Below are 115343 nucleotides of genomic sequence, written 5' to 3'. Positions count from 1 at the left end.
CGCCGAAGCCACGCCCGAGGTGCTGACGCAACGATCTGCACTGGCTCGAGAATCCGGCTGTGGCGGCCTTATCTGCGCCGCTCCAGATCTCCCTACGGTGTCGGCGGCGGCTCCGGGGCTGCTACGCGTCGTGCCTGGCATACGACCCAGCGGCGTGTCGGCAGCAGATCAGCGCCGGGTTGCCACCCCGGCAGCGGCACTGGCTGCCGGTGCCGATCTGCTCGTCATCGGACGTGCGGTAACCGCGGCACCCGATCCGCAGGCTGCGGCCGCGGCGATCGTTGCCGAGGTTGCCGCAGAGCTTGCCCGCGCTTGATCGGCGGCGCTCGCCAAGCCAGTGTCCCTTAGCCCTATGGGCGGCATAGCTACAATGCATCACAATGAGTCCGCTGCCTGAACTCAGTGACGAGCAGCGTGCCGAGGCGCTGGCCAAGGCCAAAGAGGCCCGCGAGGTCCGCGCAAACGCCAAGCACCGGTTGAAGATGGGATTCCTCAGCTTCGACGAGTTGCTGGCCGAAGCCGACACTGTCGAGAACGTCGGCAAGCTCAAGGCACTTGCTGCCTTGGAGTCGATGCCGGGTCTCGGCAAGGTCAAGGCCCGTCGCCTGATGGCCGAGATAGGCATCGCCGACAATCGGCGACTGCGAGGTCTCGGCGATACGCAGCGGCGCCGTTTGAGCGAGCACTTCGCACAGGATTCCGCCCCAGGCGCGTGAATACAGTCGCATGACCAACCCGGCGCCCAGTGGCGCTGCGAGCCCGACCGTGCCTTGGGGCGTGACGCTCTACGTGGTGTGCGGGCCGGGCGGGGCTGGCAAAGGCACGATCGTGGCTGAGCTGGTGGCGCGGGATCCATCCCTCCTGCTGAGCAGGTCCTGGACGACTCGTCCTCGCCGCGTCGGGGAGCCAGCCGAGGCGTACACCTTCGTGACGGCGGCCGAGTTCGAGGCCCGGATCGCTTCGGGAGGATTCCTGGAATGGGCCGACTTCTTCGAGTATCGCTACGGCACCCCGATGCCGCCGCTTGACCTCGAAAGCGATCTCGTGCTGGAGATCGACGTGCAGGGCGCTGTCTCGGTGCGCAATCGCGATCCGTCTGCGCTGGTGATCATGGTGCTTCCGCCCAGCCGAGCCGAGCAGGAACGGCGCATGCGCCGGAGAGGGGACCCCGACGCCGAGGTAGCACGCCGGCTCGCCAAAGCCGACGAGGAGCTGCCTGTGGGATACCGGATGGCCGACCTCATCGTGGTGAACCGGGACATCTCCAGCACTGTGACCGACATCGCTGCTTTCGTGGATCGCACCCGCACCCGCACTCGCCGCCCGCCAAGCGCTTGAGCCGGAGCCGGTTCGTGCGAGGGCTCCAGTTCCTTGAATCACCACACAGCGCCTGCGGGCACCATGGAGCCGGGCTGGGTCCTGGGTAGCCTGCATCCTGCGATGACTGAGTCAACCGACACCATGATCACCCCGGGGCTCGAGGACCTGCTCTCCAAGGTCGACTCGAAGTTCACTCTCGTGAGCCTTGCGGCTATGCGGTCCCGGCAGATCAACTCGTACTACAACCAGCTCGACGGCGGCATCGGCTCGGTCGTGCCGCCGCAGGTGGCTTCGGTCGCTCGCAAGCCGCTGTCGATCGCCTTCGAGGAGATCGAGGCCGACAAGATCACCTTCGAGCGTTTCGATCCCGAAGAGCGGGCACGGCTGGAAGCCGAAGCGCTCGCTGCAGCCGAGGCCGATGCTGCCATGCTCGAGGTTGTTCCCGACCTCAAGGCCTAGCGCCACGGACCACAACCCAGTCCTGTCGGGGCTTGCTGTCGAGAATTGACAGCGGGGCGTACCCTTGCGCGGCAGTGACGGACTCTGCCGATCGCCTCCATCCTGACTCTGCTCGGGCACAGTCGCCGTTCGCCGGGCGCCGCGTGGTGCTCGGAGTCAGCGGCGGCATCGCCGCGTACAAGGCCGTGATCCTCTGCAGGCTGATGATGGACGCCGGCGCTCACGTCATACCGGTGATGACGGCCGCAGCGCAGCGATTCGTGGGCCGGGCGACGTTCGATGCGCTCGCCAGCGAGCGTGCTCGCACATCGATCTTCGGTGAAGACGATCCGATCCCGCATACGACGCTGGGCCAGACAGCCGACGTCATCGTCGTGGCGCCCGCCACCGCACGGGTCATCGGCAGCTACGCAGCGGGTATTTCCGACGGCCTGCTGACCGCCACGCTGCTCGCGACGCGTGCCCCCGTGGTTGTTTGCCCCGCCATGCACACTGAGATGTGGGAACACGACGCCGTGCAGCACAACCTCGACGTGCTCACCGGCCGCGGCGTGCACATTGTGGTGCCCGAATCCGGCCGGCTTGCCGGCGGCGATGTCGGCACAGGCCGCCTCGCCGAGCCGGCCACGATATTCGACGCCGTCGGCGCAGTGCTTACCGCACAACCGGACTCAGCCGAGGCGCGCGAGCCAGCGGTGGCGCGCCGGGATTTCGCAGGTGTCAACGTGACGGTGACGGCGGGAGGCACCCGCGAACCCATCGATCCGGTTCGCTTTATCGGCAACCGCTCGTCAGGCAAGCAGGGCTACGCCATCGCCACCGCGGCTCGGGACCGGGGAGCCGACGTCACCTTGGTGACCAGTGCCGCGCTGGCTTCGCCTGAAGGCATCCGGGAGGTGCGCGTCGAATCAGCAGCCGAGATGGAAGCTGCTGTGCGCGCACATGCTGACGCCGGGGTCATCGTCATGGCGGCTGCAGTGGCCGACTTCCGGCCCGCAGAAGTGGCCCCTCAGAAGATCAAGAAGGGCGAAACACTCGACAGCGGCACGCCGCCTGTGATCGCACTCGAGCACACAGCGGACATCCTCGCCGGGCTCGGGGCCAGCAAGCCCCCGGGCCAGGTACTCGTCGGTTTCGCCGCCGAGACAGCGGATGTGCTCGACAACGCAGCACAGAAGCTGGCGCGCAAGAACCTCGACGTGATAGTCGCGAACGATGTCTCGGCCGCGGGCGCGGGCTTCGCACACGACACCAACATCGTGACCATCCTGCTGGCCGACGGCACCGTGCGACCGCTGCCTCTCTGCTCGAAGCGCGAGGTGGCCGACGCCGTGCTCGACGCCGTGGCCGAGCTTCGCCGCTGAGCGTCTGCTGGGTTTCGGCTCAGGCCGTCTAGCCTTGCCGCGCTGCTGCAATCAGCAACTGCGACGGGCCTGCACGGCTGGCCAATCACGATCTGGCCAATCACGATCGAATCTGGAGCCACGGTGAGCCAGTGGACTTTCACCTCAGAATCGGTGACCGAGGGCCATCCCGACAAGATGGCCGATCAGATCTCGGACGCCATCCTGGACTCACTGATTGCCGAGGACAAAGCAGCCAGGGTTGCGGTGGAGACGCTGGTCACGACCGGTCTCGTCGTGGTGGCAGGCGAGGTTTCCACCAAGGCCTACATCGACATCCCGCGGGTGGTGCGCGACACCATCACCGGCATCGGCTACGACCACGGTGAGCTTGGTTTCGACGGAAACACCTGCGGCGTCATGATCGCCCTCGACGAGCAGTCGAGCGAGATCACCAAGGGTGTCTTCGGAAGCACTGAAGCTGCCGCGACACTGGACGTCATTCCTGAACAGGGAGCCGGTGACCAGGGGATGATGTTCGGCTACGCCTGCCGGGAAACCGAGGCGTTCATGCCCCTGCCGATCTATGTCGCTCACCGCATGGCCGAGCAGCTCACCGAAGCCCGCAGGTCGGGCCGCATCCCGTACTTGCGCCCTGACGGCAAGACCCAGGTGAGCTTCGAATACCGAGATGGCGAGCCGATCGCGCTCCGCACTGTTGTCGTCTCCGCTCAGCACCGGGACGGGATCGAGATCGACGGGATGATGCGCCCGGACGTGCTCGAGCACGTCATCGGCCCCACGCTGCCAGCAGCGTTCGCCGACGACGATTTTGAGCTGCTGGTGAACCCTTCGGGCAGCTTCGTCAGGGGTGGACCGGTCGCCGATGCGGGCCTTACGGGACGCAAGATCATCGTCGACACATATGGCGGCTACGCCCGTCACGGCGGGGGTGCATTCAGCGGCAAGGACCCCTCCAAGGTGGACCGTTCGGCGGCGTACGGCGCGCGCTGGGTTGCAAAGAACGTGGTCGCAGCCGGCGCGGCCGATCGGTGCGAGATGCAGGTGGCGTACGCCATCGGCCGTGCCGAACCGGTCTCGGTGCTTGTGGAGACGTTCGGGACATCCCACGTCGACCCGGACGCCATTGCGTCTGCGGTTGCCGAAGTGTTCGACCTGCGTCCCGCTGCCCTGCTGGCCGAACTCAATCTGCGCCAACCGATCTACAAGGTCACAGCCGCATACGGCCATTTCGGCCGGGAATCCGACGGCGTGTCGTTCCCCTGGGAACGTCTCGACCGGGTCGACGACCTCGCCTCAGCGCTGGGCCTGTAGGCCGGCGAGCGGGCAGGCGCGATAGCGCCCCTCGATTACCCAGCGAGAACCAGCCAGGTCCGCGGCATCGCGCAATCGGCGCTCGCCGTGCGGGCGACGCGGGGCAGACTGCGACGATGCAGCAGATGGTGCAGGTGCTGGTCGACGAGCCGGCCATCGACCGCGAGTTCACTTACCTGCTGCCGCCGGAACTCGCTTCGGGCCGGGTACCCATCAACGTCGGCACCGTTGTGCTTGTCCCCCTGCAAGGTCGTTCGATCCGAGGTTGGGTGACAGACCTCGATCCGCCCACTCCCGGCGATGTCGAGTTGCTGCCGATATCGCGAGTGATGAGCCTGGGCCCTCCGCCGCACGTCGTGGAGCTGGCGAGTTGGGCTGCATGGCGCTGGGCGGGCACTCGGGCGCATTTCCTGAGAACTGCCAGCGCCGATCGGGTCGTGTCAGGCCTGCCGTCACACTCTTCGGGAGGTCACCGGGGTGCCCAGATCTCCGTCTCGGCCGATGCCCCGGCCTGGGTCGCAGCCGCACTCGCATCCGACAACAAGACGCCCGCAGTCGTGCGTATGGGACCGTGCGCCGACGAATGGCCGCTCGTCGCGGCGGCACTGCGGCGTGGTCCGTTGCTGGTGCTGGTGCCCACGGTCGCGTGGGCAGCGCGATTGGCAGGGCGGCTGCGCCAAGCCGGCATCTCGACTGCGTTGGCACCGCGTGATTGGGCAGGCGCCGCCGCGGCGCACGCAGTGGTGGGCACCCGGGCTGCCGCTTGGGCGCCGTGTGGCCCATTGCGTACCGTGATCGTGTTCGACGAGCACGACGAGGCCTACCAAGAGGAGGCCTCGCCGACATGGAATGCCCGTGATGCGGCTGTCGAGCGTGCCCGCCGCGACGGAGCGCAGTGCCTGCTCGTAGGACCGATGCCGTCACCCGACTCACTTGCGCATGCCCGCCAGCCCGGTGCCCCGGCTGCTTCGACGCTCATCACCGCACCGCGACCGTCCGAGCTCGAAGCCTGGCCCCGGGTGCAGATTGCCGACCGGCGACGAGACGACCCCACGGCAGGGGAGTGGTGCGGCGAGACGCTGGCCGGGCTGCTGCGAACCGACAGCACGGTGGTCTGCGTGCTGAACCGCACGGGACGGGCGCGTCTCGCATACTGCGCATCGTGCGGCGAGCTGGCGTGTTCGGAGCACACCGGCCGGCCTCTGCGCCTGGAGAAGCAGCAGTTTGTCGATCCCGGCAGCGGCGAGAAGCGCCCGGCGGTCTGCGAATCCTGCGGAGCCATCAGGTTCCGGCGTGCTCGTGTCGGTGTGAAGGGAGTTGCGGAGGAGATGGAGCGTCTGGCCCGACGCCCCGTGATCCAGATCGTCGGCGAGAGCGCCGCAGCCGCCGACTCGACTGCCGACTCAACCCACCGGCGCCGACGGGCGCCCTCGTCGCAGCTAGCAGATGGGCCAGCGCTCTACATCGGCACCGAAGCAGTGCTCCACCGGGTGCCATCAGCAGACGCCGTGGCCTTCGTGGACTTCGATCAGGAGCTGACAGCGCCTCGTTACCGGGCCGCCGAGGAGGCCTTCGCGCTGCTTGTACGCGCAGCGCGGCTGGTGGGACCGCGCACTGGTGGAGGCCGCATCGTGGTGCAGACCCGGCTGCCTGCCCATCCCGCCCTGTTGGCGGCTGTCGAGGCCGATCCGGGCGACTGGATCCGTGCCGAAGTCGAGCGTCGGTCCCAAATGCACCAGCCGCCGGCTGCTGCCTGGGCGCTGGTGTCGGGCGCAGCAGCCAGCACCTACATCGACCTCCTGTCGGCCGGCGATCACGCCGGCGAACTCGACATCGCCGGGCCGGCCGAGGGCACCTGGCGGGTTGGCAGCGACGACCAGGACGTATTGCTGCACGCGCTGGCAGCCGCCGAACGGCCTTCAGGACGGTTGCGGGTCGCCGTCGACCCGCTGCGCGCCTGATTCAGCTCGCCGAACGCTCCGCCGGTCCGTGCGCGGGTGTGCCGGTAGCCTCCGAAATCCATGGGAGGCACCTTCGAGATCCGGCTGATGGGCGATCCGGTGCTGCGTCAGCGGGCTGCCGAGATCACCGAGATCAACGGCCGCGTGGCGCGCATGGTCGACGACATGCTTCCCGCCATGTACGAGGCAGAAGGGATCGGTCTCGCCGCTCCCCAGGTGGGTATCCAACGCCGCCTGTTCGTGTTCGACCTCTACGAGGGCGACGGCCCTCAGACCCTCATCAATCCCGAGATCGTCGAGAGCCACGGCGAGTGGACCTATACCGAAGGATGCCTCTCCGTGCCGGGCCTGACCTTCGACATCGTCCGCCCCAAAGAGGTCTATCTGGTCGGCCTCGATCTTGACGGCAACGAGGTCAGCATCGAAGCCGACGACCTGACCGCACGCCTGTTCCAGCACGAGTTGGACCACCTCGACGGCCTGCTGCTCATCGACCACCTCGACAAGGCCGAGCGCAAGGACGCCCTGCGAGAGTGGCGCTCCAAGCTGGCACAGCTGCAGTCGGGCGCCCCGGGGCCCGCAGCGAGCGGTCCTGTCCCTCTCGTCGGCCGCAACAGCGCGGCGGGCTGAGCGTTCGGGGGCTGCGTCGCGCCTTCTTTGTGCAGATTTGCCGCCTGTGGCGGCAATCTTGCGCAGAGTCGGGATGTGCCGGTGGGGATGAGGTGCCCGAAGGACTCATGACACAAACGCTGCCGACTCTGCCACTGCCCCCGAACCGGCCCCGCCGCGTCGCGTTCGCCGGCACCCCGAACGACGCCGTGCCCGCATTGCTGGCGCTTGCTCAGGCCGGCTTCGACATCGGCGTCGTCGTGACCGGTGCGCCACGCCGCCGCAGCCGTCGTGGACGCGACACGCCCAGCCCGGTCTCGGCTACTGCAACCGAACTTGGCCTGCCGATCAGCCACGAGCCTGCCGACCTCACGAGCGCCGGCGCTGATTGCGCTGTGGTCGTGGCCTACGGGCGTCTGATCAGCGCTGACCTGCTGTCCCAGGTCCCGATGCTTAACCTGCATTTCTCGCTGCTGCCGCGCTGGCGTGGCGCAGCCCCGGTGGAGCGTGCACTCCTCGCCGGCGACGACGTCACCGGCGTCTGCTTGATGGCGCTAGAGGAATCGCTCGACACGGGCCCCGTCTACTGGCGCCACGAGGTACCCATCGGTCCGACTGACACAGCGGCTCATCTGCGCATTCGTCTCGCGGACGAAGGCGCACAGCGGCTCGTGGAGTCCGTGACGAACGGTCTCGGCACACCCGAACCCCAGCAGGGGGAGCCCACATACGCCCGAAAGCTCAGCACTGCCGACCGAGAGATCGATTGGTCCCAGCCCGCAACCCACATCGACCGCCAGATCCGGGTGGGTGGCGCGTGGACCACGCTCAACGGCCAACGATTCATCGTTCGTGGAGGCACCCCGTCGTCGGCGACGCATGATGCGCCGCCGGGAACGTTGTTCGGTGACGCCGTGGTCACCGGACACGGCATTGTGCGCCTCGACGTCGTACAGCCCGCGGGCCGCCCAGCTGCCAATGCTCAGGCATGGCTGCACGGCGCCCGCCTGCCATCGGGCACCCGCTTCGGCTGACCTCGCGCCTAGCGTGACGAGATGCGGATCGGGCTGATCTCCGACACCCACATCCCCGAGGCTGCACCGGAGCTCTGGCCCGAGGCGTATGCAGCCATGGAGGGGTGCGACGTCATCCTGCACGCCGGTGACATCTACGACATCTCAGTCGTCGACCGGCTCAACGAGATCGCACCGACCTGGGCCGCTCGGGGCAACGGCGACGACGGCTCGTCGGGCCGCGACGTCCAGCCTGACCATCGGTTGCTGGCGAACGCCTGGGCGCACACCTTCGGCGGCGTACGGGTCGGCCTCACCCATCATCTGCCCGTGCCGGAGCTGTCCTTCTATACCGTGGCCGACGCCATTGAGCGGCACTTCGGCGACGAGCAACTTGATGTGTGCGTGTACGGCGACACACACGTTCACCGCATCGACACGCTGTCGGGCGTGCTGTGCGTGAATCCCGGATCGCCGACGTTCCCTCGCAACCTCAGCGCCCAACTCGGCACCGTCGGCTATCTCGACATTGCTGACGGCGTGGTCACGCCGTCGCTGTGGCAGCTCACACTTGACGGGCTCGAACCCACCGAGTCCTGGGATCGAGTCATCTGAGGCTGCCGGCTGCTACGGCGTGGGTTGACCTGTCCAGCGGCTGTACATCGCCGAGTCAGTTGATGCTCGGCGGGGCGCCGCCGCCTACAGTGCCGCGCGCAACCGGTTCGCTACGACACAGGGGGAACAGCAGTGACCGACGAGAAGGAAGCGTGGCTGGCAGCAACCGTCGAACAGCCCATCGACGCCGACACCGAGATTGTCGATCCGCATCACCACCTCTGGGACTTCCCAGCAGGCACGTACCTCGTGCCCGATCTGCACGCGGACACCGGTGCGGGGCACAACGTCACCCAGACGGTTTTCGTGGAGTGCGCCGCCGGCTACCGCACCAGCGGCCCCACCCACATGGCGCCCGTAGGCGAGACCGAGTTCGTGCGTGAGCAGGCTGCGATCTCGGCCGAGGCCGACGGAGCCACAATCTCGGCCATCGTGAGCTTCGCCGACCTGACGCTCGGCAAAGCCGTCGAGGAGGTGCTGGCGGCGCATGACGAGGCCGGCGAGGGCCTGTTCCGTGGCATTCGTCACGCCAACGCCTGGGACGCCAGCGACCAGATCCGCGAGAGTCATACGAAGCCGTCGCCGGGCCTTCTGGGCCAGTCGGATTTCCGCGCCGGCTACGCGATGCTGGGCCGCATGGGCTTCAGCTTCGATGCCTGGATGTTCCATCCCCAAGTGGCCGAGCTCGTCGACCTCGCTGCAGCAGTACCCGACACGCCCGTGGTGCTCGACCACCTCGGCGGCCCCCTCGGCATCGGTCCCTACGCCGAGCGGCGCGACGAAGTGCGAGCGGTGGTACGCCCCGCGCTGGAGGCTCTGGCACGCCATCCGCAGGTCACGGTCAAGGTCGGCGGCATCGGCATGAGCATCTACGGCGTCGGCTTCAAACGCCTGCCCCAGGCCCCGTCCTCGGAGCAGGTTGCCGAAACGTGGAGCGACGACATCCGCCACTGCATCGAAACCTTCGGCCCCGACCGCGCCATGTTCGAAAGCAACTTCCCGGTCGACAAGCAAGGCTGCTCGTACACCGTGCTGTTCAACGCGTTCCAGCGAATCTGTGACCAGGCCGGCTACACGAAGTCCGAACGGTCCGACCTCTTCGCCGGTACTGCTCGCCGCTTCTACCGCGTCGCTCCGCCGGCCTAAGCCCGGGGCGGGCTAGGTCAGCCCGATTCCTTCGTGGGGCAGCGTCGCCCACTGGGTGTCGTCGTGCCCGTACAGCAGGCGGCAGCCCTCGTCATCGCGCATCGACTTCAGCCGGCGCATCGACTCCAGCTGCATGTCGTGGTTGTAGCCGAACGGCGGAAGCAGCATCCGGTCGAGCACGTCCTCCCAATAGACGCAGTCGCCCGTCAGCACCACCGGACCGCTGTCCAGCTCCACCCGGAGCGACTGGTGGCCAGCGGTGTGTCCCGGTGTCGGGACACACGTCACCGAGCCGTCGCCGAACACATCGTGCTCACCGTCGATGAGCAGCAGGTCGTGTCCTAAGTCGAAGTCGTCGGGCTTGTACACCTCATGCTCGATGAGCTTGGGGTGATGACCGGACTCCCACTCAGCCCGCTGGCAGATCAGTCGTGCATTGGGCAAGAGCTCGGTGCCGCCGCAATGGTCGAAGTGCAGGTGGCTGAAAATGGCGAAGGTCAGCTCGGCGGGGTCGACGTCCACGCTTTCCAGCCGGGCCGAGACTTCGTCGTTCGCCGAATATTCCGCCGTGAAAGCCTTGGCCAGAAGCGGGTAGCGGGCGCCCACGCCGTCCTGCACCTGGGGATGCATGCCGGTGTCGAACACCAGCGTCTGACCGCTGGGGTGACGCACCAGCCAACTCGGAATGGGCAGCCGCACATTGCCCGGAGCGTCGGCGATCACCGACGCGGTGGGAGTGGACAGCCAGCCGCATTCGAGCGGGACGAGTGAGAGTTTGCTCATGCGATGTGCCTCCTCCACGCCTGGTCAGGCGCGGTAGCTCCTATGCGCCCTATCAGGCGTCGTAGTTCCGACACGCCTTGTCAGGCGCCGAGACCTTTGCCCAGGGGGCGGTGATCGGGGAAGTCAGGTTCACGGCGATCCATCTGGGCCCGGAAGGCTTCGCCCATGTCGTCGGTGTCGAACATCGCGGCGTTCCACGTGGCGATGTACTCCAGGCCGTCGGCGACCGAGTGATCGCGGCTGTAGTTCATCGACTGCTTCGTGCCCCAGATTGCCATCGGGCTCTTCGCGGCAATCTGGGCAGCAATGTCGTCGACCGCTTCCATCATCGAAGCGTGGTCGTCGTACACAGCGTTCACAAAGCCGCGGTCGAGTGCTTCTTGCGCGCCCATACGGCGGCCGGTATAGGCCAGCTCGCGCACAACGCCCTCGGGTACCAGCTTGGGCATGCGCTGAAGCGTTCCCACATCCGCGGTCATGCCGATGTTGATCTCCTGGATCGAGAAGAACGCGTCCTGTGTGGCGTAGCGAAGATCGCAGGCCGAGACCATGTCGACTCCGCCGCCGACGCACGCACCTTGGACGGCGGCGATAACCGGCAGCCGGCTCTGCTCAAAGGCGTTGAAGGTTTGCTGTGCGCGCAGTGCGGTGTTACGGAACTGCGCACGTGTCCGGCTGCTGTGTCCGCCGCCGACACCGCTGGCCGGCTCTTCGAAGCCGCCGAACACTGCGAGGTCCATGCCCGAGCAGAAGTGCCTGCCGATCGCTGACAGCACGACGACCCGGGCGTCGGTACCAGACGAGATCTCGTCGGTGATCTGGGGCAGCTCCCTCCAGAACTCCAAGATCATCGAGTTGGCCTTCTCGGGGCGCTTCATGACCAGGCTGGCGACGTGGTCGCGCACCTCCACGTCGAAGCAGGTGTAGTCGGATCCGGTCATCGGCTCGCCCCTTCTGTCTCGCAAGTCCGCACAAGTCAAGCGCGTGAACGACGAGTCCGCTTCGATGGCGCCCGTCGGCACGATCCCCGGCGCCCTGCGACCCCACTGCGCGTCGGGATCGAGCCGCCAGCCCAGCGCTAGGGTCCGCGGCGGCGACCGAGGCTGGAGGATCGATGCACGATGAAGCTGCCGCCGAGGCACCGCTCGCCGGCACCCGTGTTGTCGAGATGACCATGTACGTGCAGGGACCAGTCGGGGGCCTCACGCTGGCTTCGCTGGGCGCGGATGTCGTCAAGATTGAGCAAGTCGGCCAGGCCGACTACATGCGCAGCTTTGCGAGCGTGTTCGGGGTGACGTTTGACGACCGGGGCCGGGAATGGCTCTACGGGTCGCTGAACCGGAACAAGCGGTCGCTGGCGCTCGACATCTCGTCGGTGGCGGGACGCCCGGTTTTCGAGCGCCTGGTCCGTGAGGCCGATGTGTTCATCACGAATCTGCGGACCGCCGGCCTCGCCCGCTACGGCGCCGACCCTGAGACGCTGGCAGAGCTCAACCCGCAGCTGGTGTATTGCCGGGGCGGCGGGTTCGGGCTACGAGGTGAGCTGGCCGAGGACCTGTGCCAGGACACGGTCGGCATGGCGCACGCCGGTTTCATGGACGCAATCTCGCCGACCGAAGTGCCGACGTATCCGCCGGGCTCGCTGAGCGACATCCTGACCGGCACCAACATGGCCTCGGCGGTGATGGCCGGGCTGCTCAAACGTGCGCGCACCGGGCGGGGCTGCGTAGTGGGGACATCGCAAACCCAAGCGCTGCTGTGGTTGACAAGCCAAGCCGTGGGCGTTGCCGCGAACGTGGGACAACGCATGGAACGCTTCGATCCGGGTAACGCTTGGAATCCACTCTTCACCGTTTTCGAGACGGCCGACGGCTGGATCGCGATCGCTGCGCTGCAAGGACCGCATTGGGAGGGGCTTGCGAGAGCTGTCGGCATCGAGTCGTGGCTGGAAGACCCGCGTTTCGCGACCTTCGAGGACGTGGTAACCAACCGTGCCGAATTCACCCCGCTGTTCACCGCCCACATGAGGACTGACACCACCGAGGCCTGGTGGCGGGCGATCCGGGGCTGCGGGGCATGGGTGTCTCCGGTGAATCGCGTTGAGGACCTTGCGGGCAACCCCGACATCCTGACCAACGAGTACTTGGTGAGCTTTGACGACGGATTCATCGGGCCGCCCGCGGTGTTCGACGTCGATGAGTTCCGAGGCGCGCGAGGTTCCACCGCTGACTACGGCGAGCACACCTACGAGATCCTCGCCGAACTCGGTTACGACGACGAGCAGGTCCTCGATCTCAAGGCTGCGAACGCCGTCTGGTAACGCCCGCCGGTCCAGTCCCGCAAGCCGGAGATGAGCTGCACGAGTGCTGGATTGGGGCGGCTCGCCGGGTGTGCCGCGCCCTGTCCATTCGCAGCGGGTGGAGATGAGCTGCTCGTGTGCTGGATTGGGGCGGCTCGCCCCTCCCAACTACCACTTCGGGGCCCCGATGCCGTCGGACCGGAGACGCCCCCCGCAGATCACATGGGCGGCGCTCCAGGGGAGTCCCGGTGCTCGTTGGGGGCCCCGATGCGGTCGGACCGGAGACGCCCCCCGCAGATCACATGGGCGGCGCTCTAGGGGAGCCCCGGTGTTCGTTGGGGTCCTGGTGTTCGTTGGGGGGCTGGTGTTCGTTGGGGGGCTGGTGTTCGTTGGGGGGCTGGTGTTCGTTGGGGGGCTGGTGTTCGTTGGGGGGCTGGTGTTCGTTGGGGGGCTGGTGTTCGTTGGGGGGCTGGTTCGGCGGTTGGAGCCCGAATCGGCCGGGGCGTGTGTGGTGGGGTTCGACGGTGAAGCCTTGTTGGTGGATTTTGTCGTTGTGGCAGTCGTGGCAGACCGACACGAGGTTGTCGTAGTCGGTGGGGCCGCCGTGTTGCCACTCGTCGATGTGGTGTGAGCGGCAGTGGTCGGGGTGTGTGCCACAGCCGATGCAGCCTTGGTCGCGCAGTGCGAGTGCGCAGCGTTGGAGTTCGGTGGCGGTGCGGCGGCGGCGTCCCATGCGCAGGTCGCCGGTGGCGTCGTCGAAGATTACGGGCAGCACGCCGGAGTCGACGGCGAGTTTGGCAATCTCGCCGATGGGGATCGGGGTGCCGTCGGCGAAACGTGTGTTGGCGAGCTGGTGGTTGACCGTGTCGTAGTCGGCCACCACGATCAGCGATGTGCCTGCGGGCCGTGCGGTGTCGGGCTCGCAGATGAGCTTGGCTATCGCGTCGGCGGTGCGCTGGGCCGCGGTGGGCCGGTGGTCGGGGTCTTCGTGGTGGTAGAGGCGTCGTTCCGTGGCGGCGATCACTGACGCCAGCCGGGCACCGGAGACCGGGTCGAACTGGCCGTTGATGACCACCATGGCGTTGTCGCGGCTGGTGAACACACGCGCCGAGCGTTGCTGACCCTGCTGCTCGAGCAGTGAGGCGCCATCGTCGCGGGTCTGGTCGGCGACGTGGCGTGCGACCGTGCGACGGAATTCGTCATAGCCCTCGCGGCGGGCGCGTTCGGCCAGGAACGCCTCGTCGATCGGAGCGTCGCCGGCGGCTCGCGCGATCAGCCGTGCGTGGCCCACAGGAAGCGACCCCGATGCGAGGCCCTGGCGTGTCTTGTCCAGGTCGCCCAGCGCGACCGCGGCCTTCACGTCGCCGCGGGCGGCGCGCCCCGACACCGACAGGGTTTCCTTGGCGGTGTGCTCGGCGTCTGCGTTGCCGCGGCGGCGGGCGAGCTCGCCGAGCACATCGGCCTTCATCGCCGCCAAACGGGACTCCGCCCCACCCAACTCGCGCAGCCGGGCCCGCAGACCCGCGTCGCACAGCCCCGATGCGTCCACCGCGTCCACGCGCACAGCAGCGCTTGTTGCGGTGCCCCGCGAACCCGATCCGCCGCCGTCCCTCATGAAAACGACTGTATGTGGGGGCTGTGACATCCATGATCTACGGGGCTGGTCGCAGAGTCGCATGCCAGGTACTTGATGTACGCGAAAGTGCAGGTCAGACGCTTGCGAGCCGGATCTGACAGCTATTGCCGACCACGCTCCTCGGGGCCGGCAGTCCGGGCCTGGGTCTGACTCGGGGTGTGACGGGCCTGGGTGCCTTGATCGTGATCTGTCGGTCTGATGTTCCGGGCTGCTGGCGCGCACCGACCGGGCGTGGGGTCATCGTCGATTATTCGCTGCAGGTACGACAGCAGCTCCGGCACGCGCTGGACTTTGTCGACAATCGCCCCGTCATGGAATTGAGCGAGGAAATCGCGCAGGTCCTCGAGTGCGCAGGCGCGGGCCTTGGCGAATTCACGGTGTGATCTTCAATGAGCCCAACGTCGAGGCGTCGCCGCTGGAGCATTACGCCGAACAGCAGCGCCGTCAGGCCGCACAGCAGTGACACGCCTGCGCCAGCACCTCGCTTGGCCACGTTGTCGCCGACGTTCTGATGCACCAGTGCACCGACACCGGGGATGAGCACCAGCAGCATCTTGGTGCCCAGCAGCATTGACCATCCCGAACTCGTCTCCTCGCTGGGAATGCTGAGCATCGACCACAGGCATGTTGCGACTGCAATGCCGAATGCAGGCCACGCGACCCGTGAGAGCGCCTTGGCGGCGACCTTGCCGGAGCCTGGGTAGGCACGGCTGATCGCGACCTTCGAGGACGTGGTAGTCAATCGTGCCGAATTCACCCCGCTGTTCGCCGCTCACATGAGGACGGACACCACCAAGGCGTGATGGCGGGCGATCCGGGGCTGCGGGGCATGGGTGTCGCCGGTGAATCGCGCGGAGGACCTCGCCGCGCCTGTGGCACGGCCCGCCATTCGACGGGGCCGAGGGCCGAAGGGGTGGGTCTCGACTCACCAGCTATTCACGCGGAGCGACGCTCAGAAGCATGCCGCGGATCAGGGTGCACGGGATACTCCCTCGCCGGGGTGCGCTGCGCCGCTTCCGGCCGCACAGCACGCCTCAGCGGCCCACGCGAGCTGAGCCAGCGGGGTTGTGGGTAGCAGATGGGTAACAGTCCTCAGAAAATGAGGCTGACCTGCGGGTATTGGTGCCCGCTCCGGGCACTCAGCGCAGGTGTGGGCTTGTCCCGCAGACGACCGCTAAACCCAGAATCGTGCTTGACCGGGTGAGTGATGATCCCTCCCCTGCCTTCTAGGAGGTGGCACCGATGCCTCTCAGTCGCCAGAGTGCTGTTTGAGGTAGATGACGTCGATTCGCAGGATGTTCCGCGCGGACAGGATCATCCTTCCTTCGTCTGCCATCGGTCCATCTTCAGAAGCTGAGTTGTCGGTCGACTCGGGCGACATGACAAGGAATGGCGGTGCGAGAACGAGGTCACGGTCGTCAGTCTCTTCGGTGTCCGTGTTGTACCAGGCCAAGTGACCTCCGAAGATGTGCCCATCGGCCATATGGCACACGACGAGCACTCTTGAGTTCTTCGGGGCTTCCGCGTCGAACGCCCGGTACCACGCTGAGGCGTCCTTGATGACAGGCGTGAACTTCTGGACCGTCTTGTCGGGCAGCCAGAGCCGGTGTGCGAGTGCCCACGCCAGAGTCACAGCAGCGGCGACGACCAGCACAGCCCACGCGCATACCCACATGAGTCGAGCGTCGTCTGTAGTGGCGTAGCTCTTGGGGTCTCGAATCAGCTCCGCGAGGCTGGGGCTGTGACCCTGCAGCCAGGGCCACAGCCGAAGGGTCCCATAGGTCAGCAGCGCTAACGCATTGGCACCCAAGGAAGCGACGACGACTTGCGCGCTCTCCAGCGGACGTGACGTGCGTGCCATTGGCACCATTCGTCGCCGCACCGTGAGGTAGACGTAACCTGGGACAAAGGCGGCGCCGACGACCAGCAGCCCGACCAGTGAGCCGAACATCGAAGTGCCTAGTCGGCCTTCTCAGAGTCCTTGCTCGACGGGACCCATGGCACGCTGTCAACAGCCTTCGGCGGCGGCGGCGGGTTCGCCGGCGCCTTGCCATGCCGGTACTCGCGCTCGGCCGGCCGGTCCACCTGGTCTGATCGGTCGCGTCGGGCCATACGAGAAGCGTAGTGCTCAAGGCGATGCTCGCCCCTCTCGATTCTTCCGCTGACGTACCGCTGGCGAGCGATAGCGAAGACGATCTCGTAGCGGAGTTCACTGGAGCGGGTCTCGCCGATGAGGCTGATGATGATGCGGACGAGACAACTCTGATCAGTTCCCAGACCAACTCGACCAGCGACGGTTCATCGCCGCAGCATGCGTCTGGTCGTTGACGCGAGCGTTCTGGTCGGTTAGCTGCAGCGCGAGCGAGGCCGACAGCGGCTGGCCGATCAGCGCATAGACCTGTACCTGCCAGAGCGCATGTGGCATGAAACGCTCCGCGAGATTCCGCGCCGCGCGGAGAAGCTCGGTCGCCATCGGGGTCTGAGCACAGACGAAGCCAGCGGGCTGTCGGACCGCTGCCTGCAAGTCGTCGCCCTGAACTGCACCGTCGTCGCCGAAGCCATCTACTCGGCATGGGAGGACCAGGCCCGAGAGCGCTCGATTCGCGACCCCACCGTTTGGCCGGTCGTAGCGTGCGCTCTGGCGCTCGACGTAGGCGTGTGGACCGCGGACGACGATTTCCTCGGCACCGGCGTGCCCACATGGACCACAGAAACGCTCGATCTGTGGCTGCGGCGAACGGAGGAAGACTTGTAGCGCTGAACGCTGCGCCGCAGTCAGCAGGCTTGCGCTGGAGCACCCATTCGCATTGCCGCCGCTGAGTCGCAATTCGCTGCCGAGTGAATTGGAGCCGCGCGTAGCCTCGGGTCTCAGAGGCCAGCCTCCCCGAGCTTGGCGGACCTACCGCAGTGGCGTCATGCGGGGGCTGGTCCTCTCGCGACGCTGGGTCCAGCCGTGGGGATTCTTGGGTGAAATCTCGCCGACGCCACGATGTCATCGTGACTTGGTCGGGCGACAACTCCTGTGGATGGGCGAATGATACGGGCGGACGGATGCGCCGTCGGGTTCGCTCACCTCGGTGTCGGCCGGGGACCCAACATGTTTGACGCGTCCCCGGCGTGCGCACGCCGGGGACGCGACCGCCCCTCAGAGTCACGGTCTCGGATGCGCTATGTTGCGCCCGAACGCACAACCGCGGCCCATCTCGGGCCGTGCCAGCCGAGCCGGGCGGGAGCCGGGTTCATGGTTCCCTCCTTTCGGCTGACGCGGTTGTGCGTTCAAACACACCCTGACTTCCGCTAGGAGGGAACCGCCATGCCCCGACGGCTGCTCACAGCGATTCTCGCCGCGCTGCTCATGACACCGCTGATCCTGCCCGCGCCCGCGTCGGCGCAAGCATCGTCCGCGTATCTTGACGGCGCTGAGCCGTGGACAGAATCCGATTGCGCCGGTGACATCCCCATCGTCGTGGGCGCTGACAGCAAAGCGCAGTCAGACATCTACAGCGCCGTCACCCTCGCCGGGGTGCTCGACACCGATTGCGTGATCCTCGCCGGACCACGCGACGGCGACATGACGACCGAGCAGCGGACACGCCTCGACGCTGCCGCCGCGGGCGGGTACGTCGTGGGCGGCACCGCCGCGGTGCCGACAGCCAAGCTCGCCGGTCGCGACATGACACGTCTCGGCGGCGCAACCCGCTGGGCCACCGCGCAGCAAGTCGGCAGCGAGGCCAGCGCGCTCGCCGCTGGCACCGAACCCGAAACCGCGACAACCCCCGACACGACCCTGACAGCACCCGCCGACGTAACAGCGCCCGGCTTGTATCTCTACGGTGCCGAGCCGTGGATCGCATCGGATTGCGCCTCCGATATCCCCATCGTCGTGGGCGCTGACAGCAAGGCGCAGTCAGACATCTACAGCGCCGTCACCCTCGCCGGGGTGCTCGACACCGATTGCGTGATCCTCGCCGGACCCCGCACCGGGGCGATGCCCGCAAGCCAGAAAACACGCCTCGAAGATGCCGAACCGGGCGGGTTCGTGCTCGGCGGCATCGCCGCGGTGCCCACAGCCAAGCTCGCCGGTCGCGACATGACACGCCTCGGCGGCACTACCCGCTGGGCCACCGCGCAGCTCGTTGGGCGACGCGCCAGCGGAGACACAACCGCAGGAACCAACACCGCAACCGAGACTGTCAGCAACGGGGCGCGTACAGCGCCGAACACTTTCACCGCAGTGTCCGCAGGCAACGGGTATACGTGTGCGGTGCGCACCGACAAGACCGTGACCTGCTGGGGCGGCAACTCTCAGGGGCAGGCGGATGCGCCGTCGGGCTCGTTCACCGCTGTGTCCGTCAGCGCGTATGGGTGCGGGCTGCGCACCGACAAGACCGTGACCTGCTGGGGCGGTGGGCGGGGGGATGAGCCGTCTGGTTCGTTCACCGCGGTGTCCGTCGGCGGCGCGTATTCGTGCGGGCTGCGCACCGACAAGACCGTGACGTGCTGGGGCGGGTACGACTACGGGCAGGCGGATGCGCCGTCGGGCTCGTTCACGGCTGTGTCCGCAGGCGGCGAACAGAGGGATTTTTTCAACGGGCATGCGTGTGCCGTGCGGACCGACAAGACCCTTGTTTGCTGGGGCGGGAACTGGTATGGGGAGGCGGATGCGCCGTCGGGTTCGTTCACGGCTGTGGCCGCCGGGTCGCAACATTCGTGCGCCGTTCGCACCGACGGGACGGTGATCTGCTGGGGCGGCAACTATCAGGGGCAGGCGGATGCGCCGTCGGGTTCGTTCACGGCTGTGGCCGCCGGGTCGCAACATTCGTGCGCCGTTCGCACCGACGGGACGGTGATCTGCTGGGGCGGCAACTATCGGGGGCAGATGGATCCGCCGTCGGGGAAGTTCACAGCGGTGTCCGTCGGCAGAGGCGGAGACGAACATGCGTGCGGGCTGCGGACTGACAAGACCCTTGTCTGCTGGGGCGGGAACTGGAGGTTTCAGACGAGGGTGCCCTCGCCGGTCGCGCAAACGTTCACCGCTGTGTCCGCGGGGCAGCAGTACTCGTGCGGGCTGCGCACCGACAAGACCGTGATCTGCTGGGGCGCGAACTGGGGCTACTACTCGGACGACTTGGGGGATACGCCGTCGGGTTCGTTCACCGCGGTGGACGCCGGTGACGGCGTCTCGTGTGCGCTGCGCACCGACAAGACCGTGGCCTGCTGGGGCGAGAACACGGATGGGCAGGCGGAAGCGCCGTCGGGCAAGTTCACGACCGTGTCGTCAGGGGGGAAAGACAGCCACAAGGGGTTGAACATCTCGTGTGGGGTGCGCACCGACCAGACCTTGGCCTGTTGGGGCCGTGACGGGTTGGTGTTCGCGCCCTCGTCGGGCACGTTTACGGACGTGTCCGTCGGGTACCGGCATGCGTGTGGGGTGCGCACCGACAAGACCGTGACCTGCTGGCGCCTCTACACATTTATCCGCGACATACATACCAGTGGACAGTGGAATGCGCCGTCGGGCTCGTTCACCGCGGTGTCCGCCGGGGCGCTCCATTCGTGCGGGCTGCGCACCAACGGCACAGTGACCTGCTGGGGCTACAACGATGGGACGACTGATGCACCGTCGGGCACGTTCACCGCGTTGGCCGCCAGCGGGCATACGTGCGGGCTGCGCACCGACAAAACCGTGGCCTGCTGGGGCAACCGCCCCACAGAAAAGACTGACGCGCCGTCGGGTTCGTTCACGGCTGTGTCCGCAGGCGGCGCGCATTCGTGCGGGGTGCGCACCGACGGGACGGTGACCTGTTGGGGCAGCGACGATAGTGGCGAGTCGTCTGCGCCGTAGACGTGGGCGGCACGCCGCTTGAGCCACGCGACCGCTGCCATCGCGCTGATTGGCGGGGATCGCACCAACCCCGCACAGCGCTGCCGTCGTGCCATAGCACCCGCCCGCGATCACCGGGCCACGCCGCTAGAACGCCGCCACGGGCCGCACAGCACGCCTCAGCGCCAACGATGGCACCGCCCCAATCACGGCACCCCGCAGGGACCGGCGAGGGGGTCTTGCGCTACATATATCGGCAGCGGCTTCGGGGCCGGGCGGCACTCGGCGGGCGAATGGCGCGAGCACGTCAACCCGTCGGGTGTTCGGCGCTCACGGGTGCGCAAACAGAGCCGCTGAGCATGTCGGCGGGTGCGAGTAGCTGGCCCGAGCTACAGCGCCGCTGCGCCGGTTCCGAATGCGGTCAGTTCCGCTAGCGCTGCTCAGCGGCCCACGCGAGCTAAGCCAGCGGCCCGCGGGGTAGCAGAAGGGTAAGAGCGGGCCGAAAATGGCCGTAACCTGCGGCGATGGGTTCATCGACGAGATCCTCGCCGAACTCGTTTACGACGACGAGCAGGTCCTCGATCTCAAGGCCGCCAGCGCCGTCGGGTAGCTCGCGTCCGCCGCCGTAGACGATCCTGTTTCCCGTTCTTGTTCGCGACGCTGGGGCCCGCGCGGGCCACGGCTTGGTCTATTGACTCAGCCTCTCAGAGCATCACGCCGAACAGCAGCGCTGTCAGACCGAACAACAGTGACACACCGGCGCTGATGCCTCGCTTCGCTGCGTTGTCGCCGGCATTCTGATGCACGAGTGCGCCGACACCGGAGATGAGCACCAGCAGCATCTTGATGCCCAGCAGCATCGACCAGCCCGAGCTCGTCTCCTCGCTGGGGATGGCGAGCATTGACCACAGGCCTGTCGCGACCGCAATGCCGAACGCCGGCCACGCCACCCGCGAGAAGGCTTTCGCAGCGACCTTGCCGGAGCCCGGGTAGGCACGGCTGACGACGGGCACCACCGCGCCGACCACGATCTGACCGCCGATCCACACCGTCACGGCCAGCACGTGCAGCACGATGCGGACTGTGTCGAGATCAAAGGCGACTTCACGGACTTCGTTCATTGGCGGTCTCGATTCTGGGTCAGGTCGGGGGCAGGTCTCATCGCGGGGTTACCACGATTGGACCCATCAGTGGTGTCAGGGCTGAATTCGCTAGGACTGGGCTTCGAGCAAATCCGCCATGTTGTCGGCGAAGAAGCGGTCGAGCACTCGGTCGTCGAATCCTTCCAACGACGAATTGAACCGCCCGAGGGGATTTCGGCCGCCCTCGATGTGGGGGTAGTCGCTCGAGAACAGGTAGAGGTTCTCGTTCGAGTCGCGGATCATGGCGCCGACGTCCTCGAACGGGTATGGCGTGAACGCCATCTGCCGGGTGATCTGGTCCGACGGCGCCTCGCCCAGCGCCGCAAGATCCGGCTCGGATCGCTTCCAGATCTCGACGATCTGATCCAGCCGGCGCAGCATCTGGGGCACCCAGGCGGCACCCAACTCGATGACGCCGCCACGTAGGTTTGGGTGCCGGGCCAGCACACCGTCAAGCACCATCACGCCGACGAAGGTCTCCGCAGCGTGATGGAGGGCAACCATGTCCTTGCCGCGAACGTTCTCGCCGCCACCGAGCCAATCGGTCGGCACCGGGCGGCCGGTATCCATCCACTCTGGGCGGATCTGCAGCGGATCCCCGCCCACGTGCAGCACGAACGGCACTCCCGCCTCGGCCATCTGCGCCCAGACAGGATCAAGATCCGTGTGCCCGGGCGACGCGCCGGCGGCGGGCCGGTGAGGGATCCACATGGCGCCCAGTCCCAATTCGAGCGCGTGGGTCATTTCGGCTGCCGCCATCTGCGGATCGTCCAGCGGCAGCAGTGCCACGCCGATCAGCCGGTCGTCGCCGGCACAGAACTCGGCCATGCCCCGGTTGTGCGCCCGAGCCGCTCCATAGCGCACGTCGAGATCGGTCCGGGGATCGAACGCCACGCCGACGCTGAACGTGGCGAAGACGAACTGTCGGGCAAACCCGAGCAGGTCCAGGGCCGTGGAGCGTTCTGCGGGGTTGAAGGCGCCCAGTGCCTGGTAGCCCTTGGGCCCGGCGATCAGGTCGTCTCCCAGAGCCGTCAGCTCCGCAACGGTCTCGGGCGGGTGGGCGCGGGTTCGCGCTGCGAGCTCCATGTCGTCGGTGAGACGCCCGCCATTGGCGAAGTCAATGTCGGGGATGCGATCCCGGATGCCCGGGTCCGCATGTACCCGCAGAAAGTCCGGCAGCTCCATGAGGTGGCTGTCGGCATCGAGGTAGGTCCGATTGCGCGCATAGGCCATGGACGCAGGTTAGTGACGGGCTGCGCACAGTGACCGTTTCAGGTGGTCGGAAATTCCTGACTGGCTGATTGGGCTGCGGAGTTAGGTTGCGCCCATGGTGGCTCTCGGGGACGCTGACGGATACAAGCTCGCCTACGAAGCGGGTCTTAACGCCGTGGGTGAGCAAGCATCAACCTGACTTGCCGGAACTGCACCGTGAGCTGGCCCTCTGGCTCGGTGACCAGACCAATTTCAATCGTCAGCAGCTAAGTGCCAGGTCGAAGTGGTTCTACCGAGGCTTGTTACTGTTGCCTGTAGAAGTTGTCGGCGTCATCATCGCTCTGGGAGATGCAGCCCGTGTTTAGGAAGAGGCGACGGAACCAGAAGAAGGCACAGCAGCCACAAGCGGAGAGACCGGCTGCGCCGCCCCGGCCGACTCGTCCCAATCCCGGTGTGTCGGAGAAGCGGGGGGCGCGCTAGTCGCCAGCGTCACGCTCTACGGACCGTCGGTAGCCTGCCGCGATGGCCGGATCGCATGCGGGGCATCATCAAACCGATCCAGCGCACGGGCTCGCGGCGAAGGTGCTGACGGTCTCCGATGGTGTGGTCGCCGGCACTCGGGAAGACCGCAGCGGCGAAGCGCTCGGCGAGGCGTTGGCTGCCGCGGGATACGAGGTGGTCGAACGCCGTGTGGTTGCCGACGGCATCGAAACGGTGGCAGAGGCGCTGCAGGCCATGTCAGATGGATTCGAAGGCCTGATCGTCACGACTGGCGGCACCGGCTTCACCGAACGAGATCTCACCCCGGAAGGCACCCGCGCCGCAATCGAGCGCGAGGCACCAGGCCTGGCCGAGGCCATGCGACTAGCGAACCCTCTCGGCCGCCTATCTCGGGGCGTCGCGGGCATCATCGGCCACGCGATCGTGCTGAACACGCCGGGCTCCACCAAGGGGTGCGTGGAGTGCTTCGAGGCCGTGGCCGACGTATTGCCGCATGCCTTGGCACTGCTGGCGGGCGAACGGCTCCACTGATGTCTGACCGGCGCTCGCGACGAGGTGCTGCTTCGGTACCCGGGGCATCAGGGAATCCGAGCGGGAGCAACGCCGACGCTGCGATAGCCGACGCGCTCGGTCTCGATGACCGGCCCGGTACCGCACAACAGGCGAACGAAGCTGCGGTCGCCCCGAGTGAAACGCCGGACGATCGGTTCCTGGACGACCACGACGACGAGAAGTCCCATGTGTCCGCGATGCTTCGGGCGGTCTGCCTCGGCGAGAGTGTGCGGGGCACGACAGCGCCGAATCCGTGGGTGGGGGCCGTGCTCGTCACGGCCGACGGCGACGAATTCGAGGGTGCGACCGAACCGCCCCCAGGCAGGCACGCCGAGATCGTGGCATTGGACGCAGCCCGCGAGTCAGGGGCCGATCTGGCCCAAGCCACGCTCTACACAACATTGGAGCCCTGCTCGCACACTGGACGCACGCCTCCGTGCGTCGAAGCGATCATCGACGCCCGAATCGCCCGCGTCTGCATCGGCGTCGCCGACCCCGATCCGAACGTGTCGGGCCGGGGAACGCTTGCGCTCCGGTCCGCAGGAATCGAGGTCATCGAAGGCCTCGGAGATGTCGTGGCCTCGCTTGGTCCCTACCTGCACCAGCGCCGCACCGACAAACCATGGGTGGTGCTCAAGCTGGCCGCCACGCTCGACGGCCGCATCGGCGCACCCGACGGCACGTCGCAGTGGATCACCTCGGCCGAAGCTCGTGCCGATGCCCATGCGTTGCGTGCACGTTGCGATGCGGTGCTGATAGGTGCCGGAACCGTGCGTGCAGACAACCCATCGCTGACCGTCCGCGACGCGCCGGGGACTGACCCGCGCCGCTTCGTGCTCGGGTCGGCGCCGTCCGACGCAAAGGTGCATCCCTGCACCGAAGTGAGCGGGCCATTGCCGGCTGTGCTGGAAGACCTGGCCGCCGAAGGCGTCGTCGAGTTGCTGGTGGAGGGAGGAGCCCACGTTGCAGGGGAGTTTCACCGGTCTGGCTTGGTCGACGAATACGTCGTGTATCTCGCGCCCGCACTCGCAGGCGGAGCCGATTCGTTGCCAATGCTGGCAGGACTTGGTGCGCCGACGCTCGCCGAGTTCTGGCGAGGGCACATTTCTGAGTTCCACCGCGTGGGACCCGACCTGCGCATCACTCTTCGCCCTGTCGAACACTGCGATGGGCCTCCCGCCAGTACCGTCGCCTCCGATGGGCGCTCCGATAGCCAGGCGCACTGAGAGGGCAATCGATGTTCACCGGACTCGTCGAGGAACTCGGCAGCGTTGCCGGTAGCGACGGCGAGCGGTACCGATTCAACGCGGGGGTCGTGCTCGCTGGCAGCGCCATCGACGATTCGATCGCCGTGAACGGCTGCTGCCTGACGGTCGTCGAAGTGGGGGATGGCTGGTGGGAGGCCGACGTCACCGCCGAGACGGCACGTTGCACAGCGCTCGGCTCGCTGGCAGCGGGCGATTCGGTGAACCTTGAGCGCGCAATGCGCTACGCAGACCGGCTCGGCGGCCACATCGTGCAGGGTCATGTGGACGGTGTGGCGACGATCACCCGACCCGGTCCCGACCTGCGCGTCGCTGTGGGATCCGACGGCGGATTGCGCCGGTACCTGGTGGAGAAGGGGTCGGTCACACTCGACGGCGTCAGCCTCACCTGCTTCGACATCGACGACGACGACACCGGCGGATGCGAGTTCTCGGTGGCACTCATCCCACACACGATGGCGTTGACCACCATAGGCACCGCGCAGCCTGGCGATCCCGTCAATCTCGAGGTTGACGTCCTCGCTCGGTACGTCGAGCGTCTACTCGGGCAGAATGGTCCCGGAACCGACCTTGAGTGAATCCGGCATGACCGACCAAAACGAAGCCGAAGGGGCGCCCGCCCAATCGCCGTTCGCTGCCATTCCCGATGCGATCGCAGCTATTGGCCGCGGCGAGATCGTCGTGGTCGTCGACGACGAGGACCGTGAGAACGAGGGCGACCTCATCATGGCGGCTGAGCACGCCACGCAAGAGGCGATGGCCTTCTTCGTCCGTTACACGTCGGGGGTCATCTGTGCTCCCCTGATGGGGGAACGACTCGACGAGCTGGCATTGCCGCTGATGGTGACCGTCAACACCGAGTCGATGCGTACCGCCTACACGGTCACCGTGGATGCAGCCGAAGGCACCACGACCGGAATCTCAGCGGGAGACCGAGCTCGCACCCTGAGCCTGCTCGCCGACCCGAAGTCCATTGCCAATGACTTCAACCGGCCTGGACACGTGCTGCCGTTGCGCTATCGCCCCGGTGGCGTGCTCAAGCGGGCCGGACACACTGAAGCCGCCGTGGATCTCGCCCGGCTAGCGGGGTGCCATCCCGCCGGGGTGCTCTGCGAGGTGGTCAACGACGACGGGACCATGGCCCGCCTGCCGGATCTCGTCGAGTTCTGCGATCAACACAGGTTGCTGCTCATTTCTATCGCCGACCTGATCCGCTACCGGCGTAACAACGAGCGCCTCGTGGATCCGATCGCGCAAGCCCGCATTCCCACCATCTACGGCGAGTTCACGGGGCACGTCTTCCGTGACTTCGACGACACCGAGCACTTGGCGCTCACCTACGGAGCGGTCATGGGCTCCGAGCCGGTGCTGGTGCGCGTTCACAGCGAATGCTTGACCGGCGACATCTTGGCCTCGATGCGCTGCGATTGCGGCGCACAGCTGCACGGCGCCCTCGAGGCCATCGCCGAGTCGGGCGCCGGCGTGCTCGTGTACCTGCGGGGCCACGAGGGCCGCGGCATCGGCATCGGTCACAAGATTGCTGCGTATTCGCTGCAGGACCGGGGTCGTGACACCGTCGACGCCAACCTGGAGCTGGGTCTGCCGGTGGACAGCCGGGAATACGGCATCGGGGCGCAAATCCTGGCCGAGCTTGGCGTGCAGCGGATGCGCCTCATGACGAACAACCCGAACAAGATCGGCGGTCTGTCCGGCTACGGACTCGAGATCGTCGAGCGGGTACCGACCACGGCACCGGCCAACCCGCACAACCAGGCCTACCTGCGCACGAAGAAGATGCGCATGGGCCATCTCATGGACGACCAAGCCCAAAGCGACCTGGGTCTCGAACAGACGTCCCCGCTCGCGGACTAGGGCACAGGGCTCAGGAGACGATCATTGAGATCGGCATCTCGCTGAGTTCGAGGTCGTCGAGATGCCTGCTGCGGGGCTGGGTCAGGGGACGATCTTGGAGATCGGCATCTCGACGATGTCCGTCGCGCCCCTCTCGAGCAGCTCCGGGATGAGCACGTTGATCTCGTGTTTCGGCGCCACGGTCTCGACTGCGTAGGCGTCGCCGCCCCACAGCTCGTTCACGGTCGGGGCCTTCATCGAGGGCAGCACGTCCACCACCGCATCGAGGTGTTCGCGGGCCACGTTCAGCTTGACCAACACCTTGCCGCGGGCGTCGAGCACCCCATCGAGGAGCGTCTTGATCTGCGTCATCGCTCGGCGCTTGGCCGGGTCGTCGTAGGCGGCGCGGTTGGTGAAGATCTCGGTGTAGCTCGTGAGGATCTCGTCGATGATCCGCAGACCGGCGGCCCTCAAGGCCCGGCCCGTCTCGGTGAGGTCGACCACGGCGTCCACGATCTCGGGTGCCTTGGCCTCTGTTGCGCCGTAGCTCAATCGCACATCGGCGTTAACCCCGCGTTCGGCGAAGTGGCGACGGGTGAGTTCGGGATACTCACTCGACACCCGAACCCCGTCAGGCAGGTCGGCGAGTGCCTGGTAGTCGCTGGCTTCGGGCACTGCCACCACGATGTGCACCGGTCGCGCGGTGGCCTTCGAATAGCGCAGCTCGCCGAGCGAGATCACGTCGCTGCTGGTCTCGTCGATCCAATCCCGCCCGGCGATGCCCAGATCGAACAGACCATCGGCAACGTAGGACGGGATTTCCTGGGGCCGCAGGATCCGCACGTCGTCGATGCGCGGGTCGTCAATCGTGGCGCGGTAGTCCACTAACGAGCCCCTGCGCACCGGTAGGTCGGCGTCGGAGAACAATTGCAGAGTTGCCTCTTCGAGAGAACCCTTTGGGAGTACGAGCTTGAGCACGGGCGGTAACGGTACCCGCGGCACCCCGCCGAGCTGTGCTGGTTTTCGCCGTGCGGTGCTGGTCTTGGCGTGCTGGCCCTTGTCGTGCTGGCCCTTGTCGTGCCGTGCGGGTTGCTGCCGTGCGTGGTCTCGACGGCTCAGGCTTCCGATTGGCGCTTGTGGATTTCCACGTAGGCAAGGCGGATTTGCTGCAGAGCGCCCCGCAGCGTCTCACCGGCGGGCAGCTGGTCGGCCAGATGGTCCACGAGCAGTCCCAGCGCATCAATAGGCAGGCGCGCCTCGGCCAGGTCGGGCGGATCCCGCTGCAGGTGAAGTGCCGCCAGCTCGAACAGTCCCATCATGTGGTTCTGCACGATCTCGGCCGCCGGCACCGATACCAGCTGTTCCTGGGCCTCGCGCAGCCGCTCCTGCATCTCGGCCAGCTCTTCGGGATCGAATGGCTCGCCGGTTCGCGGATCGATCGGCAGACCCGTCTCGGGGTCGATGTCAAATGCGCCGCCGTCGTCATCAGCGGAGTACGCGCCGCCGCCGTAATCAGCCTCGCTGGGCGCAGCCTGGGACGGCTCGCCGGTGCCCTCACGAGGTACGTGATGCTCACCCTCCGGTGTCCACAACGTGCTCATCGGCGACCTCTCCAGCTTGTACCACTGTGTTGGCCTGCGCCGCCGCCGCTTCGTACGCAGTGCCGCCCATAGCCAGCGCTGTTACCCTACGGCCCCTACAACTGGAACAAGCGGGGTCTGACCCCCCACCGAACCGCCGCAAGGCGCGTTCCGGTAACGGGTTCGCAACGGATGCCGCGTGGACGAGGAGCGTCCTTTGGACAAGCGAGTACGGCCATAGCACGCGCAAGTGACGGTGACGCCCGGATCAACGAGGACATCAGAGTCCGCGAGGTCCGTCTGGTTGCACCCGACGGCGAGCAGATCGGCATCAAGTCGGTGCCTGAGGCCCTGCAGATCGCACGCAACTTGGACTTGGACCTCGTTGAGGTGGCTCCGAATGCTGCCCCTCCGGTCTGCCGGATCATGGATTACGGCAAGTACAAGTACGAGGCGGCGCAGCGGGCGAAGGAGTCGCGGCGCAAGACGTCGCACGCTGGGCTGAAGGAGATGAAGTACCGGCCCAAGATCGGGTCCGGCGACTTCGGCACCAAGACAACCAAGGTCTGCAAGTTTCTCGAAGACGGCCACAAGGTCAAGGTCACCGTCATGTTCAGAGGGCGCGAGGTGTTCCATCCCGAACTGGGCGGCCAGATCCTGGAGCGTGTCGCCGAGGCAGTCGCCGACGTCGGGAAGGTCGACCAGTTCCCCCGGTTGGACGGGCGCAACATGACCATGTTGTTGAGCCCAGACCGCATCTCGCGTCAGCGTCGCAAAGCCGCAGATCCGCCCAGCGACTGACGCACCGCCGGGCCGCCTAGCGGCCGTCGGACACAGTTCCACAGACTCACGTACCTAGAACACGTGAGCCAGACCGAGTGAGCCAAGAGAGCAAGGCACCCAAACCATGCCCAAGATGAAGACCCACAGCGGCGCCAAGAAGCGCTTCAAGACCACGGGCACCGGCAAGCTCGTTCGCCGCAAGCGGAACCGCAATCACCTGCTCGAGAAAAAGTCATCGGCGCGCAAGCGGCGCTTAGCACTCGAGGGCGAAGTGTCCAGCGCCGATCGCAAGCGAGTCAACCGGATGCTGGGCCGCTGAGCCCCGTATCCGGAGACCCGATCCCATAGAAACGAGAGGATCAACATGGCACGAGCCAAGCGATCCGTGGCCAGTCGCACCCGTCGCAAGGCGACGCTCCAGAAGGCGAAGGGCTACTACGGCAACAAGAGCAGGTCGTTCCGGGCCGCCAACGAGCAGGTCATGCATAGCGGGCAGTACGCGTTCCGCGACCGCAGGGCCCGCAAGGGCGAGTTCCGCCGCCTGTGGATCCAGCGCATCAACGCTGCTGCACGCCAGAACGGCACCACCTACAGCAGACTCATTCACGGGCTGGACGTGGCGGGCATCGTTGTCGACCGCAAGAACCTGGCAGACCTCGCCGTGAGCGATTCCGCAGCGTTCGCCGCGATCGCCGGGCGTGCCGAGGCTGCCCTCACCGACTCGGCCGCCGGTAACGGCGGCGCATACGACCCAGCCGCCTGAGCGCACTCCAGCCGTCACCGCCGTCCCAGAGGCCCAGCGGCCCGTGAGCGCAGCGAACAAGAGCGGCAAGCAAGAGGCTCGCCAGCGAGGTGGCGCATCGGTCGAGGCGCCGTCTCAGGCCGCTTTGTCGCGGCTGTCGCGATTGGTGCGCGACCGGCGCCAGCGCGACGCAACCGGACTTGCCGTCGTCGAGGGACCCAGAGCCGTCGACGGGGCTCTGGCTAGCGGCGCCACGCTCGAAGCCGTTTTTGCCCGCCCGGAGCTGGTCGACCGCTACGCGTCAGCCAGTGCGCCCGACAATCACCCTGATGCAACGCGCCTGGGAATTGGGTTCCGGGAACGAATCGGTGCGATCCATCCCGTTTCCGCCGACGTCCTCGACCCGCTCGCCGATGCCATGAACCCCCAAGGGGTCCTCGCGATCGCACGCTTCGCGGACTCGCCGCTCAGCGCGGCAGTGACGGCGGTGCGGGTCGTGGTGCTCGAAGCAGTGCGCGACCCCGGAAACGCCGGCGCCGTGATCCGTAGCGCAGTCGCCGCAGGATTCGGTGCGGTCATCGCCACTGAGGGCACGACCGATCTGTGGAGCCCAAAGGCGCTCCGAGGTGCCGCGGGGCTGACCTTCGGACCGATGGTCAACCGCGGCCACCCCACCGCTGAAGTGCTTGCTGTCCTCGGAGATGCCGGACACCTGCGTGTACGTGCCGCACCCGACGGCGAGGTGAGACTTGACGAGCTGCCCCACAGTGATCACATGGCACTCGTGGTGGGCAACGAGGCGCACGGACCGTCCGCCGACGCCGTGGCTGGCACCAACATCGCCGTTGCGATTCCCATGCAGCATCCGGTGGACTCGCTCAACGTGGCCGTCGCCGCCGCCGTGCTGATGTACGCCATGCGACCAGATGCGCGGAACTTGCCGACGAATTGAGTTCGCGAATGCACCGCGGACTCGTACCCTGCCTGCCGTGAACGGCCCGGCGCCCGAAGCAGGACTCGACACGTTGCTGGCGGATATCGATGCTGCGCGCACGCAGGGCCTCGCCGCGGTGGCAGCGGCATCTACTGACGACGAGTTGGCGCAGGCCGAATCTGGCTCATTCGGGCGCAGGTCGACGCTGGGCCAGATCAAGCAAGGATTGGGCTCGCTGCCTCCAGAGCTGCGGGCTGCAGCTGGCCGCGCGCTCAATGAGGCCCAGCGGGCGTTGCGCACTGCGCACTCGGAGGCCGCTGACGAGCTCGCTGCTGTCGCACGCCGTGAGCAGTTGCAACGAGAGTGGATGGACCTTACCGAGACGCCGCCGGGACCCGTGCGGGGGCACCTGCACCTGGTCACACAGACCACCGAGCGCCTCGAGGACGTGTTCGTCGGCATGGGCTTCACCGTGTCCGAGGGTCCTCAAGCCGAGACCGACTGGTACAACTTCGAGGCGCTGAACCTGCCCGCTGCGCACCCGGCCCGCTCGATGTGGGACACGCTGTACCTGGACTTGGGCGAGCGAACCGAACTTGGTGACGGCGAGGGCGGCGAGGCGTCCAACGTGCTGCTGCGAACCCACACCTCGCCCGTGCAGATCCGGGTCATGGAGGTTCAGCCGCCGCCGATCTACACGATCTGCCCCGGCCGCGTCTTCCGTCGCGATACGGCCGATGCCAGCCACATGCCGGTGTTCCACCAGATCGAGGGCCTGGTGGTGGACCGGGGCATTTCATTCACAGACCTTGCGGGCACTCTGGAGGAGTTCACCTCGGCGTACTTCGGCAAGTCGATCTCGTCGCGGCTGCGTCCCTCGTACTTCCCGTTCACCGAGCCGTCCGCCGAGTTCGACATCACCTGCGTGCTCTGCGAGGGCTCGGGCTGCCAGACCTGCCAGCGAACCGGCTGGATCGAGCTGGGCGGCTGCGGCATGGTGCATCCCAACGTGCTCTCCAACTGCGGCATCGATTTCGAGGAATGGACCGGATTCGCGTTCGGTTTCGGCATCGACCGGTTGGCGCTGATGCGCCACGGCATCGACGATCTGCGAGACATGTACACCAACGACATCCGGTTCCTCAGCCAGTTCTGATGCGGGGAGTCGCAGGGATGAGTGTTCGCGCACCCGGGGGAGGCATGCCGCGATGAAGGTGCTGTTGAGCTGGCTGCGCGAGTTCGCACCCATTGAGGGCGATCCTGCCGAGCTGGCCGATCACCTGAGCGATCTCGGCATGGCTGTCGAGGAAATGCGCATCTTGCCGTCGCTCGACGGCGTCGTGGTGGCTCGAGTTGCCGGGCTGCGGCCGCATCCAGAGGCCGATCGCATCCAGCTGGTCGATGTGGACCTGCCCGGTGTCAGCGGCGAGGGCACCGACGGAACGTTGCAGGTGTGCTGCGGCGCATTCAACATGTCGGCCGGCGATCTGGTGCCGCTCGCGACGGTCGGCACGACCATGCCGGGCGGCCTCGAGATCGGCAAGCGGCGCATGCGCGGCGAGGTCTCCGAGGGCATGTGCTGCTCGGTCGCCGAGCTGGAACTGGGCACCGATGCCGAGGGCATCATGATCCTGCCCCAGGGATTGGAGCTCGGCGCTCCGCTGATGGACCAGATCGGTCTCGCCGGCGACGTGCTGTTCGACCTCGAGGTCAACCCGAACCGTCCCGACGCGATGTCGGTGGCCGGCGTGGCTCGCGATCTGGCTGCACGCCTCGGCGTCCCGTTCCAGATTCCCAAGCCGATCGTTGCCGAGACCGACGAGGACATCTCGGCGGTGGCCTCGGTGGAGATCATCGACGCGGACCTGTGCGGCCGTTTCGGTGTCCGCGTCATCCGGGACATCTCCATCGGCCAGTCGCCTCTGTGGATGCAATTGCGCCTCACCCTGTGCGGGATGCGACCGATCAACTCGGTCGTGGACGTCTCCAACTACGTGATGCTCGAGCTGGGCACGCCGAACCACACCTACGACCTGGCGCTCGTACCCGATGGTCACTTGGCGACGCGGCGCAGTACCGGTGGTGAGAGCTTGGTGACGCTCGACGGCACCGAACGCGAGATGCTCCGAGGCGACGGCCTGATCGTCGATCGCCACGACCGGCCCATCGGCATCTCGGGCGTCATGGGCGGCGAGAACACCGAGATCAGCGATGCCACAGCGGCGGTGCTGCTCGAGCTCGCCTGGTGGGATCGCCTGTCGATCACCCGCACTTCCCAGCGGCTCGGCCTGCGCTCGGAAGCTTCAATGCGCTTCGAGCGAGGAACTGACTGGGACTTGGTGCCAACAGCGCTCGACCGCTTCTGCGAACTGCTGGACCGCATCACTCCGGACGGGGTGTCGGTCTGCCGCGGTCGCCTCGACGGGCGCGGCGAGCTGCCCGATACGACACGCGTGGCCGTCCGCCCAGCCCGCATGAGTCACCTGCTGGGGCAGCCATTCAGCGAGAGCCAGCTGCGCGCGTTGCTCGACCCGATCGGTCTGCAGTGCGATACCACCGACGACGGTTATCTGGAAGTGACCATTCCCAGCTTCCGTCCCGACGTGGCCACCGAAACCGATGTGGCCGAAGAGGCCGCTCGTCACTACGGCTACGGGCGCCTCGGCAGAACCGTCCCGCGCTCACCTGAGCCAGGCAGGCTGACACCGACACAGCGCCTGCGCCGCGACCTGCGCCGCGTGCTCATCGGCGCTGGCCTGTCCGAAGCAATGCCCAACCCGTTCCTTACACCCGACGCCCTGCGGCGTGCCGGCATCGAAGGCGCCGAGCCAGTCCGCCTGCTGAACCCGCTCGCCACCGAGGAATCGGTCTTGCGCCCGTCGCTGCTGCCTGGCCTGCTCACCGCGGCCGCATACAACACGTCCCACCGCAACGAGACTGTGTCGTTGTTCGAGATGGGCGTGGTGTTCGGCCAGCCGCCAGTCACATCGTCTCCAGCTACGCCGTCGAATGGCGCGCTTCCGACCGAAACTGAACAGCTCGGCGCCATTTGGGCCGGCGGCGAGGCGGCAGATCCAGTACGGCTGTGGGACCTCATCGCTGTCGCGTTTGGGCTCGATGCCTCGCTGGTGAACACAAGCGACCTGGACGGCATGCATCCGGTCCGGGCGGCACAAATCATGCTCGAAGGACATGCCATTGGCCACGTGGGCGAGGTCGATCCGGTTGTGTGCGAGCGCCACGGTCTCGCCCAGCGCTGCGCTTGGCTGCAGCTCGACATGGAGCCCCTGCTCGAAACAGCGGCCGCAACCGCCGACCGGCCCTACCAGCTGGTCTCGACGTATCCCTCGAGCGACATCGACCTCGCATTCAGCGTGCCCGACGGCGTTCAAACCTCACAGATTCGAGACACGCTGCGGTCCGCCGGCGGCAGCGAGCTTCGCTCAGTCGAGCTCTTCGACGTCTACCGAGGCGATCAGATGGCCCCAGGCACCCGCTCGCTGGCGTTCCGTCTGCGGCTGCAGGCCGACAACCGCACGCTCACCGACGAACAGGTGGCAGAGATCCGCCAGCAATGCATCGAGGCGGTCGAAACCACCCACAACGCCTACCTCCGCTAACCCCGGGCACCGCCAGATCAGTAGCCGAGATCCAGGTACACCGGCCCGATCAGCGGTTCGCCTGCGAGCCTGAACGCGACGTTCGCCTCGACACGCTCCGCCAGCAGGATCAAGCCCATCTCGGGCGTGTTGCCGATGTGTGGCGTGATGAGGCAATTGGGCAGGGTCCACAGCGGATGGTCCGCAGGCAGTGGTTCCGGATCAGTCACATCCAGGGCAGCGCCGCCGATCTGGTCCGTTCTCAGGGCCTCCACGAGGTCATCGGTGACGATGTGGCCGCCGCGGGCCACGTTGATGACCCAGGCATGATCAGGCAGGGCAGCAAGCTCCGTGGCGCCGATGATCCCGGCAGTGTCGGGCGTGAGAGCGAGGGCCAGCACGAGCACATCGGTGCCCGGAAGGACATCGGCGAGCGCATCGGGCCCGACCACCCTCGCAGCACCATCCATCGACTCGGGGTGATTGCGCAGCACCGTCACGTTGCAGCCGAACGGCGCGAGCAGACGCAGCAACGAGTTCGTGATGCCGCCGCCACCCAGCACTGTCACCTCCGCACCCAGCAGGTTTCGTCCCTCGGGTGCGCCCCACGCCTCGGCGCGGGCGTAGGTCGCCATTCCCCGCATGCCTGCCAGCGCCAGCATGAGCGCGTGCTCGGCAACAGGCTCTGCGTAGACGCCCTTGCCGCAGTACCACTCGACGTCGGGTCGAGCAGTCACGATGTCAACGACTGGTTCGATGCCGGCATAGGGGAGCTGCACCCATTCGATACCGGGATTGGCGTCCACCATCTCGCCGATCAGTTGCGCTTGGGCCGGCTCGGCCCACACGAGCGCTGATGCCGCTTGCGGAGCGCTCAGCGTGCCGCCACCGCGCTTGACAGCTTCGGCCAGCACGGGACGCCGCCAGCAGTCAGGCTCGACGGCGACCAGCACGCTCACGGCGTTGACCGCCGTCCGTTTCGTACTCGCTTCACGTCCGCACCAGTCAGCGAACGTCGGCAGCCAGGCCGCCGTCGGGAGCGATGATCTCGCCGGTCACGAAACTGGCCTCGTCGCTGCACAGGTACAGGCAGGCGTTGGCGATGTCGGCTGGCTCGCCGAGGCGCCCCAAGGGCGTTTCCCTCTCGCGCTCGCGCACCCACTCGTCGCTGTCGGTCATGAACGCCGTCATCGACGTGCGGATGTACCCCGGAGCGACTGCGTTCACCCGGATGCTGTACCGGCTGAGTTCGAGGGCAGCGCATCGTGTCAGCATCCACACACCGGCCTTCGACACGCAGTAATCCGAGCCCGCCGGCAGCGCCATGAGGCCTGCCACCGAGGAGATGTTCACGATGGCGCCGCCCCCGCTGTCACGCATGCGGCGCGCTACCGACTGGTTCGTCAGCATGACGCCTGTCAGATTCACGTCGAGCACTCTCTGCCAAGACTCGAGTGACTTCTCGAGCAGCCACTGATCGCCTCTGCGGTAGACGTCCTGGCCTGGCTGCTCGGGTACTTCGCGGCTGATATAGCCGGCGTGGGAGATGCCAGCAGCAGCCACGCAGGCGTCGAGCCGCCCGAACGCAGCCACGGCGGCGTCGGCCATCGCCTCGTTCTGATCTGGATCGGAGGTGTCGACTTGGGTCCAGGTTGCCGAGCGGCCACGGTTGGTGATCTCGGCCGCCACTGCTTCGGCCCGATCCGGGTTCAGGTCGGCCACGACCACCGAGGCACCCTCTTGCGAGAATCTCAGCGCGCACGCCCGGCCTATGCCTGACGCAGCACCGGTGATCACGGCGACCTTGCCTTCCATGCGACCCGCTCGGCTGCTTGACGCTGCTCCATGCGGCGCCGTGCCTTCGTTGTCTGCCATCGCCGGTGTCCTCTCGTCGTGCTCCGGTTGGGACCTCGTCGTTATGTGTCGCTGGGCGCGCCGCTCAGCGGCCGGCCGCCATCACGCCGCCGTCGGGGAAGATGATCTCGCCGGTCACGAAGCTGGCGTCGTCGCTGCACAGATACAAGCACGCGTTGGCGATGTCGTCGGGGACGCCGAGCCGTCCCAGCGGCGTCTCGCGTTCACGTGCAGCCACCCAGCGCTCGTTGCCGAGCACGGCTCCGCTCATCGAGGTCTGGATATAGCCCGGTCCGACTGCATTGACGCGAATGCCATAGCGACTCAGTTCCAGCGCCGCGCACCTCGTCAGCATCCATACGCCCGCCTTTGAGACGCAGTAATCAGCGCTGCCCTTCAGCACGTTGGTGCCTGCGATCGACGAGATGTTGACAATGGCACCGCCGCCGGTCTCGGTCATCTTGCGAGCCACGGCCTGGTTAGTGAGCATCACGCCGGTGAGGTTCACGTCGAGCACTCGCTGCCACGACTCGAGCGACTTGTCGATGAAGAACATGTCGCCCCGGTCGAAGCGGTCGTTTCCGGCTTGATCGTCGATCTCGCGGCTCACGTAGCCGGCGTGCGAGATTCCCGCAGCGGCCACGCACGCGTCAATGCGCCCGAACGCGTCGACTGCGGCGTCGGCCATCGCGTCGTTCTGTTCCTGGCTCGATGTGTCGACGGCGACCGCGACCGCGGGGCTGCCCAGAGCAGTGATCTCGTCGACCACGTTGGCTGCACGATCCGGATTGAGGTCGGCCACCACAATCGAGGCGCCTTCAACAGCGAAGCGGAGTCCGCATGCCCGCCCGATCCCCGACGCCCCGCCGGTGATCACCGCCACCTTGCCGTCCATGCGGCCCGTCGAGTTGTTATTCAATGCCATTGGTCCTCCAGCGATCACGCCGACCCTGATCTCGAATCACAGCCGGGCTCGGCTCGTTGTGCGCCCAAGATCATGCCCCACCTGCGCTCGCGGGGTCGATTCAAGACGCCGGCCGGGCCGGGCTGGCTCAGTTCGAGCCGCCCACCCGAGCGGTGAGTTCCTCGCGGCGTCGGCGGATGAGCCGCCAGGTGACGCGGCGCTCCTTCGGCGAGATGCCCATGGCCTGGCGGATGGTGTCCTGATTGACGGACTCGGGCGCCGGAGAGAAGCCGATCTCGGCCGCCATGCGCACGCCGTTTCGGGCGAAGAAGGACGAGGCGATGCGCTCGAACTGCGCGAGCACCTCCATGTCAGGCTCCAACTCGCCGATGACCGAGTTCAGGTATGCGAAGTTCTTCACGAACAGCATCAGCTCTTTGGGAATGCGCGCCCCGTTCGCCAACAGGCCCGAGATCAGGGCCCGAAACTCGGCGGTGAACTCTTCTTCGGTCAGCTCAAGCGGGTCGAAACCTGACCGGTCCAATTGCAGGTCAGCGATGACCCGTTCTGGGCGGCTGCCGGGTCCGAACGCGCCCAAGTCCGACATGCCGTCGATCTGTGCCCGCAGATCGCCGGTGATGAGGCCCACGACGTAGCGCAGGAAGGCGATGCGTCGGGCGCCCTCGAGGCGACCGGTGATGCCGAAGTCCACCAGGCCCACAGTCGGCGGGCCACCGCCAACCGCAGCAGTGTCGACGAAGACGTTGCCGGCGTGGAAGTCGCCGTGGAACACGCCCGACAAGCACGCCCCTTCCAGCAGCGCGTCGAGCATCTGCCGAAAGATCGCCTCGGCCTCGCCTTCGGCAAGGTCGCCAGGCTGCAGATCGCTGAGCGGTCTGCCTTGGACGCGGCTCATGACGATCACACGCTCGGTGACGGCGTCGAGGTGTGGTTCGGGAACCTGCCAGCGTCCGGGCGCCGTTGTGTGCAATGCGCGCTCGACCTCGAACAGGTTCGCCACCTCGACGCGAAAGTCCAATTCCTCCGAGATCGTCTCAGCGAAGAGTTCCACCAGCGCAGGCGGATTTGCCAGCGCTGCGATGGGGATGCGGCCCACCAGCTTGGGCGCAAGCCAGGCCAGCACGGCGAGGTCTCGCTTGACGCGCCGACGGATGCGGGGCCGCTGCACCTTGACCATCACGAGCGAGCCGTCCGTCAGCGTGCCCTCGTGCACCTGAGCGATGGAGGCCGCAGCGGTCACCTCACTTCGGATGTCGGAGAATCGCTGTTCCAGCGGACCGAGCTCGGCCTCGAGGATCTTTCGGATTGCCGGCCACGGATCGGCAGGCACCCGGTCGAGGCAGCGACGGCACTCGAACACGAGGGCGTCGGGAAAGACACCTTCACCGGCCGCGATGAGCTGCGCGAGCTTGATGTACGCCGGACCCAGCTTCACTGCAGCACGGCGCAAGCGACGGTAGGTGCGCACTCGGCGCTCAGAGGCATCGAGCCGTCGATCCAGCAGGCGCCCTGCGTACACAGCCCATCCGATCCGTGCGGCGGTGATCGTCAGCCGTCCGAGCGGCGGGAACTTCGGGCGCGCGATCAGCTCAGGCACTTCCGCCCTGATGGCCTGGCGCAACGGCGCCACCGATGCGAGGTACCGGTCGTGTTCAGCGGAGGCTGCGTGACTTGCCGGCAGCCGTTCGGGCGGGAGCGTGCCGGCCTTGAAGCGATTGCGGTTCGAGCCCTGCGAAGCGGATCCGGGCGGGTGGACCACGAGGCGCATTCGCGCGGGCCCCCAGATGCCCATCGAGAGCGGCTTCCACTCCACCGGTTCGCTCAGCTCGAAGCTCTCGACTCGTTCGACGAACGTTCGAAGCGCTTCTTGGAGCTCTGCACGAGCGAGGAACGCGCCCAGACAGTGGTGTGCCCCGCTGCCGAAGCCGAGATGAGGCTGATCGCGAGGTGCCAGGGGATCGAATTCGTACGGATCAAGTGCCTGCGCATTCGGCGTCCGCTCATCGAGCGTCGCGTCATGTGTGTCCGTGATGCCGTTGTGCGGGGCGTGGGCACTGTCTGCGTTCGTCCCCGCGTGTGCCGGGCAGCCTCCCGAGAGGCTCGCGGCGTGCAGCCCGACCATGATCGTCGTGCCTGCGGGGAACGCCAGTCCGTCCACGACGACGTCGCGGATGGCAATCCTCGCGGCAATTCGGACGGCTCCGATGTAGCGAAGCGATTCTTCGACGAATTGGGGGATCTGCGACGGGTCCTCTCGGAGCGCCGCGTATTGCTCGGGCCTGTCGGCAAGCACTGCGAGCGTCGCTCCCAGCTGGTTGCGGGTGGTGTCGGTGCCCGCGAGCAGCAGCGCCTCGACCATGCCGATCAGCTCATCAGCGCTCAGCCGGTCCCCGTCTCCGGAGATCGCGATGAGTTCTGACAGCAGATCGTCCGCGGGTGCCTGCCGCCGGCGATCAAGCAGGTCGATGACGTAGGCCGCCAATTCGGCCTGGGCCGCGGCGATGTCTCCCAGCTTGGCCATGACGGCTTCCGCGTTGCCGTCGAAGAGACCGAAGATCGTCTCGGCCCATCGACCGAAGGTCTCCCAGTCGTCGTCGGTCACGCCCAGCAGACGGCAGATGACCGGTACCGGATACGGGCTGCACAGCTCGCCGACGACTTCGCCGCCTCCAGCAGCGACCAGCGGTTCGATGAGCGCCGCGGCGTGCTGGGCCATGAACGGCCTGAGGCGATCGGCGGCCGCCGGGGTGAATGCGGGTCCGAACAGCCTCCGTAGCCGGCGATGGTCGTCACCTTCGAGCGAGAGCACGTTGGGTCGTGCCGTGCGCGATACGGGCGTGCCGTCGCTGTCGTCGCCGGGAGCGCTGCGCTGAGCGAGCGCCATCAGAGCGGAGACGTCGACCGATGGGTTCTCCATGCCGTCGAGCATCGAGACGCCTGCCAGCACCGAAATCCAATTTGGGTCGCGCAGGATGCTGCGGGCCTGGCTGTAGCCGTGCACGAAGAGCCCGAACGGTGTGCGCACCACCCAGTCGCCGGTGCGGTCGAGATCTCGGCTGAGGGCCACCAGATCTGCGAAGTTGCCGAACGCAAAATCTGCGAAAGGAATGGCGCCAGCCTGGTCAACCGACCGCTTCGGCAGTAGCGCCGTCACTCGGGTTGTCGCAGCAGTCACGCCCCTATCTCATCACGCATGCCGCCCGGTTCCACCGCGCATCGCGTCGGCATCGGTCAGCTGGCACGACAAACTGCGTTGGTGCGCCACCGCCGCCGGTTGACGGCGACCATCGTCATCGTGCTGGTGCTCGGCGCGTGCTCGGTGCATGAGTCGACCCGGTCAGGGGGCTTGGTCCCTCCGGCCAGTCCTTCGGTAACTGCGCCGCCGTTACCGACCGTCGTGACGATTTCCGTCGATGACGACCTCAGCGCCGCCTTAGGTGATACCTCACGGGCGTCGTCGCCTCTTTCGACCGCCGCGACTCTCGCAGAGCCCGCCGTCACAGAGTCGCCGAATGCGACCAGTTCCGGGGCCCAGGACCCAGCGGTTACGCAAACGACCACTCATTCGTCTCCGACGGTTCAGCCCGGCACTCGTGCCGATGCGGATCAGGTGCTTGCGACGGCTGTGCCTCTCGACGGCTTCGGTGAGGGCCTGTTGGCCGTCAGCGGCCCAGCCGGTTCGAGCGTGTGGCCGGTCATCGTCGCCGACACGCCCGAGGCGCGCCAGCGGGGCCTCATGGGTGTCACTGACTTCGCGGCACTCGGTGGCTACGCAGCGATGGTGTTCGTCTTCGACAGTGACACAAGCGGTGCCTTCTGGATGCGCGATACGCCCCTGCCGCTGCGGATCACGTACGTGGACGCGGGCGGCGTCGTGGTCTCTGCAACCGACATGGTTCCATGTCTGCCGCCGACGCCTTCTCAAGAGTGCGACCGGTACTACCCCAACGGCCCGTATCGCATTGCTGTCGAACATCCCTGGAGCCCCGACTACGACCTGGGTCTCGGCACCGCTACGACCGTCACACTGGAGCGCTGAAGGTCCTGGGGCCTGCCAAACGCACCTCGCATCGGATCGTCCAGATACGGGCTGGGGGGCACCGAGGCCCACTACGCTGCGGGCACCCGGCCGCACGACGTGAGCCGGGTCGAGACAGACGCACGGGAGTTGAACAAAGGCCATGCTGAGATTCGCTGAAGAAATTCTCCTCCTGCTGCTGCGAGACGACGACGGCAAGCTCATCCATGTGCCCGAACGCACCCTCGACCGGGTGATCGCAGGTTCGGTGCTCATGGACTTGGCGATGGAGAACCGGATCGACACCGATCTGGAGAAGCTCATGCTGATCGACTCGACGCCGATCGGCGACGGCCTGCTCGACCCCACGCTTGCCCAGATTGCGGCCCAGCAGGCCGAGAGCGACTCGCGCTACTGGGTGGAGTTCGTGGCGGCTCGGGCCGAGGGCATCCGCGAGGAGGCATTTGCGCGGCTGGTCGACAAGGGCATTCTCGAGCGCAAGGACGACCGTCATCTGTGGGTGTTCCGGTCTCGCCGCTACCCATCGGTCGACGGCAAGGCCGAGCGCGAAGTGAAGCTGCGCATCATGGGCGTGCTGTTCAGCGACGAGATCCCCAGCCCTCGTGACATCGTGATAATCGCGCTCGTGGACGCCTGCGGCGTCTTCGGCGAGCTGCTCTCCAAGTCCGAGCTGGAGCACGCCGCGCCGCGCATCGAGCAGGTACGCAAGCTGGACCTCATCGGCCAGGCCATGACGCAGGCCATCCGTGACATCGAGATGTGGCTGGCCAGTTCCACGGTCAGCCGCTTCATGCTGTAGACGCTTCGGCGCAGCCCCCGCTGCGAGCGGGTCCTTGGGGCGCCTGCTCAGTCCTCGAGTGTCTCGCTGCCTCGGTACATGGCCTGACGGCGGACACCGCTCACGTAGGTCGCCACGGCGTCGTCTGCGGGCGTGCGCTCGGGGTCCCAGCGTCCCCAGTGGATGAGCTGGTCGAGCGGGTGGCGGTAGCGCGACTCGGCGCGCCGGTGCGGCCAGCCGATGGGAATCGTGGCGATCGGGGTGAGCGGCTCGGGCACGCCCAGCAGCTCGCGCAGCTCCCGGGTGGTCGTGTCTTCCCCGCCCCCGCTGAGCCACGCTGTCGTGAGGCCGTACGCAGCGGCTGCGAGGTGCATGTTCTGGGCTGCAGCGCCGACCGAGGCCAGCAGGATCTTCTCATTGTTGGCGTCGTACTCGTCAGCCCAGCCGTCGTGGTCGCTGACGGGATACGAGTCGACCCAGCGTGGATCGCAGAACAGCAGCACGATGGCCAGCGAGTTTCCCAGCCAGTGCTTCTTGTGGACGTGGGGGAAGCCCCGGCAGTGCGCCACCAGCCGATCGGCCTGGCGCACGAACACGTCTGAGACTGAGAGCACGTCGGCTCGCTGCGCCGCGACGACGAAATGCCACGGCTGCGTGTTCGCTCCCGACGGCGCCCAGCGGCCGGCCTCGCAGATCCCGCGCAGCACGTCGGTGGGCAATGGCTCGGGCGGCGGTTCGAAGCTGCGAACAGAACGCCGCAGCCGGATCACGTCCATGAGCGAGTCGAAGCGCGGCGCCGTCAGGTTCTCGTTGGACGGGGTGTGCGCAGCCATGTGCGCAAGCTACTTGCGGCTCACGAGATGGCAGGGTTGGGGAGTTACTTGAGACCGCGCTCGGCGGCGTTGCGGGCGAGCCGCACGACTGCGTACGAGAGTGCTTCGGGGCCGCCGAACACGGTGAGTGTCAAGTCCTCATGGTCCAGCCGGTGCCATGCCAGGAAGCCTTCGACCAGGGTGGGCAGCGCATCGGGTTCGAGCAGGATGCTCGCACCGCCCATGCGAGCCAGCAGCGGACCGCCTGCGAGGCCGTCTGCGTACACCACGCCGGTTGCCAGACCGATGCGGTCGTTGTCCAAGCACGTGCCATGCCCGTTGACGCCGGAGCGCAGCGCGTAGCGGGCGATGCGGACCGCCGTGTCGTACCGGTCGGCGCCGCCGATGCGGACGACCGAGAACCCCATCTCGGTCAGATCGTCGATGACATCGTCGGAGACGGCGCTTGGGCCACCCGCAACGATGATCTGCTCGATGCTGCCGTCGGTAAGGGCGGCGGCGAAATAGGTCCGCACGCTGTCGGGCAGTTCGTCTCGGCGGGTCAGCAGCAACGGGTGGGGACCCTTGGCTGCGATGGGCGCCAGTGCCAGCGCGTCGGCGAAGTCGGTGCCGGTGGCCAGCAGGGCCGTGCGCAGCGTTGTGCCGCAGAACTCGGCCGCACCGCCCATCGTGGCGATGACCTCGGAGGAAATGGACACCGAGGTGGCATAGCGGTCGGCACCGCCGAAGCGCACGACGCTGGTCACCGACGGCAGCGCTGCAATCGCGGCCTCGACCTCGTTCGACACGGCAGCGGGTCCGCCCACGATGTACACGTGCTTGATCTTGTTCTCGGTCAGGAATTCCCTGGTGAACTCGGTCATGTCGTTTGGCTCGACGAGCAGCAGCGGTGCATTGTGCGCGCCTGCGAGGGCCGGTCCTGAGAGCGCAATCGGGCTGAGAACCGTGCCGGCCAGCGCCGACGCCGTCAGCGCGTCGGGGAATGCCCGGCCCGAGGCGATGATGACTGTCTCGACCTTGCGCATGCTCGCCGGCAGGGAGGTGTCTCTCCCAACCTCACGGAGGTAGCGCTCGGCGATGAGCTTCGCCGTCTCGAAGCGGTCGACGCCGCCGATCCGTTCCACGCGGATGCCGCGCCGGCCGTCCTCTTGGTCAACATCACGCTCGACCGGACCGCCGTCGATGAATCCATCGGGGTTGCCGCCACCGGTGTTCCCGTTCCCAGGCGGGTTGGTCGTGGCGTCACCGCCGTCGACCTTGTGATCACCGTTGTCCAGCATCTGGTCGTGGTGCAGATCGGCATCGTTGCCGACGGGATCAGTGATGGATGCGCCACTCGGCAGGCGGATCTGAGATGTCGTCCTGCCGTCGTCGATGCTGATGCCGTCGTCGTCCTTGTCGCCGGGCCGGACGATGTAGCTGAAGGTCAGTGTTGGCACACCGGTGTCCACTGGAATGTTCGCTGGGCCCGAGAAACCTGCGTTCTTGTATCTGGTACCGATCTTGACACGCACATATGGCGTGCCAGCAACGACGACGTTCTCGTCGAAGGTGACGCTGAACTCGATGGTCTCGCCCTTGCCGTACGTCTGGCCGGCGTTGGGGCCGTTCTCGATGCTCGGACCGCTGCTGACCGTCGGAGCCACACCGTCGACCTTGTGATCGGGCTGGGTGGCCAGTTCCGGAACACCGGGGAGCGCGTCCTTGTTGTCGTCCGTGGCGTGGATCGTGCCACTAGTCAGGTCGATGTTGACCGCAGTGACGCTGACTCCGTCGCTATCCATGTCGCCGGCCAGGACCTTGTAACTGAAGCGCAGCGTGCTCGCATTGGGCTTGGAGACGTAGTTGGCTTCCTTCTGATTAGCGACCACAATCGGCAGCATGGGAGTGCCACCCACGGTGACCGCTTCGCTGAACGTCACGTCGATCAGGATGTACTCGCCAGCGCTGTAGGTGTCGAGATCGGTGTTTGCAGGGGTGTTGGCCATCGAGATCGCCGTCGCATAGGGACCGCGCGGAGTCAACCCGCCGTTCACCTTGTGCTCGGCGTCGTCTGCCAGCACATCGTGGCCGAGGTTTGCATCGTTGCCGGGCAGGTCGGTAATGGTTGAGCCATTCGGCAGACGAATCTGGGACGTTGTGGTTCCGTCGTTGATGCTGATGCCGTCGCTGTCCATATCCCCAGCGACGACGACGTAGCTGAACATCAACTTCGTCGTATTGTCGCCGTCGGTCCTGCCGTCGCCAGGCTGGAAGGAGGCAGCCCGCGTGGTACCTCCGATGTTCAGGTTGATCGTGGGGACGCCAGTGCCATTGACGGCGACCTTCTCACTGAAGGTGACCGTCACCATGATCGTGTCGCCTTCGGCGTAGTAGTTCTCGTACGTTGAGTCCCCTTCGGGTGAGGGCGAGGTAATCGCGACGCTCCTCACCGTGGGGGCCGTGGTGTCGACCTCGTGACCTGCCAAGTTGCTCTGAGCGCTGTGCGCCAGAATCGCATCGTTGCCAACGAGGTCGGTTATGGCGCCGCTCAGGCTGTCCTCGTCGATGCTGATGCCGTTAGCGTCGTTTTCGTCGGTGCTCGCGACCTCGTACTTGAACACGGCCTCCCGGAGGCCCGCCGTAGCGACATAACCAGTGGAGTCCCACTCAGCCGATCTTGCGGTGGTTGTTCCGATGGTCAAATCGATGCTGGAGCCGATGGACAGCTGTACCGGTTCGCTGAATGTGACCTTGATGAGAATCGGCACCTCATTCGACGTCGAGTAGACGCCGTAGGCGTCGTTGCGGTATGGGGCGTCCTTGCGCGGCGGATCGCTGTCGACCTCAACGCTGGTCACCGTCGGAGCAATACCGTCCACTTTCTGATCGAGTGAGTCAGGCACTGGCAAGTGACTCAGTGACGCGTTCTGCCCCTGTGGGTCAGCAATCGTCGCATCCCTCAGTTGAATTGCGTTGGAGGGGATGCCGATGCCGTCCGTGTCCAGATCGTCGTTGTCGACCGCGTACTCGAAGACCATGGTGTTGTCGCCGTCGAGCCTGATGTAGTCGGCGTACTCGGTGCCCGAGCGCATCCGCAGAGCGATGCGCGGATCATCATCCAAATCGGCGTCGCCGTCGTCGAGCGTCACCTCGACCGGGTCGTCGAATGTCACCTCGACCGTGATGATGTCCCCGAGCTTGTAGTAGGTGTTGTTGAGCTGCGGCGCAGTAGAAGTGATCTCGACCTTGCTGACGCGCGGCGGCTGCGCGTCCACCTTGTGGCCGCCGTCGTCACCGAGTGCGCTGTGGCCCAAGTCAGCCAGATTGCCCGTTCGGTCCTTGATGGTGCCGGAGATTGCGGTGGTCTCACCGGCACCGGTATCCAGTTCAACGCTGATGCCGTCGTTGTCGTCGTCGTCGGAGCCGACGGTGTAGCTGAACGTCAATGTGCAGGTGTTGGTGGTGTCGGCCTCGGTGCAGCCTGCAGATGATTCCTTGTATCGGGCGTTGCGGTTGTTGCCCGCTGGATTGACTTGGTCGTCGCCGATCTGGAATCGCAGCAACGGAGTGCCCGAGCGCACGACGTCTTCGCTGAAGTCGACTTCGAAAGTGATCTCGTCGCCACGGCCGTAGGTGTCGTTGTTGACTGGTGGGCCGCTGTTCGGCGGAGAACTCGCGATGCGTAGGTTCGAGAGCTCGGGCACCACCGAGTCGACGCTCTCGACCGTGGTCCCGCTCAGGAGGTCATGAGCGAGTACGGCGCTATTGCCCGCAGTGTCGGTGATCTCGCCGTCGTTGAGCCGGAGGCTGTTGGCGACCACGCTGACACCATTGTCGTCGAACAGGCCTGCTTCGACTTCGTACCTGAATATCAACTTGGTGCCCGAGCCAGAGCCTCTGTGGTACGTCCCCTCCTTCTGGCTCCCGTCGATGTCCAAAGTGAGCGTCGGCGGTGTCTGATCAAGAGGAGTGCCGACCCAGATGGCCCGGTCCCCTGTGGAGCCGTTTGAGGGCACATCACCGTCGTCATTCGAGTCGCCGGAGTCGTCGTCGGTGTCAAACGTCACCTCGACGCAGATGTACTCACCGGCAAGGTAGGTGCCGCTGTCGCAGTCCGAGCCACTCGATGTGAACTTGAGGGGGGATTCCACCGTCGGCGCAACGGTTTCGACCTTGTGGCCCGATTGGGTTCGCAACTCCTCAAAGTCCAGGTCGGCGGGGATGGGATTCGGACTGACGCTCTCGATGGTGCCGAGGGTGATGCGCCCCGTGGGCACACGGATGCCATCGGAGTCTGCGTCGGGTGAGAACACCGTGTACTCGAAGATCAGTTCCCGGGTGCCGTCGTTGTGGTCATAGTCGTCGGCTTCCTCGTACGTTGCCGTTCTCGGTTCGGTACCGATCTCGAAGCTGAGCGTCGGATCGGTGCCGGAGACGCGTACCGGGTCGTCATACGTCACCTTGATCTGGATGACTGAGTTCGAGCCGTAGTACGCGCCATTGTTCGGCGGATCGCTGGTGATGCTCAGGCCCGTGATGGTCGGTGCCATGGCATCGACCTTGTGGCCGCCCTGGGTGCCCAGTTGCCGGTGGTCCAGCGATGCATCTTCTCCGTCGTCGTCGGCGACGATCGTGTCGTTGGTGTCGTCATTCGATTTCAAGCTGTTCGCGTCGATGCTGATGCCGTTGCCGTCGAGATCGCCGGCCTCGACGGTGTAGTGGAAGAACAGCAGCTTCGAGTCGTCGCCCGAGTCGTAGGCGGCGTCCTTGGGTCCGCTTTGGAGGTTGAGGGTCAGTTTCGGCGTTCCTGTCACCCGTACGGCCTGGTTGAACGTCACCCTGACTTTGATGGTCTCGCCGAAGCCGTAGGTGTCAGGGGGGTTGCTGTCGCCGGACAACGGCATACTCGTGACCTCGAGCGCCTCGATGATCGGCGGGCCCTCAACAGCCTTGCCATCGACCCGTTGGTACTTCAGCGGTTTCTCGAAGACATCGGAGTAGTGCGTGTAGAGCGTCCCGCCGTCGGCTGCTCGGAAGATGTTTTGGTTCGACTCGTCGATCGGCTTGCCGCCGTCGTAGGTGAAGCGGCCGCTGGGCACGACAATGCCGTCGCGGTCCCTGTCATCGTTCGTGACTTCGTAATAGAACAGCAGTCGCGTGTGCCCCGAGCCAGACAAGTACCTAGCAAATCCCAGGGGGCGATCTTCTTCCGGAATCACATTCCTATTGCTGTCAAGGCAGCCAAGTTCCTCGAGACCGTCCTTGTACGTCGCCACCTCGGGGGAATTGGCGCCGTGTTCGTCTATAAGGGTCTGTATGTGTCTGAAGTCGTCGCGATGGCAGTTGAAAATCTGGATCGGCAATTCGAGCCGTTCGTCGTCGACAATCACCGCCTCGCTGAAGTCGGCCCGCAGCACCACGTATTCGCCCTCGTGGAGCGTCGTGCCGGTGGCGGGCTCGCTGACGACACGGGTGGTGTAGCTCGAAACGAAGGTCGGGTTGGATGGATCCCGCATTTCCTGCGACGTGAGGGGCCCGCGACTGCCATCGACGAGGTGCTTGGCCACCGTGGGGTCGCCGCCCACTCGGGCTTTGTACTCGAACTGCGCCTCGAGGTCGTCGTGGTAGTTCGTTGCCGCCACCCCATTGTCCATGGCAGTGATGGAGCCGCCGCTCAGGCTGCCCCAGTCGATGCTGATGCCATCAGGGTCGCTGTCTGTGCTTTGCACTTCGTACTCGAACAGCAACCGAGTCATGCTGGATCGTCGCCGCGGGTCAGCGGGCGGATTGCTCGTACTGTCGGAGACGTAGCGGGCGTCCTTGTACGTCGGGTTCGCGTCGGTCGCGTCCCCGAAGCGCAGCTTCAGCACCGGGGTGCCGGTTACGGTCACCGGCTTGCTGTACTCGACTCGAACCCAGATCTTCTCGCCTGCGTAGTAGGTGTCGCCGTCGATCGGCTCGCTCATGATCTTTGGCCTGCTGACGATCGTCGGCGAGCCTGTCGACCGGGGATGGAACACCGCCGGGTGTTCCAGGTTTGAGCCGCCGCAGGGTCCGCTAATTGACTGATGCGGCACCCCAGCGCCCACGGTGTTGATATCGCTGGTACCGCCGAACGTGCGCGCGTGGTCCTCGGCCCTGACCGAGTTCTCGGGGATCCAAAGGTCTCCGGTGTTCTGGTGCGTGTCACCCGATTGCACCGTGTATTCGAAGGTCAGCCGGTTCGTGCCTTCGCCCCTCTCCGGCGTCGCCACTGCCTTCCTCAGGTTGGCTGGCGCGTTCCCGCCGAGCATGAAGTCGACCGACAACGGTTCGGCATCTGGATTGAGGTCCGTTCGAACGTCGAATCTGACGTTCAGACTGAGTTCCACCACGATGCTGATCGTCTCGCCGGTGGTGTAACGGTTGTCCGAACCCGGGTCCGACACGAATCGGACGCCCCTGCCGACGATGTGGGCGTTCGTCGGACGTCCGACCATGGCGTTCAGCTGGGAGCACGTGGCGTTGAGCGGTACCACCTGGACCGCGGCAGCGGGCGCGGTTGCCGGCGGCGAAATGACCGTCAGCGACGCCGCGGCCATGACGACGGATGCAACTGCACCCGAACGACGGAACCGTCGGCGGCTCGCGTCGCGGCGAAACACTGCGACACGAGTTCCGAAACCCCGGCTGTGGCGCCGGCTCAGCACGCTACGGATGGGCAACGACGACTCCGGAAACTGATTGCGTGAGCGGGCGCGCTCACGGCACTAGCGGCACGCCACAGAAACCTGCCGACGACAAACCGCGTGGGTACAACTCTGAGCCCGCCGGGTTGGCGGGGCATCTGTGCGGTCGCCTCGGGCAACGGAGCCTCCTGAGGTCAGCAATGCGTGCCGTCGCCGACGGCGTCCAATCCGAAATGAGTACCGCATTTCGGGGCCGAATTGGTGGACCCTTTACATCGAAATTCCTGATAGTTAGAGCCATTACCTCTTGCAGGTTCGACGTATTCGGAGTCGGCGTCCTACAGTCGCGTCGTGACAGGCAAAGCAGTGGAACCAGAACAGATCCCGCTCGAAGAACTTGACGCCGCGTACACCGCGATCATGTGCGAGATCGTGGCCACCGGCGTGGCCCCGCACTACGCCGAACTTGCCCGGACATTGGGCGTCGAGCCGATGCGTTCAAAGGCCGTGATCGCCCGCATCATCGACCTCACGCCGGGCTGGATGCATCCCGGTACCGACTGGATCGCGTCGTTCCCGCCGTTCAACAACCAGCCCACCCAATACCGGGTCAGTGTCGACGGCGAACAGCGGTGGTTTGCCCAGTGCGGTTTCGAGGCCTTGGCGTGCCGCTGGCTGTTCGGTGGTCGCACGGTGACCGTCGATGCGCCATGCCTGCTGGGCGGCGAACCGCTGCGGATCGAGATGCGCGACGAAGAGATCCTCTCGATCGATCCGCCGACGATGGTGGGCTACACCCGCAGCCCTGTCGGGGGAGACGCCGCCAACCGGCCGTTCCGTTGAGCGGGCATGAACCTCTTCCGGTCGGAAGAGCACGCTCGAGATTGGGAAGAGTTCGAGCCCCGCATGGCGGCCATGTTGCGGCCGGTGGAATGGTGGGCTGAGACATTCGCTGCGCCGATGTTCCGTGCCCGTGCCCGCAGCGACTTCCTCTCGTGGATGTCAGGTTCCGACGGCGCAGGAGCATTCGCCGAATTGCGCGCCAGGCTCACGCCACCGCGCCCCGACGTGAAGGCCACTACCGCCGCGGTTGCGGCCCTGAGCCAAGTCGACCTGGCAGTGCTCGACGGCGCCTCGGCCGACGACCGAAGCGTTGAGCTCAACCTGATGGGGGTATGGCCCGCTTCGGTGCCAATCGAAATCGCACGCGACTGGCGCGACACCGCTGCGGCCATGATCGTGGCGATCCCGTCGGATCCGCTGCCCGACGTCGACGCGCATCACTGGATCGACACCCGGCGGTCCGCAGTACGCGACGTGCAGGCTGGCGACGGCTGGCTCAGGCGCGCCGAGCCCGGTGCCGGCGATCCGCGGCTGACTGCACGGCTTCAGCAGATGGGCTGGCAGGGCGAGATGGCCGACCAGCCCGCCTGGACGGCGATGGAGCAGGCTGCCCGCGCCATTCTGAAGTGCCGCGAACTGGCGCTGCTCGGCTGAACGACGGCGTCGGTCGTCCCCTGGCGCCGTTGCCCCGAACTAGCCCGACAGCGTCAACACAGCGTTGAGCGTCGCCTGAGCGCCGGCGGTCGCGTGCTCGGGCAGGATCGACTCGGCCTCGTTGTGGGACAGTCCCTCAGCGCAGGGGATGAACAGCATCCCGGTTGGCGCAACCTGCGAGACGTAGCAGGCGTCGTGACCTGCCCCGGAGGTGATGTCGACCGGCTCGAAGCCCGCTGACACTGCGCCTGAACGCAGCGCCTCGGTCACTGTCGGGTCGAAGACGATCGGCGGCGAGTACCAGATCGGGGTGATCTGCGGGTGGGGGAGCGAACGCCCGCTTTCGGGCTGGAGGCCAAATGCCGCACCGTCGGCAAAGGCCAACAGCTCGTCGTGCATCGCCTCGAGCTCGCCAGCATCAGGGTGCCGCAGGTCGACCGTGAGGGTGACCGAGCCTGCCACGGTGTTGCGTGAACCGGTGCCAACCGCGAGCGTGCCTACGGTCGCACGGCCCTCCGGCGCCCGACGGCCTGCGATCTCATCGGCCTCGCACACCAGCCGAGCTGCGGCCACCATCGCATCGGAACGATGCTCCATGGGTGTGCTTCCCGCATGCGCCGATTGCCCCTCGATCGACACGTCGTACCAGCGGATGCCCTGCACTCCGGTCACCGCGCCAAGCGTGACGCCGGTGGCCTCCAAGATCGGCCCTTGCTCTATGTGCGGTTCGATGTAGTGCCCGATCGGCCGGCGGCCGGAACCGTCGGGTGCACCGCAGAGCTCGTCGCCTGCGTAGCCAATGCGTTTGAGCTCGTCGCCGAGCGTGGTGCCGTCCACCCCAGGTGCCGCGAGGCCCTCGTCCAGACTGAAGGCGCCCGCATAGACGCCTGAGCCGATCATCGCCGGGGGAAAGCGCGCCCCTTCCTCGTTCGTCCACGACACGACTTCGACCGGCGCCGCTGTGCTGACGTCGTTGCCGTGAAGCACTCGCAGGATTTCGAGGCCCACCATCACGCCGTAGGCGCCGTCGTACTTTCCGCCGGTGGGCTGGCTGTCGAGGTGGCTGCCGATCACCACCGGCGCACGCCCCGGATCCGTGCCCTCACGACGGGCGAACAGGTTGCCCATCCGGTCGACGTGGACAGTGCAGCCCAGCTCCTGTACCCATGCCACGAACTGGTGACGCCCCGCCCGGTCCTCGTCGGTGAGCGCCACACGGGCCACTCCGCCTGCGGGCGTCGCGCCGATCTCTGCCAGGGCCCCGAGTGTCCGCCACAGGCGTTCGCCGTCCACCATGTACGTGCTTGAGTTCACTGCCGTTGCCTCCCGAGCGCTCAGCCGTATTGTCGCTGCGCTTGCCGGCGGACGCTCAGTTGAGCGGGCGAGCCGACGGCGGTATCGGACGCGGCAAGGCGGTATGGCCCATGAGGGATTCGTCCACCGCAGCCGCGCACGCCCGGCCCTCTGCAATGGCCCACACGATCAGGCTCTGGCCGCGGCCCATGTCGCCGCAGACCCACACACCGTCGACGCTCGTGCGGTAATCGTCGTCTCGCGCAACGTTGGAGCGAGCATCGGTCTCGACGCCGAGCTGAGCCAGCAGGCCCTCCTGCTGCGGTCCCAGAAAGCCCATCGCCAGGAGCACGAGTTCGCATTCCAGCTCAAAGTCCGATCCTTCGACTTCGGCGAATCGGCCGTCGGCGAACACCACTTCGTGTGCCCGAAGCGCTCGGACGGTGCCCGAGCCATCCCCAAGGAATTTCTCGGTGTTCACCGAGTACACGCGGTCGCCGCCCTCCTCATGTGCCGAGGACGTCCGGTAGACCATCGGATAGGTCGGCCAGGGATTGGCAGAAGACCGCTCGTCAGGGGGCCGCGGCAGAATCTCGAATTGGTGTACAGACGCTGCACCCTGGCGGTGCGCGGTGCCCAAGCAGTCGGCGCCGGTGTCGCCGCCGCCGATGATCACCACCCGCTTGCCCTCGGCGCTGATCGGCACCTCGGCCGGATCAAGGTCGCCTTCTTGGGCCTTGTTCGACCACGGCAGGTATTCCATCGCCTGATGGATGCCGTCGAGTTCGCGTCCCGGGATCGGCAGGTCACGCCACTGGGTGGCGCCGCCGGCGAGCACCAGTGCATCGAAGTCGGCTTGCAAGTCCGCCACCGGTATGTCCACGCCCACGTCCACGCCGGTTCGAAACTTCGTGCCTTCCGCGCTCATTTGGTCGAGCCGGCGCTCGATGTGGCGCTTTTCCATCTTGAACTCCGGAATGCCATACCGCAGGAGTCCGCCGAGCCGGTCGGCACGCTCGAACACCGTCACGTCGTGGCCGGCCCGGGTCAGCTGCTGTGCTGCAGCCAGCCCGGCGGGCCCGGAGCCGACGACGGCCACGCTTCGCCCCGTGCGCACCGCTGGCAACTCGGGACGGACCCAATCCATCTCGAAGGCCTTGTCGATGATCGCGACCTCGACCTGCTTGATCGTGACCGGATCGGAGTTGATGCCCAGCACGCAGGCGCCCTCGCACGGGGCAGGGCACAACCGGCCGGTGAATTCGGGGAAGTTGTTGGTGGCATGCAGCCGCTCGATGGCGTCGCGCCAGCGGTCTCGATAGACGAGGTCATTCCAGTCCGGGATGATGTTGCCCAACGGGCAGCCCGAGTTGCAGAACGGCACGCCGCAGTCCATGCAGCGGCTGGCCTGCGCGCGTAAATCCTCGTCGGCAAACGGCTCGTAGACCTCATGCCAGTCGCGCAGGCGCACCGGCACCGGCCGACGCGTCGGCAGCTCCCGGTCGTGCCGCATGAATCCCCGGATATCACCCATGAGCCGGCCTAGCCATGCGCAGCCCCTGCGCCTGTCTGCTGGCGGCTGCGCGTTGTCTGATGCGACGAAATGTCCTAGCCATGCGCAGCCGCCATGACTGCCTCATCGGGGTCTTGGCCGAGCTCGGCGGCCGCCGCCCGAGCCGCGAGCACCCGCCGGTAGTCCTTGGGCATGACCTTGCGGAAGCAGCGCACCTCGCTGTGCCAGCGCCGCAGAATGCGCTCGGCGGGTGCCGACTCGGTCTCTGCGAGGTGGCGGCGCAGCAGCGACCGCACGGTTTGGGCGTCGGCGTCGTCGAGTTGCGGTTCCAGATCGACCATCTCGGGGTTCAGATTCCGCCAGAACACATCATCGGGGTCATACACGAACGCCGCGCCGCCTGACATGCCCGCGCCGAAATTGCGACCGACCGTGCCCAACACCACGACGACGCCACCGGTCATGTATTCGCACGCGTGATCGCCGACGCCTTCGACGACGGCGGTGGCGCCCGAGTTGCGCACGCAAAAGCGCTCGCCGACCGTCCCACGTATGTAGGCCTCGCCGCTGGTGGCCCCATACAGAATCACGTTCCCGGCGATGATGTTGTCCTCGGCCACGAAGTCCGGATTCGTCGCCCGCGGCGGCCGCACCACCAATCGTCCGCCCGACAGGCCCTTGCCCAAGTAGTCATTGGCGTCGCCGTACAACCGCATCGTCAGTCCGCTTGGCACGAATGCGCCGAAGCTCTGCCCGGCTGAGCCGTTGAACGTCAGGTCGATGGTGTCGTCGGGCAGGCCTGCTCCGCCGTGTGCAGCGGTGATCCAGTGGCCGAGCATGGTTCCGACCGTGCGGTTTACGTTGCTGATCGGCAACTCCGCCCGCACCAGTTCGCGCCGCTCCAGCGCAGGCGCGGCCAGCTCGATGAGCTGCTGGTCGAGCGCCCGTTCCAGGCCATGGTCTTGGCTCTGCGTGCAGTAACGGTCCTGCGGCCAGGGCGTCTGCGGCTCAACCAGGATCGGCGAGAGATCCAAGCCGTGTGCCTTCCAGTGCGCCACTGCTTGGGTGGTATCGAGGCGATCCACGCGCCCGATGGCTTCGGGCAGCGAGCGGAACCCCAGCATCGCCAAGTACTCGCGGACCTCCTGAGCGATGTATTCGAAGAAGTTCACGACGAACTCGGGCCGACCCTCGAAGCGCTTACGCAGTTCCCGGTTCTGCGTCGCGACGCCCACCGGGCAGGTGTCGAGGTGGCAAACCCGCATCATGATGCAGCCCGACACCACCAGCGGAGCGGTTGCGAAGCCGAACTCCTCGGCTCCCAGCAGTGCTGCGACGATCACGTCGCGGCCGGTCTTGAGCTGCCCGTCGGTTTGCACGACGATGCGGTCGCGAAGGCCGTTCAGCAGCAGCGTCTGTTGCGTCTCGGCGAGGCCCAGCTCCCATGGTGAGCCGGCGTGCTTCAGCGAGGTCAAGGGCGAGGCCCCAGTGCCGCCATCGTGCCCTGAGATCAGCACGACGTCGGCTTTGGCCTTGGCCACGCCGGCAGCCACCGTGCCCACGCCCACCTCGGCCACGAGCTTCACGTGGACACGAGCTTGTGGGTTCGAATTCTTGAGATCGTGAATGAGCTGCTTGAGATCCTCGATCGAGTAGATGTCGTGGTGCGGCGGCGGACTGATGAGGCCGACTCCCGGTGTGGAATGGCGGGTCCTCGCGATCCAGGGCCACACCTTGGGACCCGGCAGCTGCCCACCCTCGCCGGGCTTTGCGCCCTGGGCCATCTTGATTTGCAGGTCATCGGCATTGGTGAGGTACTCCGAGGTGACACCGAACCGCCCCGAGGCCACCTGCTTGATTGCAGAGCGCCGCAGATCGCCGTTCGGATCGGGCACGTAGCGCTCAGGGTTCTCGCCGCCCTCGCCGGTGTTGGACTTGCCGCCGATGCGGTTCATGGCGATGGCCAAGGTCTCGTGCGCCTCTGCCGAGATCGAGCCGTAGCTCATTGCCCCGGTCGAGAACCGCTTCACGATCTCGGTGACTGGCTCGACTTCGTCGATCGGTATCGGCCCGCCGGGTGCCGGGTGAAGCTCGAACAGTCCTCGCAGCGTTGCCAGTTCCGTGGACTGGTCGTCCACCAGCCCGGTGTATTCCTTGAAGACCTCGTAGCGGCCGGCGCGGGTGGAATGCTGCAGCTTGTAGACGGTCTCAGGGTTGAACAGGTGGTACTCACCCTCGCGCCGCCATTGGTATTCGCCGCCGGCCCACAGGTCGCGGTGTGCTGCCTCGGTGGGATTGTCGAGGTAGGCGAATCGATGGCGTTGCGCGACCTCGGCGGCGAGCACGTCGAGGCCCACGCCGCCGAGCTTGGAGGTGGTCCCGGTGAAGAATCGATCGATGATGTCGGGCCCCAGACCGACCGCCTCGAACACCTGCGCCCCCGTGTAGCTGGCCACTGTGGAGATGCCCATCTTCGACATCACCTTCAGCACGCCCTTGGTGCACGCCTTGACGTAGTTGCGCTTTGCGATGCGCTCGTCGACCTCAGTAATGACGCCGGTGCGCACCATGTCGTCGATCGACTCGAAGGCGAGGTACGGGTTCACGGCGCTGGCGCCGTAGCCGAGCAGCAGCGCCATGTGGTGCACTTCGCGTGCATCGCCGCACTCGGTCACGAGCCCCACGATCGTGCGGGTCTTGTTGCGCACGAGATGGTGGTGCACTGCGCCCGTGAGCAGCAGCGAGGGGATGGGCGCATATTTCTCGTCGCTGTAACGGTCTGACAGGACGATGATCTGGGCGCCGTCGGCGATGGCCTCGTCGACCCGCCCGAAGACATCGGTGATGGCGCGCTCCATGCCCTCGCCGCCTTCGGCCACGGGGTACAGGCCGTCTACTGCGAATGGCCGGAACCGCGGCGCTGTGCTTGTTGACGCCGCTCCATGCGGCGCTGTGCTTGTTGACGCCGCTCCATGCGGCGCTGTGCTTGTTGACGCCGCTCCATGCGGCGCTGTACGCAAGTCCTCGTCGATGTAGAGGATCTTCGCCAGATCCTCATTCGACAGGATTGGGGAGGGCAGCACGATCTGCTTGCATGACTCCGGGCCGGGCATGAGCAGGTTCGCCTCGGGGCCGATCTTGGCCTTTGTCGAGGTGACCAGCTCCTCACGGATCGCATCCAGGGGCGGATTCGTGACCTGCGCAAAAAGCTGGCTGAAGTAGTCGAAGAGCAGGCGCGGGCGCTTTGAAAGCACTGCAATCGGGGTGTCGGTGCCCATCGAACCGATCGGCTCGATGCCGCTGCGGGACATCGGCGCTACCAGGATCCGCAGCTCCTCGGTGGTGTAGCCGAACGTCCGCTGGCGCAGTGTCACTGAAGCGTGCTGGGGAGTCAGGTTGAAGCGAGGCGGCAGATCCTCGAGGTGCCCAAGCCCGTCAGCCAGCCAGTCGCCGTACGGCTCGGCAGTAACCAGATCGCGCTTGATCTCGTCGTCGCCCACGATGCGGCCCTGGGAAGTGTCGACCAAGAACATGCGGCCTGGCTGGAGGCGGCCTTTCTGGATGATGCGCGTCTGATCGATGTCAGCAACGCCGACCTCCGACGCCATCACCACCAGGCCGTCGGTGGTCACCCAGTAACGGGAGGGTCGCAGGCCGTTGCGGTCGAGCACGGCTCCGACGACGGTCCCATCGGTGAAGGCGATGCTGGCAGGACCGTCCCACGGCTCCATCAGTGAAGCGTGGAATTCGTAGAAGTCGTGCTTGTCCTGCGGCATGCGGGCGTGGTTCTCCCACGCCTCGGGGATCATCATCAACACCGCATGCGGCAGTGTCTTGCCGCCGAGGTGCAGTAGCTCGAGGACCTCATCGAAGCTGGCCGTGTCCGACGCACCAGGCGTGCAGATGGGGTAGGTGCGTTCGAGCAAGTTGGTGCCGTCGCCAGCAGTGAAAAGCGGGCTCGACAGGGTGCCCTCGCGTGCCCGCATCCAGTTGCGGTTGCCCATCACGGTGTTGATCTCACCGTTGTGGGCCAGCATGCGGTACGGGTGTGCGAGCGGCCACGAGGGGAAGGTGTTGGTGCTGAATCGCGAGTGCAGCAGCGCGAGCGCGGACTCCATGCGGGGGTCGGCCAGGTCGGGATAGAACTCCGCGAACTGGCTGCAGGTCAGCATCCCCTTGTAGACGAGCGTCCGGCACGACAGGGAACCGAAGTACGGGGCAGGGTCGATCTCGTGCTCGGTGCGCTTGCGCGCTACATAGACCCGGCGCTCGAGGTCGAGCCCTTCCAGCCCTTCGCCCTCGGGTGCGGCAACGAACAGCATGCGGAAGACCGGCATTGGATCGGTGGCAAATTTGCCGAGCGAAGAAGGATCGGTTGGAACGTCACGCCAACCCAGCACTTCGAGCCCTTCGCCGACCATGATCGCTTCGATGGCCTCAGCAGCTGTTTCGGGGTCTTGGCGAGGCAGGAACGCCGTGCCGACGGCGTAGCGGCCCGCAGGCGCGAGCTCGAAATCGCAGACCGCTCGCAGGAACTGATCGGGGACCTGCACCGTGATGCCGATGCCGTCGCCGACGTTGGCCTCCGCCCCGGTGGCGCTGCGATGGTCGAGGTTGACGAGGCACTGCAGGGCCTGATCGACGACGGCGCGACTGGGCACGCCGGACATGTCGGCGACGAAGCCCACACCGCACGAGTCGTGCTCGTAAGCGGGGTCGTAGAGCCCTTGCGCGGGCGGGGGAGAGGTGTACGGAGCTGCGCGTACGTCAGGGCGGTCTTCGACGCCTGGCGCAGATTCGGCAGTCGGCATTGGCGACGTCCCAGTGAGATAACTGAAGTGGCGTGTTGCCACTTCGCGGCCCCAGGGACGTCGTTGGCCCTGTGGCGAACAAGTCTACCGACGCATTGCCGGACGGCGGTCCGGCACATGGTTGAATAAACTTGCAAATGCGTGAATAAGCGGCCCTGAAGCTGGTAAGGTGATCTGCGAAGCGCGGCGTCGCACCAGGCGTGCCGCGACGGGACGGAACGAATTCTCAGCGAAACGGACCGAGAGATGGACACGGCGGCGATGGACACAAACACGGGGTCACACGTGCGCGTCGGTTCGGCAGCGGCTTCGCCGGTGCGAGTCGGAATAGTGGGCGCGTCGGGCTTTACCGGGTCGGAACTGCTGCGACTGGCAGCCGCGCATCGGTCATTCGACGTAGTGGCCGTGGCCGGGGATACACAAGCAGGCGCTGCAGTGCGCGACCTGTACCCCAGCCTGGCGGCTCACTACGGCGACCTTCGTTACTGCGCCTACGACCCTGAGATCTTCGTCGGACTCGACGCGGTTTTCTTGGGGTTGCCGCACATGGCCAGCGCACCGGTGGTGGCAGACCTGTACAAGCGGGTGGGCTGCGTGATCGATCTGGGTTCAGATTTCCGGCTGCTCGATCCGGCGCTGTACCCGCAGTGGTACGGCGCCCAGCACCCGATGCCGGAGCTGCTGGGCGAATTCCCCTATGGCCTTCCAGAGCTCGACCGCGAGTCGTTGCGCGACGCAGCGGGCATCGCGGTGCCTGGCTGCTACCCGACCGCGGCAGCGCTGGCGCTGGTCCCGTTCGCACGCGGCGGACACATCTCGACGACCGGCGTCATCGTCGATGCCGCATCGGGAGTCAGCGGCGCTGGCCGCGCTCCCAAGCCCAATACGTCGTTCTCGACCGTCGACGAGGACTTCGTGGCCTACGGCTTGCTGGATCACCGCCACACGCCCGAGATCGAGCAGGTGACCGGCTGCCAGGTGCTATTTACGCCCCATCTGGCACCGATGGTGCGCGGCATTCTGGCCACGTGCTATGCGAGGCCCACTGAGGGCATGACCACCGACGACGCGCTCGGCGTTCTGGCTGAGTTCTACGCGGACGAACCCTTCGTGGTCGTGCATCGAGACTCTCCGCACACCAAGGCCACGCTCGGCGCGAATACCTGCCATCTCAGTGCCCGGGTGGATCCCCGCACCGGCTGGCTCGTCGTTCTGAGCGCGATCGACAACCTGGTGAAGGGCGCGTCAGGCGGGGCGGTGCAATGCGCAAACGTGGCGCTCGGCCTTCCAGAGACGGCCGGGCTGTCGACGACAGGGCTGATGCCATGAATGCTGCCGGCGACGATCATTCCGATGAGTCAACCGACGCCGACGAAGAACATGCCAAGCAGGTCGAGCGGGCCGAGTTGCTCGTCGAGATGTTGCCGTACATCAGCCGTTGGAGGGGCAAGGTCGCTGTCATTAAGTTCGGCGGCAACGCCATGGTCGACACGGCGCTGACCGATGGCTTTGCTGCCGACATCGTGCTGCTGCGCCAGATCGGCCTGGCACCGGTGGTCGTTCACGGCGGCGGGCCGCAGATCGGCGATCTCATGGCGCGCCTGGGCAAGACGTCGGAGTTCCGCGACGGGCTGAGGGTGACCGATGCGGAGACCCTCGACATTGCACGCATGGTGCTGGTGGGCAAGGTCAACCGCGACATCGTCGGTGCCATCAATGCACACGGCCCCCTGGCGGTGGGCATCTCGGGCGAGGACGGCAGGGTCATCACCGCGACTGCGCGGAACCCAGATCTGGGCTTCGTAGGCGATGTCACCGACGTGAACACCGACTTGCTCGAGCGCCTTCTCGCCGAAGGGCTGATCCCGGTGATCTCCACGATCGGGGCCGACGCCACGGGGCAGGCGTACAACATCAATTCGGACACAGTGGCTGGAGCCGTGGCGGCTGCTCTCGGGGCCGAGAAGGTCGTTTACCTCACCGACGTCGCGGGGTTACTCGACGATGCCGACGATCCGGACTCGCTCATCCGCCGCGCCACGGCCGACACGCTCGCTGCTCGTTTGGCCAGCGGGAAGATCGTCGGCGGGATGATCCCGAAGCTTGAGGCCTGTATCAGCGCCGTGCGCAATGGCGTCAACAGCGCCCACCTGCTCGATGGCCGCGTTCCGCACGTGGTGCTCGTGGAGCTGTTCACCGATGCCGGCGTCGGCACGATGATCACCCGTGACCGGCCGCACCTGGTGACGAGCTGACCGACCGAACCATCGACCAGATAATGGACCCAAGGGCCACAGCGACATGACACAGACCACGACACAGACACCATCGACTGCTGGGGCAAATGGCCCGCCGCATGGAGCGGCGTCAGCAGGTCCGAACGCCGCGCATGCCGCCGCCATGGGCGGCGCAGGGCTGGATTCCTGCCCGCTCATGCCGACTTATGGGCCGCCGCCGGTCCAGTTCGTGCGGGGCAGCGGCTGTGAGCTCTTTGACCGCGACGGCAAGCGCTACTTGGACTTCCTGGCGGGGATAGCCGTCACTTCGCTCGGCCACTCCCACCCCGCCATCGCCGACGCGCTCAACTCCCAGGCGCGCACGCTGCTGCACGTGTCGAACCTCTTCGGCACCGAACCCCAGGTCGAGGTGGCCCAGACGATCGACCGGCTGCAGGGCGGCGGCGGTCAGGTCTTCTTCTGCAACAGCGGCGCCGAGTCGCTCGAAGGGGCGATCAAGCTGGCGCGCAAGTACGGCGGCCGCGGCCGCCACGTCGTAGTGAGCGCGCTGCGGTCGTTCCACGGGCGCACTCTGGCGACTCTGCACGCCACCGGCCAGCCCGAGAAGCACGAGACGTTCCAGCCGCTGCCTGAGGGCTTCCGCCATGTGCCCTACAACGACGCGGAGGCTCTTGAGGCGGCCCTGGATCCGAGCTGCTGCGCGGTCCTGCTCGAAGTTGTCCAAGGCGAGGGCGGCGTGAACGTCGGCGACGGCGACTACCTGCGTCGCGTTCGCGAGATCTGCGACGAGCGCGGTATGGCGCTGATCATCGACGAGGTACAGACCGGCTTAGCGCGAACGGGCAAGTGGTTCGCCTGGCACTACCACTTCGATCCGGCCGGCGGCCCGACCGGCGCGGCGCGCCCTGACATCGTGACAATGGCCAAGGCGTTGGGCAACGGCGTGCCGATCGGAGCGGTCTGGGCCCGACGAGAGGTCGCAAGTGCATTCCAGCCCGGCGACCACGCCACCACGTTCGGCGGCCAGCCTTTGGCTGCGAGCGCCGCGCGAGCCGTGCTGCGCACGATGGAGGCAATCGACGCACCTGCGTTGGCGGCGGCCCGCGGCGAAGAACTGGCCGGAAAGCTCATGGGCGTCCCCGGTGTCGTCGACACTCGTGGCCTGGGTCTGCTCATCGCCGCCGAGCTCGACACTGACGCCATCGGCGCCAGCGGCCCCGAGATTGCAGCGGCGTGCCTTGAGGCCGGGCTCGTCGTCAATGGCATCTCGCCGACCGCAGTGCGGTTCGCGCCTCCGCTGGTGGTGTCGAGCGAACAGATCGATGAATGCCTGGCGATCTTCGCGAGCGTGCTCGGGGGCGGCTGATGAGGCACTTCTTGGAAGTCGACGATCTGTCTGCTGACGAGCTGCGCTGGGTGCTCGATCTGTCGGCGCGCCCCGCCGCGGCTGCGCCTGCGGCACTGAAGGGCAGCGGGGTTGCACTGGTGTTCGAGAAGGCCTCGAACCGCACCCGCAATTCGATGGAGATTGCCGTGCGACAGCTCGGCGGGCACCCCGTCTACATCCGCCCAGAAGAGGTGGACATGGATGGTCGCGAGTCCGTCGAGGACGTCGTGCGGACGCTCGCCTGCTACCACTCGATGGTCGCAGCGCGAGTGTTCCTCCACGGCCACCTCGACCGGATGGCCGCTTGCGAGGTGGCACCCGTGGTGAACCTCCTTTCCGATGAGGCGCATCCCTGCCAAGCCCTAGCCGATCTCCTGACGATCGAGGGGTGTCTCGGTTTTGACCGCACCGAGCGAGTTGCTTTCGTGGGCGACGCCAACAACGTCTGGCGGTCGCTGGCGATTGGCTGCGCGTTGCTGGGAATCCCGAGTTCGGTTGCTGCACCTGGCGGCTACCACCCCCCGGCGGCAACCCTCGACCGGCTCGCCGCCCTCGGCGGCGAGTGCACAGTGACGACCGATCCCGCCGAGGCCGTCAAGGGCGCCGATGTCGTCTACACCGACGTGTGGACGTCGATGGGCCAGGAGGACGAACGGGCCGAACGGCTCGAAGCGTTTGGCGCGTACCAAGTCACCCCAGAACTGATGGCGCTGGCTGCCGACGGTGCGATCTTCTTGCACTGCCTGCCGGCGCACCGCGGCGAGGAGGTAGCCGCCGAGGTCATCGACGGCCCGGCGAGCAGGGTTTGGCAGCAGGCCGAGAACCGGATGCATGCAGCGCGTGGCCTGCTGGCCTTCCTGGCCGGGCAGGCGGCGGCCCAACCGGAGGCGTCGTGACCACCAAGGCGCAGCGACAGCACCTCATCCGCGAGCTGCTTGCCAGTCGTGAGATCGGCAGCCAGGCACAGCTGGTCGGATTGCTGGGAGAACGCTCAGTGGAGGTCACCCAGGCCACGGTCAGCCGCGACCTCGACGAGATGGGTGTGGCCAAGATGCGCACCGCAGGCCGCACGGTGTACGCGGTGCCAGAGGCCGATGCACCCGAGACCCTGCCCGAGAACACCCTGCGCAGGGTCTTCGGCGACTGGGTGCTCGAGGTGCGTTGGTCTCAGAACATCGTCGTGCTGAGCACCCCACCGGGGTCCGCGCACGTGGTGGCCTCGGCCATCGACCGAAGCGACTTCGACGGCGTGATCGGCACCGTGGCTGGCGACGACACACTGCTCATCGTGGCCGTTGAGGAATTGGGTGGCGCGGCGGTCGCCGGCCGCTGCCGTGAACTCGCCGATTTGTGAGCCCCCCGATCATGCCTGCTGACGACACTGCTGAGGACCAACCGTCAGGACCCGGCCCGACCACGCTGTGGCACGGCCGGTTCGCCAACGCGCCCGCAGACGCGCTGGCGGCGCTGAACGACTCGCTGCCGTTCGACAAGCGAATGTTTGCTGAGGACATCGCAGCGTCGCGCGCCCACGTCTCGATGCTGGCTGATGTTGGCCTGCTCACTGACGACGAGCACGATGGGATAGTTGCCGCGCTCGAACAGGTCGAAGCCGAGATTGCCGAGGGCGCCATGGTGTGGGCCCCGACCGACGAGGACATTCATACGGCGGTAGAGCGTCGAGCCACCGAGCTCTGCGAGGCCGCGGCAAAGATGCACACCGGCCGCAGCCGCAACGATCAAGTCGCAACCGACCTGAGACTGTGGACCCGCGGTGCCATCGACGAGCTGACTCCGTTGGTGCGCGGCTTGGCGAGCACGCTGGCCGACCGGGCGCGCAAGGCACACGATGCCGGCGTGCGGCTGCCCGGCTATACCCATTTGCAGCAGGCCCAGCCCGTTGGGCTCGCTCACCACCTGGCTGCGCACGCATGGGCCCTTCTGCGCGATGTCGAGCGGCTCGGCGAGGCGAGGATCCGAACCGACGTGTCGCCGCTCGGTGCAGGCGCGCTGGCCGGTTCGTCGCTGCCGCTCGACCCGGCCGCGACTGCGGCCGAGTTGGGATTTGCAGCAGTCTTCGAGAACTCGCTTGACGCAGTCAGTGACCGCGACTTCGTGGCCGACACGCTGTATGGCCTGGCAATGACGGGGGTGCACCTGTCACGCATCGGCGAGGAACTGGTGCTGTGGTCGAGCGCCGAATTCGGCTTTGTGACGCTTGACGACGCTTTCGCCACCGGCTCGTCGATGATGCCGCAGAAGAAGAACCCTGACGTCGCCGAGTTGGCACGTGGCAAGTCGGGACGATTGATCGGTCACCTGACCGGGTTCTTGGCGACGCTCAAGGGTCTGCCGCTCGCATACAACAAGGATCTTCAAGAAGACAAAGAGCCGCTGTTCGACGCAGTCGACACGGTGCGCCTGGTAACTGTGGCGCTCGACGGACTGCTGAGCACGGCGAGCTTCAACGCCCCTGCGATGGCTGCAGGCGCTGATGACCCGTTCGCCGCAGCGACCGATCTGGCTGAGTGGTTGGTAACCCGCGGCACACCCTTTCGCGAGGCGCATGGGGTCATTGCTGCGCTCGTGCGTGAGGCACTGTCGGACGCTGAGGAGTCTCCCAGCGCGGACCGGCTGACCGAGCTCGTAGCTGCTCATCCAGACCTGGGACCCGAGGCTGCGCAGCGGCTCGCGCCTGGGGCGGCATACCGCAGCCGCACATCGCCGGGCGCTGGCGGACCCGATTCCGTGGCCGTCCAATTGGACCGCCTCGACACCGCCCTCGCGGCCGCCGGCGGCCCGCCGGGCGGATGCTGATGGAGTCGGCGGCCTCGCCCTTGCCGCCGGAGTTCTACGAGCGACCGGCACCTGAAGTCGCGCCAGATCTGGTCGGCAAGCTGCTCGTGCACAACGACGGATCGCTTCGCGCCGGCCGCATTGTGGAAGTGGAGGCCTATTGCGGCGAAGGCGATCCTGCCGCCCACTCACGGAACGGGCGCACGGCGCGTAATGCCGCGATGTTCGGTCCGCCCGGGCGCCTGTACGTCTACCGGATCTACGGATTGCATTGGTGCGCGAACGCGGTGTGCTCCCCGGACGGAGTGGGTGACGCTGTGCTTCTGCGCGCACTTGAACCCATGGGCGGTTGCGAGCAGATGGCTGTTTGCCGGGGCGGATCCGGCAAGCGGATCGTCAGCCGGGACCTCTGTTCGGGTCCGGCGAAGCTGACCGAGGCCTTCGACATCGACGGCACTCACGACGGCTGCGACCTCACAACATCCGACGGCCTGAGCATCTGCGACGACGGTTGGTCGCCGGCAGTCCTGCGGAATGCATGCCGCATCGGCATCAGTCGTGGAACCGATTTGGCGTGGCGCTGGTTTGACGGCGGCAGTCCACACGTGAGCGTGCGATGACTGGGCGCTTCGTCCAGCGACACGAATACACCGACGCTGCGAGCGACCCGGCTGCAGCGATCGCGGTGGTCGAGAGCTTCGTCCCTCGCGACCGAGTGCAGGCAATGCACCGACGGCGCTTGCTTGACTTTGCCGCCCGTCATTCAGATGCGCTGCATCGCTCCTGCGCCGCAGGACACCTCACTGCATCCGCCTGGGTGGTGAACCATGAGGCAACCCACGGCTTGGTGCTCTTGCACGCGAAGATCGGTCGCTGGCTGCAGCCCGGTGGTCACGCCGACGGCGAGGCCTCGTTGGCCTTCGTAGCGCTGCGTGAGGCCACCGAGGAAACCGGCATTCAAGGCCTCGAGGTGTGGAGCGATCCCATCGACATCGACGTGCACATGTTCGTCAACCGCGCGCGCACTGAGCCCGATCACCTGCACTTTGACGTTCGGTTTCTCATTCGCGCACCACGAGGAGCGGTGGCACACCGCAACCACGAGTCCGAGGCTCTGCGCTGGATCACCGAGAGTCAGCTCGCCGATCCCGAACTGCGTCTCGACGCCAGCACGCGTCGGCTGGCCCGTCACGGGTTCGACTTGGCCGGTGCCGTGCGCTCACATCGCTGCTCAGCACCACCGGGACACGACGGCCCCTCGTGAGGGGCCGTGCCGGCACACGCCCGGCGGAGCGTACGTTGAGGGCGTGCGCGAGGTCTTTCGGCTGGTCGAAGACAGCGTCCTGTTCCTGTGCGGTCTGGTGGCGGGCTGGATCGCCATTACGTACCTGCCAGGGGCAGTGCTCGGAGCGGTTGCAGTGACCGTGGTGCTCGCGGTCGGTGGCCGGCTTCTGTTCAACGGCACTGTCTGGTCGTCCGGTGCGGGCTTGGTGGTGGCGGGTATCGCCGGCGCTGGGCTGTATGTGTCTGACGCCATCTCGACGCTTGGCGGTTGAGCGCACACGTTGACCGCCGAGCGCTCGAATTGCCCCCGGTAGCGTGACTGCGTGGATTTCGGCACGGTGCTGATCATCTCTGCGGTGGTGGCGGCGGTGATCATGTTGCTGGGTATCGCAGACGTCCTGCGGCTGGGAAGGGAGCGTTTCTTAGCGGCTGGACGCCGACGCACCGATTGGATCCTCTTGATCATCTTTGTCGGGCCGCCCGCCGTCCTGCTGTACGCGGCGGCCGTCCGGCCACAGCTAGTCCATCCAGATCGTTACGCCGATGATCCTGCTGAGGTGCCCCGCAGCACTGTGGCCAGCGGAAACCTGCAATGAACGCTGGCGCCGACCTCGCCATAGAGGTCGCACAGCTCCGCAAGCACTACGGCGACGTTGAGGCGGTGGCCGGTGTCGACCTGACGGTCGCGTCCGGTGAGGTCCTGGCGTTCCTCGGGCCGAACGGGGCGGGCAAGACCACCACCATCGAGATCTTGGAGGGCCTGCGGACCCGGACATCGGGTGAGGTTCGGGTGCTGGGTGTCGATCCGGCCGAGGCCACTGCGGCGTGGCGTGAGCGCATCGGCGTCGTGCTGCAAGGCGCAAAGCACGAGGGCGACTTCACAGCGTCGGAAATCGTGACGATGTGGTCTGCGTACTACCGCTCTCCGCGCCCGACCGTCGAAGTGCTCGAGAGGGTCGGGCTCTCCGATGCCGCTCGGATCCGAACCCGACGGCTGTCAGGCGGCCAGAAGCAGCGTCTGGCCGTGGCCCTGGCACTGGTCGGCGATCCAGAACTGGTCTTCCTGGACGAGCCGACGACCGGCTTCGACCCAGCCGCTCGCCGTGAGGCCTGGAACACCATCGCAGGGTTGCGAACGCTGGGCGTGACCGTGCTCCTGACCACCCACTACATGGACGAAGCGGATCACCTCGCCGATCGGATCGTGGTGATCTCCCGTGGACGCATCGTGGCGAACGGCACCGCATCCGAGTTGGCTGCCCTCGCCGCTATGGGGGCGCGCATTAGCTGGGAAGCGGCGGAACTGGAACCGAGCCGCCTGCCGGACAAGTTGCGTGAATTGCTGAACGGCGACGGCTCCTCGATGCCGCCGGGCACTGCCGCCGCAGGAGCAGCGGGCGGATTGCGCCACGAACTGGTCACCGCAGATGTGGGAGGCGTGGTGCGGGAGCTGCTGGCGGCGGCCGAAGCGGCTGGCACGCGACTGGACTCACTGGCGGTCCGGCCGCCCACGTTGGAAGACACCTACTTGGCCCTGACGGGCTCAGACTCATGAGGGGCCTTCGACAGCTCCGCAGTGAGACCTTGTTCAACTTGCTGGGCTTTTGGCGCAGCCCCGCCGCCACATTCTTCACGGTGGTGCTGCCGCTCGTTTTCCTGGTGATCTTCACGTCAATCTTTGGCAACGAGATCATGAGCTCTACCGGGGCACGTGTCGCAACGGTGTACGTCCCGGGAATCCTGGCGCTGGCACTTGTCTCGGCCAACTTCATGAACGCGGCCATCGTCACGGTCATCAAGCGCGAAAACGGAGTGCTCAAGGCCATGCGGGCGACACCGCTGCCGCCGTGGGTCTACGTGGGCGGGCAGGTCGGTTCGTCGCTGGTCCTGACAGCGCTGATGACCGTGCTGGTGATAGGCATCGGCCGGCTCGGCTACAGCGTCGAAATCCAGCTGGCCGCTCTGCCGAGCCTGTTCATCTCCCTGCTTGTGGGGGCGGCTGCGTTCTCGGCCCTGGGCTTGGCCATCACCTGCGTCTGCCCGAGCGAGCAGGCGGCGCCCGCGATCACCAACATGTGTGTGCTGCCGCTGTACTTCGTGTCCGACGTGTTCATTCCCTCGGACACAGCACCGCGCTGGATGACTCTCATCGGCGACATCTTCCCGATCAAGCACCTCGCCCATGCGCTGGGGCGCACCTTTGACCCATTCGGTGAGGGCGTGCCGATGCCGGCGTGGCGCTGGGTGATCATCGGAGCGTGGGGAGTGTTCGGAGTGCTGGTCACGGTGCGGGCCTTTCGTTGGACGCCTCGCAGCTAGCCAGACGTCGGGACCCATCGGGCGCGTGCCGGTCGTGATCTCGCTGTGACCTCATGGCGCGACCTGTCAGGCAGACTGGCGGCGTGGACATCCTGGCTGACCTCGATGCGCGCGGTCTGATCCATCAGACGACCGACCGCCGGGCGCTCGCGCAGCGTCTGGAGTCCGGCCCGATCACTGTGTACTGCGGATTCGACCCCACCGCCGCCAGCCTCCATGTGGGCAACCTCATGGGACTGCTGACGCTGCGTCGGCTGCAGCTGGGCGGGCACCGTCCGATAGCGCTCGCCGGCGGGGCGACCGGCATGGTCGGCGACCCCAGCGGGCGCTCGACTGAGCGCAACCTGCTTGATGACGACGCCCTGGCCCGCAACCTCGAAGGGATCGTGCCGCAACTACGGCAATTCCTGGACTTCGACGACCGGACCCACGCAGCGCGGCTGCTCGACAACCGCGCCTGGACTGTCGGTGTCGGCGTGCTCGACTTCCTGCGAGATGTCGGCAAGCACGTCACCGTGCAGCAGATGGTCGGAAAGGAGTCGGTCCGCAACCGACTGGACGAAGGTGATGGGCTGTCCTACACCGAGTTCAGCTACATGCTGCTGCAGGCGTACGACTACCTCTGGCTGGCCGAGAACGTCGAGTGCGAACTGCAGGTCGGCGGCTCTGATCAGTGGGGCAACATCGTGCTGGGCATCGACTTGATTCGGCGTCGGCTGGGACGCTCCGCCCACGCGCTCACCTGGCCATTGCTGGCGCGCAGTGACGGCACGAAATACGGCAAGACGGCTGGTGGCGAGACACTGTGGCTGAGCGCCGGCGCCATGAGTCCTTACCGCTTCTACCAAGCGTGGATCGGTGCTGATGATGCCGACGTGGGCAAGCTGCTGGCTCAACTCACGTTCCTCGACATCGCAGAAGTGCAGGACATCACTGCTGCGCACGAGGCCGATCCGGGCCGTCGCGAGGGCCAACGGTGCCTGGCGACCGAGATCACGCGCATCGTGCACGGAGATGCAGCTGCCACCGCTGCGGCCGGGGCCAGTGAGGTGCTGTTCGGCGGGATGGCGTCGCTGCGCGAGGTGTCGGCACCAGCGCTGGCGTTCGTGGCCGAAGAAGTCCCTTCGGGCCAGCTGCGAGTGCTCGGTGCATCCGTAGTGGACGTGCTCGTCGACGCCGAATTGGCTCACAGCCGCAGCGAAGCTCGCAGGGCGCTCGCCGAGGGCAGCGTGTACATCAACGGCGATCGCACCAGCGATCCCGACCGCCTCGTCGGGGCGAACGACCTCCTCTATGGCCGCTATGTGCTGCTGCGGCGAGGCAAGAAGCGCTGGCACGTCGCGACAGCACCCTGACAGCGCCGCGTACGAGCAAAATCTGTAGCCGAGAGTGGTTGCGGAGGTGGGTTGCCCCCTGTAGTGTCATGCCTCCTCCTCGCAGGCCGTATCACCGGCCGGAGGGGTCCGACACCTCCGGCGGCGTCCCCCGCAGCACTCTTTCGCAGAGGGCAGCGGCAGACGCCGATTGAGTGTCAGCTGTCGGCGGCTTCGCCTCAGCAGCGCTCCTTGACAACAGAACAGAGGACGAAAACGCCAGTGCGGGCGATCGGCTGCTGGATTCCAGCCGCCGGTCGAACCACACAGCCGGTCCGCGGTCTACCCAGACCGGGGACCAACTTATTCGTACCGGAGCATCAGGCTCGCCTCAGGCGGGCCGACATGCGACGGTGCACCAATTCCAGCCAGTTGTCGCAGGAGAGGGGATTTCCCCTCAGATCGCGTAACGGGCTCTTCGATCGTGCTTGCGATGTCCGGTCGCAACCGCTTCGGCGGTTGCCGCGGCATGGCAGGCCTCGATCTCGATGGAGAGTTTGATCCTGGCTCAGGACGAACGCTGGCGGCGCGCTTCATCCATGCAAGTCGAACGAACCCGAGACTTCGGTCTCAATGGGAAAGTGGCGAACGGGTGAGTAACACGTGAGAAACCTACCCCGGAGATGGGAATAGCCCAGGGAAACCTGGATTAATACCCGATACCCTGCCCGCACCACATGGTGCGTTCAGGAAATGCTCCGGTGCTCCGGGAGGGTCTCGCGGCCTATCAGCTTGTTGGTGAGGTAACGGCTCACCAAGGCATCGACGGGTAGCTGGTCTGAGAGGACGATCAGCCACACTGGGACTGAGACACGGCCCAGACTCCTACGGGAGGCAGCAGGAGGGAATATTGCGCAATGGGCGAAAGCCTGACGCAGCGACGCCGCGTGGGGGAAGAAGGCCTTCGGGTCGTAAACCCCTTTCAGCAGGGACGAAATTGACGGTACCTGCAGAAGAAGCGCCGGCCAACTACGTGCCAGCAGCCGCGGTAATACGTAGGGCGCAAGCGTTGTCCGGATTCATTGGGCGTAAAGGGCTCGTAGGCGGTTTGGTAAGTCGGGTGTGAAAACTCAGGGCTCAACTCTGAGATGCCACTCGATACTGCCATGACTAGAGTCCGGTAGAGGAGTGTAGAATTCCTGGTGTAGCGGTGAAATGCGCAGATATCAGGAGGAATACCGATAGCGAAGGCAGCACTCTGGGCCGGTACTGACGCTGAGGAGCGAAAGCGTGGGGAGCAAACAGGATTAGATACCCTGGTAGTCCACGCCGTAAACGTTGGGCACTAGGTGTGGGTTCCATCCAACGGAATCCGTGCCGTAGCTAACGCATTAAGTGCCCCGCCTGGGGAGTACGGCCGCAAGGCTAAAACTCAAAGGAATTGACGGGGGCCCGCACAAGCGGCGGAGCATGTTGCTTAATTCGAGGCAACGCGAAGAACCTTACCTGGGTTTGACATGTTGGGGACAGCCGCAGAGATGCGGTTTCCTTATGGTCCCATCACAGGTGGTGCATGGCTGTCGTCAGCTCGTGTCGTGAGATGTTGGGTTAAGTCCCGCAACGAGCGCAACCCTTGTCCTATGTTGCCAGCGCGTAAAGGCGGGGACTCATGGGAGACTGCCGGCGACAAGTCGGAGGAAGGTGGGGACGACGTCAAGTCATCATGCCCCTTATGCCCAGGGCTGCAAACATGCTACAATGGCCGGTACAAAGGGCTGCGAAACCGCGAGGTCAAGCGAATCCCAGAAAGCCGGTCTCAGTTCGGATTGGAGTCTGCAACTCGACTCCATGAAGCTGGAGTCGCTAGTAATCCCGGATCAGCAACGCCGGGGTGAATACGTTCCCGGGCCTTGTACACACCGCCCGTCACACCACGAAAGTTGGCAACACCCGAAGCCAGTGGCCCAACCCGCAAGGGGGGGAGCTGTCGAAGGTGGGGTTAGCGATTGGGGTGAAGTCGTAACAAGGTAGCCGTACCGGAAGGTGCGGCTGGATCACCTCCTTTCTAAGGAGTCACCTCCGAGACCGAGACCACTGAGGTCTCGGTTCTCAGACGGAGATTCCCAGTTGGAGCACTGGTGCTGCCTGGAACCATTTGCTGATGTTCTTCATCAGCCGGTTTCAGTCGGCTCGTCCTCTGTTCTGCTGCCAGGGAGCGCTGCGTCGCGCCATGGCGTCGCAGCTCTCTGACAACTGCATAGCGATGCACGAGCATCAAACCCTCGTCGTTAGCGACCGTTGAGTGGCACGAAATGACTGCCGCTTAGATGTGTTCAATAGCGATGGAGGGATTTTGATTCTTCGAGACTGAGTATCGATATACCAAGCTACGAAGAGCCAATGGTGAATGCCTTGGCGCCGAACACCGATGAAGGACGTGATAGGCTGCGATAAGCCACGGGGAGCCGCCGAATAGGCTTTGATCCGTGGACATCCGAATGGGGAAACCCGGCACCTTTTATAGGGTGTCACGGCTGCCTGAATCTATAGGGCAGTTCGAGGGAACGAGGGGAATTGAAACATCTCAGTACCCTGAGGAAAAGAAAGCAACAGCGATTCCCGGAGTAGCGGCGAGCGAAATGGGAACAGCCTAAACCGAGTCCGGTGGTAAAGCCTGGTGGCGTTGCCGGATCGGTGTTGTGGGACATCCCCGACCGAACACCAGATCGGTCAAGGAGTTACAAAACAAGCAGATAGCGGAACCGTACAGGAAAGGCGGGCCAAAGAGGGTGACAGCCCCGTACGCGAAATCTGTTTGTCTCCTGGGATTGCTCCCGAGTAGCGCCGGTTCCGTGAAGGCCGGCGTGAATCTGCGAGGACCACCTCGTAAGGCTAAATATGTTTCGGCGACCGATAGCGAACTAGTACCGTGAGGGAAAGGTGAAAAGTACCCCGGGAGGGGAGTGAAATAGTACCTGCAACCATTGGTTTACAAGCAGTTGAAGCGCTACCGGACATTCGTGTCCGTGCGCGACAGCGTGCCTTTTGAAGAATGAGCCAGCGAGTTACGGTGTGTGGCAAGGTTAACCAGTGATGGGAAGCCGGAGCGAAAGCGAGTCCGAATAGGGCGCACAGTCGCATGCTGTAGACCCGAAGCCGTGTGATCTATCCATGGGCAGGGTGAAGCGGAGGTAAGACTCCGTGGAGGCCCGAACCGACCTAGGTTGAAAACTGGGCGGATGACCTGTGGATAGGGGTGAAAGGCCAATCAAACACGGTGATATCTGGTTCTCCCCGAAATGCATTTTGGTGCAGCGTCGCACGTTCAGCCATGGAGGTAGAGCACTGATTGGGCTAGGGGGCCCACAAGCTTACCGACCCCAGTCAAACTCCGAATGCCATGGCTCCAGAGTGCGGCAGTGAGTCCACGGGGGATGAGCTTCGTTGGACGAGAGGGAAACAGCCCAGAACGCCGGCTAAGGCCCCTAAGTGTGTATTAAGTGGCAAACGATGTGGGATTGCCCAGACAGCCAGGAGGTTGGCTTAGAAGCAGCCACCCTTGAAAGAGTGCGTAATAGCTCACTGGTCGAGTGGTCCTGCGCGGATAATGTAACGGGGCTAAATACACCGCCGAAGCCGCGTCTTTGAATTCACCTACGGGTGGATTTGAGGGGTAGGGGAGCGTCGTGCCTGCTGCGAAGCTGGAGCGTGAGCGCCAGTGGAGCGGGTACGAGTGAGAATGCTGGCATGAGTAGCGAGAGAGGGGTGCGAATCCCCTCCGCCGTAAGCCCAAGGTTTCCTGGGGAAGGCTGGTCCTCCCAGGGTTAGTCGGGAGCTAAGGCGAGGCCGAGAGGCGTAGTCGATGCATAACCGGTTGATATTCCGGTACCACCACGTGCGCGCCCAGTCCAAAATGCGGTTGCTAAGGGGCTGTCTTCCCTTCGGGGAAAGACGAACCGACCCACCGCACCGAGGACAGCAATGAGGGGACGCAGGAGGATAGGTGAACCCAAGCGATGGTAGACTTGGGGTAAGCGAGTAGGACGGGGACCAGGTAAATCCGGGCCCCATGAAGTCTGAGACGCGATGCCGAGCCGCTACAGGCGAAGTCACTGATTCCATGCTGCCTAGAAAAGCCTCTAGCGAGTTCACGTGGTGCCCGTACCCAAACCGACACAGGTAGGCAGGTAGAGCATACTCAGGCGAACGGGAGAACTGTGGTTAAGGAACTCGGCAAATTGCATCCGTAACTTCGGGAGAAGGATGACCCCATGATGGTGACGGCACTAGCTGCTCGAGCCGGAAGGGGTGGCACAAAATGGGGGAAAGCGACTGTTTACTAAAAACACAGCAGCGTGCGAAGTCGTAAGACGATGTATACGCTGTGACGCCTGCCCGGTGCCGGAAGGTTACGGGGAACGGTTAGCTCTTCGGAGCGAAGCTGTGAACCTAAGCCCCGGTAAACGGCGGCCGTAACTATAACGGTCCTAAGGTAGCGAAATTCCTTGTCGGGTAAGTTCCGACCTGCACGAATGGCGTAACGACTTTCCCACTGTCTCAACCACAGACCCGGCGAAATTGAAGTACGAGTAAAGATGCTCGTTAGCTACAGAAGGACGGAAAGACCCCGTGGACCTTTACTATAACTTGGTATTGGGTTGTGGCACGTGTTGTGTAGGATAGGTCGGAGACTAGGAAGCGCATGCGCCAGCGTGCGTGAAGTCAACCTTGAAATACGACCCTGCTCATGTCGGAACTCTAACCTAGGACCCTCAACGGGTCTGGGAACAGTGCCAGGCGGGTAGTTTGACTGGGGCGGTCGCCTCCCAAATGGTAACGGAGGCGCCCAAAGGTTCCCTCAGACTGGTTGGCAATCAGTCGTCGAGTGCAATGGCACAAGGGAGCTTGACTGTGAGACATACAGGTCGAGCAGGTGCGAAAGCAGGGCATAGTGATCCAGCGATTGCGTGTGGAAGCGTCGTTGCTCAACGGATAAAAGGTACCCCGGGGATAACAGGCTCATCTTCCCCAAGAGTCCATATCGACGGGAAGGTTTGGCACCTCGATGTCGGCTCATCGCATCCTGGGGCTGAAGCAGGTCCCAAGGGTTGGGCTGTTCGCCCATTAAAGCGGTACGCGAGCTGGGTTTAGAACGTCGTGAGACAGTTCGGTCCCTATCCTCTGTGGCTGTAGGAGATTTGAGGAAAGCTGTCCGTAGTACGAGAGGACCCGGATGGACGCAGCTCTCGTGTGCCAGTTGTTCCGCCAGGAGCACGGCTGGTTGGCGACCTGCGGAAGGGATAAGCGCTGAAAGCATCTAAGCGCGAAGCCTGTTCCAAGATGAGATCTCCCACTGGTACAACCAGGTAAGGCCCGTGGAAGATAACCACGTTGATAGGCCGGATGTGTAAGCACAGCAATGTGTTCAGCAGACCGGTACTAATCGGCCGAGGGCTTGGTATCGATACTCAGCCTCGAGGAAGCGCACCACATTGTGCGCTGAACGTGCATCGCTTTGCAGGAGTCGCCGTGCGAGATATCTCGCACGCACTAGATCTCCGGTGGTTATGGCGGCAGGGCCACACCCGTTCCCATTCCGAACACGGAAGTTAAGCCTGCCAGCGCCGATGGTACTTGGGGGAAATTCCCCTGGGAGAGTAGGTCGCTGCCGGAACCCTGAACCCCCGTCGTGTTAGCGACGGGGGTTCTTCGCGTGCGGGGCCTAGTGGTTCGTCTGTGAAATGGTCGGGGCGCGTATGGTGGTGGCATGACTGCTGGATTTGTCGTGTCGGAGGCTGATCGTTCGTCGTTGGAGCGGGTGGCGCGTTCGGTGAGCGAGCCGTGGCGGCGGGTGCGTCCGGCGAGAGCGCTGCTGGCGTTGGCGGACGGCGGTTCGGTGCGCGGCGTTGCTCGGGCGATGGGGGCGCACCAGGACACGGTTCGCCGCTGGCGTGACCAGTTCGGGGTCTTGGGTGTGGACGGTCTGGGTGTGGTGGCGCCGGGGCGGGGCCGCAAGCCCAGCGTGCCCGCAGCGGTGACCGAGGCGATCGTGGCCGACACGCTGTGCGCCGAGCCGCCCGACGCGGCGGCGTGCTGGTCGACGCGTCAGATGGCGGCCCGTCACGGGGTGGGCAAGGACTTCGTCGCCCAGGTGTGGCGCGAGCGGGGGCTGCGCCCGTGGCTCGCCGACGTGTTCAAGGTGTCCGCCGACCCTGACTTCGAGGCCAAGCTCGCCGACGTGATCGGGCTGTACGTGGACCCGCCAGAGCGCGCTGTGGTGTTCAGCTTCGACGAGAAGACCCAGATCCAGGCGCTCGACCGCACCCAGCCGTCGCTGCCGATGCGCCCGGGCCGCAACCGCACCCTGACCCACGACTACAAGAGAAACGGCACCATCGACCTGTTCGCCGCGCTCAACGTCGCCACCGGCGAGGTCCTCACCCAGACCCGCAAGCGCCACACAGGAAACGACGTGCTCGCGTTCTTCAAGTGGATCGACCTGCACACCCCGCGCCATCTCGACGTCCACGTCATCTTGGACAACCTCTCCGCCCACAAGTCCGAGCCCGTGCGCACATGGCTCTCCCACCCCCGCCGCAAGCGCTGGCACCTGCACTTCACACCCACCAGCAGCAGCTGGGCGAACCTCGTCGAAGGCTGGTTCTCGATCCTGACCCGCAAAGCCCTCAAGACGCGAGCGTTCACATCAGTCGAACATCTCAAAGACGTCATCGAGCACTGGGCCGCGCACTGGAACCACGACCCCCAGCCGCTCACATGGACCAAGACCGCCGACCAGATCATCGCCAAAGTCAAACGAGCCCGAACCGCCCTAAACAAAACCGCGACACACCACTAGTCTCGAGGAGTGACAGAGAACCGGCGCCCGCCTCGCAAAGGCCCGCAGAGGCGCCCTGATCGCGACCGCGATCGACGGCAAGGTCCCGGTCGTGGAGGTGAGTCCGGTCGCGGTCGAAATGACCGACCCCCGAGAGACCGCCGCCCTGCCGGCCAACGTGAACAGCGTCGGTCTGGACCTCCTCGTCGAGGTGAAAAGCCGGTCGACGAGGTAGCAGAGCGAGCGGCTCGGCGGACCGATTGGGGCGGGGTTGCACGCAAGGGCGCTTCTCTGCTTCGGCCGATCCCAGGGGCCAACCGCGGGGACGCGTATGCCGCGGGGGTGCCGGACCGCCAAGATCCGCGACCTTCGGTGCCTCAGGACCCGGAGCTCGTCCAGCGTGCCGCTACGAAGACCACGAAGACACAGCCACGGCGTCGGCCGAGAGTCCGGCTGGATGTGCCCCAACTGGACCCGGCATCGGTACGAGACATGCCGGCATCCGAACGGGAGCGACTCGCGCGTCGCCTGCGCGATGCAGGAGAAGACTTTCTGGCAGAACGGTTCGGCGACGCGCTCAGCACGCTGCGACCGCTGGCGTCGAGATATGCGGCCGTCGCGGAGGTGCAGGAGCTCTACGGCCTCACGCTGTACCGCCTTGGTCGCTGGACTGCGGCGTCACACCGGCTTGAGCAATACGAGGCGCTTACCAGGGCTATCGACCAGCTGCCAGTGCTCGCGGACTGTTACCGGGCACTGGGCCGGCTCAACGACGTTCATGACGTCTGGGACCGGCTGAGGCACGCCGATCCTGACGCTGAGACGATCACCGAGGGGCGCATCGTGGCCGCTGGTGCGCTGACGGACGAAGGCCGCCCACGCGACGCCATCCGCTTGCTTGAGGCGGGTCCGTTGCGCCCTAAGCGCCCTCAGGAGCACCACCTCAGGCTGTGGTACGCGCTCGCAGATCTGTACGACCGGGCCGGGGACTTGCAGCGGGCCCGGCGCGGCTTTGCCCGGATTGCCGATGTCGAGCCCGAATTCGTTGATGTTCAGGACCGCCTGGCAGCGCTCGGCACGCACGACGCCTAGCGACAGCGCACAACTTCAAGAAATCCCCGCAGAATCAGCCTTCCGCCGTGAGCGCGCGGATAGAGTGACCCCGTCATTCGGCGAGCGCCGCCCCCAGTACCGGCCCTCAGTACCGGCGCCGCCTGATCGCGCGAGGCAAGCGACCAACATGACTACCGACATCGAGCGCCTGCTGGGCGAGCAGGCCTCCTACTTGCTGGACCACAAGTGTGAAGGCATCGGGCGGGATCTGCTCACCCTGCCCGGGCCGGACTTCGTGACCGACGTCGTAGCCTGCACCGACCGTTCACCGCAGGTCATGCGGAGCCTTCAGTCACTGTTCGACCACGGCCGCCTCGCCGGCACCGGCTATGCCTCGATCTTGCCGGTGGACCAGGGCATCGAGCACTCCGGGGCTGCTTCGTTCGCCCCCAACCCGATCTACTTCGATCCAGCTTCCATTGTGGAGTTGGCGATCGAGGGCGGCTGCAATGCAGTGGCGACCACGTTCGGCGTGCTGGGAGCGGTATCGCGCCGCTACGCGCATCGCATCCCATCCATCGTCAAGCTCAACCACAACGAGCTGCTGACGTACCCCGCAAAGTACGACCAGATCATGTTCGGTTCGGTCGCCCGGGCGCATGAGCTCGGCGCCGCTGGCGTCGGAGCCACTATCTACTTTGGCTCGGCAGAGAGCGGACGGCAGATCACTGAGGTAGCCGCTGCGTTCACCGAAGCACACCGGCTCGGCATGTTCACCGTGCTGTGGTGCTACCTCCGCAACCCAGCTATCAACCTGTCCAACGAGCCAGGCGGCGTTGACCACCATGTGTCCGCCGACGCCACCGGGCAAGCCAACCACATCGGCGTGACGATCGAGGCCGACATCATCAAGCAGAAGCTGCCCGAGAACAACGGCGCTTTCGTCTCCGTCTCGGGTTTTGGCAAGACCCACGCTGCCGTGTACGACCGGCTGACATCGGATCATCCAGTGGACCTGTGCCGCTGGCAAGTGGCCAATTGCTACATGGGACGTGTCGGGTTGATCAACTCGGGAGGAGCCAGTTCGGGCGCCACGGACCTGGCCGAGGCCGTCACCACTGCGGTCGTCAACAAGCGAGCGGGCGGCATCGGGCTGATCTCGGGACGCAAGGCCTTCCAACGGCCAATGGTCGAGGGCGTCGAGCTGCTCGGCGCCATTCAGGACGTGTATTCGGACCCGGCGGTGACCATCGCCTGACAGGTGACCCCAACCCGGCTACATCGGTGCAGCCGCGGCTAGCGTGGCGCCTGGAGCGGCCGCAATCCCCCAGGAGCCGTCTTCCCCCAGGAGGAACTGTGACCGACACCGCAGCGCGCGAATTGCCGCTGCAGGAGATCGACGAGGTCATCATCCGATTCGCCGGCGACTCCGGCGACGGCATGCAGTTGACCGGAGACCAGTTCACGAGCATCTCCGCAGCACTCGGAAACGACCTGTCGACCCTGCCGGACTTCCCTGCCGAGATCCGCGCCCCGCAGGGGACACTGGCGGGCGTCTCGGCCTTCCAGGTACGCATTTCGGACTTCGACATCACCACGCCGGGCGACGCTCCGACGGTGCTGGTAGCCATGAACCCCGCTGCGCTGAAGGCTCAGCTGCACCATCTCACGCAGGGCGGCGCGCTGATCCTCAACACCGATGCCTTCACCGACCGCAACCTCGAGAAGGCCGGCTACTCCTCCAACCCGCTCGAAGACGGCACGCTTGACGACTACCGGGCATACCCGGTGCCGATGAGCCAGATCACCCGCGACGCGGTGGTCGAGCACGGCGTCAAGCCGCGTGACGCGGAACGGTCCAAGAACTTCTTCGCGCTCGGGTTGATCTCGTGGATGTACACCCGGCCGACCGAGCCGACCATCGAGTTCATCAACACCAAGTTCCGAGGTCGCACTCAGGTCATTGACGCCAACACCTCCGCCTTCAAGGCCGGCTACAACTTCGGCGAAACCGCTGAGATCTTCGAGGCGCACTACGAGGTCAAGCCGGCCCCGCTGACACCTGGCGAGTACACCAACGTCAACGGCAACACGGCGCTGGCGTGGGGCTGCGTCGTGGCGGGTCAGCTGGCGCGCCTGCCGGTGTTCCTCGGCTCATATCCGATCACCCCGGCTTCGGACATCCTGCACGAGATGTCGCTGAAGAAGAACTTCGGCGTGCGGACCTTCCAGGCCGAAGACGAGATCGCCGCCGCGGCGTCCGCTGTGGGGGCGGCCTTCGGCGGAGCGCTGGCATTCACCGCCACGTCGGGGCCAGGCCTGGCCCTCAAGGGCGAGACGCTGAGCCTCGCAGTGAGCTTGGAGCTGCCGTTGGTGGTGCTCGACATCCAGCGCGGCGGTCCGTCCACGGGACTGCCGACCAAGCCCGAGCAAGCCGACTTGATGATGGCCATGTACGGGCGGCACTCCGAGTCGCCGCTGCCCCTAGTGGCGCCGCGCAGCCCGGCCGATTGCTTCGACATCGCGATTGAGGCGTCGCGCATCGCTCTGAAGTACCGGACGCCGGTGATCGTGCTGTCCGACGGCTTCCTGGCCAATAGCTCCGAGCCGTGGCTGCTGCCTGACGTCAGCACGCTGCCCGACATCGGGGTCGAATTCGCCACCGAATTCAACGGCACCAACGAGGACGGCGACGGCATCTACCTGCCGTACCTGCGAGATCCGCAGACCCTGGCCCGGCCGTGGGCCATCCCCGGCACGCCCGGCTTGATGCACCGTATCGGTGGCATCGAGAAGGAGGACGGCTCCGGCAACATCTCTTACGAGCCCGAGAACCATCAGCTGATGGTGGACCTGCGGCAGGCCAAGATCGACGGTGTCGACGTACCCGATGTCGAAATCGCCGGCGACGTCGATGCTGATCTGGTCGTGCTGGGTTGGGGCTCCACGTGGGGAGCCATCGACGCCGCCGCCGGACGGCTGCGGGAGGCTGGCTTCCCGGTCGCACACGTGCATCTGCGACACCTCAATCCGCTGCCGGCGAATCTTGGCGACGTGCTGCGCCGCTACCGGGCCGTGGTGTGCCCCGAGATGAATAAGGGCCAACTCTGCGATCTCGTGCGAGCGAAGTACCTGATCGATGTCGAACACATCGGAAAGATCGACGGCGTGCCCTTCACCACGGGAGAAGTGACCGCCGGGGTACGCAAGCGCCTCGAGGAGTTGGCAGCCCCATAGAAGCCGACGACGCAAATCCGCACACACGACGCACGACGCACGAATCGCAACCGGCACAAACCGGAACAATCTCCCAACGAGCACTCAGAGCACAGACAGAGGCAAACAGCACGATGACCGACACCTCTTTCCAGCCGACGACAACGCCCGCCGACTGGGCCTCCGACCAGGAGGTCCGCTGGTGCCCGGGCTGCGGCGACTACTCCATCCTCACGGCAATGAGGATGCTGATGCCGAGCCTCGGCACCGAGCCGCACAACACGGTGTTCATTTCGGGCATCGGGTGTGCCGCCCGTTTCCCGTACTACATGAACTCCTACGGCGTGCACGGCATCCACGGCCGAGCACCTGCGATCGCCACTGGCCTGGCAATGGCGCGGCCTGATCTCGACGTGTGGGTCATCGGCGGTGACGGCGACATGCTGTCGATCGGCGGCAATCACCTGATTCACGCGTTGCGTCGCAACGTCAAGATCAAGGTGCTGCTGTTCAACAACCAGATCTATGGCCTCACCAAGGGCCAGTTCAGCCCCACCAGCGAGATCGGTAAGGTCACCAAGAGTTCGCCGATGGGTTCGCTGGACGCACCGTTCAACCCGCTATCCGTGGCGCTTGGAGCTGAGGCCTCGTTTGTGGCCCGTACCCACGACATGGACCGCCAGCACATGATGGAAACGTTCCGGCGGGCGCACGAACACGAGGGCGCCGCGTTCGTGGAGGTGTTCCAGAACTGCAACGTCTTCAACGACGGCGCCTTCGAAGGTGTCACGAAGAAGCAGAATCGCGACGCCAACCTGATCCCGCTGACACATGGCGAACCCATCCGGTTCGGGGCTGATGGCGAATTCGGCGTCATTGACGAGTCAGGCTGCGCCCGAGTCATCCACTCAGCCGATGTGAGTCCTGACGAGCTGCTCACCCATGACGAGACCAAGCATGATCCGTCGACGGCGTTCATGCTGGCCCGTCTCGCACGCGGACCCTTTGAGCCGACCCCGATCGGCGTGTTCCGTGCCGTGCGGCGCAGTGAGTACGCAATGGCTTCCACGCGGCAGCTGGCCGCAGCCCAGGAAAAGCAGGGCCCCGCGGACGTCGCACAGTTGTTGCGTTCACGCGGTACTTGGTACGTCTGAGTTCCACCTCGCGCCCAGAGGCTCGCGGCGGCAAGACCGCCGTGGCTGTGTCTGAGAATTCACTTCGGCGCGCGATGGGCGCGCTGGTACTTTCGGCTGCATGAACACCGTGCGACGACGCCTCGACAACGAGTTGGTGCGCCGAGCCATGGCGCCGTCACGGGCGGCCGCGCAGGCACTCATCTCCGGTGGCCGGGTGCTCGTCAGCGGTGCAGTCGCGCAGAAGCCCTCACGGATGGTGGCGGCCGCGGAGCCAGTCGAGCTCAGCGGTGAACCTGCCCGATTCGTGTCACGCGGCGGCGACAAGCTCGATGCAGCGTTGGACGTTTTTGGGGTCCCCGTCGTTGGGAGGCACGCATTCGACGCCGGCTCTTCGACGGGTGGGTTTGTGGACTGTCTGCTACAGCGAGGCGCAGTTCAGGTTGTGGCGGCCGACGTCGGCTGGGGTCAGCTCGATGCACGTCTGCGCACCGATACCCGGGTCACGGCGCGAGAGCGCTGCAACGTGCGTCATGTGGGGGCCGCTGACATCGGCGGTGCGGCAGACATCGTGACCGCCGACCTGTCATTCATCTCGCTGCGAACGGTGATGGCGAATCTGGCGGCGTGTACCGCACCCGGTGGGGATGCGGTGCTGCTCGTCAAACCGCAGTTCGAAGCCGGCCGGCGCGAGGCCTCTCGGGGCAAGGGCGTGGTCCGCGACCCCGACGTGTGGCGGCGGGTGGTCCGCGAGGTGGCAGCGAGCGCGACCGGATGCGGCCTGGTGCCGGCAGGCGTCGCCGTCTCGCCGCTGCGAGGTGCGGCGGGCAATGTCGAGTTCTTCCTCTATTGCCGTCGCGCTGCGGACCAACCGAGCCACGTCGTCGGCGCCTCCCGAACCGCCGCCGCGTTTGACCTCGATGCCGCAATCGACGGGGCAATCCGGCACGCCGAAGGCAACCGCCACGACGGGAGAACAGATCGATGAGCGCCGTGCTGATCGTCGCCCATGCCGAGCGCGCCGACGCCGTGTCGGCCTCGAGACAGTTGGTGGACTGGCTCGAGAGTAAGGGTCACACCGTCGAGCTGGGGCGCGCAGAGGCATCGGCCATCGGTCGCAGCGATCTCGCAGCCGACGAGCCCATCGGCACGGTGCCGGATCTAGCAGTGAGCGTCGGAGGCGATGGCACCATGCTGCGCTCGTTCGATCTAGTGGCGGCCGCAGGAGTGCCGGTTCTCGGTGTCAACGTCGGCCACCTCGGCTACTTGACCGAATTCGAGCCTGCACAGCTCACCGAGACGGTCGCCGCGGCGCTCGAGGGAGCGTTGGACATATCCCAGCGGATGATGGTCAGCGCAACCGTGCGCCGGCGACCTGGCGAACATCCCGACGACCCCGACCCCCAAGATGCAGATGCGTGGACCGGTTTGAACGAAGTCGTCCTCGAGAAGCGCGATCCGGGCCACACGGTCAGGCTGGAGGTCTGGCTCGACGGCGACATGTTCGCGACCTATGCAGCAGACGGTCTCATCGTGTCCACACCAACGGGTTCCACCGCGTACAGCCTCTCTGCGGGAGGAGCCGTCGTTGCGCCGACGCATTCGTCCCTACAGGTCACGCCGGTCGCGCCGCACATGCTGTTCGATCGGTCGCTGCTGCTGCCACCCGACACCGAGATCGGCATTCGGGTGGTCAGCGAGCGGCCGGCGTTGGCCGCAGTGGATGGGCGTTCGGCCACGATGCTGCAGACAGGTGACAAGCTCGTGGTGACGCGCGCCCCATACGAGGCACAGTTCGTCACCGCCGGGGGAGACAGCTTCCATCGCGTGCTGAAGCACAAATTCGGCCTCAAGGATCGCTGAGATTGCGTCGATGAGCGAGCGACGAATGCCCTGCCAGCGGCAGCCACCGGACCCCTGCGGTCGGCCGGAAGGCGGCAGGAGCTGCTGATGCTTGCAGAGCTGGCGGTGCGCAATCTCGGGGTAATCGAGCGAGCCAGCCTGGTGCTCGGCGCGGGAATGACAGCATTGACCGGCGAGACGGGAGCCGGCAAGACGCTCGTCGTGCATGCGGTCCAGCTGCTCGTGGGCGGGCGAGCTGATCCTGCGATGGTGCGGGCAGGCGCGACCGAAGCAGTCGTCGAAGGCAGATTCGTGAACCCCGATGGCAGCGAACTCGTGCTGCGCCGCGTGATCCCGGCCGCAGGCCGCAGCCGTGCCTACATGGACGGCACCATGGCTTCGGCACCGGAGCTCGCCGAGCTGGGAGCCGGGCTCATCGACTTGCACGGGCAGCACCAGCACCAGTCGTTGCTGCGGCCGCGCACTCAGCGTGAGGCGCTGGACCGCTGGGGCGGCGTGGACCTGCATCCATTGGCGGCAGCACGTGAGGAGCTGCGGGCGCTGGCTGGCAACCTGGCAGCGCTCGGCGGCGATGCACGTGCCAGGGCACAGGAGATCGATCTCCTTCGGTATCAGGTCGACGAGATTGCCGCCGCGCAGCTGGAGAACCCCGACGAGCTGGAACGGATCGCGGAGCGCGAAGACCTGCTGGCGGATGCGACATCTCACCTCGGGGAGGGGCACGCGGCCCGCCAGGCACTCGCCGGTGACGACGGCGTCATCGACAAGCTGGGCAGCGCTTTGGCCGCGCTGGGTGCCCGGAAGGCGTTTGCCCCCCTGAGCGAGCGACTCGGGGCCGCGGCCGCGGAGCTGGACGACACCGTGGCGCAGCTTCGGAGCGTGCTCGAGACGATCGAAGACGATCCCCAGGCGTTGGCCGATGTCCGCGCACGGCACCAACTGCTGCGTGAGTTGACGCGCAAGTACGGCGACACACTCGCTGAGGTGATGTCGTTCGGCGCCCGCGCTGCCGAGCGCCTCTCGCAGCTGGAGCGCCACGAGGAGCTGGCGATCGAACTGGAGTCGGGCATCATCGCAGCGCAGCGCCACCTGGACCGCGAGGCACAGGCCGTCGCTGCAGTTCGCCGAGCGGCTGCTCCGGGGCTGGCTGCCGCCGTGACCGAGCACCTGGCGTCGCTGGCGCTGCCGGGTGGCACGCTGGAAGTCGGCGTATCGGGCGACCCGCCGAGCGACGGCGTCGAGCTGTGCTTCAGCGCGAACCGGGGCACTCCGCCCGGCCCGCTGTCCAAGGTGGCCTCCTGCCGAGCGACGGCGTCGAGCTGTGCTTCAGCGCGAACCGGGGCACTCCGCCCGGCCCGCTGTCCAAGGTGGCCTCCGGCGGCGAGCTAGCACGGGTGATGCTGGCCTTGCGGCTGGTCTTGACCAATGGTCCGCCGACACTGGTGTTCGACGAGGTCGACGCCGGCATCGGCGGTGAGACGGCGCTGGCCGTCGGTCAAGCGCTGGCCTCGCTGACCAAGAACCACCAGGTGCTGGTGGTGACCCATCTCCCTCAGGTAGCGGCATCTGCGCATCACCACGTGGCCGTGCGCAAGACCGACGACGGCGCAACAGTCGCGTCGGACCTGGTCGCGGTCACCGGCACCGAACGTGTGAGCGAGTTGGCGCGGATGCTTGCGGGTCAGCCCCACTGGGCAAGCGGCCGCCAGCACGCAAGCGAACTGCTCGACAATGCCGCTGCGAAGCGACCGGCGCTCGATGGAACGCAGCCGGACATCGACGCAGCGACGGCTGAGCTCGCCGACGAAGGGGACGCAGCGGTGGTTGCTGAGCCAGCGCGTAGCGGCGCAATCCCGTGAGCTTGTCCCGCGAGGGAGAGACGGCTCGCCGCCGGCGTGTGCGGCGCCGCCGAAACGGTGCCAACTCTGCGTTGGCGGGCCTGTGCCGGGTGGACCGCCGCACAAAGAATCTGCTCCGACGCTTGGAACGAGGCGAAATAGCAGTCATCCACCACGCAGATCTCGATCGGGTCGCCGCCGATGGGCTCCTCGCAGCCGGGGCGGCGGCCGTGGTCAACGCTGTGCCGACGATGAGCGGCCGGTACCCGGCGCTCGGCGGCCTCACGCTCGCTCAGGCCGGGGTGCCCGTGCTGGAGGACATCGGCGAGGCCGCATTCAAGGCGTTGGGAGAGGGCGACGAGATCGCAATTGCCGGCGACGAGGTCCTGCGCGACGGCGAGGTGATCGGGACCGGTTACCGCCGCGACGCCGAGTACTTCGAGCATGTGCTCGAATCGGCGCGCATTGCGGTGCGCAGCGAATTGGGGAGCTTCGCCCGCAACACGCTTGAGTACCTCGAAAAGGAGCCGCAGATCCTCACCGAGGAATTGGACATCCCTCCGCTGCGACACGAGCTGCGCCGCCGCCACGTGCTGGTGGTGGTGCGCGGCATCGACTACCGCGAAGATCTCGCGGCACTTCGGCGCTCGGGCTATATGTCGGACATGCGGCCGGTGCTCATCGGTGTGGACGGAGGGGCGGATGCGCTCCTCGAAGCAGGGTTCGTGCCGCACATCATCATCGGCGACTTCGACTCAGTCTCGCCGCGGGCGCTGGTCTGCGGGGCGCAGCTCATCGTGCATGGCTATCCCGAGGGGGGCGCGCCGGGTGCGCGACGCCTTGATGATGCAGGCCTGAGCTATGACGTCATTTCTGCGCCCGGTACCAGCGAGGACGTCGCATTGCGACTGGCATTTGAGCAGCGCGCAGAGCAGATTGTGGAGGTCGGGTCCCACACCTCAATGGTCGATTTCTTCGACAAGGGCCGCCGCGGCATGGCATCCACCTTCCTCACCCGGATGCAGGTGTCCTCGGCACTCGTGGATGCAAAGGGTGTGAGCCGTCTGTACCGCACCCAAGTGCGCAAGCGCGACATGGCGATGCTGATCGTCTCGGCGCTGGTCACTATCGGCGTCATTGCCGCAGTGACCGAGCCAGGCCGGCTTCTGCTGCGCACGCTGTGGATCAACATGGGTCTCTGAATGGTCAACCTCCGCTACCACATCGTGTCCATCGCGGCCGTCTTCCTGGCCTTGGCAATCGGCCTGGCGCTGGGCTCGACGTTTGTGGACTCAGTGTTGGTCAGCAATCTGGAATCCCGGGTGGACCAGCTTCAAGCCGACACTGAGGAGGCGATCGACAGGCGTTCCGAAGCCGAGGCGGCGCTTGACGAGGCTGAGGCGGCGCGTTCCGAAGCGCTTGCGAGCGTCGACGCCGCGCGGTCCGAACGGTTCGAGGTCGAGGATCTGGTCCGCCCATACCTTCCGCAAGGGCGTTTGAGCGGCACGACAACGCTGATCGTTGCACCCGAGAGCACCGACACCGACGTGGTCGTCGCCATCAGAGCCCGCTTGGCAGCAACCGATACACAACTCGGCGGTGTGCTGTGGCTCAGCGACGATCTGCGCCTCTATGACCCCGAAGTGCGCCAACGAATTGCTGAAGCGTTCTCGCTCGCAGGCGACAGCCGCAACGCGGTACGCAGGGCGTTGCGCTTCTTGGTGCCCCAGGCGCTCCTGCAGCCATCGGAGGCGGGTTCGAGCCGAGCACTCAATGCCGACGTCAACGCGATCACCGACGCCGGTGCACTCGACGGCTTCTCGCGCGGCTTCCTGTTGGCCCCTCGGACGCGCACGGCGCTCACACTGCTTCGCGACTTGGGCTTGGTCACCCACGACGGCACCGGTGCAGTCGCGTTGCACCTGCTCGGCGGGGAGGGACTGCGCCTTGTGGTGGTGACCGATGCAGCTGCAGCAGGGCTGAACGAGGACTTCGTGTTCGACCTTTTGACGGTCATCGCTGACGACGGATATTCGGGCAGCGGCGTGATTGTCGAGGTGCCCGCCCGCGACGCCGCAGGCATCGGATACGGCGCTGTGCTCGAAAGGGTTCGGTCAGACCCACTGCTCGCCGCCTCGTTCTCGAGCGTCGACGGCGTGGACACCTTCTCGGGCGATCTGGCGCTGCTCGTGGCGCTCGAGGATCTGCCCGAGATCCGTCACTTCTCCTCGGCCGATCCCGAGCACGGATTGGGCCCGTCATGACACACGCCGTGGCAATCGTGCCTGCATACGACCGGGCCGACACGGTGGGGGCCACGGTGACGGCGCTGCGGACCGTGCCAGATGTGCTCGATGTCATCGTGGTCGACGACGGGTCGTCCGATCGCACAGCCGCGGTTGCGGCCGCCGCAGGGGCGCGCGTCATTGAGCTTGCGCGCAATCGCGGCAAGGGGGCCGCGATTGCAGCGGGCGTCGCCGCCTCAGGTGCCCCGGACGCGTACTTGCTCATCGATGCCGATCTGGGTCGCACCGCCGCGTTGGCCGGCGAACTGCTGCGACCGGTTGCGCTGGGGGCGGCCGATATGACGATCGCCGCATTCGATTCCCCCCCTGGCGGGGGCGGGTTCGGATTCGTCAAGGGCTTCGCGGCGCGCGTCCTGCGTGCCGAGACCGGGCTGACGCTGGCTGAGCCCTTGTCGGGCCAGCGCGCCCTGCGGGGTCCGCTGCTGCGCTCGCTGGAGCTCGCCGACGGATTCGGTCTCGAGATTGGCCTGACGCTCGATGCGGCCTCACGCGGGGCTTCCATCAGCGAGATCGAGGTCGGATTCTCCCATCGGCCGTCCGGGCGTGACCTCAGCGGCTTTGCTCACCGGGCAAGAATCGGCCGGCACGTGTACCGCGCCGCGGCCTCCCGCATCGGGGGCCCGAAGACGATCTATCTCTTGTTCGCATCGCTCGTTAGCCGTGCGCTGTCGTCACGTCGACCAGCGTCTCGGAAGCGAGGGCGGGACGTGCATGCGGCGCTGAGGCGACTGCGATTGTGGCGGCCGTCGTGGCCACAATCGCGCTTGGGATTGCCGCAACGGCTGCGGTCCCGCCTCAAGTCACGGCGACGCCGCACCTCGAGCGAACCGTGAGGCCTCGGCGTCGCGCCTGCGAGGTCCACTGACGGCAATGACGCTCGCACTCGTCAGTTCCGATTTCGACAATCGGCTGCGAACTGCAGTGCTGCTCGTCGCTGCGTTCTTCGGCTCGCTGGCGATTGCGGAGCTGCTGTGGCGCTGGCTGGGCAACCGCATGGCGCGTGACCGCTGGGTAGGCCCCAACTACCGCGGACAGCCCGTCGTGGCCGTGGGGGGACTGCTGACGGTCGCAGCGAGCATCATCGTGACGATTGCCGTGACGGCTGCGCTCGTCATCATCGAGCCTGGCGGGCACGGTATCTGGGCGGTCGTCGTGGGGGACCGCAGCTTTGTGCTGAACCGTTCGCTGGAACCCGCAGCAATCGCTGGGGGCCTCGCGACGCTGGTGCTGTTGTTCGGTTTCGGTTGGCTGGGCTACAGGGATGACACTCGTGGTGCCACCGGCGACACAACTACGACCAGCGTTCGCGGATTTGCCGGGCATCTGCGACGCAGCTGGCATCAGCGACGCCTCACTACCGGAGTCCAGAAGGCGCTCGGAGGCGTCGTCGTGGCGCTTGCTGCAGTCCAGTTGGGGACTTGGGGTGATGTGAGCGACCTAGTCGATTGGGTCGGCGGCGGATTCGACAGCTGGGTCGAGGGAGTGCAGTCGTTGCTCGGGATATTCACCGCAGCGGCGTCGCCAGGGTGGAGCATCGTGACGATGCTGCGTGGGGCCTTGATTGTGGCCCTCGCGGCCAACCTGGCGAACCTGTTGGACCGGGTGCCGGGACGCGCCACCAAGGCTGCGCTGGCGTGGTGGCTGGTGGGTCTCGTGCCGGCGGCAATCACGGCATCTTGCGGCCCCGGGTGCTTCACCCAAGGACCCGATGCAGCGGACTGGGGGGTGTGGGCTGCCGGAGCGGTCGGAGCGGCGGCCGGGCTGCTGCGCAGCGAGCTGGCCGAAAAGCACATGCAGGGTGACACTGGCGTCAACCCCCTCGGTGCGGTGCTGGGCATGGCCACGATCGCCATGTACTCCGCGGCCCTCGAGTGGGTCGTGCTGGTGGTGCTGGCGGTGCTGAACCTCGCGAGCGAGCGCTGGTCGTTCAGCCGGATCATCGACGCAGTGCCGCCGTTGCGGTGGCTGGACCGGCTCGGCTCGCCGTACCGCCGCGACTGACAGGCGAGTCTTATGCCCGCTGCATGGCAGCGGCGCACTGCCGATGTTCCGCCAGGCGCGCGTCGAGGCTGGGGTGGACGATCTGACCGTCGGCGACGACGGGGCGACCGGCCACGATCGTGTCCCGGGCGGACAGCGGGCCGCAGCGCAGCCACGCCTCGATCGGATCTGACAGTGCACCCGCGAACGCGGGACCGTCGAGCTGCCAGACAACGAGGTCGCCGCATGCGCCGGGTGACAGCTCGCCGATCTCGCCCACCCGGCCGAGACAGCCCGCACTGCCACGAGTTGCAAGGTCTAGGACATTGCGGGCGGAGAAATACACCAAATCGGCTCTTCCGGCGTCATCGGCGCCGCCGCCGGTCGCGCCGTCGCCCGTCCTGCCGCTGTCCAGGCCCTGCTCAGCGCTCAAGTGTCGCTGGCCGTCGCGCAGCCGTGCTACCAGCAGGGCATTGCGCGCTTCGGTCCACATTGATGCCGAATCGGTACTGGCCGAGCCGTCCACGCCGAGGCCCACGGGCACACCGGCGGCCCGTAGCTCGCGTACCGGGGCCAGTCCGACGCCCAGCAACATGTTCGAGCTCGGGCAGTGCGCCACTCCGGTGCCCCAGGAGCCGAGCCGTGCGATCTCGGCGGGGTTGGGCTGCACCCCATGTGCGATCCACGAGCGATCCGAGCCCCAGCCGCAGTGCTCGAAGTACTCCACCGGCCGCATCCCGAACATCTCGATGCAGAACCCGTCCTCACCGGGGTCTTCAGCGAGATGCGTGTGCAGACGCACGTCAAGCTGGGAGGCCAACGCAGCGGTGGCGGTCATCAGATCGGTCGAGACTGAGAACGGCGAGCAGGGCGCCAGCGCGATGCGCACCATCGCGTTAGGTGCGCGGTCATGGTGCACGGCGACAAGCCGCTCCGATTCCGCCAAGATCTCGTCGGGCGATTGGCATACCTCGTCGGGCGGCAGTCCACCCGCCGAGCGCCCGAGCGACATCGAGCCCCGTGTGGGATGAAAGCGCATGCCCAACTCGGCAGCCGCGGTGATCTCGGCTGTGATCAGGTCGCCGGTACCTCGGGGGTGCACGTACAGGTGATCGGTGCTCGTGGTGCAACCGCCCAGCGCAAGCTCGGCAAGGCCTACCCAGGCGGACAGGTACGCGCCCTGCTCGTCGAGCCGTGCCCACAACGGGTACAGCGTGGTCAACCAGTCGAACAGCCCGCCCCGAAGCGCCGGTGCGTACGACCGAGTGAGGTTTTGGTACATGTGGTGGTGGGTGTTGATGAGCCCCGGTGTCACCAGGCAGCCGCTCGCGTCGATGTGCCGCTGCGCCCGTGGAGGCGCCTCGCCGGCTCCTCCGACAGCGCTGATGAGACCGTCCGCGATGGCAACCCACCCGCCACCGATCTCTTGGCGCTGACCGTCACACGTCGCCACCAACATGGCGTCGTGTACCAACAGATCTGCCGGCTCTTCGTTACGTTCTTCGTTACGTTCTTCGTTCGTGAGGTCGTTCATGGTTTCCCGTCCAGCAGGAGGATGCTCCGAAGTGAAGTTCTCAGCGGGTTCCCCGAGAGGTCGCTGAGCTCTTGCGGGGATCAGCCACCCCCGGCCAAAGCGACGGTAGCTTGAGATGGAATTCGAGGGAGCCCACTAAGGGAGCCGCGTGGCCAAGCACATTTTCGTCACCGGTGGAGTCGCCAGCTCCCTCGGCAAGGGACTCACCGCGGCCTCGCTGGGGCGCTTGCTCGTCGCCCGGGGACTGCAGGTCACCATGCAGAAGCTGGACCCGTACATCAACGTCGACCCCGGCACTCTCAACCCGTACGAGCACGGCGAGGTGTTCGTCACTGACGACGGCGGTGAGACCGACCTCGATCTCGGCCACTACGAGCGGTTCATCGACGTGTCGCTGACCCGTGATTCGAACGCGACGACGGGCTCGATCTACCAGAAGGTGCTGGCTGACGAACGAAGGGGCGAGTACCTCGGGCGGACGGTGCAGGTCATCCCGCATATCACCGACGAGATCAAAGAACGCATTCGCAAGCTGGCAACCAGCGACGTTGACGTGGTCATCACCGAGGTGGGCGGCACGGTCGGCGACATCGAGATCCTGCCCTTCCTCGAAGCCATCCGTCAGATGCGCCTCGAAGTCGGCCGTCAGAACATCTGCTATGTGCACGTCACGCTGGTGCCGTTCATCGGCCCCTCAGGCGAGCAGAAGACCAAGCCCACGCAGCACTCGGTGACCGAGTTGCGCAGCCGCGGCGTGCAGCCTGACGCCATCGTGCTGCGCAGCGAAAGTCCCATCGAGGACGGCCTGCGCAACAAGATCTCCAACCTCAGCGACGTCGAGCTCGCCGGTGTGGTGAACGCCCCCGATTCGTTGGTCCTCTATGAGATCCCGATGGTGCTGCGGGCCGAGGGCCTCGACAGCTTCCTGTGCGGGATCCTGGGGTTCGATGACGTCGAACCCGACCTCGCCGAGTGGGAAGCGATGTTGGCCCGCATCAAGGCCCCGCAGGCGACGGTGCGCATCGGCATCATCGGCAAGTACGTGACCCTTCCTGATGCCTACTTGTCGGTCGTGGAGTCGCTCCGCCATGCAGCCTCCTACCACGGTGTCGAGGTCGAAATCGAGTGGATCCACTCCGAGGAGATCGAGGGCCTGCTTGCCGCTGGGCGATTGCGGCACCTCGACGGCATGGTGATCCCAGGAGGGTTCGGTTCGCGCGGCATCGAAGGCAAGATCGCCGCCGCTGCGTACTCCCGCGAACACGACATCCCATGCCTGGGCCTGTGCTTGGGGCTGCAGGTCATGGTGATCGAGTTTTGCCGCAACGAATTGGGCTTGCTCGGCGCCAACTCGACCGAGTTCGACCTCAACACGCTGCACCCGGTCATCGACCTCATGCATGCGCAGCGCAACGTCCAGGACAAGGGCGGCACCATGAGGCTCGGCGCATATGTGGCCAGGCTGGCTCCTGGCAGCCGTGTCGCAGCGATGTATGGCGACACGCTGGTCAACGAGCGGCACCGGCATCGCTACGAGGTCAACAGCGCCTACCGCCAGCGGATGGAAGAGGGTGGCCTGCAGTGCAGCGGGATGTCGCCCGACGGCAGGCTGGCGGAGTTCATCGAGCTGGACGGCCACGCGTTCTGGGTGGGCACCCAAGCGCACCCGGAGTTCAAGAGCCGCCCCAACCGGCCCGCACCGCTGTTCTGCGGATTGGTGGGTGCAGCGCTCGCCCGCGCCGAGGGACGCAACCCACAGCTGCTGCCAGCATCTTCTGGAACCGGACCGCTGGGCTCAGAGCAACTGGGCTGACGGTGTCCGCTGCGCTGGCAGTCGAGGCCGAGGACTACCTGGGCTGGCTGTCGAACGAGCGGGGTCGAGCGCCGCGCACTATCGCGTCGTACCGGGCAGACCTCTACGCCTTCGCTGCATGGCTGGAATCCAGAGGCCGAGGCCTGCTCGACGCCAGCACCTCCGATATCGCCGCCTACCTGGCGCACCTGCGAGACGACCTCGGGCGGGCCCCCTCGACGGTGGCCCGGGCCGCTGTCAGCCTGCGTGGCCTCTACCGGTTCCTGGTGGCCGAGGACTTGGCGTCGAACGATCCGGCAGGGGCGCTGGACGTGCCCCGCACGCCGGCCGGCTTGCCTCGGGCGCTGCGGCGTGACCAGATCGAACAGCTGCTGGCCTCTCCAGTCGGAGACAGCCCGCTGGTCCGGCGCGATCGGGCAATGCTCGAAGTGCTCTACGGCATGGGCCTGCGGGCCAGCGAGCTCGTCGCACTTTCTCTGGGCGACGTGGATCTCAATGAGCGGCTCATGCGGGTCTGGGGCAAAGGGGGCAAGGAGCGGATTGTGCCGGTGGGGCGCCACGCCGCCGATGCGGTCGGGGACTGGCTGAGCGGCGCCGGCCGGGGAGCGTTGGAACCCTCCGCATGGAGATCCCGCGACGATGCCGCCGCATTGTTCCTCAACGCCCGGGGTCGGCGGATTACCCGGCAGGGTGTGTGGCTGATCGTGCGTCGCCACGGTGAACGCGTCGGTCTCGGCCCTGACCAGCTGACCACTCACGTGCTGCGCCACTCGTGCGCCACCCACATGCTCGACGGTGGCGCGGACATCCGCAGCGTGCAGGAGCTGCTGGGTCACGCCTCAATCTCGAGCACTCAGCGGTACACCGCGGTTTCCCAAGAACGATTGACCGAGGTGTACCGCCAAGCACACCCCCGCGCTCGTTACTAGCGGTTGTGGGCCGTGCTGCCCAAAGTCGCAACATGTTGGCCCAGAAAATTATAATATTGCGTGCCAAGAACTTGATACACAAATTACCTGAAAATTGCTACACGTACTAGCATGGTGATATGGTTGCCCCGATTGGACCGTTGGTTCCCCACGGATATCTCCCCCGTGTGGCTGATGTTCAGGTGTCCGCAGCACTCGACTCGGCGCCCATCGTGGTCATCGAGGGCGTCAAGGGGTGCGGCAAGACCTGGACAGGGCTGCGCCATGCGCAGAGCCAAGTGCAGCTCTTGGACGATGCGGCGGCGCGGCAAGGTGCCGAGATCGTGCCCCGACGTGCGCTTGAGGGCCCCCGCCCGCGTCTCGTAGACGAGTGGCAAATCGTGCCGTCCATCTGGAATACGGCGCGCCACGTCGTCGACGAAGGCCGTGACGTCGGCTGCTTCATCCTGACGGGTTCGGCGCAACCGCCCGACGACATCACCCGTCACTCGGGGGCGGGGCGAGTCCGACGGGTGAGGATGCGCCCGATGTCGTTGATGGAGAGCGGCGAGTCCGATGGCAGCGTGTCGCTCGGGTCACTGCTCGACGGCGGGCCATGCGATGCCGCTGCGCCGTCGGTGACCGTCCCTGAGATGGCAGAGATCCTGTGTCGAGGCGGATGGCCCCGCAACTTGAGTCGGCCGGCGTCGGTGGCACAGGAACTGTTGGAGAGCTATCTGGACGAGATGGCCCGCGTCGATCTGCCAGCGGCCTCCGGCACCCGGCACGATCCAGCCCGCGTTCGGCGTCTGCTCGTTTCGCTTGGAAGGCACACCTCCACGACGGCGTCCTTGAGCACACTTGCGCGCGACGTGGCCGGCGAGCCTCCGCTCAGCTGGAACGCCACAGCCAACTACCTGGATGCGCTGGAGAGAGTGTTCATGGTGGAGGACTTGCCCGTGTGGCCGGCACGGCTTCGTTCGCGAGCGACTCTGCAGCAGTCGCTCAAGCGCCATTTCGCCGACCCCTCGCTGGCCGCGGCTGTGCTGGCCGCAACGCCGAACCGGTTGCTCGATGAACTCGAGACCTTGGGCCTCCTGTTCGAATCGCTGGTGATCCGCGACCTTCGCGTCTACGCAGCGGCCAACCAGGCAGAGGTGTTCCACTGGCGCACCAGCTACGGCGATGAACTCGATGCGATCATCGAGCGCCGAGACGGCAGCTGGCTTCCTGTAGAAGTCAAGCTGGGTGCGACACGCGTGGACGATGCCGCCCGCTCGCTGACCAAGACCTGCGCAACCATCGATGCCGGCGAGCGCGCAGCGCCGGTCGCCAAACTGGTGGTCACTGCAACCGGCTACGGCTACCGACGGCCCGACGGCGTCTCAGTGGTGCCCATCACCGCGTTGGGGCCGTAGTCATGAAGGACACGGTGAACGCAGCGCTGCGGCACACCATCGATGCTGAGTTGCGGCTCAGGCATGCGCGTCGTCTCGCCGATCTGCACGGCACTGACATTGCAGACGACGAGGTCATGTCCGCCGCGTGGCGCTGAGACCCCTCTATCCCGTAGATAAGAGCGCGCTGGCGCGCATGCACCATCTCACCGTCGTTCACTACGACGCCGACTACGACCGGATCGCCGAAGTGTCTGGGCAACCGACCGAGTGGGTCGTGCCTCGGGGTTCTGTCTGACCCGGCAACAACCACCCCACTCGAATCCCGATGTGTGCAAGACGTACGTTCAGCGCTGGGGCGTTCGCTTATCGGATGGCCGGATTCTTGTCACTCCAGGAGCGAATTGGTGCAGGAGAACTTGGCAGGTCAGAGCGGCGGAATCAAGGGGGCCATTGAGGCTGCCGACCAAGTAATCAATAGGGAGCCAGCGTCCTTCGAGCCCTCCAATCATGTTGAAGCGTGGGCGGCGGTCCAACGTCTCGGCGAGCGCTTCGAGCAGCTACCGGGTGCGATAGCAGAAGCGCTTGACGGCGCGAGCGACAGTGCAAGCATGCTGACCAGCGATGGATTGCAAGGACTCGCAGAGATCGTTCAGAACGCCGACGACGCACACGCCTCGGTAGTTCGCTTCCAGCTTGGGCCGACTGAGCTGTTGGCTACCCACAACGGCGATCCGGTGCGCCTCAGCGATGTGCTCGCATTCGCGACCCCTTGGCTGACCACCAAGTTCAACGATGCAGACGCCACCGGTCGATTTGGCATCGGCCTCTCAACCCTTCGATCATTGTCGAACACGCTCGAGGTGCACTGCGCTCCATACCACGTTCGGATCGGCGATCCGCGGATCGCACCGATCGGGCAACCGGAACATCCGCCGGGGTTCTGCGAACCCGGTTGGACCACGTTACGAGTTCCAGTGCCGCAAGGCACGATTCAAGCTCAGGCGCTCGAGGACTGGTTCAGCCAGTGGGACGACTCTGCCTTGCTGTTCCTTCGCAGTGTGTCTCGTGTCACCCTGCTGGATCCGAACGGCGGCACGACTCTCAGGCTCGAGTTCGCGCGGCACCCGGACGGGAACCCGTCAGTGACGTCGGAACTTCCGGCAGTGTCGCGAGAACACGCGACCGCCTCCGATGGGCGCTCGTGGACCACCTACAGCGCTGACATTCCAACCCCACCAGACGTCCAGCGCACCCGCAAGGCGACAGGTGCGACCACTCCGATAGCGGTGGCCTTCCCGTCCAGCTCCACCGAGATGGGCCAAGTTTACGCAGGGCTGCCTGTGGCCCCGACGCGTTCACCGCACTTTGTGAACGCGCAGTTCGATCCCCTCACGAGCCGTGGAGACCTAGCCGATACGGCATGGAACAAAGCACTCGTAGATCTCGTCGCAGACGTGTGGTCGGAGGCCGTCGTCGACCTCATTGAGCGTGATCCGCGGGCCGCTTGGCGGTCGATACCACTGCCACGCACGGGCGAAGGAGAATCGCGGTCGCTCGTGATTCGCGCACTCGAGGATGCTGTCCTTGATAAGGCGAGACGGACAGTCGCATCCCGAGTGTCGTTTCGGGTGCGCGAACAAGAGCGCCTCAGCCTGTCGTAGCTCGCGGTGGAGGCGCAACCCCTGGAGGGAATCGTGCAGGAAGCCGAGATCGCCGAGCTGGCGGGGTTGAGCGCGACCCTGCCGGCTGACGTTAGGGATCCGGCTGGGAGATGGCGTTCGGTGCTGGATGACTGGCGAAACCACGGCTCTGATCTTCCCGAGGAAGTCAGCGTTGAGCAGGCGCTGGGTCTCGTCGGCGATGAGGGGCGCCCAGTCACCTCCTCGATAGCGCTTGTCGCTGTCGCACTCGAAGAGGGCTTCGGTGCGAGGCTATTGGAGCTTCCGTGTGTGATCGCACGCGACGGGCAACGGTTGGTGCCTCCGGCCGCGGACTCAATGACAGCGGTCGCTGCGGAGTCTGCGGGCCTCGCGGAGCAACTCGGCATCGCCACACCGCTGCACCCCGCCCACTTCGAACCCGACAATGGCGCTCCCGAAGTCATCGCATGGCTGAAGGAGTACGGAGCGCTGCTGGATGGTTCCGAGGACAGCGAGGTAGTGCGCCGCCTCGCGGCGGCTGGGAGGTCTGGACGCTGTCCTGAGTCCTTGCTGGATGACGAGCAATTGTGCGCACTCCGGGATGCCTTTGAATGCCTCCCACAAGAGACTCGACGCGAGCTTGGCCTCGATGTTGGCCGAGCAATTCTGCTGGATTCGTACACACTTGATGCAGAGGGCAAGAAGAAGGCTGACACTGCGCGACCAGCCGACGCGTATCTCTCGCGGGCCATCGATCGCGAGCAAGACAGCTTCGCCATCGCAGCTGGGAAGTCGCGTGGGCTCATGTGGCTGGCAGATCGCTATGCGGACTCCCTACGGTCGCCAGCGGGGCGAGATGGGATCGGTGCACAAAGGTTCCTGCGACTGCTCGGTGCTGAGACCGCACCGCGGCTCCGACCACACCCCCAGCTACGACAGCGGTTCTCGGCTGGCGGTCGCCGCGGCCTTCCGAAATCGCTGGCGGCTGGACCGGAGGCTCGAGCTGCCGCGATGCAAGAAATAGGTGCTACGTACACACTTGAGGATTACGACAGCCCAGATTTGCTCGCAGTTATCACAGATATCTCGCAGGAGCGCCGGGGCAAGCTGCGGCGCAAGAGGGCCGGTGCGCTGCTTTCGGCACTCAGTCGAGCGTGGGATCGTCGGCTAAGCGACTACGCCGAGGTTGACGCCGCCAATGACCATTACGTTTGGAATCTCAAGGGGAAGATTCCTGTCTTTTGGCTCGCGCAGGCGGGCGACATCGCTTGGCTTGACGACGAGAGCGGCAGGGCGCGAAATCCGGCTGAGTTACGAGTTCGAACAGCCGGTACTGCGGCGCTGTACGGCGAGAACTCGTCGGACTTCGTGCATGACGAACTTGACCAGCCGATCCGCCGCACGGTCTTGGCAGCACTCGGCGTCTCCGATGATCCCAGCCGCTCGGAGCTTGTCACGCGACTGCGGGACCTCAGCGGAGCTTCTCAACGGGACGAGACAGCATCTGGAGATCTGCGACGTGAGTCGACACTGGTGTACCGAGCTCTAGTGGTTCGTCTGTGAAATGGTCGGGGCGCGTATGGTGGTGGCATGACTGCTGGATTTGTCGTGTCGGAGGCTGATCGTTCGTCGTTGGAGCGGGTGGCGCGTTCGGTGAGCGAGCCGTGGCGGCGGGTGCGTCCGGCGAGAGCGCTGCTGGCGTTGGCGGACGGCGGTTCGGTGCGCGGCGTTGCTCGGGCGATGGGGGCGCACCAGGACACGGTTCGCCGCTGGCGTGACCAGTTCGGGGTCTTGGGTGTGGACGGTCTGGGTGTGGTGGCGCCGGGGCGGGGCCGCAAGCCCAGCGTGCCCGCAGCGGTGACCGAGGCGATCGTGGCCGACACGCTGTGCGCCGAGCCGCCCGACGCGGCGGCGTGCTGGTCGACGCGTCAGATGGCGGCCCGTCACGGGGTGGGCAAGGACTTCGTCGCCCAGGTGTGGCGCGAGCGGGGGCTGCGCCCGTGGCTCGCCGACGTGTTCAAGGTGTCCGCCGACCCTGACTTCGAGGCCAAGCTCGCCGACGTGATCGGGCTGTACGTGGACCCGCCAGAGCGCGCTGTGGTGTTCAGCTTCGACGAGAAGACCCAGATCCAGGCGCTCGACCGCACCCAGCCGTCGCTGCCGATGCGCCCGGGCCGCAACCGCACCCTGACCCACGACTACAAGAGAAACGGCACCATCGACCTGTTCGCCGCGCTCAACGTCGCCACCGGCGAGGTCCTCACCCAGACCCGCAAGCGCCACACAGGAAACGACGTGCTCGCGTTCTTCAAGTGGATCGACCTGCACACCCCGCGCCATCTCGACGTCCACGTCATCTTGGACAACCTCTCCGCCCACAAGTCCGAGCCCGTGCGCACATGGCTCTCCCACCCCCGCCGCAAGCGCTGGCACCTGCACTTCACACCCACCAGCAGCAGCTGGGCGAACCTCGTCGAAGGCTGGTTCTCGATCCTGACCCGCAAAGCCCTCAAGACGCGAGCGTTCACATCAGTCGAACATCTCAAAGACGTCATCGAGCACTGGGCCGCGCACTGGAACCACGACCCCCAGCCGCTCACATGGACCAAGACCGCCGACCAGATCATCGCCAAAGTCAAACGAGCCCGAACCGCCCTAAACAAAACCGCGACACACCACTAGCACGGAGCTTGGCGGGTGCGCGGATCGGCGCAGATCTGACAAGAGGTCAACTGCGACGGGTATTCGAGCGTGATGGTCTCGTGCATACGGATCAAGGTTGGTTGCCACCTCGGCGCGTACTCGCTGGGCCACCGATCTTCGGACACTTGCGCCCGTTTGCGCCGGCAGCGAGTGAGTGCGAGTCGTTGTGGCGAGCGTTAGGACTCAGAAGACCGTCTGCGGGAGATTGCTTAGACATCATTGAAGAGATCACATACCGTCGCAGGCGCAAACCGGCCCAAGCTGAGGAAGCCATTCTGCTCGATACGTTTCGCCAACTCGCTGAGCTCCACAAGCCAGACGACAGTGTCGAGGGCCAAAGGCTGCGGCGACTGGCCCTTTGGACCAGCAATAGGTGGATGCGAAGGCGCCCTGTATATGCGACCGATGATCCCATCCTCGCGAAGGGACTCGGCAATCGCCCCCCGATTTGGCGGCCGGGTGGAGGGCTTGAGCAGTTCCGATCTTTGCTTGAACCATTGCGCGTTACGGAGATTCACGCCGGTGAAACCCGAGTAGTTGAACCCGAGTGTGCACTGGAAGCCCAAGAACTGACGGAGCTCTTTCGAAGGGCAGTCGGCCTGCTGCGCGACGATCTGCAGCGAAACGACCGGACACTTGCCGAAACCCTCGGCGTGCCGTGGGACAGCTTGGCGGCGTGCGAGGTCAAAGTACATCCCAGCCTCTCGGTCACAGTCAGGGCAGCCCCGGACGACGAGCACGACTGCGAAGTCAATGCGAAATTTGACCTCGCCGACTCCACGGCATTTGTCAAAGAACCGGCAATGCTCGCTCGCGTCGATGGTGGAGGCACAGCGCTCGCAGCGCTCTTTGAAGGTGATGCGCGACTCGTTGCCCAGGCATGGCGAGTCGCTTGTGACCGAGCCGATGAAGGCATCTCGACTCAATCCCTTGAACTGGCCAGTGACCGCGCTCAACGCGAGGCGCTATCGCTTGACGACACCCGTCCCTTGACGCAATTGCAAGCGAGCGCTGCGCAGAGGCACCACTCGCCACGGAGTACCGCTGGTCCGGGAAGTGGCGAATCTCAGCCATCCTCGGTAGCAGAAGGCGAAGACGTACGACAAGGAACTTCACCCGAGAATGTGCGTAGGAGGCTCGTCGATCCGGAGTCGCTCATGATCGCTGAACCGATGGGAGCTGTCGAGTACGCACCGCTAGGTCGGCGGCGCGTCATTCCAGCGGGCACGCACAGGCCTCGCGCTGAACTCAATGAGCCGAGGGTTGAGTCTCGACAACCGCAGAACCGAATCCGCCCTCCCGGGTACTCCGATCTGGATAAGGAAAACGTGGGATTCGAGTTGTTCCTCAGGGCGCTGGGTGCCAGCAGGGACGATAACTCTGACTGGCTTGCGCCAAGCAACAAACTGGACGCAGCAGTTCGCTCGGCTTGATGACGCGCAACCGGACAATGAACGGAATTAGACAAAGAATGGCAATCGCAGGCATCTAAAGAGGGGGGTGACGCACCCTCTGCTTCGCTGGCTACGTTCCGTCGGTTTGGAGCAGCGTTGCCGGGCGTCTCCATTCCGGCTTCGAGCCGTCGCGAGTCCCGGGTGGTGCCTATGGGCTGCGCGCGGTCGCTCGTGCCGGGTCGGGTGCGTCGGTATGGTCGGGATTGGGAGGCTGTAGGCGGGGTCGACCGTCGGGTGGGGCATGGATCGTGCGGTCGTGCTGGTGGAGATCTTTGTGGCAGTCCCAACACATCGACGCCAGGTTTGGAATCTCGGTGAGACCGCCGTGTTCGTAGAAGTCGATGTGGTGCGCTTGGGTGTGCTCGGCGGTGAGCTCACAACCGATGCAGCCGCCGTCCCGGATGGCGAGGACCAGACGTTGGGCGTCGTTGGCGTTGCGGGTGCGTCCCAGAGCGAGTTCTGACCAGTCGGCATCGAACATCGCTGGGAGAACTCTGGCGTCGACGGCGTACTCGGCGAGCATCTGAGCCGACAGCGGAGTGCCGTCGTCGAGGCGAGGGTTTGCGAGCCGGTCGTTGACGATGTCGTAGTCCGCGACGATGACGAGGCTCGTGGTCGAGCGCCGTGCCGGGGCATCGCCAAGCACGAGTTTGCACAACGCATCAGCGGTGAGTTGGCCTCGGGTCGGACCCTCATATTCGTCGGCGCCATGGTTGTCGTCGCGATCGGCGTCGAAGCGTCGACGGAGAGAGCGCACTTCGGCTTGAAAGGCGTTGCTGAGCTGGCGTCCGGAGAGCATGTCCAGCTTCGCCCGCAGGTACCACATGCCGTCGTCGCCTCTGCGCAGCGACGCATACCGCTCGCTGTGCTGCAACGCGTACTCCGCGTCGACAGGATCAAGCGTGCGGCCCTCCGCGGCGGCTTCGGCAGCGAGGTCCGCGTAGACCTGCTGGCTTTGGTAGGCGAGCGGGTGACGTGCCACGGTGTCGGAGGGGTACGCGCGGCACAGCTCCAAGAACTCCGCTTCGCTGCGGCGGTGCTTCTTTGGTGCTTCGCGAGCAATCACCCGTGCATGAGACAACTGGATCTCGCCGCTGCGGAGCGCATCGAGCGTCTCAGTCATGCCGTGCTCGATGAGGCTCCCGGCCAGCCTGGCCTCCGAGCGAGCCTGCGGCGAATTCATCCGGGTCTCTTCACGCAGCACATGAGCGGCACCCTGAGGCCCGTTACGAGAGGTCAGTTCCCCCAAGATCGCCAGATACTCCGCCTCGACGCGAGCCCGCTCAGCAACCACGTGCACCAAACGGTCCTTCAGATCACCGGTGCTCAACGCCTCCACATCGACCACGGCATCGGCACCGGATCCGTTCGCCGCAACACCAGCGGGCTTGGTTTCGGCCCCGAGGCCTGCGCAGGTCGCTGGCGCATCACCGGAGCGGATGCGGTCCATGAGGGGGGCGATGAACATAGAGAAAGCATACATTTGTTTGTAGCCAATTGCAAACACTCGCGCGCACAAATTTCGAGAAATTCCGGAAGATTGCTCGCTGATTCAACTTCAACGATGATCCTCACGATCTGCCTGCGCTCTGGCACGTCGTCATGATCGAGGAGTGAGGAGCTGCGCGCTTCGCGCTGATCGCCTTTGCCTGCGGACGCAAATGGGTGGGCGAACCGCGCCGGATTACTTGGGCAGGAAGCCCATCGACGCCTTGGCGCGAGCCAGGGTGCCTGATGCCACCGCTTCAGCCTTGTCGGCACCGGCTGCGATGATGCGAGTGAGTTCCGCGGGGTCCGCATCGAGCTCGGCCTTTTTGGCGGCAATCGGCTCGAGCATCGCGATGACCGCATCGGCGGTATCGGACTTGAGGGCCCCGTACTGGCTGTAGCCCGCCGCGGAATCGGCTGGGCTTCGACCGGTGGCGGCACCCAGGATCGACAGCAGGTTCGAGACGCCTGGCTTGGCGCCGGGGTCGTAACGCACCTCGGATTCGGAGTCGGTCACGGCGCGGGCGAACTTGCGAGAGATGTCGGCAGGATCGTCGAAGATGCCGATCGACCCCTGCGGGCTCTCGGCTGACTTGGACATTTTCGCGGTGGGATTCTGCAGGTCCATGACGCGGGCGCCCACCGCGGGAATGGCAGCGTCGGGGATCACAAATGTGTCGCCATAGCGGCTGTTGAATCGTTGCGCCACGTCGCGGGTCAGCTCGAGGTGCTGGCGCTGATCGTCGCCGACGGGCACCCGGTCGGCGTCGTAGATCAAGATGTCGGCGGCCATCAGCGCCGGGTACGTGAACAGCCCGGCAGAGACATGTTCACCGCTCTGCCCGCCCCCCTCTGAGCGAGCCGACTTGTCCTTGAATTGGGTCATCCGTCGCAGCTCGCCGAGCGACACCGTGCATTCGAGCAGCCACGAAAGCTCCGTGTGCTGGGGAACGTGGCTCTGGACGAACAACGTGCAGACCTCAGGGTCGAGGCCGACCGAGATGAGCGTGGCCATCGTGCCCAGCGTCGCGGAGCGCAGCTGTTGCGGATCCTGCTGGATGGTGACGGCATGCAGGTCGACGGCGCAGTAAAAGGCGTCGGCATGGTGCTGATCGATCGCCCATTGGCGCAGCGCCCCGAGATAGTTGCCGAGGTGAACGTCGCCGGTGGGCTGGATGCCCGAGAGCACTCGTGTCATGGCGCCTGACGGTACCGGACGGGTGTGAGCGGGCCGCAGCGAAGGCCGCGTTGGGCCCCTGGCCACATGGCGAGGCCATTTTCGAAACTCGCCAAATATCCCGAGCCATGCCCATGGGCCGCGGTACCTTCGGGCCGCGTGACCCACGAGGTTCGCACCGAGGCCTTCGCGGGCCCGCTGGATGTGCTGGTGAAGCTGGTCGTCGCCCAGGAGGTCGACATCTGGGAGGTGTCGTTGACGCGCCTCGTCGACGACTTCGTCGCCGTGATGGTGGCTGCGGACCTCACGCACGGCGCCGATGGCGAAACCGACGTCCATAGCAATGGCGAGTCCAAGATCGACCTCGATGCTGCGAGCGAGTTCACGCTGCTGGCTGCAACGCTGATCGAGCTGAAGTCCCGCCGCCTGCTGCCTGCCCCGCCCGTCGAGCTGGATCTGGAAGAAGAGCTGGCGGCATACGGGTTGCGGGACGCGGCGTTCGCACGACTGGTCGAGGGCCGAACGTTCGGCGCCGCGGCCCGGCTTCTGCGAGAGCGGTGGCTGGCCGCATCGTTGCAATGGCCCAGAAACGCCGGTCCCGAAGAGCGGTTCTTTGCCTTTGCGCCTGACTTGCTCGAAGGCGCGTCCCGTGACGACTTGACCGCAGCGCTCGAGCGCGTGCTGGCGCCAAGGCCCGTGCCGCGTGTTGACGTCGGTCACTTGCGTGCTGCGGGGATCACGGTGGACGAGGCGCTGATCCAGATTGCCGAACGGCTGATGGTCGACGGTGCGATCTCTTTCCGTGAGCTCACGGAGAATCTCACCGAGCGCATAGTCGTCGTCGTGTACTTTCTGGCCGTGCTCGAGCTGTTCGGATCGGGGCTCGTGGAATTGGTCCAAGCCGAGCACTTCGGCGATATCGGCGTGGAGTGGATCGGGGGCGACGACGCATCGCTGCCGGTCTCGGCTGTCGGCTATGGGGAGGACGCTGCGTGAGCAGCAAGCGTCCGCCGCACAGCTCGGCCAACGGCCTGCGCCTCGTCAGCGATGAGGGTCGCACGGTCGCTGAACCGCCGACGCCGCCGATCACGCAGGCAGAGTCGCCGGCACAACCCCCGCCACACCCGTCGATTCCGGGCCAGAACGGGCACGCCGAGAATGGCGTGGCGGAATCCGGTGCCGGTCTCGACGGCATCGCTGCGGAAATCCTCGCCGGCAAGATGACGTTCGACGAGCTACGAGCGCTCGACGACAACGAGCTGTACGCAGCGATCGAGGCCGTGCTGATGGTTGCAACCGAGCCTGTACCGGCCGAGGTGCTGGCGTCGGTGACAGCGGCGCCCATCTCGTCGGTCCACGTGGTCTGCGACGAACTCGCTCGCGAGTACGCGACGGCCGAGCGCGGTTTCACGCTCGTGCGGGTTGCAGGCGGCTACCAACTGCAATCCGCCCCGGCCGTATCGGAATATGTCGAACGGTTCGTCGGCAGTCGCCGATCTGGAAGGCTTTCTGCGGCGGCGATGGAGACTCTGGCCGTGGTTGCTTACAAGCAACCCATCTCGCGTGCGCAGATCAGTGCCATCCGGGGCGTGAATGCCGACGGCGTCGTGCGCACGCTCGTGGACCAAGGCTACATCGCTGAGGTCGCGCGCGATCCAGGCCCGGGCAACGCTTCCCTGCTGGGGACGTCAGAGCTCTTTCTCGAACGACTGGGCCTCGACGGCCTCGAGGACCTGCCGTCGCTGGCCGAGCTGAGCGTGGACCCCGACGCGGTGGAGGCCATGGACCGCCTCGCAGCCAGCCGCACCGGCTAGGCGACGTGGCACCCGCTGGCGGGCCAGAAGGCGGTATAGAGCGACTGCACAAAGTCATGGCGCGTGCCGGCGTAGCCAGCCGGCGCGCGTGCGAGGACCTGATCATTGCGGGAAGCGTCACGGTCAATGGCACAACAGCCCGGATCGGCGATCGTGCGGGACCGGCAGATCGGATCGAGGTCGATGGAGCGGTCGTCACCTGGGACCCGGCGCTAGTCCACTACTTGGTGAACAAGCCTCGTGGTGTGCTCAGCGCAGCATCGGATGAACGGGGAAGACGCTGCGTGACCGGCCTGGTGCCTGCGGCAGTGCGCGTGTTCCCGGTCGGTCGGCTGGACGCCGACAGCGAAGGGCTCATCATCGTGACCAACGACGGCGAGCTGACTCACCGGCTGACGCATCCGTCGTGGGGTGTCGACAAGGAGTACCTGGCGCATGTGGAGGGGGTGCCGTCTCGGGGATCGCTGGCCCGTCTGCGCGAAGGCATCGAGCTGGACGATGGGAAGACTGCGCCAGCGGTGGTGTCCATGCCGCAGCCGTCAATGCTGCGCATCACGATTGGGGAGGGCCGCAACCGCCAGATCCGCCGAATGTGCGAGGCGGTGGGCCATCCGGTGCTGCGGTTGGTGCGCAATCGCATCGGCCCGCTAGTCGATCCGGCCTTGCGCCCTGGCGAGCACCGTTCGCTCAGCGCCGACGAGATCCGGCAGCTGCACCGTGCCGCAAGGCGCGGCGATTGACACGGGCCGTAAGGCGCGGCGATTGACACGGGCCGTAAGGCGCGGCGATTGACACGGGCCGTAAGGCGCGGCGATTGACACGGGCCGTAAGGCGCGGCGATTGACACGGGCCGTAAGGCGCGGCGATTGACACGGGCCGTAAGGCGCGGCGATTGACACGGGCCGTAAGGCGCGGCGATTGACACGGGCCGTAAGGCGCGGCGATTGACACGGGCCGTAAGGCGCGGCGATTGACACGGGCCGTAAGGCGCGGCGATTGACACGGGCCGTAAGGCGCGGCGATTGACACGGGCCGTAAGGCGCGGCGATTGACACGGGCGCGGTGCGAACTGCTGCCCGGCAGCCGCAGACGCGTGCAGTTAGGCGGCCCGCCAATGTCACAGCGAGCGACCACAATGGATGTAGCGCAGGCAGAACACCCTGATGAATTGCCCGAGAGCCTGCGCATGCACACCGGAGCAAGCAGATGAGCCTCGCTGAGACATACCGGCTGTCGGGGCGCTACACGGACGACAGCGGCACCACGTTCATGACTGGGCTGCAAGCGTTGGCGCGCCTGCCGATCGAGCAGCTGCGGGCCGATCGGCGCGTTGGGCTGCGCACGGCGGCCTTCATATCGGGCTACCCCGGCTCGCCGCTCGGCGGCTATGACGCCGCCGTCGAGACCGCCCGCGCCACGACCGATTTGCCAGTCGTGCATTCGCCTGCTGTCAATGAGGACCAGGCAGCGACCGCCGTCATGGGCAGCCAGCTGGCCACTACCCGTCCCGATGCCGTCTATGACGGCGTGGTCGGCCTGTGGTACGGGAAGGCGCCCGGCGTCGACCGGGCAACCGATGCCCTTCGGCACGCGGTGTTCGCAGGCGCCGATCCTCGCGGTGGCGCGGTCGCCATCGCCGGCGACGATCCAGCCGCCAAGAGCTCCACGATCCCCTCGAGTTCCGCTGGGACCATGGCCGACCTGCACATCCCGGTGCTGTATCCGGGCACGCCCGCCGAGGCGCTCGATCTGGGCCGTCACGCCATCGCGATGTCCCGCACGACGGGGCTGTGGACGGGCCTGAAGATCGTGGCCGACGTGGCAGACGGCGCTGCAACGGTTCTGCTGGATCCAGACCGGTTCGACCCCGTCATCCCGCTCGTTGACGGCGAGCCCTACCGCCACAGGCCCGACGGCTACCTGCTGACGCCGCGCACGGTCGACATCGAGCGTGAGATCGTCGAAGTCCGCTACGAGCTGGCCATCGCGTACGCGGCAGCCAACAACCTGAACGACGCCACGGTCGACCCTCCCGACGCCTGGATTGCCGTCGTGGCCTCGGGCATCACCTACCGCGAGGTGCGCGAGGCATTGCGGCGGCTGGGCCTTGACAGTGACGAGTCGGTGCGAGACGCCGGCATCCGGCTCGTGCGGATGGGAATGCCGATCCCGTTCAGCGCCGAGCGAGCCCGGCACTTCGCCCGCGGGGTCACGGAGATCTTCGTAGTCGAGGAGAAGAGCCCCAACATCGAGTCGCTGCTCACCGACGCCCTTTACAACCAGTCGCACCATCCCCGCATCGTCGGCAAGACCGACGAGAACGACCGGATGCTGCTGAGCTCGTATGGTGCGCTGACCGCCGATGACCTCATCAAGCCGTTGCGCAGTCGCCTCGAGGCTCGCATCGGCGACCGGCTCGTAGTGGCCCGCCCCGAGCGTGTGCGCATCGAGCTGCCGTTGGCATTGCCGTCCGAACAGAGCCGTTCGCCGTACTTCTGCTCGGGCTGCCCGCACAATCGATCCACCGAGGTGCCCGACGGCGCGCTGGTGGGCGCCGGCATCGGTTGCCACACGATGGCGCTGTTCATGGATCCCGAACGCGTCGGCGACATCGTGAGCGTGACGTGCATGGGCCAAGAGGGCACTCAGTGGATTGGCATGTCGCCCTTCGTGGAGACGTCCCACATCTTCCAGAACCTCGGCGACGGCACCTATTTCCACAGCGGTCAGCTCGCCATCGCCGGAGCGGTGGCCTCGGGCACGAACATCACCTACAAGCTGCTGTGGAACCGGGCCGTCGCCATGACCGGCGGGCAGGACCCAGCCGGCCAGCTGGAGGTGCCCGAAGTGGCGGCTGGGCTGCTGGCTGGCGGGGTGGCCAAGGTGCTCATCACCACTGACGACCCCTCCGCCTATCGCAGCCGCTCATTGCCCGCCGGCGTCGAGGTGTGGCACCGCAACCGCCTGACCGAATCCCAGGAGATGCTCGCGGGAATCGAGGGCGTCACCGTGCTGATTCACGATCAGCAGTGCGCGGCAGAGGCACGCCGGGCCCGAAAGCGGGGAACCCAGCCGACGCCGACCAAGCGGGTGCTGATCAACGAGCGGATCTGCGAAGGCTGCGGCGACTGCGGGCGCAAGAGCAACTGCCTGTCGGTGCAACCGATCGACACGTTCTTCGGCCGCAAGACCCACATCGACCAGACGTCCTGCAACCTCGACTATTCGTGCCTCGACGGTGATTGCCCGTCGTTCATGACCGTGAACCAGCGCGGACCGTTTCGCACCGCAGTGCGGGAAATGCTTGCGCCGCTGCGGCGTGCGCCCCGGACCGAAGAAGGAGCTGGCAGCAGGCCCGAGCCGCCGGCCGAACTGCCCGAACCTGTTCCGCTCACCGGTCCCGATGAGGTGTCGGTGCGCATGTGCGGGATCGGCGGCACGGGCGTGGTGACGGTCAACCAGATGCTCGGCACTGCGGCGATGTTCGACGGCTTCGAGGTTCGGGGGCTCGATCAGATAGGTCTCTCGCAGAAGGCCGGCCCCGTTGTGGGCGATCTGCGGCTGCGGCGCCTCGGGGGACCGGCTACGGCCCGCCTTGGCAGCGGCCAGGCCGACGTGATCCTGGCCTTCGACCTGCTCGTGGCGGCGTCGGCAGCGGGACTCGATGTGGCCGACCCGCAACGGACCATGGTCGTCGGCTCCACGTCGGTGACGCCGACCGGCGCGATGGTCGCCGATCCGACCATCGAGATGCCCGTGACCGACGAAATGCTCGAGCGGGTGGCGGCAGTCACTGTCGAAGGGCAGCGGCACTGGGCGGATGTCGCCGAGCTGGTGACCGTATTGTGCGGCTCGGCGGTCACGGCGAACGTGTTTGTCGTGGGAATGGCCATGCAAACTGGCGCACTGCCCATAGCACCTTCGAGTGTGGAGGCGGCGATTGAGTTGAACGGCGTTGCGGTGGCCCAGAACATCGCGGCCTTCCGCTGGGGCCGGGCGATGGTTGCTGACCCGAACGGCACCAGAGCAGCCGCAATCGCAGCGGCAGCCTCGACGCCCGTTGCGGATCGAGGCTCCAGCGACGTCGGCGCCCGCGAATTCTCGTTGCCGCGCCGCTTGGCGGCTCTCATCGACGAGATGGTGGACGGCCTCGGTGGCGTGGAAGCGGCGCACGATTCAGCGGAGCTGCGATCCAGCCTCGGTACCTATGTGTCAGAGCTCTGCGCCTACCAGTCCGAACGCTTGGCGGCCGACTTCCTGGAGGCCGTCCAAGGTGTGGCGCGTGCGGATCGGACTGCAGGGGACGGCTCGGCCAGATTGACCGATTCGGCAGCGGCCGGGCTGTTCAAGTTCATGGCATACAAGGACGAGTACGAGGTTGCCCGCCTCATGGGAGACCCGGCTGCGAACGAGGCTGCGCGCGCCTTGGCGGCTTCGGTTGGCGGCACCGTGTCGTGGAACTTGCATCCGCCGGTGCTGCGGGCGCTTGGACGCACGGGCAAGGTCCGGTTCTCGCTGGCCTGGCGACCGATGTTCGCGCTGCTGGCGCGGGGCAAGCGCTTACGAGGTCGCTGGTTCGATCCCTTCGGCCACACCGAGATCCGCCGGACCGAGCGGGCGCTGGTACACGAATACCTCGCCGCCCTCGATGCCGCTGTCGAGGCCCTCGAGCGTGACGCCGGCGCCGCTCGATACGAGCAGGCAGTTGCCATCGCCAGGTTGCCGGAGCTGGTCCGCGGCTACGAGGACATCAAGATGGCCACTGTCGAGACGTTCCGGGCTGAGCTCGACGAACGTGTCAGCGAGCTCACCCACTGAAGGTCGATCAGGCAGATCGGCAACCAGAGCCTGCACACGGGGAGGGTCGGGAGGCCTCGCTACCCTTCGGTACGTGGCGACTGATCCCTCCGCTGCTGCACAGGTGCCGTCGTTTGGCACCGGAGAGGCGCGGCGCGCCCAAGTCGTCGGCACGGGCCTGATCGGCGGGTCGGTCGCTTCTGCGTTGCGCAAGTCGGGTTGGCATGTGACTGGGCGGGACACTGTTGGCGCTCACGCTCAGCGGGCGCTCGAGCTTGGCTGCCTGGATGCCATCGGCACCGATCCCGACGCGATGTTCTGCGTGGTGGCCGTGCCCGCTGCATTCCTAGCCGACGAAGTGACGAAAGCACTCGCAGACACTGCAGCCGCGGGCGCCGTGGTGACTGACACGGGCAGCGTCAAGACACCGGTTGCTCGGACCATCACAGATCCTCGCTACGTGCCGGGCCATCCGATGGCCGGTTCAGAACAGGAAGGCGTCGAGGGAGCGAACCCGGACATGTTCGTCGGCGCCGTGTGGACGCTGACGCCGACCGATACCACCGACGACAACGCCTTGCGTTCGTGCCAGACGGTGCTCACCGGCTTCGGGTCCGATGTCGTGACCATGACGCCCGAACGGCACGACGCGCTGGTGGCCGTGGTGAGCCATGTACCGCACCTCGCTGCCGCATCGTTGATGTGCCTCGCAGACGAACGAGCCCTCGACGATGCGCCGCTGCTGCGCCTCGCGGCGGGCGGATTTCGGGACATGACGCGAATCGCAGCGGGACATCCGGGAATCTGGCTCGACATCTGCGGCGAGAACCGAGACGCCATCGTCGATGTGCTCGATGAGCTGTCCGAGCGCTTGGCACAGATGCGCGAAGTGGTGGCGGGAGCAGATCGCGAGGGCCTACGCGCCGTACTCAACCAAGCGCGTCGAGCGCGCACCAACCTGCCGTCTCGCTACGTGCGGCCCCAGGAACTCCTCGAAGTGCGGGTGCCGATCCCGGACCGCAAGGGCCAGATTGCCGCCATCACCATGTTGGCTGCGGACTGCGACGTGAACGTGGCCGACATCGAGGTGGCGCACTCGCCCGAGGGAACCGAGGGCGTGCTCGTGCTCGTGGTGGCGCGCAACGAGGCCCAGCGCTTCCTTGCCGCCCTGGCCGGGCAGGGCTACCACCCCACGACGCGCGATCTGGCATGAGCGAAGGGCGGGTCATCCCCCCCTTCACGAACGGGGTCTCAGGCACAGCCTCGGTGCCAGGCTCCAAGAGCATCACCAACCGGGCGATGCTGTGCGCGGCACTGGCCGGCGGGCTCAGCACGCTCGATGGAACGCTGTTCGCCGATGACACCGAGGCGATGATCGACGCCGCTGCGGCGATGGGGGCCTCGGTGCGCATTGATCGCGCGAACTCACAGCTGGTCGTCGACGGCATCGGTGCCGGCAGCGCCACCGAGCAAGCTGCGCCCGACGGTGTTGCGCGGGTGCATGCGAGATCATCGGGCACGACGGCGCGCTTCTGTTTGCCCGTGCTCGCAGCGGTCGGCGGTCGATGGCTGCTCGACGGTGATCCGCAGCTGCGTGCACGTCCCTTGGGGGATCTCATCGCGGTCGTGCGTTCATTCGGTGCGGAGGTACGCGAGCTGGGCGAGCCCGGCCACCTGCCGCTGGAGGTGGTCTCGGCCAACGGCGTTGACTCCCTCGCTCTACCGCGTCACATTCGGATCCGGGGAGACGTGAGCAGCCAGTTCGCCAGCGGTCTGCTGTTGGCGGGTCCGCTGCTCGGTGGCATCGACCTGCAGATCCACTCGACAGCAGACGCCGTGAGCCGGCCGTACATCGACATGACGGTTGCGGTGATGACGGCGTTCGGCGCAACCATCGACACACCAAGCCCAGACCGCTATGTCGTGGCGCCAGGCGGCTACCGAGCTGGGGGATATGCGATCGAACCGGATGCCTCTGCCGCAAGCTATTTCTGGGCAGCGGCGGCGCTCTGCGGCGGCAGTGTGCGTGTCGAGGGCCTGGGGAACAGCAGCATCCAGGGCGACGTCCGGTTCGCTCAGATCCTCGGCGAGATGGGAGCTGAGGTCGCGATCAGCCACGATGCCGTCGTTGTCGGTGGGCCGGCGGACGGAGCGCTGCAGGGGGGCACATTCGACCTGCGCGACTGCTCCGACACGGCTCAGACGCTGGCGGCAGTGGCTGCGTTCGCCGAGGGCACGACACGCATCAGCGGCATTGGTTTCATCCGCCGCAAGGAGACCGACCGCATCGACGACACCGTGGCCGAGCTCTCCAAGCGCGGCGTCCCCGCCGTCGCTGAGCCCGACGGCATCAGGATTCGTGCGAATCCGTTCGGGCTGCGAGCGGGCCGGGTCGACTGCCACGGCGATCACCGCATGGCGATGGCGATGTCGTTGATCGGCCTGCGTGTGGCGGGCATCGAAATCGACGACCCGGACTGCGTGGCCAAGACGTTCCCGGAGTTCTTCGACTCGCTCGAGTCGCTGCGATCCCCGCCGGAGGGGGCTCGGGGACGGGTTTCGCCGGTGATCGCGATTGACGGCCCCGCCGCCTCCGGCAAGTCCAGCGTGGCTCGCGCTGTGGCAGCCGAACTCGAGATGGACTACCTCGACACCGGCGCGATGTACCGGGCGGTGGCATGGGCTGCGCTGCAGTCACGTGTCGACCCCCACGACGCCGAAGGTGTGGCAGCGATTGCCCGCACGTCCGAGATCGAGATTTCCAGCGTGTGCGACGCGCAGCGCGTCACGGTGGACGGTGCCGATGCCACGGCGGCGATCCGCAGCGGCGAAGTGGACCGCAGCGTCAGCGCCGTCGCGGCCAACCCCGCCGTGCGGGGAGTGCTGGTGGAGCGCCAACGGCAATGGGCCAATCGATTGGGCGGGGGAGTCATGGAAGGCCGCGACATCGGCAGCGTCGTGTTCCCCGACGCCGTGCTGAAGGTGTTCCTGACAGCCACCCCAACCGAACGGTCCCGTCGCCGCCTCGCACAGCAAGCCGCATCGAGCGGCCAATCCGATCAGGCGAGTCCTGATGACGGGGCGGTCTCGGCGTTAGCCGCCGAGCTGAGCGAGCGGGACCGGCTCGACTCGGGACGGGCCGACTCGCCGCTGCGAGTGGCATCCGGAGCGGTCATCCTGGACACCAGCGAGATGACTCAGGATGAGGCCGTGGCACAGATCTCCGCGCTGTACGCGTCGGCAGCCGACTCCCGGCTCTCGACCGGAACGGCGAGCGATGTCTGAGCCCAACGGCCCCGAGATCGACCTGCGCGACAGTCGCTTCAACCTTGCCGTCTACAAGACGGCGAAGTACCTGATTTGGGGCGTCTTCCGGACCTGGAATCGCATCTCCGTCGAGGGGCTGGAGAACCTGCCCGAGGGCCCGTGCGTGTGGGTGCCCAACCATCGCAGCTATATCGACACGCCGATCCACGCGGCGATTCCGGCGCAGATGCGGGTGATGGGCAAGGAATCGATGTGGAAGTACCGCCCAGCTGCCTGGCTGTTCAACACCTTCGGTTGTTTCCCCGTCAACCGCGACGGTCCTGACCGGGCGGCGCTGCGGATTGCGCTTGATGCGCTGCGCTACGGCAATTGCCCAGTGGTGATGTTCGGCGAAGGCGAGCGTAAGGACGGCCCGCGGGTGCTGCCGCTCATGGATGGGCCGGCGTACCTGGCCGCCCGGGCGCAGGTGCCGATTGTGCCGGTCGGGATCGGCGGAACTGCTGCGGCCATGCCTCGCGGTGCCAAGTTCATGTATCCGCGCCGGATCAAGCTCATCATCGGCGAGCCCATGGATCCGCCGCCGCTCGGGCCGAGCGGCCGGGTTTCACGCAATTCGGTACGAGAAGTCACCCAAGAGCTGCGCGAGCGCATCCAGGAGCTCTTCGACCGGGCTCAAGCCGACGCCGGCACGCCGAACGTCTACTGAGGATTCGGGGCCGATTCAGACCGTCGTCGCGGCTGCGACACACTGCCCGAGAACTGAGTTGCCAGGGCTGGTCTGAGACCGGTGAGCCTCAGCGGTACGCGTCCTTGCGGGGGGAGATGGCGGTGACCCGGATAATGCCCGACGAGACTCTGTAGATAACCCGGTGGCTGCGGCCCATACGAGCGGAGCGGAAGACGCGCAGTTGACCTTGCAGTTTCCTGCCGAGGGCTGGGTCTTGGTCGAGTCGACTGGTGATCTCGATGGCCCGTTTGCGCTGTAGCTCTGGCAGCCCTCGAAGCGACTTCGCTGCACTGCGAGACAACTCTGGCACGGCTCAGATCATGCTGCGCTAAATCTCGTCGAGTCGAACGAATTCGCCTGC

General features: G+C 66.0%; 94 protein-coding genes and 3 rRNA genes (1 of these 97 cut by a window edge). 72 read left to right on the top strand and 25 right to left on the bottom strand.

Annotated elements, in window-relative coordinates; translation table 11 throughout:
• The 11 genes from pyrF to ACOOHB_RS07785 form a co-directional block, all read left to right on the top strand.
• Positions 1-316, top strand: partial view of an orotidine-5'-phosphate decarboxylase gene (gene pyrF, locus ACOOHB_RS07835; RefSeq protein WP_420444233.1) — the end only. 431 nt of this gene lie to the left of the window's left edge; 316 of the gene's 747 nt are visible here — the last part of the coding sequence; its start codon lies beyond the left edge, outside the window; it ends in the stop codon at positions 314-316.
• A 64-nt stretch (positions 317-380) separates the two neighbouring features.
• Positions 381-716 carry an integration host factor, actinobacterial type gene (gene mihF / locus ACOOHB_RS07830; RefSeq protein WP_420444232.1) on the top strand — a complete coding sequence of 112 codons (336 nt, stop codon included), beginning with the start codon at positions 381-383 and terminating at the stop codon, positions 714-716.
• A 10-nt stretch (positions 717-726) separates the two neighbouring features.
• Positions 727-1338 carry a guanylate kinase gene (locus ACOOHB_RS07825; protein ID WP_420444231.1) on the top strand — a complete coding sequence of 204 codons (612 nt, stop codon included), beginning with the start codon at positions 727-729 and terminating at the stop codon, positions 1336-1338.
• A gap of 102 nt (positions 1339-1440) precedes the next feature.
• Positions 1441-1779, top strand: coding sequence for a DNA-directed RNA polymerase subunit omega (gene rpoZ, locus ACOOHB_RS07820; protein WP_420444230.1), 339 nt, complete (start codon positions 1441-1443; stop codon positions 1777-1779).
• Between the two features lie 74 nt (positions 1780-1853).
• Positions 1854-3143, top strand: a complete 1290-nt coding sequence (gene coaBC, locus ACOOHB_RS07815) for a bifunctional phosphopantothenoylcysteine decarboxylase/phosphopantothenate--cysteine ligase CoaBC (RefSeq protein WP_420444229.1) — start codon at positions 1854-1856, stop codon at positions 3141-3143.
• 123 nt (positions 3144-3266) lie between these two features.
• On the top strand, positions 3267-4457 hold the full coding sequence (gene metK, locus ACOOHB_RS07810) for a methionine adenosyltransferase (RefSeq protein WP_420444228.1): 1191 nt from the start codon (positions 3267-3269) through the stop codon (positions 4455-4457).
• Positions 4458-4573: 116 nt separating this feature from the next.
• Positions 4574-6418 (top strand): hypothetical protein, encoded by a 1845-nt coding sequence (locus ACOOHB_RS07805; protein WP_420444227.1) that lies wholly within the window; start codon positions 4574-4576, stop codon positions 6416-6418.
• Between the two features lie 60 nt (positions 6419-6478).
• Positions 6479-7048, top strand: coding sequence for a peptide deformylase (gene def, locus ACOOHB_RS07800; RefSeq protein WP_420444226.1), 570 nt, complete (start codon positions 6479-6481; stop codon positions 7046-7048).
• A 107-nt stretch (positions 7049-7155) separates the two neighbouring features.
• Positions 7156-8061, top strand: coding sequence for a methionyl-tRNA formyltransferase (locus ACOOHB_RS07795; RefSeq protein ID WP_420444225.1), 906 nt, complete (start codon positions 7156-7158; stop codon positions 8059-8061).
• A gap of 21 nt (positions 8062-8082) precedes the next feature.
• Positions 8083-8655 carry a YfcE family phosphodiesterase gene (locus ACOOHB_RS07790; RefSeq protein WP_420444224.1) on the top strand — a complete coding sequence of 191 codons (573 nt, stop codon included), beginning with the start codon at positions 8083-8085 and terminating at the stop codon, positions 8653-8655.
• A 132-nt stretch (positions 8656-8787) separates the two neighbouring features.
• Complete coding sequence (locus ACOOHB_RS07785; protein WP_420444223.1) at positions 8788-9801, top strand: amidohydrolase family protein; 1014 nt, start codon at positions 8788-8790, stop codon at positions 9799-9801.
• A 12-nt stretch (positions 9802-9813) separates the two neighbouring features.
• On the opposite strand, the gene ACOOHB_RS07780 is transcribed toward ACOOHB_RS07785, so the two are convergent.
• Both ACOOHB_RS07780 and ACOOHB_RS07775 read right to left on the bottom strand, forming a co-directional pair.
• A complete protein-coding gene (locus ACOOHB_RS07780; protein WP_420444222.1) occupies positions 9814-10584 on the bottom strand; it encodes an N-acyl homoserine lactonase family protein in 771 nt (256 codons plus the stop codon).
• An 80-nt stretch (positions 10585-10664) separates the two neighbouring features.
• Complete coding sequence (locus ACOOHB_RS07775; protein WP_420444221.1) at positions 10665-11525, bottom strand: crotonase/enoyl-CoA hydratase family protein; 861 nt, start codon at positions 11523-11525, stop codon at positions 10665-10667.
• A 173-nt stretch (positions 11526-11698) separates the two neighbouring features.
• Between ACOOHB_RS07775 and ACOOHB_RS07770 the strand changes: the two genes are divergently transcribed.
• Complete coding sequence (locus ACOOHB_RS07770) at positions 11699-12904, top strand: CaiB/BaiF CoA transferase family protein (protein ID WP_420444220.1); 1206 nt, start codon at positions 11699-11701, stop codon at positions 12902-12904.
• A gap of 277 nt (positions 12905-13181) precedes the next feature.
• On the opposite strand, the gene ACOOHB_RS07765 is transcribed toward ACOOHB_RS07770, so the two are convergent.
• The 5 genes from ACOOHB_RS07765 to ACOOHB_RS07745 all read right to left on the bottom strand — a co-directional run bounded on the left by ACOOHB_RS07765 (position 13182) and on the right by ACOOHB_RS07745 (position 16944).
• Positions 13182-14498 carry an HNH endonuclease gene (locus ACOOHB_RS07765; protein WP_420444219.1) on the bottom strand — a complete coding sequence of 439 codons (1317 nt, stop codon included), beginning with the start codon at positions 14496-14498 and terminating at the stop codon, positions 13182-13184.
• Between the two features lie 268 nt (positions 14499-14766).
• The gene (locus tag ACOOHB_RS07760; RefSeq protein WP_420444218.1) at positions 14767-15261 is read right to left on the bottom strand and encodes a hypothetical protein; all 495 of its coding nucleotides are present in this window, start codon (positions 15259-15261) and stop codon (positions 14767-14769) included.
• Between the two features lie 507 nt (positions 15262-15768).
• A complete protein-coding gene (locus tag ACOOHB_RS07755; protein ID WP_420444217.1) occupies positions 15769-16470 on the bottom strand; it encodes a DUF6338 family protein in 702 nt (233 codons plus the stop codon).
• An 8-nt stretch (positions 16471-16478) separates the two neighbouring features.
• Positions 16479-16631, bottom strand: coding sequence for a hypothetical protein (locus tag ACOOHB_RS07750; RefSeq protein ID WP_420444216.1), 153 nt, complete (start codon positions 16629-16631; stop codon positions 16479-16481).
• Positions 16632-16785: 154 nt separating this feature from the next.
• The gene (locus ACOOHB_RS07745) at positions 16786-16944 is read right to left on the bottom strand and encodes a hypothetical protein (RefSeq protein WP_420444215.1); all 159 of its coding nucleotides are present in this window, start codon (positions 16942-16944) and stop codon (positions 16786-16788) included.
• Here ACOOHB_RS07745 and ACOOHB_RS07740 point away from each other — a divergent pair.
• Both ACOOHB_RS07740 and ACOOHB_RS07735 read left to right on the top strand, forming a co-directional pair.
• Complete coding sequence (locus tag ACOOHB_RS07740) at positions 16936-17274, top strand: PIN domain-containing protein (protein WP_420444214.1); 339 nt, start codon at positions 16936-16938, stop codon at positions 17272-17274. The two genes, ACOOHB_RS07745 and ACOOHB_RS07740, sit on opposite strands and share 9 nt — an antisense overlap.
• A gap of 558 nt (positions 17275-17832) precedes the next feature.
• The gene (locus tag ACOOHB_RS07735) at positions 17833-20364 is read left to right on the top strand and encodes an RCC1 domain-containing protein (RefSeq protein WP_420444213.1); all 2532 of its coding nucleotides are present in this window, start codon (positions 17833-17835) and stop codon (positions 20362-20364) included.
• 683 nt (positions 20365-21047) lie between these two features.
• On the opposite strand, the gene ACOOHB_RS07730 is transcribed toward ACOOHB_RS07735, so the two are convergent.
• Both ACOOHB_RS07730 and ACOOHB_RS07725 read right to left on the bottom strand, forming a co-directional pair.
• Entirely contained in the window at positions 21048-21464 is a 417-nt protein-coding gene (locus ACOOHB_RS07730; RefSeq protein ID WP_420444212.1) for a hypothetical protein, read from the bottom strand.
• A 90-nt stretch (positions 21465-21554) separates the two neighbouring features.
• A complete protein-coding gene (locus ACOOHB_RS07725) occupies positions 21555-22718 on the bottom strand; it encodes an amidohydrolase family protein (RefSeq protein WP_420444211.1) in 1164 nt (387 codons plus the stop codon).
• Positions 22719-23219: 501 nt separating this feature from the next.
• Between ACOOHB_RS07725 and ACOOHB_RS07720 the strand changes: the two genes are divergently transcribed.
• From ACOOHB_RS07720 to ACOOHB_RS07705, 4 genes are read left to right on the top strand one after another with little or no spacing between them, the layout of a single operon-like run.
• Positions 23220-23729, top strand: coding sequence for a MogA/MoaB family molybdenum cofactor biosynthesis protein (locus ACOOHB_RS07720; protein WP_420444210.1), 510 nt, complete (start codon positions 23220-23222; stop codon positions 23727-23729).
• Positions 23729-24976: a bifunctional diaminohydroxyphosphoribosylaminopyrimidine deaminase/5-amino-6-(5-phosphoribosylamino)uracil reductase RibD gene (ribD, locus tag ACOOHB_RS07715; protein ID WP_420444209.1), complete on the top strand. Its 1248-nt coding sequence runs from the start codon at positions 23729-23731 to the stop codon at positions 24974-24976. Before ACOOHB_RS07720 ends, ribD begins: the two co-directional genes overlap by 1 nt.
• A gap of 11 nt (positions 24977-24987) precedes the next feature.
• Positions 24988-25593 carry a riboflavin synthase gene (locus ACOOHB_RS07710; protein ID WP_420444208.1) on the top strand — a complete coding sequence of 202 codons (606 nt, stop codon included), beginning with the start codon at positions 24988-24990 and terminating at the stop codon, positions 25591-25593.
• A gap of 7 nt (positions 25594-25600) precedes the next feature.
• A complete protein-coding gene (locus tag ACOOHB_RS07705) occupies positions 25601-26887 on the top strand; it encodes a bifunctional 3,4-dihydroxy-2-butanone-4-phosphate synthase/GTP cyclohydrolase II (RefSeq protein ID WP_420444207.1) in 1287 nt (428 codons plus the stop codon).
• Between the two features lie 81 nt (positions 26888-26968).
• Here ACOOHB_RS07705 and hisG read toward each other — a convergent pair whose 3' ends face one another.
• Complete coding sequence (gene hisG / locus ACOOHB_RS07700) at positions 26969-27844, bottom strand: ATP phosphoribosyltransferase (protein ID WP_420444206.1); 876 nt, start codon at positions 27842-27844, stop codon at positions 26969-26971.
• A gap of 137 nt (positions 27845-27981) precedes the next feature.
• Entirely contained in the window at positions 27982-28467 is a 486-nt protein-coding gene (locus tag ACOOHB_RS07695) for a hypothetical protein (protein WP_420444205.1), read from the bottom strand.
• Positions 28468-28638: 171 nt separating this feature from the next.
• Between ACOOHB_RS07695 and infC the strand changes: the two genes are divergently transcribed.
• The 6 genes from infC to pheT all read left to right on the top strand — a co-directional run bounded on the left by infC (position 28639) and on the right by pheT (position 34525).
• On the top strand, positions 28639-29247 hold the full coding sequence (gene infC / locus ACOOHB_RS07690) for a translation initiation factor IF-3 (RefSeq protein ID WP_420444204.1): 609 nt from the start codon (positions 28639-28641) through the stop codon (positions 29245-29247).
• A gap of 106 nt (positions 29248-29353) precedes the next feature.
• Positions 29354-29548, top strand: coding sequence for a 50S ribosomal protein L35 (rpmI, locus tag ACOOHB_RS07685; protein WP_420444203.1), 195 nt, complete (start codon positions 29354-29356; stop codon positions 29546-29548).
• 45 nt (positions 29549-29593) lie between these two features.
• Positions 29594-29992, top strand: a complete 399-nt coding sequence (rplT, locus tag ACOOHB_RS07680; RefSeq protein ID WP_420444202.1) for a 50S ribosomal protein L20 — start codon at positions 29594-29596, stop codon at positions 29990-29992.
• Between the two features lie 43 nt (positions 29993-30035).
• The gene (locus ACOOHB_RS07675) at positions 30036-30923 is read left to right on the top strand and encodes a TrmH family RNA methyltransferase (protein WP_420444201.1); all 888 of its coding nucleotides are present in this window, start codon (positions 30036-30038) and stop codon (positions 30921-30923) included.
• Between the two features lie 76 nt (positions 30924-30999).
• Entirely contained in the window at positions 31000-32061 is a 1062-nt protein-coding gene (pheS, locus tag ACOOHB_RS07670; RefSeq protein ID WP_420444682.1) for a phenylalanine--tRNA ligase subunit alpha, read from the top strand.
• 52 nt (positions 32062-32113) lie between these two features.
• Positions 32114-34525 carry a phenylalanine--tRNA ligase subunit beta gene (pheT, locus tag ACOOHB_RS07665; RefSeq protein WP_420444200.1) on the top strand — a complete coding sequence of 804 codons (2412 nt, stop codon included), beginning with the start codon at positions 32114-32116 and terminating at the stop codon, positions 34523-34525.
• Between the two features lie 17 nt (positions 34526-34542).
• On the opposite strand, the gene ACOOHB_RS07660 is transcribed toward pheT, so the two are convergent.
• The 4 genes from ACOOHB_RS07660 to ACOOHB_RS07645 all read right to left on the bottom strand — a co-directional run bounded on the left by ACOOHB_RS07660 (position 34543) and on the right by ACOOHB_RS07645 (position 40458).
• A complete protein-coding gene (locus tag ACOOHB_RS07660) occupies positions 34543-35463 on the bottom strand; it encodes a D-isomer specific 2-hydroxyacid dehydrogenase family protein (protein WP_420444199.1) in 921 nt (306 codons plus the stop codon).
• Positions 35464-35509: 46 nt separating this feature from the next.
• The gene (locus ACOOHB_RS07655; RefSeq protein ID WP_420444198.1) at positions 35510-36379 is read right to left on the bottom strand and encodes an SDR family NAD(P)-dependent oxidoreductase; all 870 of its coding nucleotides are present in this window, start codon (positions 36377-36379) and stop codon (positions 35510-35512) included.
• 64 nt (positions 36380-36443) lie between these two features.
• On the bottom strand, positions 36444-37283 hold the full coding sequence (locus ACOOHB_RS07650; RefSeq protein WP_420444197.1) for an SDR family NAD(P)-dependent oxidoreductase: 840 nt from the start codon (positions 37281-37283) through the stop codon (positions 36444-36446).
• 127 nt (positions 37284-37410) lie between these two features.
• Entirely contained in the window at positions 37411-40458 is a 3048-nt protein-coding gene (locus ACOOHB_RS07645) for a cytochrome P450 (protein ID WP_420444196.1), read from the bottom strand.
• Between the two features lie 18 nt (positions 40459-40476).
• On the opposite strand from ACOOHB_RS07645, the gene ACOOHB_RS07640 reads away from it, so the two are divergent.
• Together ACOOHB_RS07640 and ACOOHB_RS07635 are read left to right on the top strand one after the other, a co-directional pair.
• A complete protein-coding gene (locus ACOOHB_RS07640; RefSeq protein ID WP_420444195.1) occupies positions 40477-41322 on the top strand; it encodes a DUF192 domain-containing protein in 846 nt (281 codons plus the stop codon).
• Between the two features lie 142 nt (positions 41323-41464).
• Positions 41465-42121: a GOLPH3/VPS74 family protein gene (locus ACOOHB_RS07635; protein ID WP_420444194.1), complete on the top strand. Its 657-nt coding sequence runs from the start codon at positions 41465-41467 to the stop codon at positions 42119-42121.
• Between the two features lie 47 nt (positions 42122-42168).
• Here ACOOHB_RS07635 and ACOOHB_RS07630 read toward each other — a convergent pair whose 3' ends face one another.
• On the bottom strand, positions 42169-42933 hold the full coding sequence (locus tag ACOOHB_RS07630; protein WP_420444193.1) for a nitroreductase family protein: 765 nt from the start codon (positions 42931-42933) through the stop codon (positions 42169-42171).
• Between the two features lie 44 nt (positions 42934-42977).
• On the bottom strand, positions 42978-49496 hold the full coding sequence (locus tag ACOOHB_RS07625; protein WP_420444192.1) for a cell wall-binding repeat-containing protein: 6519 nt from the start codon (positions 49494-49496) through the stop codon (positions 42978-42980).
• A gap of 438 nt (positions 49497-49934) precedes the next feature.
• Here ACOOHB_RS07625 and merB point away from each other — a divergent pair, with 438 nt between their 5' ends.
• Together merB and ACOOHB_RS07615 are read left to right on the top strand one after the other, a co-directional pair.
• A complete protein-coding gene (gene merB, locus ACOOHB_RS07620) occupies positions 49935-50426 on the top strand; it encodes an organomercurial lyase (RefSeq protein WP_420444191.1) in 492 nt (163 codons plus the stop codon).
• 6 nt (positions 50427-50432) lie between these two features.
• Positions 50433-51080: a hypothetical protein gene (locus ACOOHB_RS07615; RefSeq protein ID WP_420444190.1), complete on the top strand. Its 648-nt coding sequence runs from the start codon at positions 50433-50435 to the stop codon at positions 51078-51080.
• Positions 51081-51119: 39 nt separating this feature from the next.
• Here the strand turns inward: ACOOHB_RS07615 and ACOOHB_RS07610 are convergent, their stop codons facing one another.
• From ACOOHB_RS07610 to gltB, 3 genes are all read right to left on the bottom strand, one after another.
• On the bottom strand, positions 51120-52394 hold the full coding sequence (locus tag ACOOHB_RS07610) for a M20 family metallo-hydrolase (RefSeq protein ID WP_420444189.1): 1275 nt from the start codon (positions 52392-52394) through the stop codon (positions 51120-51122).
• A 55-nt stretch (positions 52395-52449) separates the two neighbouring features.
• Positions 52450-53907, bottom strand: a complete 1458-nt coding sequence (locus tag ACOOHB_RS07605; protein WP_420444188.1) for a glutamate synthase subunit beta — start codon at positions 53905-53907, stop codon at positions 52450-52452.
• A 74-nt stretch (positions 53908-53981) separates the two neighbouring features.
• The gene (gene gltB / locus ACOOHB_RS07600) at positions 53982-58697 is read right to left on the bottom strand and encodes a glutamate synthase large subunit (protein ID WP_420444187.1); all 4716 of its coding nucleotides are present in this window, start codon (positions 58695-58697) and stop codon (positions 53982-53984) included.
• Positions 58698-58943: 246 nt separating this feature from the next.
• Here gltB and argC point away from each other — a divergent pair, with 246 nt between their 5' ends.
• The 29 genes from argC (at position 58944) to ACOOHB_RS07455 (ending at position 90281) form a co-directional block, all read left to right on the top strand.
• Complete coding sequence (argC, locus tag ACOOHB_RS07595; RefSeq protein WP_420444186.1) at positions 58944-60026, top strand: N-acetyl-gamma-glutamyl-phosphate reductase; 1083 nt, start codon at positions 58944-58946, stop codon at positions 60024-60026.
• Entirely contained in the window at positions 60023-60952 is a 930-nt protein-coding gene (gene argB / locus ACOOHB_RS07590) for an acetylglutamate kinase (protein ID WP_420444185.1), read from the top strand. The genes argC and argB overlap by 4 nt, the downstream gene beginning before the upstream one ends.
• A gap of 46 nt (positions 60953-60998) precedes the next feature.
• The gene (locus ACOOHB_RS07585; RefSeq protein ID WP_420444184.1) at positions 60999-62300 is read left to right on the top strand and encodes an aspartate aminotransferase family protein; all 1302 of its coding nucleotides are present in this window, start codon (positions 60999-61001) and stop codon (positions 62298-62300) included.
• Complete coding sequence (argF, locus tag ACOOHB_RS07580) at positions 62300-63217, top strand: ornithine carbamoyltransferase (protein ID WP_420444183.1); 918 nt, start codon at positions 62300-62302, stop codon at positions 63215-63217. Before ACOOHB_RS07585 ends, argF begins: the two co-directional genes overlap by 1 nt.
• On the top strand, positions 63214-63675 hold the full coding sequence (gene argR / locus ACOOHB_RS07575) for an arginine repressor (RefSeq protein ID WP_420444182.1): 462 nt from the start codon (positions 63214-63216) through the stop codon (positions 63673-63675). Before argF ends, argR begins: the two co-directional genes overlap by 4 nt.
• Before the next feature lie 11 nt (positions 63676-63686).
• Positions 63687-65138 (top strand): argininosuccinate lyase, encoded by a 1452-nt coding sequence (argH, locus tag ACOOHB_RS07570; RefSeq protein ID WP_420444181.1) that lies wholly within the window; start codon positions 63687-63689, stop codon positions 65136-65138.
• On the top strand, positions 65138-65737 hold the full coding sequence (locus ACOOHB_RS07565; protein WP_420444180.1) for a DNA-3-methyladenine glycosylase: 600 nt from the start codon (positions 65138-65140) through the stop codon (positions 65735-65737). Before argH ends, ACOOHB_RS07565 begins: the two co-directional genes overlap by 1 nt.
• Positions 65734-66381 carry an NUDIX hydrolase gene (locus ACOOHB_RS07560; RefSeq protein WP_420444179.1) on the top strand — a complete coding sequence of 216 codons (648 nt, stop codon included), beginning with the start codon at positions 65734-65736 and terminating at the stop codon, positions 66379-66381. The genes ACOOHB_RS07565 and ACOOHB_RS07560 overlap by 4 nt, the downstream gene beginning before the upstream one ends.
• A gap of 43 nt (positions 66382-66424) precedes the next feature.
• Entirely contained in the window at positions 66425-66673 is a 249-nt protein-coding gene (locus ACOOHB_RS07555) for a hypothetical protein (RefSeq protein WP_420444178.1), read from the top strand.
• A 51-nt stretch (positions 66674-66724) separates the two neighbouring features.
• Positions 66725-66997, top strand: coding sequence for a hypothetical protein (locus tag ACOOHB_RS07550; protein ID WP_420444177.1), 273 nt, complete (start codon positions 66725-66727; stop codon positions 66995-66997).
• The gene (locus ACOOHB_RS07545) at positions 66994-67956 is read left to right on the top strand and encodes an ABC transporter ATP-binding protein (RefSeq protein WP_420444176.1); all 963 of its coding nucleotides are present in this window, start codon (positions 66994-66996) and stop codon (positions 67954-67956) included. Before ACOOHB_RS07550 ends, ACOOHB_RS07545 begins: the two co-directional genes overlap by 4 nt.
• Positions 67953-68720 carry an ABC transporter permease gene (locus ACOOHB_RS07540; protein ID WP_420444175.1) on the top strand — a complete coding sequence of 256 codons (768 nt, stop codon included), beginning with the start codon at positions 67953-67955 and terminating at the stop codon, positions 68718-68720. The genes ACOOHB_RS07545 and ACOOHB_RS07540 overlap by 4 nt, the downstream gene beginning before the upstream one ends.
• An 83-nt stretch (positions 68721-68803) precedes the next feature.
• The gene (gene tyrS / locus ACOOHB_RS07535; RefSeq protein WP_420444174.1) at positions 68804-70075 is read left to right on the top strand and encodes a tyrosine--tRNA ligase; all 1272 of its coding nucleotides are present in this window, start codon (positions 68804-68806) and stop codon (positions 70073-70075) included.
• Positions 70076-70578: 503 nt separating this feature from the next.
• Positions 70579-72098: ribosomal RNA gene (locus tag ACOOHB_RS07530) — 16S ribosomal RNA — on the top strand.
• 315 nt (positions 72099-72413) lie between these two features.
• Positions 72414-75496, top strand: a 23S ribosomal RNA gene (locus tag ACOOHB_RS07525).
• A gap of 94 nt (positions 75497-75590) precedes the next feature.
• A 5S ribosomal RNA gene (gene rrf / locus ACOOHB_RS07520) occupies positions 75591-75707 on the top strand.
• The 16S, 23S and 5S rRNA genes sit together here, the layout of an rRNA operon.
• Positions 75708-75800: 93 nt before the next feature.
• Positions 75801-76892: an IS630 family transposase gene (locus ACOOHB_RS07515; RefSeq protein WP_420444154.1), complete on the top strand. Its 1092-nt coding sequence runs from the start codon at positions 75801-75803 to the stop codon at positions 76890-76892.
• A gap of 471 nt (positions 76893-77363) precedes the next feature.
• Positions 77364-77963 (top strand): hypothetical protein, encoded by a 600-nt coding sequence (locus ACOOHB_RS07510; protein ID WP_420444173.1) that lies wholly within the window; start codon positions 77364-77366, stop codon positions 77961-77963.
• A gap of 148 nt (positions 77964-78111) precedes the next feature.
• A complete protein-coding gene (locus ACOOHB_RS07505; protein ID WP_420444172.1) occupies positions 78112-79182 on the top strand; it encodes a class I fructose-bisphosphate aldolase in 1071 nt (356 codons plus the stop codon).
• Between the two features lie 50 nt (positions 79183-79232).
• The gene (locus tag ACOOHB_RS07500; RefSeq protein WP_420444681.1) at positions 79233-81161 is read left to right on the top strand and encodes a 2-oxoacid:acceptor oxidoreductase subunit alpha; all 1929 of its coding nucleotides are present in this window, start codon (positions 79233-79235) and stop codon (positions 81159-81161) included.
• 113 nt (positions 81162-81274) lie between these two features.
• Positions 81275-82294, top strand: coding sequence for a 2-oxoacid:ferredoxin oxidoreductase subunit beta (locus tag ACOOHB_RS07495; protein ID WP_420444171.1), 1020 nt, complete (start codon positions 81275-81277; stop codon positions 82292-82294).
• A gap of 100 nt (positions 82295-82394) precedes the next feature.
• Positions 82395-83261: a TlyA family RNA methyltransferase gene (locus ACOOHB_RS07490; protein ID WP_420444170.1), complete on the top strand. Its 867-nt coding sequence runs from the start codon at positions 82395-82397 to the stop codon at positions 83259-83261.
• Positions 83258-84136 carry an NAD(+)/NADH kinase gene (locus tag ACOOHB_RS07485; protein WP_420444169.1) on the top strand — a complete coding sequence of 293 codons (879 nt, stop codon included), beginning with the start codon at positions 83258-83260 and terminating at the stop codon, positions 84134-84136. Before ACOOHB_RS07490 ends, ACOOHB_RS07485 begins: the two co-directional genes overlap by 4 nt.
• A gap of 87 nt (positions 84137-84223) precedes the next feature.
• Positions 84224-85525: a DNA repair protein RecN gene (locus ACOOHB_RS07480; RefSeq protein ID WP_420444168.1), complete on the top strand. Its 1302-nt coding sequence runs from the start codon at positions 84224-84226 to the stop codon at positions 85523-85525.
• On the top strand, positions 85504-85995 hold the full coding sequence (locus tag ACOOHB_RS07475; protein WP_420444167.1) for a hypothetical protein: 492 nt from the start codon (positions 85504-85506) through the stop codon (positions 85993-85995). The genes ACOOHB_RS07480 and ACOOHB_RS07475 overlap by 22 nt, the downstream gene beginning before the upstream one ends.
• The gene (steA, locus tag ACOOHB_RS07470) at positions 85992-87176 is read left to right on the top strand and encodes a putative cytokinetic ring protein SteA (RefSeq protein WP_420444166.1); all 1185 of its coding nucleotides are present in this window, start codon (positions 85992-85994) and stop codon (positions 87174-87176) included. Before ACOOHB_RS07475 ends, steA begins: the two co-directional genes overlap by 4 nt.
• Positions 87177-88238, top strand: a complete 1062-nt coding sequence (locus ACOOHB_RS07465; RefSeq protein ID WP_420444165.1) for a copper transporter — start codon at positions 87177-87179, stop codon at positions 88236-88238.
• Positions 88235-89113: a glycosyltransferase gene (locus ACOOHB_RS07460; protein ID WP_420444164.1), complete on the top strand. Its 879-nt coding sequence runs from the start codon at positions 88235-88237 to the stop codon at positions 89111-89113. The genes ACOOHB_RS07465 and ACOOHB_RS07460 overlap by 4 nt, the downstream gene beginning before the upstream one ends.
• Before the next feature lie 37 nt (positions 89114-89150).
• Positions 89151-90281 (top strand): hypothetical protein, encoded by a 1131-nt coding sequence (locus tag ACOOHB_RS07455; RefSeq protein WP_420444163.1) that lies wholly within the window; start codon positions 89151-89153, stop codon positions 90279-90281.
• Positions 90282-90291: 10 nt separating this feature from the next.
• On the opposite strand, the gene ACOOHB_RS07450 is transcribed toward ACOOHB_RS07455, so the two are convergent.
• Positions 90292-91794: an amidohydrolase family protein gene (locus ACOOHB_RS07450; protein ID WP_420444162.1), complete on the bottom strand. Its 1503-nt coding sequence runs from the start codon at positions 91792-91794 to the stop codon at positions 90292-90294.
• Positions 91795-91942: 148 nt separating this feature from the next.
• On the opposite strand from ACOOHB_RS07450, the gene ACOOHB_RS07445 reads away from it, so the two are divergent.
• The 8 genes from ACOOHB_RS07445 (at position 91943) to ACOOHB_RS07410 (ending at position 100237) form a co-directional block, all read left to right on the top strand.
• The gene (locus tag ACOOHB_RS07445) at positions 91943-93607 is read left to right on the top strand and encodes a CTP synthase (protein WP_420444161.1); all 1665 of its coding nucleotides are present in this window, start codon (positions 91943-91945) and stop codon (positions 93605-93607) included.
• 2 nt (positions 93608-93609) lie between these two features.
• The gene (locus ACOOHB_RS07440; protein ID WP_420444160.1) at positions 93610-94536 is read left to right on the top strand and encodes a site-specific tyrosine recombinase; all 927 of its coding nucleotides are present in this window, start codon (positions 93610-93612) and stop codon (positions 94534-94536) included.
• A 119-nt stretch (positions 94537-94655) separates the two neighbouring features.
• Positions 94656-95933, top strand: a complete 1278-nt coding sequence (locus ACOOHB_RS07435) for an ATP-binding protein (RefSeq protein WP_420444159.1) — start codon at positions 94656-94658, stop codon at positions 95931-95933.
• Positions 95934-95935: 2 nt separating this feature from the next.
• On the top strand, positions 95936-96070 hold the full coding sequence (locus ACOOHB_RS07430; RefSeq protein ID WP_420444158.1) for a hypothetical protein: 135 nt from the start codon (positions 95936-95938) through the stop codon (positions 96068-96070).
• Positions 96061-96210: a hypothetical protein gene (locus ACOOHB_RS07425; protein ID WP_420444157.1), complete on the top strand. Its 150-nt coding sequence runs from the start codon at positions 96061-96063 to the stop codon at positions 96208-96210. Before ACOOHB_RS07430 ends, ACOOHB_RS07425 begins: the two co-directional genes overlap by 10 nt.
• 109 nt (positions 96211-96319) lie before the next feature.
• Entirely contained in the window at positions 96320-97576 is a 1257-nt protein-coding gene (locus ACOOHB_RS07420) for a sacsin N-terminal ATP-binding-like domain-containing protein (protein WP_420444156.1), read from the top strand.
• 6 nt (positions 97577-97582) lie between these two features.
• Positions 97583-99118, top strand: coding sequence for a hypothetical protein (locus tag ACOOHB_RS07415; protein WP_420444155.1), 1536 nt, complete (start codon positions 97583-97585; stop codon positions 99116-99118).
• Between the two features lie 27 nt (positions 99119-99145).
• Positions 99146-100237, top strand: coding sequence for an IS630 family transposase (locus tag ACOOHB_RS07410; protein WP_420444154.1), 1092 nt, complete (start codon positions 99146-99148; stop codon positions 100235-100237).
• A gap of 230 nt (positions 100238-100467) precedes the next feature.
• Here the strand turns inward: ACOOHB_RS07410 and ACOOHB_RS07405 are convergent, their stop codons facing one another.
• From ACOOHB_RS07405 to trpS, 3 genes are all read right to left on the bottom strand, one after another.
• Entirely contained in the window at positions 100468-101214 is a 747-nt protein-coding gene (locus tag ACOOHB_RS07405; protein ID WP_420444153.1) for a hypothetical protein, read from the bottom strand.
• Positions 101215-101860: 646 nt separating this feature from the next.
• Positions 101861-103180 (bottom strand): HNH endonuclease signature motif containing protein, encoded by a 1320-nt coding sequence (locus ACOOHB_RS07400; RefSeq protein ID WP_420444152.1) that lies wholly within the window; start codon positions 103178-103180, stop codon positions 101861-101863.
• 216 nt (positions 103181-103396) lie between these two features.
• Positions 103397-104398 carry a tryptophan--tRNA ligase gene (gene trpS / locus ACOOHB_RS07395; RefSeq protein WP_420444151.1) on the bottom strand — a complete coding sequence of 334 codons (1002 nt, stop codon included), beginning with the start codon at positions 104396-104398 and terminating at the stop codon, positions 103397-103399.
• Between the two features lie 138 nt (positions 104399-104536).
• On the opposite strand from trpS, the gene ACOOHB_RS07390 reads away from it, so the two are divergent.
• The 7 genes from ACOOHB_RS07390 to ACOOHB_RS07360 all read left to right on the top strand — a co-directional run bounded on the left by ACOOHB_RS07390 (position 104537) and on the right by ACOOHB_RS07360 (position 114961).
• Positions 104537-105373, top strand: a complete 837-nt coding sequence (locus tag ACOOHB_RS07390) for a segregation and condensation protein A (RefSeq protein ID WP_420444150.1) — start codon at positions 104537-104539, stop codon at positions 105371-105373.
• Positions 105370-106191 (top strand): SMC-Scp complex subunit ScpB, encoded by an 822-nt coding sequence (gene scpB, locus ACOOHB_RS07385; protein WP_420444149.1) that lies wholly within the window; start codon positions 105370-105372, stop codon positions 106189-106191. Before ACOOHB_RS07390 ends, scpB begins: the two co-directional genes overlap by 4 nt.
• A 5-nt stretch (positions 106192-106196) precedes the next feature.
• Positions 106197-106931, top strand: a complete 735-nt coding sequence (locus ACOOHB_RS07380; RefSeq protein WP_420444148.1) for a pseudouridine synthase — start codon at positions 106197-106199, stop codon at positions 106929-106931.
• A 466-nt stretch (positions 106932-107397) separates the two neighbouring features.
• Positions 107398-111009 carry an indolepyruvate ferredoxin oxidoreductase family protein gene (locus ACOOHB_RS07375; protein WP_420444147.1) on the top strand — a complete coding sequence of 1204 codons (3612 nt, stop codon included), beginning with the start codon at positions 107398-107400 and terminating at the stop codon, positions 111007-111009.
• A gap of 73 nt (positions 111010-111082) precedes the next feature.
• A complete protein-coding gene (locus ACOOHB_RS07370; RefSeq protein ID WP_420444146.1) occupies positions 111083-112201 on the top strand; it encodes a prephenate dehydrogenase/arogenate dehydrogenase family protein in 1119 nt (372 codons plus the stop codon).
• Positions 112198-114273 carry a 3-phosphoshikimate 1-carboxyvinyltransferase gene (gene aroA / locus ACOOHB_RS07365; protein WP_420444145.1) on the top strand — a complete coding sequence of 692 codons (2076 nt, stop codon included), beginning with the start codon at positions 112198-112200 and terminating at the stop codon, positions 114271-114273. The genes ACOOHB_RS07370 and aroA overlap by 4 nt, the downstream gene beginning before the upstream one ends.
• On the top strand, positions 114266-114961 hold the full coding sequence (locus ACOOHB_RS07360; protein ID WP_420444144.1) for a lysophospholipid acyltransferase family protein: 696 nt from the start codon (positions 114266-114268) through the stop codon (positions 114959-114961). The genes aroA and ACOOHB_RS07360 overlap by 8 nt, the downstream gene beginning before the upstream one ends.
• An 88-nt stretch (positions 114962-115049) precedes the next feature.
• Here ACOOHB_RS07360 and ACOOHB_RS07355 read toward each other — a convergent pair whose 3' ends face one another.
• Positions 115050-115292 carry a type II toxin-antitoxin system RelE family toxin gene (locus ACOOHB_RS07355; protein WP_420444143.1) on the bottom strand — a complete coding sequence of 81 codons (243 nt, stop codon included), beginning with the start codon at positions 115290-115292 and terminating at the stop codon, positions 115050-115052.
• Positions 115293-115343: the final 51 nt, after the last annotated feature.

The organism is Candidatus Poriferisodalis sp., assembly GCF_965215815.1.
Classification (GTDB): Bacteria; Actinomycetota; Acidimicrobiia; order Acidimicrobiales; family Poriferisodalaceae; genus Poriferisodalis.
The sequence above is the reverse complement of the archived record's forward strand: the minus strand, read 5'-3'. Positions and strand labels throughout refer to the sequence as shown.

Bases quoted from the DNA above. Each gene is read 5' to 3' on its own strand.
- mihF (WP_420444232.1), top strand. From the start codon at position 381: ATGAGTCCGCTGCCTGAACTCAGTGACGAGCAGCGTGCCGAGGCGCTG.
- ACOOHB_RS07825 (WP_420444231.1), top strand. From the start codon at position 727: ATGACCAACCCGGCGCCCAGTGGCGCTGCGAGCCCGACCGTGCCTTGG.
- rpoZ (WP_420444230.1), top strand. From the start codon at position 1,441: ATGACTGAGTCAACCGACACCATGATCACCCCGGGGCTCGAGGACCTG.
- ACOOHB_RS07805 (WP_420444227.1), top strand. From the start codon at position 4,574: ATGCAGCAGATGGTGCAGGTGCTGGTCGACGAGCCGGCCATCGACCGC.
- def (WP_420444226.1), top strand. From the start codon at position 6,479: ATGGGAGGCACCTTCGAGATCCGGCTGATGGGCGATCCGGTGCTGCGT.
- ACOOHB_RS07795 (WP_420444225.1), top strand. From the start codon at position 7,156: ATGACACAAACGCTGCCGACTCTGCCACTGCCCCCGAACCGGCCCCGC.
- ACOOHB_RS07790 (WP_420444224.1), top strand. From the start codon at position 8,083: ATGCGGATCGGGCTGATCTCCGACACCCACATCCCCGAGGCTGCACCG.
- ACOOHB_RS07780 (WP_420444222.1), bottom strand. From the start codon at position 10,584: ATGAGCAAACTCTCACTCGTCCCGCTCGAATGCGGCTGGCTGTCCACT.
- ACOOHB_RS07775 (WP_420444221.1), bottom strand. From the start codon at position 11,525: ATGACCGGATCCGACTACACCTGCTTCGACGTGGAGGTGCGCGACCAC.
- ACOOHB_RS07770 (WP_420444220.1), top strand. From the start codon at position 11,699: ATGCACGATGAAGCTGCCGCCGAGGCACCGCTCGCCGGCACCCGTGTT.
- ACOOHB_RS07765 (WP_420444219.1), bottom strand. From the start codon at position 14,498: ATGAGGGACGGCGGCGGATCGGGTTCGCGGGGCACCGCAACAAGCGCT.
- ACOOHB_RS07755 (WP_420444217.1), bottom strand. From the start codon at position 16,470: ATGTTCGGCTCACTGGTCGGGCTGCTGGTCGTCGGCGCCGCCTTTGTC.
- ACOOHB_RS07750 (WP_420444216.1), bottom strand. From the start codon at position 16,631: ATGGCCCGACGCGACCGATCAGACCAGGTGGACCGGCCGGCCGAGCGC.
- ACOOHB_RS07740 (WP_420444214.1), top strand. From the start codon at position 16,936: ATGTGGCATGAAACGCTCCGCGAGATTCCGCGCCGCGCGGAGAAGCTC.
- ACOOHB_RS07745 (WP_420444215.1), bottom strand. From the start codon at position 16,944: ATGCCACATGCGCTCTGGCAGGTACAGGTCTATGCGCTGATCGGCCAG.
- ACOOHB_RS07735 (WP_420444213.1), top strand. From the start codon at position 17,833: ATGCCCCGACGGCTGCTCACAGCGATTCTCGCCGCGCTGCTCATGACA.
- ACOOHB_RS07730 (WP_420444212.1), bottom strand. From the start codon at position 21,464: ATGAACGAAGTCCGTGAAGTCGCCTTTGATCTCGACACAGTCCGCATC.
- ACOOHB_RS07725 (WP_420444211.1), bottom strand. From the start codon at position 22,718: ATGGCCTATGCGCGCAATCGGACCTACCTCGATGCCGACAGCCACCTC.
- ACOOHB_RS07720 (WP_420444210.1), top strand. From the start codon at position 23,220: ATGGCCGGATCGCATGCGGGGCATCATCAAACCGATCCAGCGCACGGG.
- ribD (WP_420444209.1), top strand. From the start codon at position 23,729: ATGTCTGACCGGCGCTCGCGACGAGGTGCTGCTTCGGTACCCGGGGCA.
- ACOOHB_RS07710 (WP_420444208.1), top strand. From the start codon at position 24,988: ATGTTCACCGGACTCGTCGAGGAACTCGGCAGCGTTGCCGGTAGCGAC.
- ACOOHB_RS07705 (WP_420444207.1), top strand. From the start codon at position 25,601: ATGACCGACCAAAACGAAGCCGAAGGGGCGCCCGCCCAATCGCCGTTC.
- ACOOHB_RS07695 (WP_420444205.1), bottom strand. From the start codon at position 28,467: ATGAGCACGTTGTGGACACCGGAGGGTGAGCATCACGTACCTCGTGAG.
- infC (WP_420444204.1), top strand. From the start codon at position 28,639: ATGCCGCGTGGACGAGGAGCGTCCTTTGGACAAGCGAGTACGGCCATA.
- rpmI (WP_420444203.1), top strand. From the start codon at position 29,354: ATGCCCAAGATGAAGACCCACAGCGGCGCCAAGAAGCGCTTCAAGACC.
- rplT (WP_420444202.1), top strand. From the start codon at position 29,594: ATGGCACGAGCCAAGCGATCCGTGGCCAGTCGCACCCGTCGCAAGGCG.
- pheT (WP_420444200.1), top strand. From the start codon at position 32,114: ATGAAGGTGCTGTTGAGCTGGCTGCGCGAGTTCGCACCCATTGAGGGC.
- ACOOHB_RS07655 (WP_420444198.1), bottom strand. From the start codon at position 36,379: ATGGCAGACAACGAAGGCACGGCGCCGCATGGAGCAGCGTCAAGCAGC.
- ACOOHB_RS07650 (WP_420444197.1), bottom strand. From the start codon at position 37,283: ATGGCATTGAATAACAACTCGACGGGCCGCATGGACGGCAAGGTGGCG.
- ACOOHB_RS07640 (WP_420444195.1), top strand. From the start codon at position 40,477: ATGCCGCCCGGTTCCACCGCGCATCGCGTCGGCATCGGTCAGCTGGCA.
- ACOOHB_RS07635 (WP_420444194.1), top strand. From the start codon at position 41,465: ATGCTGAGATTCGCTGAAGAAATTCTCCTCCTGCTGCTGCGAGACGAC.
- ACOOHB_RS07630 (WP_420444193.1), bottom strand. From the start codon at position 42,933: ATGGCTGCGCACACCCCGTCCAACGAGAACCTGACGGCGCCGCGCTTC.
- ACOOHB_RS07625 (WP_420444192.1), bottom strand. From the start codon at position 49,496: ATGGCCGCGGCGTCGCTGACGGTCATTTCGCCGCCGGCAACCGCGCCC.
- ACOOHB_RS07615 (WP_420444190.1), top strand. From the start codon at position 50,433: ATGAACCTCTTCCGGTCGGAAGAGCACGCTCGAGATTGGGAAGAGTTC.
- ACOOHB_RS07605 (WP_420444188.1), bottom strand. From the start codon at position 53,907: ATGGGTGATATCCGGGGATTCATGCGGCACGACCGGGAGCTGCCGACG.
- gltB (WP_420444187.1), bottom strand. From the start codon at position 58,697: ATGCCGACTGCCGAATCTGCGCCAGGCGTCGAAGACCGCCCTGACGTA.
- argC (WP_420444186.1), top strand. From the start codon at position 58,944: ATGGACACGGCGGCGATGGACACAAACACGGGGTCACACGTGCGCGTC.
- argB (WP_420444185.1), top strand. From the start codon at position 60,023: ATGAATGCTGCCGGCGACGATCATTCCGATGAGTCAACCGACGCCGAC.
- ACOOHB_RS07585 (WP_420444184.1), top strand. From the start codon at position 60,999: ATGACACAGACCACGACACAGACACCATCGACTGCTGGGGCAAATGGC.
- argF (WP_420444183.1), top strand. From the start codon at position 62,300: ATGAGGCACTTCTTGGAAGTCGACGATCTGTCTGCTGACGAGCTGCGC.
- argH (WP_420444181.1), top strand. From the start codon at position 63,687: ATGCCTGCTGACGACACTGCTGAGGACCAACCGTCAGGACCCGGCCCG.
- ACOOHB_RS07565 (WP_420444180.1), top strand. From the start codon at position 65,138: ATGGAGTCGGCGGCCTCGCCCTTGCCGCCGGAGTTCTACGAGCGACCG.
- ACOOHB_RS07560 (WP_420444179.1), top strand. From the start codon at position 65,734: ATGACTGGGCGCTTCGTCCAGCGACACGAATACACCGACGCTGCGAGC.
- ACOOHB_RS07545 (WP_420444176.1), top strand. From the start codon at position 66,994: ATGAACGCTGGCGCCGACCTCGCCATAGAGGTCGCACAGCTCCGCAAG.
- ACOOHB_RS07540 (WP_420444175.1), top strand. From the start codon at position 67,953: ATGAGGGGCCTTCGACAGCTCCGCAGTGAGACCTTGTTCAACTTGCTG.
- ACOOHB_RS07515 (WP_420444154.1), top strand. From the start codon at position 75,801: ATGACTGCTGGATTTGTCGTGTCGGAGGCTGATCGTTCGTCGTTGGAG.
- ACOOHB_RS07510 (WP_420444173.1), top strand. From the start codon at position 77,364: ATGCCGGCATCCGAACGGGAGCGACTCGCGCGTCGCCTGCGCGATGCA.
- ACOOHB_RS07505 (WP_420444172.1), top strand. From the start codon at position 78,112: ATGACTACCGACATCGAGCGCCTGCTGGGCGAGCAGGCCTCCTACTTG.
- ACOOHB_RS07495 (WP_420444171.1), top strand. From the start codon at position 81,275: ATGACCGACACCTCTTTCCAGCCGACGACAACGCCCGCCGACTGGGCC.
- ACOOHB_RS07490 (WP_420444170.1), top strand. From the start codon at position 82,395: ATGAACACCGTGCGACGACGCCTCGACAACGAGTTGGTGCGCCGAGCC.
- ACOOHB_RS07485 (WP_420444169.1), top strand. From the start codon at position 83,258: ATGAGCGCCGTGCTGATCGTCGCCCATGCCGAGCGCGCCGACGCCGTG.
- ACOOHB_RS07480 (WP_420444168.1), top strand. From the start codon at position 84,224: ATGCTTGCAGAGCTGGCGGTGCGCAATCTCGGGGTAATCGAGCGAGCC.
- ACOOHB_RS07465 (WP_420444165.1), top strand. From the start codon at position 87,177: ATGGTCAACCTCCGCTACCACATCGTGTCCATCGCGGCCGTCTTCCTG.
- ACOOHB_RS07460 (WP_420444164.1), top strand. From the start codon at position 88,235: ATGACACACGCCGTGGCAATCGTGCCTGCATACGACCGGGCCGACACG.
- ACOOHB_RS07455 (WP_420444163.1), top strand. From the start codon at position 89,151: ATGACGCTCGCACTCGTCAGTTCCGATTTCGACAATCGGCTGCGAACT.
- ACOOHB_RS07450 (WP_420444162.1), bottom strand. From the start codon at position 91,794: ATGAACGACCTCACGAACGAAGAACGTAACGAAGAACGTAACGAAGAG.
- ACOOHB_RS07435 (WP_420444159.1), top strand. From the start codon at position 94,656: ATGGTTGCCCCGATTGGACCGTTGGTTCCCCACGGATATCTCCCCCGT.
- ACOOHB_RS07430 (WP_420444158.1), top strand. From the start codon at position 95,936: ATGAAGGACACGGTGAACGCAGCGCTGCGGCACACCATCGATGCTGAG.
- ACOOHB_RS07410 (WP_420444154.1), top strand. From the start codon at position 99,146: ATGACTGCTGGATTTGTCGTGTCGGAGGCTGATCGTTCGTCGTTGGAG.
- ACOOHB_RS07400 (WP_420444152.1), bottom strand. From the start codon at position 103,180: ATGTTCATCGCCCCCCTCATGGACCGCATCCGCTCCGGTGATGCGCCA.
- trpS (WP_420444151.1), bottom strand. From the start codon at position 104,398: ATGACACGAGTGCTCTCGGGCATCCAGCCCACCGGCGACGTTCACCTC.
- ACOOHB_RS07375 (WP_420444147.1), top strand. From the start codon at position 107,398: ATGAGCCTCGCTGAGACATACCGGCTGTCGGGGCGCTACACGGACGAC.
- aroA (WP_420444145.1), top strand. From the start codon at position 112,198: ATGAGCGAAGGGCGGGTCATCCCCCCCTTCACGAACGGGGTCTCAGGC.
- ACOOHB_RS07360 (WP_420444144.1), top strand. From the start codon at position 114,266: ATGTCTGAGCCCAACGGCCCCGAGATCGACCTGCGCGACAGTCGCTTC.